Source organism: Nostoc sp. (assembly GCF_036916575.1).
In the GTDB taxonomy this organism is placed as follows: Bacteria; Cyanobacteriota; Cyanobacteriia; order Cyanobacteriales; family Nostocaceae; genus Nostoc.
Genome location: NZ_JBALGC010000037.1, coordinates 1 through 115,343 on the forward strand (window position 1 = coordinate 1; position 115,343 = coordinate 115,343).

The window sequence follows — 115,343 nt, forward strand, 5'->3', positions numbered from 1 at the left end:
TTGGCTGCTGGTGATCTTGCTCCTGTAGCTCTAAGTGCTCCTGCTATCAACGGTTAAATAGTAAAGTTTAGCCTTCATCAAAAAGCGCTCTCCCGCAAGGGGGGGCGCTTTTTATTTAAGTTAGGAACAGATGAGGTATTTACTGATATATAGCAATACAGTTCAGTTAAGGCTTAACTGTTTATCAAAGTCAATTTTTTTAACGAACCGCCAAGGGTGCATTCGCGTAGCGTCTCGTAGAGAAGAACGCAAAGGAAGAGAAGAAAGAGAAGGAAGAAATGCTTAACTGAATTGTATTGTGATATAGAGTTGGGTAAAGACTCGGAAACACTGTTGCATAAATCCTAAAAAATAGCGGAAAGTTCTACAAAGATCAGAACAAAACAAACTTTTGCAAGAACTCTAGGTAAAATACATAAGCCTCACCTTTTTCCTCAAAATCATGGGCAACACTTTTGGTCATCTATTTCGCATCAGTACTTTTGGCGAGTCTCACGGCGGCGGTGTGGGGGTTGTGATTGATGGTTGTCCTCCACAACTAGAAATTTCGGCAGAAGAAATTCAAGTAGAACTAGATAGAAGGCGTCCCGGACAAAGTAAAATTACGACCCCTCGCAAAGAAGCGGATACCTGCGAGATTTTATCAGGGGTATTTGAAGGCAAAACACTAGGAACGCCTATAACAATTTTGGTGCGGAACAAAGACACTCGTCCCCAAGACTACGACGAAATGTCCGAGAAATATCGGCCTTCTCATGCGGATGCAACTTATGATGCAAAATATGGCATTCGCAATTGGCAAGGTGGGGGTAGGTCGTCAGCGCGTGAGACAATCGGAAGAGTAGCAGCAGGTGCGATCGCTAAAAAAATTCTCTATCAAGTAGCCAATATTGAAATTATCGCTTACGTTAAGCGCATCAAAGACTTGGAAGGTGTAGTTGATCCAAATACTGTAACCTTAGAACAAGTGGAAAGCAATATCGTCCGCTGTCCCGATGTTGAATGCAGCGATCGCATGATTGAATTAATTGAGCAAACAGGTAGACAAGGTGATTCTATCGGCGGTGTAGTAGAATGTGTGGCGCGAAATCTGCCGAAAGGTCTGGGCGAACCAGTATTCGATAAATTGGAAGCTGATATCGCTAAGGGTGTCATGTCTCTCCCTGCTAGCAAAGGCTTTGAAATTGGTTCCGGTTTTGGGGGAACGCTGCTAACGGGAATTGAGCATAACGACGAATTTTATATTGATCAAAATGGTGAAATCCGCACACTCACAAACCGTTCTGGTGGTATTCAAGGGGGGATTTCCAACGGGGAAAATATCATTTTGCGAGTTGCATTTAAGCCGACAGCAACAATTAGAAAAGAGCAAAAAACTGTAACTCGTGAGGGCGAAGAAACGCTATTAGCAGCGAAAGGACGCCATGATCCTTGTGTATTACCGCGTGCAGTTCCAATGGTTGAGGCAATGGTGGCGTTGGTGCTGTGTGACCATTTGTTACGGCATCATGGGCAGTGTAAAGTCTTGTAGGCACTACACTTTGACTGACAAAAAATATTTATTTTCTTAAAGTGGGTATCTTACTCGCCCTCTCAAAGAATATTTAGACTCTGTCAACTACCCACACTGACTTGGAACTCATAGGCGAGTGCCTAAGTACAGCATTTCATTAATTCCTAGCGAATTAATCAAAGGCAATACCTTGCAATGCCAATGTATCCCGATGCAATGTTAATGCGTCTCCCTGCAATGCCAATGCATCCCGATACAATGTTAATGCGTCGGCCGCATTGTTAATGCATCCCCTTGCAATGCCAATGCATCCCCCTGCATTAAAAACGCTACGCTTTTACGCAAAACTGTACTAAGCTTAGACTTTCGTCCGAGCTTTTCTTCAAGGTTTCGATATTAGAGGGAATATCGCACATACCAGCGCACAGACAGTAGAATAATCTTGCATTGGAAGTGTCACCATTTGAATAGTTACTTGCAGTTCATCAACAGGGTATCTTTCGCTGCTGATGAACTGCCTTCTGCACTTTTACCAGACCAGCACTGGTTTTTGCAACACAACCGTATTTTCAAGTCCATCTGTAAAATATAGGTTGTTTAACCAGATACGTTCTTAAGACTTATCCTAGCAACTTATCGAGGTAGAACATGGCTCAGATATTACGCCCTTCCCAGAAATGTTTGAGGAAAAGCCTTTTTACATCCATTGATATTGCCTTGAGCTTATTGTTATTGATGCCTACAACAGCCTTAGCTGATGGGAACAATAATTCTAACGATCCCCCACCTCAGACTACAGGAACTTCAGGTGGCTCTAGAGGATGCGAAACTCAGTCCGAGACATCTTCAAGTAGCATTCCAGCCCTGATTTTGCTTGCACCTTCCCAAATTTATGGGCAAACTTTGGCAACACGTCCTACATTCGCTTGGTTTACCAGCAATTCTACCTCCTGGCAAATGGAGTTTCGGCTTTATGAGTATGACCCAGTTAGTAAACAATCTAAGTTGGTAAAAGAGATTAAAGACAAAAATTTTAAAAGTTCACCAGGAATTATGATGCTATCTCTGTCCAGTGCAGAATTGTTAGTTGGTCAAAGATATCTTTGGCAAGTCGAATTAGTCTGCGATGCTAATCGCCCGTCAGCCAATCCATTTGCTACAGCTGCGATGAAAGTAGTTTCAGTTCAACCAGATTTGGAAAAGCAACTCTCTCAGAGCAATGATATTTTAACTAAGGCAAATCTCTATAACCAAGCTGATTTGTGGTACAACACTTTAGAAATCGCTTTAACCTCAAAGGATGAGCCGAAGCTGAGAGAATTAAATATGTTTCTCCTAGAACAGGTAGCAAATGGCTCTGAAACTGATCTCAAAGAACAAATTAAAGTAGAACTTACAAAAAGCCCAATTCATCAATTGCAGCGCTAGTATAAACGTTTAAATTTCAATCAAAAACACTTAAAAATTTCGGTTCTACCGCTCCCCTTATGCTGTGGTATTAAAATTCAGATTTTATAAAGAAACTTCAAAACCTGAAAACTCATTCACTCTAAAAACCACAGTCTATAAGACCAGTTTATTTATTCTTAGAGTCCATAAAAGGAGCGATAGAGCCAAAATTTCAAATTGAAGACAGTTATTAGCTGTTCACTGTTCACTGATTTAAAGCCAGTTACCAATAAGGATGAATGGTGCCCAGTATCCAGGGTGACTTTCGGGTTGCTGCTGATGCGCTTGTAGCCAAGCTATTTGAGTCATCTGTAAGGCTCTGGCCTTACTTAGTCCACTGTGCCAGCTTTGATAAAATTTGGCTATCAGTTGCGCGGTTGCTGCATCATCAACTTTCCATAGAGAACCTATGGCGCTTTGAGATCCGGCTTGGATGGCAATACCAGCCAGACCTAAAGTTTCCCGATCGCTACCTACTGCTGTTTCACAAGCTGTCAAGGTCAGTAGCTCTATGGGATTATTGCGATCGCGACTATTACTAATTAGTTGATAAAGGTCGGTTATTGTCAATTTTTGATTATAAGTCTCGGTTTTGCCAGATTTTTGATGATTTACTTCAACTTTTTTACCAGTTACCAAGAACGTTTCCCTATCATCAATACCAAACTTGCCGTGTGTTGCTAGATGAATTACTGAGTAAGTATTTTTTTCTAACTCTTGTTGCAATCGCTCAGGTGTAAAGTCTTGATCAAGTAAGCCCTTGCTTTTAGGTAAACTCGTTGTAATGGTTTTAAGCTCTAATTTTACTTGATTAAGCGGCTCAAAAACTTTTGCACCCGCATCCGTTTCAACTGTAGCTGCCTGTGTCAAGCCGAAAGCCAATATTCGTAATTTTTGATGGTTATAGCGGATTGGCTTGGTTAGAGTCAGTGCTGGGGCAGTGGCGATCGCATACTTTTCAATCAAGAATTGCTTGCCGTCAAACAGCGCTGCCATCGGGATATTCCGAAGAATTCCATCTTGGATAAACACTAAAGTTTCGATTTTCTCTGTTTCTAAATCTTTGATAAAAGGACGAATTAACCAGTCATACACTTGTTGAGCTTTGGCTTTATAACTGTTTTCCAAATCGGAGCGCTTTTCTAGTTTGATTCGTAGGTCATTGATTGCATCTTTGACCTCTTGATTCTTAGCAGGCACCCAAAAAAGTCGTGATTTAAATTTTTTCTGATCGTCAGCCAAAGTAAGAATGATCGCCAGGCGCTCTTTCAAAATAATCGAACTCAAGACAGCAGTATTTTTCCCCACTAATGGGACTGGTTGCTGAATCAGTGCTAAAGCACAATCATTACCTAAATAATTTTGTAGTTCTGCTAGCCTTAACTCATCTATTGCTAGAAGGACAAATTCTAAATTCTGTTGAATATCAGATTCTTGAACAAGATGTTCAGTTTGCTCTAGGCGTAACTCAAGCAACTCGCGGTAAACTGGTTCAACATTGTCTCGAAAGTCAAATTGAAAATCTCGCTGTTCTAAGGTAAGGTCGCTGCGAATACTTTTGAGGCTGTCAATAGATTCTTCATAAAAATTAATCGCTTCTTTCACCCGACCTGTGGCTCTAAATAGGCGTGCCGCCTGCCAAGCCCACAAGTAAAGGCTCTCGTTTGCGACAGTGCCAATAAGCGCTTCTTGAGTCAAATTTATCGCTTGTTGATAATCTTGGAGGCATTCATAAACGTGTCCTAACCTGCCTTTAGCAAAAGATTCTGCCTCTGGTTCCTGTATTTTTTGAGTGATTGCTACAGCTTTGTTGAGTAGTTCAACAGACTTGGGTAACAATTCTGACTCTAAGCATTGAGTTGCTGCATCAGTACTGACCGACTTAACTTTCTGGCTGACGAGTTGTAGAAGATTAGCCAGTTGAATTGCCGCATAGGCTTTCTCGTGAGAATCGGGCATCTGTTCTAGGACGACGATCGCTTGCTGTAGTGTATTGTTAACTATGGCTTTATCCTGAGGATGTTGGCGGTAGTAAAGCCTAACTAGACCTAGTAGCGATCGCAGTTCGTTTACTCTATCGTTCTGGCTACGAGCTAGATTCAGACTTTGTTCAAAATATTGTGCAGCTTGGTTATCATCACTAACCGTGTATTGCTGGAATTTTTCGGCTGCTTTTTGATCGTCTACGTCGTTAGCGAATTCAGCCCGACGCTGATTGCGCTTTGCAAGACTAGCGTAGGTATTGGCTAAACCATTTAAGGTAGACGCTACATAACTTTGATTATTGATCCGCTTGGCTATTTCATAGCTATGTTCAAATTCTTGAATAGCTTGCTTGTACTCGCCTTGGAGACGATGAGCATTTCCCAGACTACCCCAAGCAGCTACTTCGCCAGGAAAATCTGACTGGCGGCGGGCAATTTCTAGGGCACTATTTTGAGTACATGGCAGATTGATTTGATTTTGACCGCACAAAATGGTAACTGCGCGTCGCTGCTGTCCCAGGTTACTGTAGAGTTGAGCCTGTTCTGTCAGCATCCGTCCTACTTTTATCGGCTTGTTTGTTTGACGATAGTAGGCGATAACTAGCTTTAATTCGGCGATCGCTTCCGATATTTGACCTACTTGTTGGTATGCTCTGGCAAGGTATGTCCGGACATTTATTACCTCAGCAGAATCACTATTACGCTGTTGATTGGAGGAGAGGTATGCTTGCCAAGACTTGATTGCTCCTTGAATATCGCCAGCTTGATATAGCTTAAGTCCTTGCTGTACTGGCTGTGTTAAAGCCGACGATTTCGCTGTTGCTATCTCTGCGATTCCCTTATGCCCAATTGTTAGAGAAGGATGTGCTAACCACAAACATAAGGTTAGCGTTGTCAGGAAGAGAACTGCCCAAATGCGACGAACACGGTATGGTAAGCGTTGCATGATGGCACAAAGTAATACTTTAAAAAGTGAATTTCTTACTTAATCAGCGATCGCTTTAGGCAATGCACAGCCTTGGTGTTGCGATCGCATAACTAAATACAGTATTTCATAAATCCGTTAGAAATTACGCACTGTACAAATAGGCAGTAGTATGCATTGGCGCTACTTGTAGGGTTAAGAAGTTTTGCCTCACTCCTATTTCTCCAATCAAAAATGTAGTTTCCAAAGTTGGAAATATAGTTTTCGTTCATAACGTATACCTTGCTATAGCAATCCTAAATTAAATAAGCTAATCGTCATTCATTTTTCCAGAATGATTCGCTTGTAGTAAGGGCTTCAGCCCTGCTTTTATGCAACTTAAATGCTGATTAGCTTACAAAATAATGGTACATTTATACCAAAATGAAGTTCCTTACCAATCAATAAGAATTTGATTTTCCTAAACTGTATCAGGATCAACACTGTTCGGATCTCAAATAAGATTGCTATAGCTGACTCAACTTATTCTTTTAGTTGTCAGGCAAAGAAATATCGCAGTCACAGAAGTATGTGAAGAAAATTGGTATTCAAGGGGTTGGATTCGCTTTTTGTAAAGTTTTAGCAGTTTAAGTAAAAAGCGATCGCTGAAAACAGTATTTTTCTAAAATAAAAATTATTGCAATTAACAAGAAAAATTTCATGACTGAATACGATTATATTGTGATTGGTGCAGGCTCGGCAGGCTGTGTTCTTGCCAATCGCCTCACCGAAGACGGTAAAACTACTGTGTTATTACTGGAAGCAGGCAATCCGGCTAACTTACCAGAGCATCAAGTTCCTCTAAACTGGATAAAACTATGGGGTACTGAAGTGGACTGGGCATATTTTACGGAAGAAGAACCGTACCTAAATAACCGCAAAATCTATTGTCCGCGCGGGAAAGTCTTAGGTGGCACCAGTTCGATCAACGCCATGATTTATATTCGAGGCAGTCGGCATGATTATGACCACTGGCAGGAGTTAGGAAATCCGGGTTGGAGTTACCAAGATGTGTTGCCATACTTCAATAAATCTGAAAACCAGCAGCGAATCACATCCGAATTTCACAGTGTCGATGGATTATTGAATGTCACAGATCCAATTGCTCCTAGTGTGACATCACAAAGATTTGTGGAAGCAGCCGTCGCACTAGGCTATGAACGCAATCCTGATTTCAATGGCGCACAACAGTCAGGGGCAGGACTTTATCAGTTGACAGTCAAAGATGGTAAGCGAGAAAGTACAGCAACTGCATTTCTATTGCCAATTCTTGAACGCCCTAACCTAACAGTCACTACTAGTGCATTAGTCACTCGGTTACTGTTTGAGGGAACACGTACTATTGGAGTGGAGTATCTGCACCAGGGAACAATACACCAAACCTTTGTGAATCAAGAAGTGATTCTAAGTGCTGGCGCATTCGATTCACCTAAACTGCTGATGCTCTCTGGGATTGGCAATGCAGAACATCTGCGATCGCTAGACATTCCCGTAGTTGTTGATTTGCCTGGTGTTGGGCAGAATCTCCAAGATCACCTTCACGTCGCCGTTGCACATCAAGCCACTCAGGATTTACAACCTGACCCAACTAGCAATATTGCCGAAGCTGGATTGTTCCTGCATACTGAAGGTCGTTTAGATGTTGCACCAGATTTACAGTTTTTCTTTGGCCCTGTTTTGTGGGCACATCCTGCCTATGCCCGCGAAGGCCCAGGATTTGGAGCTACAGCCTGTCTGACTAATCCTCAAAGCCGTGGTAGTCTCACGCTGCGTTCTGCTTCTCCCCAAGACCCACCGATCATTCGGATGAACTATCTTCAAAGCGAATCCGATTTGCAAAAGCTGCTTGCAGGGATCAAAATTATTCGACAGATATTCCACTCAAATGTATTTGATCAGTTCCGAGGTGAGGAAGCTGCTCCCGGTGCTGATAACAAGAGTGATGAAACATTCCTAGCTTACATTCGGGAAACCTGCGACAGTGTATACCACCCTGTCGGCACTTGCAAAATGGGAACAGACTCCGATTCAGTGGTAGATCCCGAACTGCGCGTACATGGTGTTGAAGGGTTGCGTGTCGTGGATGCTTCAATTATGCCAACTATCAGCACGGGAAACACCAATGCACCCACAATTATGATTGGCGAAAAGGCAGCTGATTTGATTAAAGCCGCAGGTGGTGTTTCACAACAAACGTTTTTAATAACTGCGTAGATGCAAAGGAAAATCTCTAAAATGACTGTAAACCTATTGGTGACAACTTAAGGTTATAAGCTATTTGTCAATAAGCAATAGTGCTTAAAAGATTGTCCGAAATCGAGGTTAGAAACACAATTTTTAAGCTAGCGCTCACCTCATATTTAAAAGCATCGTTTACCCTTGTTCTCAAACCAGAGTATCAAGCTAAATGTGATACTCAATATTCAGTTTATTTATAGCTTAATTACTGTTGACAAAAATAATTTTGCTTTAAGTTGTCACCAATACTGTAAACCTATGAGTGCGATCGTAGCGATCGCTCTCAGCATAGGGGAAAATAATTAATATTAGTAATAATTAATGCCTTCTTGCGGTTTAAGTAGAATGCATTGACCTGCAGTGTCAATGATCGACTTACAATGCTAATGCATCGACTTACAATGCCAATGATCGACTTACAATGCTAATGCATCGACTTACAATGCCAATGTATCGACCTGCAATGTTAATGTATTGAGGCGAAATTTGATGAAAAGGCTTTAATTACAAGAATGAGTTCTCAAGAAAAGTATTCAAAACTTCAGATGTGCTTTTTTCAGTTAACGTAAGTCTCCAACGGAGGCGTACGTTAACTTATATTGGGACTTAGACAAAAAATAGCTAGAAAAAACACTCAAATGTATATACAGAAAGACTTTGACATCGTTTTGCCTATTTTATTGATATATCTGGGTTTCAAGCATTTTTAAGCTTTTGGTGTATTTTCCTTGTCCTGTAAGGGTTTGAGGTTTGTTTCTGCTTCAAAAATGTTTAAGTCCCAATATCAGTGTGGGCAGAGAAAAATTTCCAATTGCCTGGAGACAAAAATCGTTGCCACCAAGTAGTTGCTACAGGCCAAGTCAACTCGCAGACAGTGCCTTGTGGAGAGTGAGGAAATCGTCGAAACTTACCTCTCAATTTCCGGGCTAAATATTGAGCTTGGTCTGTCCCACTACCACCACTTTGATAATTAGATTTGGATAGAATACCAACTCCATTATCAATTATTTGCAAGCAATACTCACTTGCTGAACGTGTACAAACAACATCAAGACGGGTAGCTCGTTGCGAATGTTTTCCGACATTACATAATGCTTCTTGCAAAAACAGGTACAAGCTTCGCTTTTGATCTGCATTTAAGTAGCACTCTTCTAGTGGCTCAAAATTGGGAGGAATAAAACTTTGAATTGTCTCAAATCCTTGAAATTTTCTTTGTAAGGTACTGTCGTAAATATGATAAAGTAACTCAGCAATTGGAATTTGGAGATCGAGAACCACATTTCCCTCTAAGTAGAGACTGTCATTGCGACTCAGCATTTCTTGACTAAGAGAATCAGGGATACTTCGTAACTCCTGATTCAGTTGTTCAAGTTGCGATCGCAATTTCTCAGTTTCTATGTCTTCGCCAAGACTCCTTAAAATGACAGCCAGAGTTTGCAGAGGGCCATTATGGATTGTCTGAAAAGAGCGCTTGAGAGTTAGACTGCGTTGTTCGAGTAATGTTCTTAAATCTCGGTCGAAAAAAGATGTTGTCAGTCCTGCACCTGCTAGAGATAACAAGGTTGGTACTAAAGGAATCCACCAACCCACAACTAGGAGAATATAACAAATTCCCACAAGTCCGATACTAGCTAACCCAAGGCTCAACAATGTTTTTGCAGGAGATTGCAGGATTAAACCCAGAATTATGCCAACTAAACCCCAAGCTAAAATCCATAAATATTCCCAAAATTTTGGCCATACTTTTAACAGTGGTCGTCCGTCTAAAACATTACTAATAATTTGGCTCGTGGCATGGGCATGAATCTCTACACCAGAAATCCATTGAAACTGATTAGCAGAATTTTCAATTCCTAAATCTCTAGTATAAAGTGTACGTTTGACTGCGGAAGTAGTAAATTTATCTTTAATACTGGAGGCAGTCATGCCAATAATCACGATGCGATCGCGAATCCAATTAGGATCAATTTTTTTAGTGAGGATATCTCTCAAAGATAAGGTGCGAAAAGGTTCGGGATGAGAGCGAAAGTTTAGTAATATCTGAAAGCCATTAGCATCAGTTCCCACATATCCACCAGAATTGGGGAGAAAGCGGACTAGCCGACTCGAACCAAATTGGATAGGGTCGTAAGAACGACTGCCATGATGAAATACGATTCCTTGTTCGCGCAAATAGAATCGGGCTAAACACAGAGGTAAGGAGTATTTAAGTTTTCCCGTGTGAGTCTTGGCTGCCAACACGTTACGTCGTAGCTTGCCATCAGGGTCAACTATTAGATCTGCAAAGCCAACTCGTTCGGGAGGTAACTCAGGTGGTGGCTTAACATTAAAAGTTCGTTTCTGATTTAATGCAACTTCAATTCCAATGATATTTGTATTTTCTCTTAGGGCAAGTGCCAAGTCTGCACGATCTGAATTACTATGTTTGTCCTTAAAAAGATCCAAACCGATGACTCTAGGTTTGTAAGTATGTAGAATGTTCAACATTTTAGCAATTTCTCTATTCGGTATAGGATAGCTTCCTACATAGTTAATATCTTCTTCATCAATACCTACAATTACCACCCGTTGATCGATAGCTTCATTAGGCCGCACCCGTAATAATTGATCGAATACAAGCCACTCTTGTGATTGCAATAATCCTATTGAACGAGCAAGCATAATAAATCCTACTACTGAGAGTCCTGGCATCACTACTTCTCGCCAGAGTGGCAGTTGGTGGTGAACTTTTTTCCAAAAATTGCTTTTTATAGTAAGTGCGAACTTCATCAATTAATTAATTAATCCGATTTTTCTAGCTGCGATCTCAATTTGAATTCTCAATTCTTTACCAGGTTCGTCATAAACACCCAGAGAATCTTGCAATCTAATCCAATAGTTTCTGACGGTGCGATCACTTACTTCCATTTGTTGAGCGATCGCTTTATCTGTTAAGCCTTCTTGATATTTAAGCGTCAGTACCTCTATCCATTTTCGGTCAAATTCTGGGCGCGATCGCAGTTCTGAAGATAAATAAATAGAGCCGCGCAATGCCAAGTCAACGAACTTTAACATTTCCCGGATCGGCAAGGACTTATCCATAGCAGCAAACCCACCTTCATAGGCATTAATCATCGGTTTGAGCCGTACTAACGGTTTGACATTGGTACTCAGCACCACTAAGTTAGGGGCAAGAGGGCTTTCCATCAAAGTTTTGATAAGTTGCATACCAACCTCCGTCTGGGCAATAGCTTGAGGCTTTTCTGGTAGACATAAATCCACAATTAATAAATCTGGGTGGTAGCGTTGAAATTGCTGATACGCCGTCTGGGCATCTTGAGCTGCGAGGATTTCTGCTTCTGGATATTTCTCCTTTAGCGCTGGGATTGTACCTTGAAGAATTGCTTCGTGGTCGTCAACGACTAAAAACTTTTGCAAAGTTTGCTTTGACTGTTGGCTCATAACTGGTGTAATTTTAATAGCTTTATTTAAAGTACCAAAACTACAGGACATCTAACTTTTTGTGACTATAAATTAACTTGCCATTTAAGTAAAACTAATGGTTCAAGACTAGGATACAAATAATCAACTGACCACGTGTTGCAGTTTGAGGAATTTAGTTTTCCAAAATTGGAAAATCAGCACTTTAGTTAAGGAATATGACAACTTGTTAAACTTGATGACGTAGTATGACTAGTGGTTGTGGGGAGTCAAGAAGTCTTGTGAAAGCTAAATTAGGGTCTTATCAAAGCTGGAAATCGCTGCTATTTGGTTCTGGGGCGATAACTATAACGGGATGCTGTGTTTTTGTAATGACTAGCCCCGTGTACGCCCAAATTATTCCTGATAATACACTTGAGGTCAATTCCAGCGTCGCACCAGGATGCACAGCTTGCACGATTGAGGGAGGAACAGTTCGGGGAAACAACCTGTTCCACAGTTTTAGCGAGTTTTCCGTACCTAAAGGCGGGGAAGCATTTTTCAATAATGCGATGCAGATTCAGAACATCCTGACTCGCGTTACAGGTAACTCAGGCTCAAATATTGATGGGATGATTCGGACAAATGGCACTGCAAATTTATTTTTAATCAATCCGAATGGAATTATCTTTAATTCCAATGCCTCCCTGAATATTGGCGGTTCGTTTATTGCAAGCACAGCTAATAGTCTTAATTTTAGTGATGGTATTAAGTTCAGTGCTGTAAATTCTCAAACTCCACCTTTGCTGACTATCAATGTACCCATTGGCTTACAATTTGGAACGAATCCGGCAAAGATTCAGGCACAGGGTTCTAGTTTAGAAGTTAATCCTGGTCAGACCTTAGCACTTGTAGGCGGTAATGTGCAGCTTCATGGTGGTAAACTCATAGCTCCGGGTGGAAATGTGGAGTTGGGAGGTATGGCAGACACTGGTACAGTTGGTTTGAGTATTAATGGCTCATACCTTGGTTTAAGTTTTCCTGATGGCGTTGAACGAGCTGATGTATCTCTGAGCAATGGCACTGATGTTAATGTACTCGCTGGTGGTGGGGGTAGGATTGCGATCAATGCCCGTTTCTTAGATATGATTGGAGAAAATACAAAGCTAGAGTCAGGGATAGCATCAGGGTTGGGTTCTGTTGACTCACGGGCGGGAGATATTGAAATTAAGGCAACACAGGCAATAAACCTGAATGGAAGTGGTATATCTAATACGGTGCAATCAACGGCTGTAGGTAAAAGTGGTGACATCAATATTAAGACCGGCTCGCTTTATGTAAGAAATGGCGGTGTACTGAATACCGAAACCTCTGGACGAGGGAATGCGGGCAATATAAAAATAGTTGCCCGTGATACCGTTTCCTTTGATGGGGGGACTAGCTCCAATAGTAGATCCAGTCAGGCATCCAGCGCTGTACAAAGTCAGGCATCCAGCGCTGTACAAGAAACAGGCGTGGGCAAAGGTGGCAACATCGACATCACAACTGGGTCACTCTCTGTTACAAATGGTGGTGAGCTGGTTGCTACCAACTATGGTGGAAAGGGGGATGCAGGCAGTGTGAATATTACTGCCGGGGATACCGTTACCTTTGATGGGATAGGTCGCAAATTTCCGAGTGGAGCATTCAGCAATGTGCTCAAAAAGGGGGTGGGCAACGGTACCAGCATCAATATTACCACTGGGTCACTTGATCTGAAAAATGGCGCTGTATTGAATGTCACAACCGATGGAAAAGGAAATGCAGGCAATGTGAATATATTTGCCCGCGATAGAGTCTCCTTGGATGGGGTCAGCTCGGTACTCAGCGCAGTAGAGAAAGGAGCCGAAGGTCAGGGAGGCAACATCTACATCACAACTGGGTCACTCTCTGTTACGAATGGTGGTGAGCTGATTGCTACCAACTATGGTGGAAAGGGGGATGCAGGCAGTGTGAATATTACTGCCGGGGATACCGTTACCTTTGATGGGATAGGTAGCAATGGATATCCGAGTGGAGCATTCAGCAATGTGTTCCCAAAGGGGGTGGGCAACGGTACCAGCATCAATATTACCACTGGGTCACTTGATCTGAAAAATGGCGCTGTATTGAATGTCAGAACCTATGGAAAAGGAAATGCAGGCAGTGTGAATATATTTGCCCGCGATAGAGTCTCCTTGGATGGGGTCAGCTCGGTACTCAGCGCAGTAGAGAAAGGAGCCGAAGGTCAGGGAGGCAACATCTACATCACAACTGGGTCACTCTCTGTTACGAATGGTGGTGAGCTGATTGCTACCAACTATGGTGGAAAGGGGGATGCAGGCAGTGTGAATATTACTGCCGGGGATACCGTTACCTTTGATGGGATAGGTAGCAATGGATATCCGAGTGGAGCATTCAGCAATGTGCTCAAAAAGGGGGTGGGCAATGGTACTGGCATCAATATTACCACTGGGTCACTTAATCTGAGGAATGGCGCTGTATTGAATGTCAGAACCGAAGGAAAAGGAGATGCAGGCAGTGTGAATATAGTTGCCCGCGATACAGTCTCCTTGGATGGGGTCAGCTCGGTACTCAGCGCAGTAGAGAAAGGAGCCGAAGGTCAGGGAGGCAACATCTACATCAGGACGGGGTCGTTTAGAGTGAGCAATGGCGCTCAACTCAGTGCTGCCACCTCTGGACTAGGGGATGCGGGCAATGTGAATATATTTGCTCAAGATACAGTCTCCTTGGAAGGAGCGGGCAACAATGGAAGACCCAGTGGAGCATACAGTACTGTGGAATCAACAGGTGTAGGCAAGGGGGGTGATATTAACATCACGACCAAGACACTGTCTTTGAAGGATGGTGCTTTTTTAAGTGTTAGAACCCGTGGACAAGGGGATGGGGGTAACATCACCTTGTGGGCTAATACATTAGAAGCCATTAGTGGTGGACAAGTTATTACCACCAGCAGTGGTAGTGACAAGGCAGGTAATATTAACCTTAATGTCACTGACAGCATCACCCTTTCTGGTAGCAATGCTAACTATTTTGCTCGACTTGACCAATTTATTGCCCGATTTGGTTCAAATCAAGTTCTAACTGTAGACCCTGCAAGTGGGCTGTTTGCCAATACATCTGAAACTTCCACAGGTAGAGGCGGAGAATTAACAATTAATACTAACCAGTTCAATATTCAAGATGGGGCCAAAGTTACGGTGAGCAGTCAAGGGTCAGGAATTGCAGGCTCATTAATAGTTGAAGCTAACTCTATCTATCTTGACAACAAAGCAACAATCAGTGCTGACACAAAGGGAGGACAGGGAAATATTAATTTGCGATCGCGCGACTTGTTGCTACTACGCCGAGGTAGCAGCATTACTACCAACGCTTTTGGTAATGCCACTGGTGGTAATATTACGATTGATACTAACAACCTAGTCGCTGTTCCAAAAGAAAATAGCGACATCAGCGCCAATGCTCAAGATAGCTTTGGTGGTCGAGTAATTGTCAATGCTTCGGGCATCTTTGGCACACAGTTTCGTCTACAACCCACGCCATTAAGTGACATTACAGCTAGTTCTGCTCGTGGTTCCCAATTCAATGGCGTAGTGCAACTCAACACGCCTGATGTTAACCCTAGTCAAGGCTTAACTGCTCTGCCCACAAACATCATTGATACTTCACAGTTGATTGCCAATAGTTGCATTACACGAAATAAACGCCCAGAAGGGAAATTCATCATCACGGGGAACGGAGGTTTGCCAGTGATGCCAGATGACCCCTCAATTGCACCCTATCAGACTTATCAGATTCCAACTGTCCAAAGCGCAAGTATCTCAAGGAGACAAGAAAACGCTCTCGACCCCGAAAACCCTACTACTAGCAACAAACCTTACGATTCTGTTAAATCTGCGCCACTGATTGAAGCTCAGGGATGGATGTACGGATATAATGGTGAGGTGATTCTCACTGCCTCTGCACCTACTGTTTCTCCTCACAATTCTTGGTCACAACTCCCTCCTTGTTCGGGTTCCTAAAAAAGTTTTAGTTATCTTTAGAAATTGACTTTCCCAAATTGGCAAATCAATTTTCTGCTTTGACAATGTGTATCTAATCAAATTTCTCTATCTTAACAATACCTTTGCTAAAAAAAGAGGATTTAAGAGACAAAGAGCCAAAACCCTTGATAAAACTTAGCTTTAACTTTTAACTTATGAAAATTTCCACTATTTTAGCTGTGCCACCTACTACAGTAATTTGATTTTTAGTTGAAAATGACTTAGTAGCAAAATCTCCAGAATTAGCGCTGCACCTGCTTAAGACTCTACCAAGCTGAATGGGTACACTAACTCTAACAAAGTAACTGGGACAGTATTAACCCACTTTTGAGGAGTACCCAAACTATGCTCACGCTTTCCGGCTATCAAATTATTGACCAAATCGATGAAAGCAGCAACTCTTTGATATATCGAGGCTACAGGGAAGCCGATGACCAACCTGTAATTCTCAAAACCCTGCGAGATGCCTATCCTTCACCAGAACGCATTGCTTGTTACCAGCGTGAATATGACATTATCCACAATCTCCATCTCACAGGAGTTGTCCAAGTTTACGCTTTGGAAATTCACCAACAACGACCAGTCTTAGTATTAGAAAATTTCGGCGGTAGTTCTTTAGCTCAATTGCAGTTAGCTGGAGAAATGGAGTTAGAACAGTTTCTCCAGTTGGGTATTTCTATCGTCGAAAGCCTCAGAGAAATCCATGCCGCTAACATCATCCATAAAGATATTAACCCCTCAAATATTGTCTTTAACCCCAACACCAAACAACTTAAAATTATCGATTTTGGTATTTCTACTGTTCTGTCACGAGAAACCCAATCATTCAAAAATCCTAATATTCTAGAAGGCACTATTACTTACATTTCTCCTGAGCAAACAGGTCGAATGAATCGGGCGATTGACTATCGCAGCGATTTCTATTCTTTAGGAGTGACTTTTTATAAGTTACTAACAGGAAAAGTGCCGTTTGAAGGGGATGATGCTCTAGCGTTGATTCATTCTCATATTGCTAAACAACCAGATCAATTCAAAATTCAAAATTCAAAATTCAAAAATGAACAACCTATTCCCCAAGTCCTCTGTAATATTGTGATGAAACTGATGGCTAAAAATGCCGAAGACCGCTATCAGTCTTCTTCTGGCATTCAGGCAGATTTAGAAGAATGCTTGCATCAACTGCAAATCAATGGCAAAATCGATGTCTTTCCGTTGGGTAGTCAGGATGTATCTGATCGGTTTATAATTCCGCAAAAACTCTATGGGCGGGAACCAAAATTAAAGACACTATTGGCGGCTTTTGATCGCATTACCAACGGCACTACTGAACTGATGTTAGTTGCAGGTTATTCTGGAGTGGGCAAATCAGCTTTAGTAAATGAGATTCATAAACCCATTACAGTCAAACGTGGCAATTTTATTACTGGTAAATATGACCAGTACCAAAAAAATATTCCCTACTACGCCATTTCTCAAGGGTTCAATTACCTGTGTAATCAATTCTTGACTGAAAGCAAATCAGTTTTCAAACAATGGCAAGAAAAAATATTAGCTGCTGTCGGCAATAACGGACAGGTTTTAATTGATGTCATTCCCAATTTAAAATTGGTGATTGGTGAACAACCTCCTGTAGCTCAAGTAGGTGGACAAGAAGCCCAAAACCGTTTTAATTTAGTCTTTCAAAATTTTATTAAGGCTATTTGTCAGGCTGAACATCCCCTAGTTTTCTTCATTGATGATTTGCAATGGGCTGATAGCGCCTCGCTCAAACTGCTCAAGATTATTTTAGGCGATCGCAACATTCAAAATTTACTCATCGTCGGAGCCTATCGAGATAATGAAGTAGATTTCATCCATCCATTGGTAATGACTTTGGACGAGATTGAGAAGGAGGGAGGATCTATATCCAAGATTCATCTAAAAAACCTGACTCTAAAGGATGTAAATGCTTTAATTGCAGAAGCATTGTCCTGTTCAACTATATTTAGTCAGGCATTAACTAATTTGGTTTTTGAGAAAACTCAGGGAAATGCCTTCTTTACCAGTGAATTTTTCAAATCTCTCTATACAGAAACGTTACTCAGCTTTGACTATACACAAAGAAAGTGGTATTGGGATTTAGAGCAGATTCAAGCCAAGGACATTACTCATAATGTTGTGGAGTTAATGACCAGACAAATTGTCAATTTAGCAGAGGATACTCAGAAGATTTTGCAGTTAGCTGCTTGTATGGGCAATAACTTTGATTTGTCCACCTTGGCAGTCATTTCTGAGCAATCAGCCAAGCAGGTCTTAGACCACTTATTACCAGCACTAAAAGAAAGTTTAATTGTCCCTGCAAATAATCAATATTATCTGAGAATTATCAAGGATGAAAAAAAAGTTAGTGAAGCTAGTTGTAAATTCCAGCACGATCACGTCCAACAAGCTGCCTATTCTTTGATTCCAGAAGCACAAAAGAAAGCAACCCACCTGAAAATTGGGCGACTGATGTTGAGCAACACATCAGCAGCACAGCAAGAAGAGAAAATTTTTGAAATTGTTAACCAATTAAATATTGGTGCAGAGTTAATTAACACTCAAAGCGAACAGGATGAATTAGCAAATTTTAATTTATTAGCAGGACGTAAAGCCAAGGCATCTGCTGCTTATGAAGCGGCTTTGGGATATTTTTTAATGGGCATTCAATTACTAGCAGCAGACTCTTGGCAAACAAACTATGACCTCACATTAAAGTTATTTGAGTCAGCAGCAGAAGCAGCACTTCTGTGTAATGACTTCACACAAATGAATAGATGGGTAGAAGAGGTACTGCAACACGCTAAAACTTTGTTAAACAAGGTGAAAGTTTATGAGATCAAAATCATAGCCCTTACACTTGAGGGCAAGTTGCAAGCAGCTACCACAACTGGTTTAGAAGTGCTACAAGCTTTGGGAATTAACTTTCCCTCTCCTCTGAGTCCCTTAGAACTGAGCAAAGCGCTACAGCAAACAGCAGTTCATTTGGCAGGAAGGGAAGTTAAACACCTGATCAACTTGCCTCAAATGCAGTCAGATCAACAACTAGCAGCGATGCAAATTATTTCTAGCATCATGTCACCTGCCTTTCGGGGAGGACATGAGGTAGTCCCATTCTTGATTTTAAAGATGGTGAATTTATCTCTGGAACATGGCAATACGGCACTATCAACAATTGGCTATGTGACGTACGGTTTAATTCTCTGTGGAGCCTTAGCAGAGATTCCATTGGGCTATCAATTTGGTCAACTTGCTTTGAGCCTGTTAGAACTTTACGATGCTCAATATCTCGAATGTCATATCAACTTTGTCTTTAATGTTTGTATCTGCCATTGGCAACAACCAGTCCAGAAAACCATCAAGCCCTTAAAAGAAGCCTATCAAATTGGTAGAAACCGAGGAGATATAGAATTTTCCGGTCTTTGTGCTGTTTATAATATCGCGCATTCCTGGGTGTGTGGAGAAAACTTGGTAGAAGTTGAACGGCAAATTGCTAGCTATCATCATACCTTCCGTCAAGTTCAAAACAAAATGGCTGTTGAATATCTAGCTATTTATTGGCAGTTAACCTTAAATCTGCTAGAGGCAACTGAAAATACTTGTCTTTTAAGTGGGGCAGCTTATCGGGAGGAGCAAATGCTACTCTGGCATCAGCAAGCTAGCGATCGCAACGGTCTGGCACATTTATATTTTTCAAAGCTTGTTCTGTGCTATCTTTTCCAAGATTTCCCGCAAGCCGCAGCTAATGCCCAAGAGTTGGAAAAGTATCTAAATGCAGTAATGGCATCCACAATCGTACCACATTTCAATTTATACGATTCTCTGACAGCCTTAGCTTTATATTCTCAGGCGCTGCCGTCAGCACAAAAAGGCTTATTAGAAAAAGTCACAGTCAATCAAGCCAAAATGCAGAAATGGGCGCAGCACGCGCCGATGAATTTCTTGCACAAATTTTATTTAGTGGAAGCTGAACGGCATCGCGTCTTAGGGCAAAAAGCAGAGGCTATTGAGATGTACGATCGCGCCATCGCCAAAGCCACAGAACATGAATATCTTAACGAACAAGCGATCGCTAATGAACTCGCTGCCAGATTTTATCTCCAATGGGGCAAAGACAGAATTGCCCAAGATTATCTACTCAATGCCTGTTATGCCTACACTCACTGGGGAGCTAAAGCAAAAGTAGTAGATTTAAAAAAACGCTATCCCCAATTTTTCACCCAAGCCCAAAGAAACTCTCAATTTTCAACCTTTCAAACCATCTCTACTAGTAGTACCACTCAATCAACTTCCTTAGACTTAAATAGCGTCCTCAAAGCTTCCCACATTCTGGGGCGAGAAATCAAGCTCGATACTTTACTGACTAGATTAATGACAATCGTCATCGAAAATGCTGGGGCAGAAAAGGGTTATTTACTTCTCAACCAACAGGAAGAATGGCAGATTGCAGCATCAGGAACAATTGACTCAGATGCAGTTAAAGTCAGAGAAGCTATCCCTATCGAAACCTTCAGTAAACCAATATTATCTAATGCTATTATCGATTACGTTGTTCGTACCAAAGATAGTGTTGTATTAAGCGACGCTGCTAATGAAGGTAACTTCACTCGTGATTCTTACATTCATCAACAGCAACCTAAATCTATCTTGAGTTTTCCCCTGCTCAATCAAGGCAAATTGATCGGGATTGTCTATTTGGAAAATAATCTCACAACTGGAGCCTTCACTCCAGAACGGATGGAAGTTGTGAATTTGCTATCTTCCCAAGCCGCTATCTCTATTGAAAATGCTACCCTCTACAACACCTTAGAACAAAAAGTAACCGAACGAACTCAAGAACTGTCTCAAGCTCTAAAAGACCTGAAAGTTACCCAAAAGCAACTGGTGGAATCTGAGAAAATGGCGGCTTTGGGTGGTCTTGTGGCTGGAGTTGCTCATGAAATCAATACACCTGTCGGCACCAGTATCACTGTCGCCTCTACCCCTTTTTCATCACTCTGGTCAAATAAAAATTTTAACTAACTTCTAAACAAGGCACAGAAACTGGGTTTGGAGCTTTATTTTCTAACATTATGGACAAAATCATCTCTTTGGACTGAAAGTCTTGTGTAGTAAGGATTATTGTTTTATTCTATCATGAGAGTGATGAAAGAGCGCTACCCTGGCTGACGAAACCCGTTTGTTTGTTACGGCTGTCGAACAAGGTCAATTAAAGCGTTCAGTCTTAAACAACTATCTAGAGATTGCCAGAGAAAGTACTGACCTGATTCTCAGTAACCTCAATCGTGCCGGAGAACTGGTGCAAAGCTTCAAGCAAGTAGCTGTGGATCAGACTAGTTTGGAACACCGAACATTTTTAGTCAAACAGTATTTGGAAGAAATTGTCACCAGCTTAACTCCCAAACTAAAACAAGCTTCCCATACCCTGACTGTGACCGGAGATGAAACTGTCACCATCAACAGCTATCCTGGGGCTTTAGCACAAATTTTCACCAATTTAGTGATGAATTCTTTAACTCATGCCTATCAACTTCACGAATCAGGGCAGTTACGTATTCAGGTGAGGCAAGAAGGCGAGTGTATTGTGATTCAATATAGCGATGATGGTTGCGGCATTCCACTAGAAAACTTAAACAAAATTTTTGAGCCTTTCTTCACCACTGCTAGGCAACAAGGAGGCAGTGGTTTAGGTCTGCATATTGTCTACAACTTAGTCACTCAAAAGCTACAAGGGACAATTCATGTTCACAGTGAGGTAGAAAAGGGAACCCTATTTAGAGTGACACTACCTCTGTCCATAAACTATTAAATTTTCTTGTTCTTTTTAACAAAGTTGCTTGACAATGCTTAACGATACCCATATGTCTCTTTTACCGACAGATGATGAAGTCTTCGTGTCTGAAGATGAACAAGAGCAGATAAGTGATAAAACTCACTTAACTCTGTTAGAGGTAGAGAGTCAGGGACAAGAGACTTCTGAAGCTTGGAAAATGATGATTGTGGATGATGATGTTGAAGTCCACCAAGCAACCAAGCTGGCTTTGAGAAGTTTTACCTTTGAGGGCAAACCTTTAACTTTTCTCTCGGCTTTTTCGGGAACAGAAGCGAAAAAGCTGATTGTAGTTCACCCAGATACCGCGTTTATTTTATTAGATGTGGTAATGGAAACTAATGATGCTGGGTTAAGGGTGGTTAAGTATATTCGGGAAGAGTTGAAAAATCAGATTGTGCGGGTGATTTTACGCACAGGACAACCAGGAGATGCGCCTGAAGAATCAGTGATTTTGAATTATGACATCAATGATTATAAGCTGAAGCTGGAACTGACTCGCCAAAAGTTAATTACAAGTGCGATCGCTGCTTTAAGGTCATATCGCGATTTAATCACTATAAAACAACAAGCAGCACAGTTAACTCAAGTATTACATAACCTGCAACAGACACAATACAGTCTCCTGGAAAAGGAAAAAATGTCAACACTGGGTAATCTCGTTACAGTTATTGCCCACGAGATTAATAACCCGATTAACTTTATTGCAGGCAATATGAAACCTGCTCAGGAATATATTCACGACTTGTTGGCACTAATCGACCTTTATCGGCAAACCTTTCCTGAGCCGGGAGCAGAAATTGAGGAAGCGATCGCCACAATCGATTTAGAATACCTGCAAGAAGACTTGCCTAAACTCATCTCTTCCCTGAAAGAAGGTAGCGATCGCATCCGAGCAATTAGCGCCAGTCTCCGCACCTTCTCCAGGGGAGATAGCGATCGCAAAGTTCCTTTTAATATTCATGAAGGCATTGAAAGTACATTACTCATCCTGAAGCACCGATTAAAAGCCAATGAGCATCATCTTGAGATTGAAGTAGTCAAAGATTACGGAGACATTCCTCAATTAGAATGCTTTCCTGGGCAACTCAACCAAGTATTTATGAATCTGATTGCCAACGCTATTGATGCTTTGGAAGAATCTAATCAGGAGCGTAGTTTTCAACAAATCAAGGACAATCCCAATCGCATCACAATTGCCACCACCTTGTCTGAAGATCGGCATCACGTCTTGATCCGAATTCAAGACAATGGCGAGGGAATGTCGGAAAATGTCAAGCAAAAACTGTTTGGTTACTTATTTACTACCAAGGCAGTAGGGAAAGGTACAGGTTTGGGATTGTCGATTTCCCGGCGGATTATCGAAGAAAAACATGGTGGGCAACTCACAGTGACATCTGAGTTAGGCAAAGGCACAGAATTAGCCATCATCATTCCAGTAGGGAGTGGGGAGTAAGGAGGAAGCCGGGGAGCAGGGGGACTATAGGGGGAAGAGGGAACAAGGGGGAGAAAAATTACCTCTTTCCCCTCTGCTCCCAGCTAAAAGCCCCCCTGCCTCTTATGCCCCATTCCCTAATTCCAATCCTGTTCCTCTTTCTTGCCGCGACTTTTATAAATTCCCCCTAAATCGTGAATTTTGCGAGTTTTCTCAAAAAGCTCGGCTTCGGTCAAACCCCACTGCTGCAAGACTTTATCTAGGTCTTTTTGGATGTCTCTTGCCCCTGGAAACCCTTGATAACGCATTCGCAGTCTAGCCAATTCTGCTAAGTTATAGTCTGTCGCCTCTTGAGAGAGTAAAATATCAATAAGGGGGCGATCGCGGTTATAAAGAGGATGTTGTTGGTCTTTACCGGCCGTTGCTTCAGTCATCGTCAGTCTTGAGTGTTAAGTGCTAAATCCTGAGTTTTTAGTTTAGCCCAGAGCAGAGGAGCAAAAAAGGCAAAGGTAAATCACCAAACACTGAAAGCTTAATTGTTAAATTAACCACTACTCACTTCCTAGCTACTATACTCATCACTCAGCACTCCTATCAGACGGCAACTACACCTGAGGTCTTACGGCTCTCACCACTGCCACTCAACTTTAAATAAAGTTACATTGTTCTTAAGAAAATACAAAAAACTTTAGATGAGGGTGAATTTTATCTCACCCAAAGTCCAAGCAGCTAGGGAGCAAGAACCCGCTATGTTTGAACACTTCACTTCCGAAGCCATTAGAGTAATTATGCTAGCTCAGGAGGAAGCACGTCGCCTGGGACATAACTTTGTAGGAACTGAACAAATTCTCCTGGGTTTGATGGGAGAAGGAACAGGGGTTGCTGCTAAAGTGCTGGCTGAATTAGGCGTTACCCTCAAAGATGCACGTCGCGAGGTAGAAAAAATTATTGGTAGGGGTTCTGGCTTTGTACCACCAGAAATTCCTTTTACACCCAAGGTAAAAAGCTTGTTTGAGCAATCGTTTAAAGAAGCTCATAGTCTGGGACAGAATTACATTAACACTGAACACTTACTTTTAGGATTGACCGAGGCTGGTGAAGGTGTCGCCGCCAAAGTACTGCAAAATCTAGGGGTTGACTTCAAGAGTGTCCGCAGTGCCATAGTTCGCCGTTTGGGTGAAAATGCACCAGCTTTCGCTGGTAGTGGTAGTCAAAAGCGTACCCAACCGCTAACTATGGAAGAGTTTGGCAGGAATTTGACCAAATTAGCCCAAGAAGGCAAACTCGACCCGGTAGTCGGTCGTCAGAAGGAAATTGAGCGTGCGATCCAAATTCTTGGTCGCCGCACTAAGAACAACCCAGTGTTGATTGGAGAACCAGGAGTTGGTAAAACTGCGATCGCCGAAGGTCTAGCTCAACGGATTGTCAACCAGGATGTTCCTGAAAGTTTGCAAGACAAGCAAGTTGTCAGCCTCGATATGGGGTCATTGGTAGCTGGAACTCGCTTCCGTGGTGATTTTGAAGAACGCATCAAAAAAGTCGTGGAAGAAGTCCGCACTGTGGGCAATATAATTTTGGTGATTGACGAAATTCACACCTTGGTTGGCGCTGGTGGTACAGAAGGTGGCTTGGATGCAGCCAACATCCTCAAACCTGCCTTAGCACGAGGTGAACTCCAGTGCATCGGCGCAACTACCCTCGATGAGTATCGTAAGCATATCGAGCGCGATGCCGCCCTAGAGCGTCGTTTCCAACCGATTATGGTCGGGGAACCCTCAGTAGAGGAAACCGTACAAATTCTCTACGGCTTGCGCGGCGCTTATGAACAGCACCACAAAGTCACAATTTCTGATGCGGCACTTGTAGCAGCAGCACAACTATCAGACCGCTATATTAGCGATCGCTTCTTGCCAGACAAGGCAATAGACTTGATTGATGAAGCTGGTTCTCGCGTTCGTCTGCGGAACTCTCAAAATTCTCCGAACAAAGAACTCAAGCGTGAACTCGCTGGCGTTACCAAAGCTAAAGAAGCAGCAGTCAGAGTCCAAGATTTTGACAAAGCTGGAAGCCTGCGTGACCAAGAGTTAGAACTCGCAGAACAACTGCAAGCAACGTTTACACAAAACGATCAACCTGTTAACTCCACTGTCGTTGACGAAGAAGACATTGCCCAAATCGTTGCCTCTTGGACTGGTGTACCAGTCAACAAGCTAACTGAATCTGAGTCAGAGTTGCTCCTGCACCTAGAAGAGACTCTGCATCAGCGGCTTATCGGTCAAGAGCAAGCAGTCTCGGCTGTATCTCGCGGTATCCGTCGCGCCCGCGTCGGATTAAAAAATCCCAATCGTCCCATTGCTAGCTTTATCTTCTCTGGGCCCACTGGAGTCGGTAAAACAGAATTGGCGAAGGCATTAGCTGCCTACTTCTTCGGTTCGGAAGACTCGATGATTCGCCTAGATATGTCTGAATACATGGAAAGCCACACCGTCGCCAAGCTAATTGGTTCGCCTCCAGGTTATGTGGGATACGATGAAGGCGGACAACTGACTGAAGCCGTGCGGCGGAAACCTTACTCAGTGTTGCTATTCGACGAAATCGAAAAAGCTCACCCCGATGTATTCAATATGCTGCTGCAACTCTTGGATGACGGTCAACTTACCGATTCCAAAGGTCGGAAAGTGGACTTCAAGAACACGCTGATCATTTTGACTTCCAACATCGGTTCCAAGGTGATTGAAAAAGGTGGTAGTGGTTTAGGCTTTGACTTCGACACTCAAGCCGACGCTAGTTATAACCGCATCCGTACCCTGGTAAATGAGGAATTGAAAGCTTACTTCCGTCCTGAGTTCCTCAACCGTCTCGATGAGATTATCGTTTTCACCCAGCTTTCCAAGGATGAAGTTAAGCAAATCGCAGAAATTATGCTTCGCGATGTTGCTAGCCGCTTGACGGAAAAGGGAATTATCCTAGAAGTTAGCGATCGCTTCAAAGAGCGTGTGGTCCAAGAAGGCTACAACCCCAGCTATGGTGCTAGACCATTACGTCGGGCAATTATGCGCCTTCTAGAAGATTCTCTGGCTGAAGCAATGCTATCTGGTGAAATTACAGATGGAGACACAGCGATTATCGATGTTGATGATGACTCTCAGGTAAGAGTACAAAAATCAGAAAAACGAGAATTACTCTTGGCAAATGTTGGCTAATAATTATACCTGCTCACTTTTTGCTGTAATATTTGAGAAACACTCCAGCCTTTAGTCTAAGTAGAGGCGCAAGCAGGGGCATCTGCGACAAACATAAAGTGAAATGGTATTATTCTTTCACCTCCGGTAGAAATACTGGGGGTTTTTTTATGCAATTTTCTTTTGGATGCAATAGCACACCCTACGAACGCTTTGTATTCCACGTAAGGGACTTGCAAATAAAAAAATAATCAATTGCTTTGGCGAGCGAGCAGGGGGAGAAAAAATCTGATAGTCGTATTGGATGCACGAATTGAGTAATTTAATTTTTGGAGTTTCCTAAATCAACAAATCATTGCGATATTGATTCCTTTGACAACAATTCTGATGCTACTTCACTCTTAACTACATTCTCAGAATCACCAGATTTAGAAAAACCATCTGCTACATCTTTGATAAAACCAGCCACAGGTACTGCGACTAGTAAACCTAAGACTCCACCAACATTAGTTCCTACAAGCAAAGCAATTAACACCCATATTGGTCCAATACCAGTAAATTTACCTAAAAGACGCGGTGCGATCGCCTGATCAATTAATTGATCAATCACAACAGCTACCGCAGCAACCTTTGCTGCTAACCAAAAATCATGTGTGGCTATTATTAAAGTTATTACAACAAGACTGACGACATCACCAAAAGGAATTAAGCTCAAAAGCCCAACTGTCAAACCAAAGAGTAAAGCAAACTGGACTTGAAAAGCTAAAAACAATAATGTTACTGAAACTCCCATCAGCAAAGCTAAAGTTCCCTGACCAATCAAGTAATTTTGGAAGTTTTGCTGAATAGATTGACTGACCTTCTGAGCAAAACTTCCAGGTAACTTTTTAAATATTACCTGCCAAATTCTTGGACCATCTAACAATAGATAAAATGTCAGTACTACCGTAATTAATGCCTCAGAAATACTATCAATTGTATCTATGATAATACTTAAAAGTTTATCTGAAATAAATTCTAGTTCAGTTGGTAGTTGATCCGTTATTCGTGTTACTAACTGGCTGAAATTCACATTCAATTTATGTCTAAAAAACCAATCATTTACAATCTGAAGTTTTTCTTCACTAGAATCAATCCATCGGGGAAGGACTTTAACCATTTCATTAAATTGCTCTAAAATAATGGGCGCTAAGGTGATACCCAGAGCAATGAAAATTACTGATGCTAATATAAAAACTAATGCTACTGCATAGCTGCGTTTAACTCCCCGCTCTTGGAGAATCGAAACAGGATAGTTTAAAACGAATGCAAGCAAAGTCGCCAAGACAAGAATTGTTACAACAGGTTGAAAATTTTTAACAAGCAAAAATGCTAGCCAACCATTCAGAAAGACTAGAGGAAATAGCAGCGTAAAAATTAACCATCTAAGTAGTTGATTCAGTGAAAAATTCATAATCAATTTAAAAATCAAAATTATGCTAGCTACTAGATTGAACCTGGAAATTAAATATGCTTAATGGGAAGTAGATAAGAAAAATCTTTCCCCATTCCCTACTCCTTACTTACGATTATTTCAATTACTAAGTTTCAGCAAAAGCTAAAAATTGCTCCTCACTTATTCGGCCTGCTTGATATAGAGTATTAGTGATTTCAGAAATAGTTAAAACTGCATGACCTCGATAACCATTTTGCTGTAACCTGTCTTTCACTCCTTGTTCATGGTCGATAAATACCACAATATCATTAACATTTAATCCTGCTGATTCCAACTTTTCTGCCCCTTCTATAACACTTTTGCCGCTGATGAGAATATCGTCAACTACCACAACTGTTTCACCAGGATGAAAATTCCCTTCAATTACTCTGCGAGTTCCGTGTGCCTTCACCTCTTTACGGGGAAAAATCATCGGACAATTAAGACGCAAAGATAAACCAGTAGCAGTAGGTAATGAACCATAGGGAATACCTGCTAACCTATCAAAATTCAGGTTCTTCAAAATATCTTCATAGGCAGTGATAACTTGATTAAAAACTTGGGGATTGGAAATAATTTTGCGTAAGTCGATGTAATAAGGAAATATCGCTCCTGATGCTTGAACAAAGCTGCCAAACATAATACAGTCAATGTCATAAAGTTGTAAAATCAAATCCTGTTGGGGGTGCTGATTTAGCAAACAAACATCAGGAAACCACACAGAACATGTGGAATTTTCGTGAATAATTTCAGCTTTGATTTGATTAATTTCTGCGCGTAGAGACTGGATTTCCTTAGATAGTTGTGTATTTCCCAACATATCTTGAGGAACAGGAATCAGCAAACCATCACCGTTAGCATTTAAACCTGCTTCTAAAATTTGCTTCAGGTTTGGGCCTTCTGCCCAGATGCTACGCGCCATAATAATTCGTTCAGGAGCAATTGAGCGAATAAGTGCTAAAACTTCAGGATCTGTAGTTCCTACTTCCAAACCTAATTGTTCTGGAGTCCCCCAGGTTTTTGATTCTTTTACCACCTGTAAATAAAGAGGTGATTCGTTTGTAGGGTATTGCTGTAAAGCTTCTGCACTTGGATTAGAAGTACAGCATAAAATAAACACCGCTTGATCAGGATATACCAAAAAAGGTGCTACATGATCTTGTCCTGTATAGGGACTGAGAGTGATTGCATCCACCTGCCATTCTGTAAACACAGTCCGGGCAAAGATGGTACTAGTATTTAGGTCACTGTGTTTGACATCTAAAATAACTGGGATGTGGGCTGGAATAGCTGCTAAAGTTTTGTTGAGCAGTTTTAAACCTGGAATACCTAGCGCTTCATAAAAGCCAAATGTCGGTTTATAGGCACAGACGAAATCAGAAGTTTCAGCAATAATGAATTGTAACCACTTCTCCAAACCAGCGATGAGTTCTTCAGATTCATAACGTACAGGCATCATCTCTGGATTTGGATCAAGTCCTACAAACAGTAAGCTTTGATTTTGCAAGATATTACGATTCAATTTATCAAAAAAGTTCATAATTTTCGTTTTAAAAAAAGAGTCATTAGTTATTGGTCATTGGTCATTGCGTCTTTGCATCCCCCCTCTCTCCATCTCTGTGACCATAGTTCGTTTACCAAAACATCGATTCTATTAGTTGAGTACCTCCAGCTTTACGTCCTAATCGAGAGTGAATCACTACAAATAAGATAACCATCGGTACTGAGGCAAAGTGAACAATTCGCAATGCTTGCCAACTGCCAAATAGATCGACAATCCAGGGAAATTGAGCAGGTTTATACATTCCTATTCCTGTAAATAACGCCAGCAGCAAAATAGGAATAATTGCTGTATAGACAATACGATGCCAAGCATAAATTAGGCGCTGGGAATTTTGAGTTTTTTGTAATGCTTTGAAGTCATTGGCACCTACAAATCGATGTCGCCAGCGCCGGGTAATTAAAACATAAATTCCATACCACAAAAGATTCAGCGAGAATAGCCACATTGCCGCAAAATGCCAGTGTCTACCTCCTGCCAGCCAACCTCCTAAGGTAAATATCGGAGGAATGTGCAGACCTGAACGTCCACCAAAAACAGGGTTGGCGTTATAAATTTGTAGTCCACTAGTGAGCATGATAAACAGACTAATGATGTTACAGGAGTGGAAAATTTTGGCTCCTTTTGCTTGGGTGGGTGGCTTTCGAGTTTGGGAGGGAACGGTTGAAGTCATAATTTTGACTGATAAAATTGCTGTTTATCTGTCTTGGGTGAATGGCCCAGCAAGTTTGGGGGTGGGCATTACTCACCTTTATTTTCCCATCCTATGATTCAGTATTCTGACATTGATGGTCTACCATCTGCTGTTTTAAGTGTCAGTTGAGATATGGCTAGGGTTGTTCTAAGCGAAATTTTAAAAATTGGGCGATGTCCACAACGGGCTGCGAGGCTTGAACGCGAATAGCGTGTCGCAGACAAGACTCGCTCTAAGCGTTGGTGCAGCTTAAGAAGAGAAGCTATGCCGTTCGCGCAGCGTCTTTGTTAGAAGAAGGCTTTATGCTTCTCTACCAGACGCTACGCGTAGCTTGCTTTTGAGTAGGGGTACGCTATCGGTGAGGCTGCTAAGATGCGTACCCTGTTTTAGTGCCCATAATCAAAGATATTCTATCCAGTGTATTAGAATGGGTACATTTGGAGGTTTGGGAAGTTCTAAATTATTAAGGCAATACTCCTTTACCGATTGCTGATGCTCGAATCCTAATTTCTGCCATACCCGTATCGCACGCTTGTTGAATGCCGTGATTGTCACCCGAAAAGCTTTTGGCTTAAATAAACTGTCTGCATCCAATACGCATTGGTATACTCAGCACCCTTTCCTCGTCCGATCAAGTCAGGGTGAATCCTTATGTCATAACAATTCAAAATTCAAAATTATCAATTCAAAATTGCAAGACGCTACGCACAGTCGCTAACGCTGCGCTATCAGTGGGGGCTTGAACCCACCACTTTCTTGTTGACCACTGAACTTCGTTCAGTGGGGGCTTGCACCCAGAATTAATCAATTATTGCATTAGTTTTCTTCTTAATACGTGCATTTTGAATTTTGAATTTTGAATTCAAAAAATGGTCAATATCCAACGCCTGATCACGGTAATCACCACCAGTAAGCTGTCCATCTTGTCCAAAAGAACAGAGTGTACGCATCCTTGACAGGTTAAGGTCATAAACAATTTATCAATAAGTAATAGTGCTTAAAATTTTGTCGAAAACGGGGGTGAAAAACACAATTTTTGGGCTAGTGATGCCTACGGCAGGCTACGCCTGCGCGTCATCAAAAAAGTGAGACTCATTTTTACCTTTAATACTACACTTACGCACCGCATTAATTAACAGCGTTATTACTATTGACAAAAATGATTTTATCTTAACCTGTCACAAATGGAGTGTACGGAATTTTTTCAAAAATAAAACCGGAGTCTTATATCTCATATTTAAGTGTTCACAACACTCGTAATTTGGGAACAATAGCAAATAGAGAAACTCTCACATTGTCACTACTGAAAAAATAAAAATAAAAAGGATTTATGAAAATGGAACCTTTCGGTATTTATACCCTGGCTAATGATGTCGTTTACGATCAGCTAGTTGCTTTACTCAATAGCATTGAGGTGAATGTTGGCGCGGATATTCCTATTTGTATTATTCCCTATGATGAAAAGTTACAACTTGTGAAGCAGGAAGTTAATTCTAGGCAAAATGTTTGCTTATTTGAAAACAAAACATCAATGCAGCGTTGGGAAGAATTTTATAATCAAGTTTGGAATGCACACCCTAAGGCACATCAGAAAATTCAAGGGCATTCTAAATGGTATAAAAAAAGCAATTTATTTAGAAAGATGTCTGCTTTTGATGGCAATTTTGATAGATTTGTGTTTTATGATGCCGACAGTTTAGCCATGAGTTCCTTGGATAGAGTTTTAGAGAAGTTAGACGATTATGACTTTGTGTTTGACGATTGGGAGCATCGCAAACCAACTCCTGTAGCAGCATTAAATTTTTCTTTAATTGAACAGAAAATTTCTTTGTCAGAATCTGAGATTCGCTCTCAGTTACATTGCTCTAGTTTCTTCGGTTCAAAAAGTGGTATTTTTAGGGATAATCAATTAGAAACGCTCAGAGAGCTTTTGGTAGATAAGCAAGAGTATACCTGGATCAACAATCATTCATGGTGGTGTGATGCAGACTTATTTAGCTATATGACTTTGCGATGTAATCACCCATTATTTAACTTTACCCTTAGCCCCAATGGACAGGACAGGACTGGCAACTGTGCTGATGTTGATCCATTCGTTAATATTAATAATGTTCTTTACAATCAAGATGGATTAAAAAATATCCATCGCCTTCACTACATGAATTATCCTTCAATTGATTTTACTCGAGTTTCTCAAGGTGAGGATGTTAACATTCGGTATAAAAATGAATTTTTATATTATCGGTTCTTGAAAAATCCAGAGCAAAAACCAAAAAATATCAAAGCGCCAAGTATGATGGCTAAAACTAATAGATTTATTAAAAAGGCTGTAAACAAAATCAAAACAAATATGGGAGCATCTCACTTTTTGAGGTAACTCAACATGTCCTTGAAAGGCTTGCTTTTGTTCTGGGGTCATCGGTAGGTAAGTAGGTCGGCGTAAATAATTATTATTGGGATAAGGCAGGGGGCAGGGGGAGAAAAAGAGTTTTAACCATATTTACTTTTCTTTACACAGTTTGGTTTTATTGCACCAACTTACTTAAACCAATTCTGTATGAAGATGCATCATATATGAAAATAGATTTGAGACTTTTTCTTTTTCTGGGTGTTTTTTGTCTAAACCCTCTTAATGCATCGACTTACTCGCTTCTGGTAGTGCGTTCCATGCGATCGCCAATAGATTTACACTCTAAAGTAGAGCGATGTCTCCGACGGGCTACGCTTACGCCTTTACAACTCGATCATTCAACCTCAGAACATGAAACTTAAAGTTCTGAACAGGAAAAAAACTGAATTTGGGGCTGCAATTTCTTCAAGCCAAATATCTAAATGCCCAAATATAAGTTTGGAGTATGGATGAACACCGTCTAGGTCTGTATCCCATATGCCTTTTATTTTACTCCATACTGAAGAAATGATTTTCCTTGTACCTAGTTATGGATTTGATATTAATATTTTTAAGTATAATATCTAAAGTTTGTCAGCACAGCGTTAAGGAGAAATCACCTATTCCTAAAAATCTACTCAACTTCACGATTCTTAATCATGCCAGCTTCCTTCTATAGGTGACAGAAGTCCCACAATCCAATAGGCTGATCTTAAAGCAGTGATTTTTCACAAAGCTCATCTGCTTAAAAAGATTGGCTTTATTGGCTAGCATTTTTTGATGACCATGTGCAATATGTTGCCTATCCTCTATCATCACTTATTCGTTAATAACTACCTACACAGAAAATGCCCCTTAAAATCATCCACAACTTTGATGGCAGTTTCACTCTTGAAGTACAAGCTCAAGAAACTCTATTCAATTTATTGACAAGCCTTGCTTTCTTAAACCAAATTTGTCAACAGTTGCGGTGTGAGGAAGTTAAATTTACAGAATTACTTTTTCAACCAGTTCCTTATAGCTTAACTACCACTAAAGGAATGCCAGCAGAATTTGAAAAGTATCATGAATCTGATGAATATGCCATCATCAACGTCCCACCAAATTTCATGTTTAGTGCTAAGATTTTTAAACCCAGTCGCCTTTGTGCAATTTATCAAAAATTTGGTAAGGAGTAATTCTAAGATAAATTTTCCCTAATTAGCAATTCTCAATTATGAAGGCAAATAGTAAGTTTGATATTTGATATATGGCTCTGGAAACGAATCTTTCTTCTTTGGCAACCCTGGAATATATTCCTTACATTGACGATCGCGGTCAATTACCTGAACAATTTCAGGGTAAAATCGGGGTATATGCTATTTTTGACCAAGAAAAAGTACTCCAATTTGTAGGATACTCCCGTGATGTTTATCTCAGCCTCAAGCAGCATTTAGTCCGTCAGCCACAGCAATGCTATTGGGTCAAAGTTCAAACTATTGAACGCCCTAGTCGCACAATTTTAGAAAATATTGAGAATGCTTGGATTGCTGAAAATGGCAGTGTGCCTTGGGGAAATGGGGATAACAAAGAAAAATGGACTAATCCCATTGATGTCAAAGTGGTAATGACACCTGAAGAACAGGCAAAATATCAAAATCCAGCTAATGATGAATTAGCACAAATAAAAATCATTAAAAATGTGGCACGGAGAGTAGAAGCAGAAATTTCAACGCAATTGCTAGAAGGGCGTGGTTTACAAATGCAAATTCGCTTCAATCCTAAATTGAAAGAAGAAGGTTTACTAGATTTGAAATGAAGGTAGTTATAGCAATATTTTAAGTACTATTGCTTATTGACAAATAGGATTTGATCTTAACCTTTCACGAATGGCTCATCAGTGGGTGAGTTCATCTGGTCAAGAGCTTGCCCAATGTTCTAGTAAATAATATCCTTATCGGCAGTTTGATTGCAGGCGGGTTAATTGGTGCATCTGTGATTATTAGCCAAGTGTTAACAAAATCTTCTCAACATACAACAGACAAAACGGTGTTACCTTCACAAACACCGTCAACCGTCACAAGCCCGGTGATACAAACTCCTAAATTGACACCAAATAGCTCATCTGTTCCTACTAAATTTACACCTTTCTCAACTACATCAATATCGCCAGTTGATACCACGCCTTTCAACAATTATTTCTGGCTTTCGCAAAGACTTGTAACTGATGCAGATTTGGATGATAAAGACGGTTTTGAACTAGATATTATGCGAAATTCGATTTTTGCCAGTCATGGTCGCCGTTTTGATACTCCTGAATTACAAGATCACTTTAATAACCAACCTTGGTATCGTACTATATATTCAGCAAAAGCATTTTCACCTAAATTGCTGTCAAAATTAGAGCAACAAAATGTAGAGTAGATCAGCAAATATCAAGATCGTTACGTCTTGAGATATTTTAAGAAATAAATTTTTCATAATTATACCATTTCACAAAATACGTGATATGTATCAGTAGGGGCATATTGCTGTACGCCCTTAGATCCGATGCATTTTTTGCAAATATTCTTCTAAATGCTGTAAGTCCTAAGTATATTAGCTTGAACTTATTAAACGGTTTCTTGCTACTTATTAAATAATATCTAGGTTAGATAGTGTAACATATAAGACAGATGACTAGATATTTAATAGCCTAAAATCGCTAGGTATTTAGAGGCTAATCTTAGTGAAAACTATATGGAATTAGAGATAAACTGTATTTTTCTACCCCAAAGTCTATCTCTAGATACTAGGCAGTTTCAGAACCAGGCATTTCTATTTAATATATAAAATTGCTATATCCAAGATTAGCAATCCATAAGTTAAAAAAATGCCATATTTATATTTTCTTTGTTATTTTGTATTTAACGGGACAGTTCTTCCTGATTTGGTGGGTTTAAATAACAATTAGTTAAACGATTTCCCCCCAAAGATGCATGTAAATTCTTTGTATTGTGCTTATTATCCTTCCTACTTTACAAGCACAATGCAAATTGACCATACAGATTGCATGGTAATATTCCCAATCGGCAAATAATTCATCTACTCCAGGAAAATCTTGTCTACAACTATGCTTAAAACAAAAAATCGACGTATTTTTCTGCCTGCTTTTATTAACCCTTTAGAAGAAAAGGATCAAACAGTCCGTAAAAAACAATTTGCTCTACCTAAATTAGATTTACTGCAACCATTACGTCAATGGCTTGATAAAATTGAGATTCAGAATCGGAAGTTAGCTAAATTCATTGCTAAACTGATTCCCGCTCAGTGTCCATTCGAGCGAGATATCATGCTTTTTGGTCGCACAATAGGTCACATTCCGCCAATGTGCAAACTCAATCCGCTTTATAACGAACTTGTCTACTTGCGTTTTCGCGCTTTGTGTTATCTAGTAGATCAGTGTGGAGAGGATATTCAATCCTACTGCTGAAGATAACTAGGGTAAACACAACATGGAAATTAAAATTGAGCATCAACCAAGACTTGAACGTCTCAATGAATTGGGTGTCTCTAAATGGGAAATTTGGAAAAAGGAAATATCAAAATTCCCTTGGACTTATGATTCTCAAGAAACTTGCTACTTTTTGGAAGGTTATGTAGTTGTTACTCCTGATGGTGGACAGCCAGTGCAAATGGGTAAAGGCGATTTAGTAATTTTTCCCGCTGGAATGTCTTGCATATGGGAAATTACAAGTAACGTAAAAAAGCATTATTACTTTGATTAATCAAGATTAGAGATTGATCCCCTTTATTTTCTTGATGATCCAGAAAACTAACATTTCATAACTCAATGGTAAATCATTTCTGATAAACAAGATCCCCGACTTCTCAAAGAAGTCGGGGATTTGTGGCTTGCAATTCTTAGAGGATATTTTAAAAGTCCTCTTGTCGGTAGCAAAACGTTTTAGATCCTCCTGAATCCATACCACGCGCTAAAGAGCGGGAACAGGAGGTTTCCCCCTTTCCTTGACTGGCGTCGGCTAGGGGAGATTAATAAATGCCTAAAATCACAGTAAACTACTTTTAAAATAACCTCTCACAAATCAAAATCGTAGCGATCGCCGCCACAGGAAAGTGAGGGAGTTCATAATCGTGTTAGTGAGAGTTTAGTTACAGAAGATGCTGTTTAGCAGAAAAAAGTTTCGTCCCACCGCAATTTTATTGAGGAAAATCATTAAAAATGTTACTACATTTAAGTACTTGGCAAGAAGTCGAAGCTTATTTACAGCAATCAAAGGGGATTATTTTCCCTATTGGTTCCACAGAACAACACGGGCCAACGGGGTTGATTGGTACTGATGCCATTTGTGCAGAAGCGATCGCAGCTGGTGTAGGCGATGCAACTGGCGCGATCGTTGGCCCTACAATCAATGTGGGGATGGCACTGCACCATACTTCCTTTCCTGGCACAATCAGTCTGCGCCCCAGCACTTTAATTCAAGTAGTACGAGATTATGTAACTTGTTTAGCCAAAGCTGGTTTTAGCAAGTTCTACTTTATCAACGGACATGGTGGTAACATCGCCACCCTGAAAGCGGCTTTTTCCGAAACTTACGCCCATTTAGAAGATTTGCAGATTAACAATGCTCAACAGGTGCAATGTCAAGTGGGAAACTGGTTTATGTGCGGTTCTGTATATAAGCTAGCTAAAGAATTATATGGGGATCAAGAAGGTTCTCATGCAACGCCAAGTGAAGTAGCCCTTACCCAATACGTTTATCCAGAGGCGATTAAGCAAGCGCCCCTTTCACCAGAAGTTGCAAGCGGACACAGGATTTATAGCGCAGCTGACTTTCGAGTGCGTTATCCAGATGGACGCATGGGATCAAATCCGGCTTTAGCAACGCCTGAACACGGTAAACAATTTTATGATTTGGCGGTGAAAGAACTTAGCAATGGGTATTTGGAATTTGTGAACGCTGAATAAAACTCATGGAAAGACATTGTAGAGATGCGAGTCAAATTGCGTCTCTGCATAAAATAGCAATCCGGAATCAAATGTGCACAAACATGATCCCCGACTTTTCAAAAAAGTCGGGGATCAGCAATTTGCAATTATGACAAGCGTAACGCACCAAACACTTTGGGAGGTGCGTTACACTTTGCTAACGCAACGCCAGTTGCTACAACGGAGGGAACCTCCGCAACGCACTGGCTCCCCTACGTGTATTTCAAAAATCAAATATGAGTCCTATAGGATAATATATTAACCTCTTACACGTACACGCACAGTATGAGCCGGAACCCAGTGCCGACGACCGTGTATTGTTTCCCAATGCCCCCTAACATAAACTGTTTTCCAATAGGATCTAGCAACAACAATGGGTCTATGAGCCGCAGGTCTGACAATAATCTCTGCTGCCGATGCCTGTGATGATAATGAGGCAATTGCAAGTGGTAGAGCAAGTAGTGTGCCAACGAAGATACGTTTCATGATCAATTCTCTTACTTGTTTATGTTTGGTTTATTAGTAACAACTTTCCTAAATAATTTGTGATCGTTTACCCCTATATCCTCTGTGCTTCACAACCTTACCGTTCATAGTAAGGTCTTATGCATCAGTGGTTTTCCTTCGTGATTAAGGAAAGTTTTCATAAGAATATAAGAGGCATTGATTGTTTTACAACTAGATAGAATTGCTGTATAGTCTCAAGTTTAAAACGTTAAATAAAACATCATTAGGGGAAAAAGTCATCATCTCAATATGACTAAAGTCATAGTTTTGTGCCTTGATTCCTTCTCTCATTTAAAGATTCACGTATGCCTTTAGTGCCTTGATCTGCGATCGCTTACCATGATCAAAACTAACTGGTGCCATCTCCAGCCTCATGTGCCCCTTATAGTAGTAACTCTTTGCTTTCTCGTTGAGCAAGTTAGCGATCGCTTGCTCATACTCCTGCTAAGAAGCACAAATGCATGTATCTGTCGGTAACTGGGTCTGAGTTTCACTCATTGTCTAACCCTTCTGCCCTAAGCTATATTTCTTGTAACTCAAATTCTAAACTTCTAGCTCAACTCTTTAACCTTTGAAGCCAAATGTTCAAGTTCTGAAGGGGATGTTTGACCTTCTGAAGTCCAAATTTCGTGTTCAAAGGCTCAAACTTGCTGTGATGAGGGTGAAGCTTGGAGTTCAGAAGGGGAAGTTTCAGGCTTTTTGCTCGGATGTTGAAGTTCTGAGGTTGAAACTTCGGTTTCTGAGGTGCAACTTTCGAGTTCTGAGCTTGAAACTTGATGGTTTGAGGTTGGATGATGGAGATTGGAAGGCGATGATACTTTAAACTTTCATGAAACTCCTACATCATTCAAGCATCCTTTTGCTGAAACTGGCTCAGTAACCAAGTTCCAACTTCAGATTGACTCATTTGACGACTTCGGCGTAAAGCTTCTTCTAAAATAGTGATCGCCAACCCAGGCAATACTTGTGATTCTTGAATACGTTTACTACCCTGGTCTGCGATCACATAGGCGATGATTTGGACATTTTGGACATCCACTACCCAGTATTCAGCAATACCCAACTCTTCATAGAGCGATCGCTTTGTACCCAAGTCATCCAGCAAAGATGTTTTCGCAATCTCAATCACCAAATCCGGTGCTGGATACCGTTCAAGGTTGACAATCCCTGTACCTGCTGGAATAGTTTGGGCACGTTCTCTGAGGTAATATGCTACATCGGGCTGACAGTCTTGAACACCAGTTTTACGAAAGGTGGTTGTGTCTAAACCTGTGGCTAGTATTCCTTTAAGTGCCGCAAATAGAGTTACCGCAAAAATAATTACCACATGGTCTTTACCATGATCAAAACTAACTGGTGCCATCTCCAGCCTCATGTGCCCCTTATAGTAGTAACTCTTTGCCTTCTCGTTGAGCAAGTTAGCGATCGCTTGCTCATACTCTTGCCAAGAAGCACAAATCCATATATCTGTCGGTAACTGGGTCTGAGTTTCACTCATTGCCTAACCCTTCTGCCAGTAATCTATATCTCTTGTAACTCAAATTCTAAACTTATAGCTCAACTGCTTAACTTCTGAAGTGCAACCTTCGAGTTCTGAGGTTGGATGATGGGGGTTGGAAGGCGATCACTTCGCTGCTAAACCATCTCAGACTTGGCAATTTCGCATCAAGGCTGTATAGCCTGCTTGCACAAAATGTCTGTCATAGGCAAGCGCCTCGGCAATAATTTGCTCATCCATAATTTTGAATGATACGCAATCAGTTTGACTCCACTCCTTATCTGCCCTTTGCTCATAGAGCGTCAACGCCGCCTGAAACTGAATACTAGTTTGTGGAATGATGGTAGTGTTTGGATGGCGATAGAGACTCTTAATAAGATTGGCGGCTGCTTGTCGAAAGTACTCACCTCTGGATGAAAAATCATTTAGTACTTCAGTTAAAACCATTTCACTGGTGACAATATGAGCAGGCTGTAAAGCTTTTGAGAGATTTATCGCTTTGTTATGTAAATCATCACGAGGATTAAGCAACGCTACCCAGTACCCTGTATCTGCAAACACAACCCGCATCAATCTTTTCCTTGTTTCTGTTTCTGGTAGTAATCAAATCTCCTAGCTAAGTCTGTGGGTAGTTTTTGCCATTCTTCATCAGGGACTTGGGCAGAGATTTCAGCTACCAATTCCCAAATAGGCACAGCAGCAGCGTCAAAAGAAAGTTGGCTTAATTCAGATGGTGGTTGAACAGCGTCAATTTCAACTTGAGGAGTTTGTTTTTTGACAATTAGGTTTTCAAGTTTGCTGATGGCTTCTTGTTCATTACGCCAAGCCTCATCCCGTAATTGATTGGCTTTGAGAACTAAGTTGCCAATTTCATTGATAATACTTGGTTCAGGTAGAGCAATTGGGACAGAAGAGAACATTTCTTTGTCAACTTCGAGAATCACTGAACCGTAAGAATATCGAGTAATCAAGCGATAACCATAGTCTGATGCCAACCAAGCATAAAGATAGCCTGGGTTCATATCCTCTGCTGCTAGAAACCTTGTTGCGTGTTCGCTGGCTGTCCAGCTTGCCATATAAGTAGGAATAATTTGTACACGCCCAATTGTTCCAGAGCGAGTAACCGCAATCATATTTTCTTCTAGTTGAATTTCAGGCAAATCTTTAGTATGTGCGCCTTTAGCTAATCCCTTAATATCTATTGGAGAAATTTGGAAAAGTTGCTTGCTACTAAGGAGAGGAATTCCGCCCTTTTCAACGTAAACTCTTTTACGGAATTTAGTAATAGGTCTAATTTCTCTGGTAACTCGTGAATCGCCTACAGTGGTAACTTCAACAGACAATTTTCTCAACTGCTTTTCAGCAGCAATGGCAACCGGATCATGAAAGCTACCTTCTAAGCGTCCTAGCAGTTGAGAAGCTTTTACTTTGGCAATGGATGTATTTCTATCTGTGGGGGCAATAGAATTTAGCTCAGGCAAGTTTAACCGTTCATGTAATAATCGATCTGCTTCATCTAAAAGCCGATTTGCTTCATCTCGAAGTTCACCAGCTTTACACATTAACCGACCAATTGCTATTCGGCGTATTGGTTGCAAATCAGGAATTAAAACTCGTTCTAGATGTTCAGGTTCAATTTGAGCTACAACAGGACCGTAAGTTCCTTGAATAACCTGAGCGCGACCATAATGACTGCGAAGAAAAGCCGCAACATAACCAGCAGTATCAGGATCGCTTGCTTGAAGACGAATGGCGTGTTCTGAAATAGCTTTACCTAGAAAACTTTCTGTTGCTAAACCAATATTACCAATAGTGCCAGAGCGTGAAATCAACACATCCCACTTCTTAGGCAAAAACAAATTTAAATTTGGAGTGTACTTTTTACTAATGAAACGATCAGTTGTGGGGCGTAAGCTAATAATCTCAGAGCTAGATAAAAATGGGATGCCTTTTTCAGGGCTTACGTAAATCCGTTTGAAGCGATGAGGATAATAACCCCCTGTGCAAAGACCAGCTTCGCCATAAAGCTGCATGAGTTGTAAACCACTGTTTTCCAAAGCTGTAACCGCGTTATGAGCTTCGATACTAAAAGCAGATGCTTCTAAGCGAACGCCTGCATCAAATATCTCACTGAGCCTGATGGTAGTTGACAGTTTCTCAGACTCATCAGGCGAAGATATCGGCGTATATTCCGGTTGAAAGTTGTATTTTACCATCCCAGCACCACCTGCTTTTTCCAAACAAGAAACTCATCTGCCACAAATGGCGTATCATCGTCTTCTACTTTCTGACGAGGTAAAGGTCTAGCTGTGCCTTCGCCGCTTGCTGTTCGCTCTATAAGTGGAATTGATTCTGGCTCGGCTGGCATCAGTATCTCTTCACCCTCTTGATTCCTTCTGTAAACAGTGTTACCTCGTTTATCATGCCCGATCGCCTTTACCTGTGCCATAAAGATTTCGTAGTCTGGCATGGTTCCTCGATTAATTTCTTCTTCTGTCTTTTTTTGAAGAATGAGAACTGAGGTTTGAGTACCATTACGAGGCTGAAAGGTGTCGGAATGCAGATCAATAGAGGCGACAATGCGGCAATGCTTGATCATCCAGTATCGCACGTAGAGTAATCCAGGCGCACCCAAAATTGCATCTGGCAGCACAATTCCCATGCGTCCACCGGGTTTTAAAAATTGCCAGCATCGCTCAATGAACAGAATTTCTGGGGGTGCAGAGCCTTGAAGTTGATCGGTTACTTCCCAACCTGTTTCAGTTTCCCGCCAAACATGACCAAGCTGATATTGAATTAAAGTTTCACGATCTTTAATAGGTAACTTCGAGCCAAAGGGGGGATTTGTAGCAATGACATCAAAATAAGCTAGATCCTTTGGGCTGCGTAAACTTTTAGGATCAATATCAAGGGCTTTTGCAAACTGTTTGCGAAAATTCTCTTCCCACTGATGCGGATGTAATAATGAATCATGCCGGAAAATATTGCCAGCCCCATCATTATTCATCACCATATTCATCTTGGTAGCTTTTACCAAGTCTGGATTAATATCAACTCCGAAGAAGTTTGCTTGAGCAGTTTCTCTGATTTTAGAATTTAAGGCATCTCGCATCCAGATATCAGATTGCTCAGTGACTCCCGCTTGCTGCTTTAGCTTTTGGATGACTTCATTCATTGCAATGACCAGAAAGCCACCTGTGCCACAAGCAGGATCGATAATTCTGTCAGTTACTTTTATATCAAGCATCCTAACAGTCATTCTTTGAACATTTCGAGGTGTGAAAAATTCACCGCGATCGCCCCTCAAGTTAGCTCCAACAAGTTCCTCATAGGCTTTCCCCTTCACATCAATATTCGTACTGAGAAAACTATATCGCTGGAGTTCACCAACCACATAAGCTAAGGAACGCGGCTGAAGTTTTAGCTGGTTGTTAGCATCAAAAATAGCAGGATACTGTTTTTTGACAGCATCAAAAATTTTACTAATTCTATTAACAACAGTTAGCCTACCATCATTACTTGCTTTTTCACGGGCAGTTGCATAAAACTCTAAAGGGTTTGGAAAATTCCGCTCATCATGAATCTTGCAAAAAATCACTTTCAAAAGCTCAAAGAAAGCAGGTTGTTTTTGTAGTCCATCAGTGACATAAATATGGTCATGACAAATCTTGAAAGAAAACAGCAGGTTATCTCCAACTGCATTCTTTAAAGATTCACGAGTTGGGCGATCGACTTCTTCAAGACTGCCATCTTTTGAAGGAATATCATTTGGTTCTTCGTAAACAACGCCTTCTTCTGTCTTAACTCGACGAAAGACTGTCTTTTTCTTTCCGTTTGTCCACATTCCCCATTCCGAATTATCGCAAGCTGCCATGTAAGACTTGAGTTGATCAACTCCGTCTTTACTAGCTGAGGGCTGTATCGAGTCTTTCTTGCACTCAATAATAATTCGGACGTTCTCCTGATTGTGTGGTTCTCCTTCACCGAAGATGACAATATCCGCCCGGACTGTCTTACTACCCTGTTTAATTGGATACTCAACCTCAATTTGTTCTGGCAAGTAACTCAATTCTAAAACTAAGCGACGCTCAATGTTTTGACGAACATACTCTTCGGGTGTATCATTACGGATTTTTTGATCAATGAAATCACAAATTTTCCCATCTGAGAGTGTCGTTAGTAGCTTAGTTTTAGTCATTACTTACTAATAAATTATTATTAAAACTTTATCTTTTTAGATTTTACCAATATTTGCTCTATTCAATACTCTTTTGTTGCTTATATTTACGTTATTAGCAAGCTTTTACACAATAAATTTTCTACTTTAAACCTCTGTGATCGCTCTAAAAATCTCAACTTCCAACCTTTGAACTCAAAAGTTCCACCTTTTTACTCAAACGCTGAACCTTTGAACTTGGAAGTTGCACCTTTTTGCTGGAACGTTGAGCCTTTGAACTTGGAAGTTGCACCTTTTTGCTGGAACGTTGAGCTTCTGAACTCGGAACTTCGACCTTTTTGCTCGAATGTTGAGGTTCTGAGATTGAAACTTGAGGGTTTGAGGTTGGATGATGAGGGTTAGAAGGCGATCGCTTCTTCTTCTGCTCAAACCTGTGAACAAATTACAACTCTCCCTGAATAACACGGGCAATGCTATAGGTGTGGGAGAGAATACGACTCATCGCATTAACCATCTCCAAATGAATGGAACTGGCATTAAGACTCACAGAATCTCCTGAACTGAGATGCTGATGATGCCTTAGATAAATTTCCCGCTTAATTTGGTTGAGCGATTGCCGCTGCGATAAAACTTCACCTGCGATCGTTGGATCTTGTGCAGCCAGCCCTGTCAGTGTTTGTTGCAGCAGGGCCAGCACATCACCGTGGTAAGCAACAATGTCGTTCCACTCTTGCTGAGAAAAAGCAATTTGTTTGCGTCGTTTGCGTCGAGCTAATCTCATGAGTTGTCGGTCGATGATGTCGCCAATTGCCTCTAACTCCGTACTGATATAAAGCAATGTCAACTCCCGTTGCGACTGTTCCTCCGTCAGTAATTCATCATTGAGTTGAATTAGGTAATGCTTGATAGCAGTTTCCAGGTCGTCAAGCTGGTTATCGAGTGCCCCAATCTGTTTAGGCAAATCTTTCACCCCGTCTTCAAACGCCTGAATACTAAGCTGTAGCATCTCTGTTGCCAAATCCGCCATCCGCAGAATTTCGCGCATTGCTTGACCAAGTGCGATCGCAGGTAATGTCAACGCATTGGGATCAAGATAGCGTACACTCAGTTTCTTTTCTGTTTCAGGTTCTGGTAGCAGTCTGGTAGCGAAGTCTGCAAGTGAATTTGCTAGTGGTACAAAAATAATCGCCAAAATCAAGTTGAATCCCAGGTGTGCCAATGCTACTTGTGTTGATGGATTGGGCAACAGACGAGTCAATAACACCGCCAAGGGATTCAGCAATGCCAACACCAATGCTCCCCCTGCCAGCCTCGTGCCAACATAAATGAATCCTAGTCGGCGGGCGACGACGCTACCTCGGTTTAATGCAGTGAATAATGGCATAAGTGTTGTGCCGATATTTGCACCCAGTGTTACTGCTAAAGCAGCTTCTAGGGGGAGGGCATGTGCCCCAGCTAGTACCATTACGATTCCAATCGCCGCGATACTGGAGACAAACACAGCTGCCAGCAGTACCCCCAGTAATATCAACACCAAGGGAGACGGGGAGAGTACCTGCATAATCTCATTCGTAATCGAACTATCGGCAATGGGGGCACTACTGGCGTCAATCATCGCCAAACCCTGCAACACTAATCCAAAACTGAATACGCCGCGCCCAAGATCCCGCACAGTCTTGCGTCGGGTCAACAAAGCAAATGCTGCCGTTAAACCTAGAAACTCTTGTGCATAGTCAGTGATGTGGAAAGCCAGCAGTTGTACTATCAATGTAGAGCCAACGGCAGCTCCCTGTAACATGAGCACTGCGGTTGCTAATGGCACTAACTGGGCACTGACTAGTCCTACCATCACTGAAGCAGTTGCTGTGGAGCTTTGGGTTAGCATGGTTACAATCATACCTGACACAAAAGCTGCCATTGGACGCTTCGCCAGCGTCATCATGGCAAGCCGCAGACGTGAACCCAATGCCCGCTCCATTGCATCGGTAACTTGTTTCACACCATAGAGAAGCAGTGTGGAACCCCCAATTAATAGTATCAGGATTTGTGTAGGGTCGTGAGTCTTGAGCATCAGCACACTTACCTTGCTAACGTTTAAAAAAGACTTCAAATCAATAGATTTACCGTACTTTAATAGTAATTTAATATTCAGTTAAAATCAGGTTAAATAAACATGGTACGGTGTATTCAAGAAATACTCAAAATATAGAATTTTAATGAAATAAGATAAGCACTTTCAAGATGAGTAAAAATGTTGGTCAATCAATTTCTTTTTACCGTCTTACCTCTGTGTTCTCTTCGTCTGGAGTGGTTAGATAAATTACTTTTAAACCGCAGAGGTACACAAAGAAGTCAGAGCAGCGGCTTCCACCGTTCTGAACATGGGTGAGCGCAAAGAAAAAACAATCTTATTTTACGAGTCACCTTAAAAAGGCTAGTTTTAGAACCCTTGATAATGACCCTTCAGAGATGATTTTTCGGGATAAATACTTCTGCGTAGGCGTAGCCCGTCGTAGACATTGCCTTCAAAATCTCAACTTTCAACCTCTGAACTCGGAAGTTGCACCTTTTTACTCGAACGTTGAGCCTCTGAACTCGGAAGTTGCACCTTTTTGCTTGAACGTTGAGCCTCTGAACTCGGAACTTTGACCTTTTTACTCGAACGTTGAGCCTCTGAACTCGGAAGTTGCACCTTTTTGCTTGAACGTTGAGCTTCTGAACTCGGAAGTTGCACCTTTTTGCTCGAATGCTGAGCTTCTGAAGTTTAAGTTTCGGGTTCTGAGGTTAAAACTTGAAGGTATAAGGTTGAATGATGGTGATTGAAGAGACGGTTTTCTAATTACCAAAAAGCTGATTGAGCTATTTTTTCTTCTTTAGTTTTGGTTTCAGATGATCTGGCAGATTCTCAGACTGAATTGCATTACAACCCAATTTATAAGCATTTTCAATAGACTTTCCTGCTCCAAGAGCATCATAAAATCCCGTAGCAAAATGAATTGCGGCAGCATCTCCAATTGCATCATTCATCCCAATCACATAGTCAATATGTTCTACAATTGCCTCTGCTTGCACTTCAGAATAGCAAGCATTAAGGAGAACACATTCGACGTGTTCAGCACACAGTTCAAATGTATTTGCTAAAGCCTCTGTAGTGACTAGTTTTGATTGTCCGTTTTCATCTTCTAGCACCAATCCTTCATTTCCAAATCCATGTCCGCAGAAATGGACGATTTGTGGTTCATGATCTAATAAAGCTCGACGTACATCAGCAGCCCGAACAGCCCATTTCTGTTCTAATCTGAATTGATCACGCTTCTGAGATCGACGTAATCATTAATTTCACGCACCTCTTTATCCAAGCGTAATCTTGCCTCATCAACTGGGCTGGATGCCAAGATCAGAATTGTTTTCATAGTCTGTGATTCCTTTTTGCTAACAATCTGAAGAATCTGCTCTGGTTGAGGTGGTTGCCAATTTTTTCGCCGTTTAACGCTCTGAGCTTTCAGCAACGTTTTTTTAAGCCACGTTAATTCAGGAAACTCCTCAGCAATACGCTCAATCTCGATACACGCCTGAGATGTCCCAGTTTCCCTAAGTTGTGTTAAAACACTGTCTCTTAAGTTAGCAACACTTTCTCTAGCGCCCATATTGTGAGCAAGAACATCATTACTGTAATCAGGATCTCCACTATGAGGATACTGACAAACTAGCCAGATGTATAAATCCGCTAACTGTTTTTCAGTCAGCTTCAAATGCAAACCATGCGAGTAGCGGTAAGCGACTGCTTCAAATACTTCTCGCCCAAAGTCTGTATTTTGGTAGATAGCCGACCAAATAACCGCCCAGCTACTAGGTTCTGCACATTCGACTAATACCCTACCTGCAACTATAGCTTTCTAGTGTGCTTCTTCTTCTAAAGGTAGAGGAATAGAAACAAGGGATTTAGCAAACTCTCTAGCTCCAATCGATTCACGCTTTAAAAGTTCTTCAAGTAACTGCCCCATACACTGAGGTTTAATTACTGTATCCTTAGCCTTTTGTAAAAGAACAGCTTTGAAACGTCCAGTAGCCAAATTCTTTTGTTAGTAGAAGAATCGGCAGTCGCTTTGAAACTTTTCCCGGTGTTGATTGCTCTTAGCTGATTGTGTTTGACTTGTGCTTGTACAGATTGTGCCATCAACAACGGCAGAAAAATCATTACTAACCATAGCCAAGTAGTAAATGGCGATCGCTCAATTCTCATTATTCCTCACACTCCACCAAGCCAACTCTAATTAAATGACAAGAGTTCTTAATAAAACTGGTGGGTATTATATATAGATTCTAGCTTTCGTGTCTACCCAAAAAGGGCATCATCTTCGCTAAAAGGACTTTTTCTCCAACAAACTTCGCCCTGTGTGATGCCAAATTGGCGTTTAAAGGCAGTCGCAAAGTGTGCCGGATTTGAGTAACCATTAGAAACTCTGGGCGTAGACGCGTTCGCGTAGCGTCTCCGAAGGAGAAGAGAAGCGGCTTCTCGGAGAGTAGCATTGTTAGATTTCACGAGTGTAGCTGATTTACTTTCTTGGCTAGAAGCTACTTGGAAGTTAGTTATGAGTGCCAGCAAGGCATAGATTCCCAACTTTTTAAAAAAGTCGGGAATTTAAACACCGAGGTAAAAAGCAATAAGGAAAGTAACTTAAAACTCCCATGAAATTGTCCCCTGCACCGTAAACGGATCGGCATAAAAAAGATTTGTGCTGTTAATAGCAGATTCAATATAGTCAACGTCAAACAAATTCTTAAAATTAATTCCTGCCCGGAATCTATCTTGCTTATAGAAGATAGCGGCCTCAGTGAGGAAATAACTAGGCAAAGTGAAGGTATTGTTTAAGTCTCCTTGGCGTTCTCCGACGTAGAATAACCCCAAGCCAAAACCCAAGCCTTTGAAATTACCAGATTGAATGTTGTAGCTTGTCCAGATGTTAAAGCTGTGTTTGGGAATATTATTCACCAAGTTGCCAACCGTATAGGTATTGTCTTTGGTAATTTCTGCATCAGTGTAAGCATAACCTTCAATGATGTTCCATCCTGGTAAAATTTCGCCACCAATGCTAAATTCAACCCCTTTGCTACGTTGCTCACCTGTTTGGATGGATAAGTCAGAATTGATTGGATTGGTGGTCAAGACATTGGAGCGTGTCAAATCGTAAAAGGCAAGTGTCGCAGAAAGTGTACTGCTAATATCTCCTTTGATACCAACTTCATAGGAAGTACCGCGTTCCGGTTGAAATGTACTGTTATCAAAGGCTCTTCCAGTGTTTGGGCTAAAGGAACGACTGTAGTTAGCATACAGTGAAATTGCTTTTATTGGCTGATAAACAATTCCCACACGCGGACTAAATGCATCATCAGATTGCGTTTGTTCTGTCTTAGCAAGATAATCTTCTGAGGTCTGGTTGAAGGTATCAAACCGCCCGCCCAATAGCAGTTTCAGATTATCAGCCAGTGTCACTTGATCTTGAACATAAACACCGAGTGTGTCTGTTGTGTCGAGACCATCAAAAAAACTAGGATCGCCGAATGGCTGACTACCGTATACAGGATTGAACAGGTCAAGGGAAGCAATTTCGCGATCATAGCCGATGTAATATTGGGTTTGCCTGTTGAGATTAAATCCTGTGACCAGTTGATGCCTAATACTACCTGTAGTAAACTTACCAACTACATATGTATCAAGATTATAGAATCTGTAGTCATCAACACCATTTTCGTAACCTCTACTTATAATTCGCTTTTCATCATCTAACTGGCCGTTAGTAATCCAATTCGTAAACCGTTGAGATGAGGAATATCCAAAGGCGCTACGTAGCTGCCAGTTGTCACTAAAGCGATGTTCGAGATCGTAGCCAACGCGAAGGGCACTTTGATCCATTGTACTAAACGGCTCTGCTGTGTTGCGATCGCGCGGTATTTGACCATTCGGATTGGGTAGGATAGTCCCCTTGGCGGGAAGCCCCAGCTGACCATTCTTTTTGGGTCGAACCTGATATTCGCCAGAAAAAGTAATCTTAGTGCGATCGCTGATTTGCCAGGAAAGCACAGGAGCAACAAAGTATTTTTGTTCATCATAGAAGTCTAGGAAGCTTTCGGTCGTCTGAGTTGCAAGGTTAAGACGATACAATACCGTTTTGCTGTCATTGAGTGGACCAGAAAAGTCAAAAGCTCCGCGATAGAAGTTGAAGCTGCCAGCAGAGGCTTCTATTGCGTAGTAAGGCTCGCTCAGAGGTTATTTAGTGACATAATTGATGACTCCGCCTAATGAACCCTGACCGTAGAGAACTGAAGCTGGTCCTTTTAGCACCTCAATTCGTTCAAAACCAGCCGCATCAAAACTTGCAAGTTGATAAGTAAGGTCTCTCAACCCGTTTCTCTGGATATCGCTTTGTGAACGAAAGCCTCGGATTGAAACAGCTTCAAAATTTCCACGAGTTGATGATTGACCTCCCTGGACTACACCGGGCACATTTCTAACCGCTTCAGCCAGGTTTCTCACCTGCTGGTCTTCCGTACTTGTCGGGGTACTACCTGAATCGATTGAGGAATGTCGTGCAAAGGTGTGTCAGTTTTGGTGGCAGTTGAAGCATCTGTTGCACGATAGTTATCTTGCTCACCCGTCACAACTAACTCAATTGGCTCATTGTCTTGTGTCGATGGTGTCTGTTGCGGTGTTTGGTTTGGTAGTTGTTCTTCAGTTTGTAGTGTTTGAGGTGGCTGCATTGCAGTTGCCTGCGATGCTACTGCAAAAACCAATCCTGCATTATCATCCAATAACTCAACTGTGGGCATAGCTGCAACACCCACTACCGTCACTCGCACAGTATTGGCATCAATATTCTGTGCTGTTATTTGTGTAATTCCCGCAAGTGGTTTTTCCGAACGAAATGTAAAAGCATTACCATCTGCTAACTGTAACTGCCCACCAGATACATCAACAATAAAATTATTGCCCGTACTGCGATTCGTAACTTGCAGTTGAGTGACAAGCGGTGTCTCTAAAATCACCTCCACACCTTGGGAAGTGGGATTGGCTTTCACCCCGGTAATTGGTACGATTCCTGATGCTGGCGTTGCTTGTGGGGTTGACGATTGCGAAAGTAATCCACTAGTATTGGTGGCTGGGTGTTCCATCTCACTGATTTGCCTAATTTTTCTGTTAGTAGAAGAATCGGCAGTTACTTTGAAACTTTCCCCAGTGTTGATTGCTGTTGGTTGATTTTGCTTAACCTGTGCTTGTATAGATTGTGCCATCAACAACGGCAGAAAAATCATTACTAACCACAGCCAAATAGTAGATAGCGATCACTGAATCTTCATGAATTTTTTCCTCACACTCCAGTAACCAAAACCTCTTTGTTCAGAAGATTTCTGAATAAACTCAAAATGAAGATTAGAGGAATTGCATGAGTCGCGTCTACCCCAATACAGAACTAATCATCGCCAAACAGACTTTTCTGGCAATAAACACTGACTAGAATAATTCGTAATTCGTAATTAAGAAGTCCCTAATTATCGTTAAACAGACTTTTTTCCCAACAAACACTGACTCGGAGAGATACCAAACTTACGTTTAAAAGCAACACTAAAGTGTGTGGGATTGGAGTAACCAGTCATAATTGCCACCTCTAGCACTGTGCGATTTCCTTCTCTGAGCCAGCATTTTGCTCGCTCCATGCGTTTATCTGTCAAGTAACCAAATACGGTAGTACCAAAGAGTCGCTGAAAACCACGTTGAAGAGTGCGATCGCTTATTCCCACAAGTTGTGCTAATTCTAATAATGATGGTGGATTTTCTAGCCGGGAGAGTAAAATTTCTCTTGCCTGGTATATCCGCTCAAGAGTTCCGGCTCTAAATCGTGGTTGTGGTTGCAGTCCACCTTGATCAGTAATTATCGGAGTTAACTGCAACCTGATCAGTTCCAGCACTCTCACCTGCAAATACATCCGCTTGGTGATTCCTTGATAAGGACAGTTAATGATTTGCTCTGCCACAGAGTGGATAGCAGCAGTCTTTTTGGGGTGTAGCATTGTCTGCCAATCATCACCTTTGGCCAGTAAGCTGAACTGGGAAGGAATTTCGCCGCCCTCTGTCGGGAAAAAGGTTGCCAATAGCGAAGGTGGCATATGAATATCAAAGCCCACAAACCGTTGATATTTTGGAGTCTTGAAAATCCATGAGCGTTGAACGCCAGCACCAGAGATCAGTGTATCGTCTGTGTTAACTCCTAAAAGACCGACACCAAATTGCAGAGGATGATTATATTCAGGAACTTCCTCCAATACATCATCGTGATATTCAGAGTCACTAATTGAAAGCCAGAGATGGGGATACACCTCAATATCTCGCATATATCCTTTGCCCAGTTGCTTGGGTACTTGATAAATAAATTCATTAGGCTCTGGGTTTTGTAGGCTGTTCAGTTTAGCTTCTGCCCACAGTTCTCGCTCCTCTTTGGGCGTCAGGATAATTGTCATAGTTAGTGATAATGATAAAAGTTATTATTAATCATAGGTTAGTATGACGTACAGCGCTCCGCGCATGAAAACAGCAAAGCTTACTGGAGATATCACCTATAGCAGTTTTCAGTGACCACCGTAGGCATCGCCCAAATTTTTTTATAACTCATTCTTAATAACTTGCGATCGCAAAACCCCATCACTAGCTGTTATTAACATTGCAGACAAATAAAGCAGGTAAAAGCTTACTTAATAAACATTCTTTAGATGTAATGCCACACTTCAAGTTACGATAAATCTCACTTCTTGAGAGCATCTACACCCTGATGGCAAAACCTGCCGATGTCGGCACCAAAAAATTAATCAGTCTCGCACCTGACAACTGGGTAAGATGGGTAACCCAGATTCCTGATCTCGTTGCTGGGGAAATTCTCACCAGTGAATTTCAGTGGATTAGCCGAGAAAGTGATGTATTAATCCGTGTCACAAGTCCTCAGCACGGAGAATTTCTGCTTCTCAACGAATTGCAATTACGCTATCAATCCAAAATGCCACGTCGGATGCGTGCATACGGTGCACTTGCAGAAGAAAAATATAACTTACCAACATACCCCGTTCTCATCAACATTCTTAAAACTGGCAACAACGAAATACCCACAAGCTTTACATCAAATATTGCTGGATTACGGGCAATACAAGATTATCGGGTAATTAATATGTGGGAAGTCGATGTCAACATTGCTTTTGAACAACCTTTACCATCATTACTGCCGTTTGTACCTATTCTTAAAGGTGGTGAAAATGAATCTACTATTAGAGAAGCATTGCAAATTCTCCGTGCTGATGAACAACTAAACCAACTGGAAACAGTCTTAGCTTTTTTTGCTACGTTTGTTTTAGAGAGTGCCCTAATTCGAGAAATCATGAGGTGGGATATGACTGTATTACGTGAGTCACCTTGGTATCAGGAAATTTTACGTGAAGGAGAAGCACGCGGAGAAGCACGCGGGGAAGCACGCGGGGAACTGCGAGGAATACTTTCTAGTATTGAAATTAATTTAGAGTTGAAATTCGGTGATAACGGGTTACAGTTAATGTCACAAATCAACCAAATTAATGATTTAGAGCGTTTGAAGATAATTTTACGGAATGTTGTAACTGCAAATAATATTGAGGAATTGCAACAGGTTTTGTAATTTGAGACAGATAATCATTCATTGCCTAAATAAGCCTCAATCACCGCTGGATTATTTCTGACTACAGATGGTTCACCCAAAGCAATTAATTGACCGAAATCTAATACCGCAATGCGATCGCACAAACCCATCACTAAGGGTACATGATGTTCTATCAGGATGATCGTCAAATTAAAGCGATCGCGCAGGCTGCGAATAAATGCACTGAGTTGCTGCTTTTCGTTGGGGTTCATCCCCGCCGCTGGTTCGTCAAGAAGTAAGATTTGCGGTTTTAATGCTAAAGCGCGGGCAATTTCTAGCCGACGCTGATCGCCGTAGGCAAAGTTTTTAGCTTTTTCTTCAGCGCGATCGCTCAATCCCACTAAATCCAATAAATCTAAAGCTTTTTGCTTAGTTTTAAGTTCTTCATTAGGCGCTGGTGGTAATCCCAAAACTCCTGTGATCATATTACTTTTAGTGTGTAAATGTCGGGCAATTATCACATTTTCTAATGCCGATAATTCCCCAAACAAGCGAATATTTTGGAAGGTACGAGCTATTCCTAAAGCAGCAATTTGATGAGGACGCAGTTGAAAAATTTCTGTACCTTGATAAATTAATTGACCGCTAGAAGGTGGAATGAAAGCAGTAATCAAATTAAACAGTGTTGTTTTGCCAGCACCATTTGGGCCAATCAGTCCAAAAATCTCATGTTTATTTACACTAAAAGATACATTATTTACCGCCACTAGACCACCAAAGCGGCGAGTCAATGCTCTTGCTTCTAAGACAATACTGTTATTAGGTGCTGGAATACTATGTGACATTTTTACATATTATTATGAATAGTTCACTTTTGGATTTTGCGTCTTTGAAAAATATCTGGAGTAATTAGCCCTTGGGGGAAAAAGATTGTACCTACTACTATTAGTAAACCAAAAATAATTAATCTCCCATCTCGCAAAAATTGTGCTAACCAATTAGGTAAACCACCAGTATCAGCTAGGCTTCGCAGAATCTCTGGTAAAGCTGTAAATACAATACCTCCAACTACCGATCCTAAGAAAGTTCTTGAACCACCAATCAAAACAAAAGTTAAATATATAATACTGGCATCAAAAGTCCCTTGACGAGCATTCCAGGTATTAAGGAAGTGGGCGCTAATTGCACCTACAACCCCTGCAAGTATAGCCCCTAGTGTAAACGCCAAAACTTTGTAATAAGTCGGATCAATTCCCATTGCACCCGCAGCTAATTCATCTTCACGGATAGCGATAAAAGCCCTGCCGACACGGATGCGTTCTAAACGATAAAGTAGCACCATACTAATTAATAGTAAAGGGAGGGCAATCCATAAATATTCAAGTTGTGTTTGGAAAGGTTGAGGAATGCCAAAAATCCCAACAGCACCGCCTGTAATATCCAGATTGAGAGAGATGACGCGCAGAACTTCTACAAAAGCAATAGTAGCGATCGCTAAATAAATTCCTCGTAATCTCAATGCTGGAATTCCCACTACTACACCTAATAAACCAGAAATTACACCAGCAATTAATATCTCCAATAATAATAATGGAATGGGATATAAACTACTACTAGATGTCAAAACTTTTGTGGAGAGAATTGCTGCAATATACCCACCCAAAGCATAAAATCCCGGACTAGCTAAAGACAATTGCCCTGTCATTAGCGGTAAATAAAGCGATAATCCTAGTAGGGTCCCCAATACCATAGAGACAATTAAAGAACCGTAAGTAGCAAAAAAATCAGCCATTTTTTAAGTTATGAGTTATGAGTTATGAGTTATGAGTTATGAGTTGGGATTTAAGAAGATTTAAACTTATAATTCCTAACTATTAACTCCTAACTTCCTCTTACTACACTTTCTGAATAAACCGCCGTCCCAGTAAACCTTGGGGTCTAACTAATAGCATGATAAACAAAATTCCAAAGGCTACTGCGTCTTTATATCCAGAGTATTCAGCGGGTACAAACGCCTCTACTAGTCCAATTAACAAACCTCCTAATACTGCACCGGGAATACTACCCAAACCACCTAAGACAATTACCGCTAAACCGCGCAACCCAAAAGCAATGCCGAAATATGGCCCTGCAATACTAACACTAGAGGCGACTAAAGTTCCTGCTAATCCTGCTAAAAAACTGCTGATGAAGAATGTTAGGATGATAAAGCGATCGCTATTAATTCCTAACAAACTAGCTGTGGTTGGATCTTCTGCGATCGCCTGCATTGCCTTACCATATTTAGTTCGATTGATAAAATAGGTAAGAATTGCCACAATCACAACTGATACACCAAAAATTACCACCTGAACACTGCGAATAGGAATTGGGTTTTCTGGACTACCAAAGTTAATAGCTGGTGGCAAATTTCCGTAAGTATTTGCGGGGTATGTATAACTTTCTGCGCCTACTAAATACTGGATTAAATTCACAATTACCACTGCTACCCCCAAGCTAGAAACAACAGTTAGTAGAGGGTCAGATCCTTGACGCCGTAAGGGTTGAAAAGCAACGCGTTCCATCACTATCCCTACTAATCCCGCCAAGGTACTTCCTAATATTAAGGATATAGCAAATGGTAATTTTATCGGCAGGGCTGCATTAGCCAACAAGCCGTTAAACCCAAAGTTACCACCCATGAGTGCATAAGTGAAATATGCACCCAAGGTAAAAATCGCGCCATGAGCTAAATTAATGATGCCCAAAATCGAATAAACTAAGGTATATCCTAAGGCAAAAATTGCATAAACGCTACCGATGGATAACCCATTTAATAATTGCTGCAAAAACAGATTGATATTCATGTAGCAACTATTTTATAAATGTAAATTTACCCTGGCTCCCGTCTTTTGCCATCTTGATTTGGGCTACATAGAAATCTTTTTGCACAACTTCACCTATGGGAGTAAAACTAATTTCACCCAATGGTGTATTGTATGTTCCGACAAGTATCTGTTTGTTTAATTCTGTCCGCAATTCTGGTAGCTGTAATTTGTTGACTTTGCTCTTTTTATCTAAAGCTTGGAGTGCTTCGACATAAACCTGCACTGCTGTAAAAGCTTGGGCGCTAAATTGGGGTGGCTCTTTTTTGTATTCGTCAGTATAGGCTTTATGAAATGCCGTGTTAATTTCACCTGGATGTTCTGGACTGTAGGCTTGAGCAATCAACACACCATCACAAAGTGCCTTACAAACTGGCAATATATTCGATGTATTTAAACCATTTCCACCAACAATTAAGCCTTTATAACCCAGTTCCCGCAATTGTCGGACTAAATTACCACCATCAGCAGCTAAACCAGAAATAATGATCAAATCTGGTTTGAGATTAATCGCATTGGTAGCTTGGCTTTGAAAATCTGTATCACTGGTTTGGAACTTTTGTACTGTTACCAATTCCAGCCCTTGATCCTTAACTGTTTGCTGAAAAATTTCCGTTTCCGACTTGCTATATGAATCATTTTGAGCATAAAAAACTGCGACTTTTTTAAGTTGGGGGTTCTGCTTAAGTGCAGCTTTCACCGAATTAGGCGCGACGATGGAAACTGGTGCAGAAACACGAGCAACGTAATCACCAATTTCGGGAATGTTTTTAGCAGTATTCGATGGCCCAATAATTGGTACTTTTGCACGTTCGGCAATCGGGTCAGCACTAAAAGCTTGCTGTGACAAAGTTGGGCCCACAATCCCAATAACTTTATCTTTGTTAATTAGAGTTTGAAAAGCGTTAATTGTCCCTGCTTCATCACCGCTAGTATCTTGAAACACCAATTTAATTGGAGTCCCGTTGACACCACCTTTACTATTAAAATACTTCTCGGCAAGTTTGGCTCCAGCAACTTGTTCTTGACCTAGTAATGCTACATTGCTAGTTTGGGCAACGCCAATACCGATGGGAATAGCACCCGACAATGTACCCGTTGTCGCTGCCGTATCGGTTGCAGTATTATTTGGGGTACTATTTGGACTATTATTTGGAGAATTTCTCACAGTGCTAGTGCCACTACCACAGCCTGTTAGTAGCAAAGCCCAAGTTGATAATAATGCTGTTGTCCGAGCGATCGCGTTGTTCATCGTTAAATAATCATGTAGTTATTAGATATTCGGCAAAAGCTAATAGTAAAGTTTATAATCTGGAAACAAAGTAACGCAGATTTACGCTTTTACACGAATTCTATTAAATCATTCTTATTTCACCATGCAAAGACAAATATTCAAAGTGTTTGTAAATACGAATTATTATAATTAGTAATGATTTTATCATTCCTTGGTTAATTTGGGAATGTGCTATAAAGTCGCTTTGTCAGTTTAGTTGAGTACTAAGTAAGGACTCTTAAACGCTTTTTTCACTACCAGCTAATCCCTTAGGTTCATAGTGACGGCAACCGTTACATGGGCCCTCAGGATTGACAGCACAGCGGATATAGCCAGATCGGGCATTAAATTTGCAGCTGATGTCGCCAATCAGGTAACCCACCCCTTCTAAATAATAGCGATCGCCTTCAACAGGTCTAATGTTGTGCCGTCCCTGCACCATTGGAAAATTCATCGCTGCTTGCCTCATCCGTAAGCGCGATCGCACAAAGTTTTTGCGGATCATCCACAGGGAAAACAGGGACGGTAAAAAACCAACGGCAATCACTAAAAGTGTCTTTAACACCTTTTTTACCTCTTCTGTGCGCTGATTGATTATCCCTGATGTTGCACCTGGTTTTACGGAAGTGCAAATATTAGGGCAGCTTTGCCTATTTGCAACCACAGTTGGTGGCAATTAGCAATGGCAGTGTGGTATCTAGCAATTTTGAGGAAGAAGTTCCTTCTGCCACTTCAATTAGCATAACTGTTACAATCTCATGGGTCAGCTGCCATTGAATGTTGATAATTATTAAGATTTGTTGACTAATACCTTTTTAAGGAAGCGTTTTGTGTCAGCCTCAGCCCCACTTTTATTTTTTCTGTGTCGCTGCGATGCTAATCTTTTTTTGGTTTGCTGACGAAGTTGCCGTGCTAATAGCGTTGCTTCTCTTTCTGCTCGGAATAAATCAACTCTTCGCGTCGTCAGAATAAATGACTCGTCTGGCTTTGGTTTCACCCAAGGGACGCTAATTGACTGCCAAATAAAAATATTTTTGTATTTTAGAACTGGGTAACGTTTTTGAGTATTAAGTGTGTTGGCGATCGCTTTCAACTCTAATATCGCTGCTTCTAACTCTCCTGCCATCTGATTGATGCGTTCGACTTGTGCTATAAAACGCTCCCGTTCACTGATGATTTTTTCATCTTGGGGTTGCAGTGGCACTATCGCAGTAGTTACAGCTGTAGGCTGCAACAGCGAAACTTTGAGCAAAGTGGGCTTTTTGTCCGTGTCTGGGATTTTTTTCATACTACCTCAAGCAAGGCTAGCTGACTTTTAAGGCATTTTAGCAGTAAAACAGTATATTTGTACTATAAAAATTGTGTATATGAGATTTAATCTGATCAATTCTGCTGTATAAGTGGAAAGGACTGCACTCGAAAGCTGAAGTAGTCCCGCTAGCGCTGATAATAAGTAGGTGGGCGTAAATATTTGTCGTTGGGATAAGGCACGAGGGAAGAGGGTTTTAGCCTCGTTCAGTTTTGTTAACATAGTTTGGTTTTATTCTGCCGACCTACTTACCGCTCTTTAATCACTTTTACCAGAGAATAAAACAATAATCCTTACTACGTAAGGCTTTTAGACAAAATAGATGATTCTAGCCATAATGTTAGAAAATAAAGGTTCAAACCCAGTTTCTGTCTCTTGTTTAGAAGTGAGCTAAGATTTTTCTTTGACCAGAGTGATGGAAGAGCGTTACCCCTCTTTCATCACTTTCACCAAAGTAAAAACATATAATCCTTGTTAGGCAAGAGTTTCAGGCACAATACATGATTTTCACCATAATGTTAGAAAATAAAGCTCTAAACCCAAGTGCTGTATGAGGTTTAAAAGTTGCCTGAGATTTTTATTTCACCAAAGTGATGGAAGAGGGTTACTTCTAGTAGAGTTATTAGTCATTAATTACCTTCCTAATGATATTAAGAATATACGAAATAGCTGATACCGAAGAAATTATGAAATTGTTCTATGACACTGTTCATGAGGTGAATATTCATGATTATACAGAAGAACAAGTAGATGCTTGGGCACCAGCAAATATGGATATTGATGTTTGGATTAAAGATTTAGGAAGTAAGTTTACTTATGTAGCAGAGGAACAGGGCAAAATTATTGGTTTTGGGGAATTAGAAGCTAATGGCCATATTGACCGTTTTTACTGTCATCAAGATTTTCAAAGAAAAGGGATTGGTAAGAAAATCTTAGAACAGCTTGAATTAAAAGCAAAGGTTTTAAAAATTGAAAAGTTATTTACAGAAGCCAGTATTACAGCTAAACCTTTTTTTGAAAACCAGAATTTTATTGTTGTGAAACAGCAAGAGGTAGAACGTAGAGATCAAAAGCTGATAAACTTCGTTATGGAAAAATCAATTTAATAATTACTAAATTGATTTGATTGAAAACAGTAATTTCGATGAGTGTAATCCGCTAAAGAGCATTTAGCTGCATATAATAAGAGCTATCGCTGACTAAAAGTGAATTTTTATAGAAAAATGAATTATGTTATTCAGCCATTACTTGTCAATAAAATTTAACTATTTTAAACAGAAACGACTTTTTTCTCTCGTTGTAATCTCGATTTTTTTGTTGTTCAAGAAAGAAAATTCTGAATCGAGTGGAATTAGTCTTGTATACCTTAAGAAATAAAGCTGAGTTATTCCATTAGAAAGAAGCCACTGTAGCTCTTACTATCTAAAGTAAACTTAGGGATATTGAAAGAAATCTTTGAACAAGTGTTTAGTTGGATTTGTGTCTGCTTCGGGTTAAAAAAGACACTATTCATAACAAAGTCAAATTAAAAAAGAATAATTTTTCTTTTTACCTAGAGCGTATTAGCATTTTTTCGGTAAGCCAAGTTTAGCCAAAACACGAGTGATGAAACAAAGGATTCGCTACAATACCCTTGATTTTCATTTAGGAATATTACTATGACCACACAGGAGCAACTAGACCAATGGCATGAACTAGCACAACAGTTGCGTATTGATAGTATTCGCGCTACAACCGTTGCTGGTTCGGGTCATCCTACCTCGTCCATGTCAGCCGCTGATCTGATGGCGGTTTTACTCTCCAAATATCTCCGCTACGACTTTGATAATCCACACAACCCTAATAACGATCATTTCCTTCTCTCTAAAGGACACGCTGCACCTCTGCTCTATGCCATGTATAAAGCAGGAGGGGCAATTACTGATGAGGAGTTATTGTCGCTACGGCAATTTGGCAGCCGTCTACAAGGACATCCCACACCAGTTTTACCTTGGGTTGATGTGGCGACTGGCTCATTGGGACAAGGATTACCAATTGGTGTGGGGGTGGCTTTAGCAGGTAAATATCTAGATCAACTTCCATACCATGTCTGGGTATTGCTGGGTGATAGCGAAACAGCTGAGGGATCTGTATGGGAGGCTTTTGATCATGCTTCACACTCCAAACTAGACAATCTGATCGCCATTATCGATGTCAATCGACTAGGGCAACGCGGTGAGACTGAACTGGGTTGGAACACACAAGCCTATGCTGCACGTGCTAGAGGCTTTGGCTGGCACGCAATTGAAATTGATGGTCACAACTTGACAGAGATTGACCAAGCCTTTAGCACTGCTTTGAGCATCAACGATCGCCCCACGGTAATTATCGCCCGTACGAAGAAAGGCAAAGGTGTGGCTTCTGTGGAAGATATAGGTGGTTGGCATGGTAAAGCATTCAAACCCGACCAAGAGAAAGAGGCGATCACTGAGTTAGGTGGTGAACGCCAGATGATAATTCAAGTCAACAAACCCGAAGAACAAAGCCAACCTGCTGCAACAGGCAATCCTCAATCCCTGCAACTTCCCACTTATGAGAAAGGTGCAAAGGTCGCAACACGTAAAGCATATGGTGACGCTTTAGTGGCATTGGGAGCCGCTCAACCCGATGTAGTTGTCCTTGATGGTGAGGTGAGTAATTCCACTTACGCCGAAGATTTTGCCAAAGCCTATCCTGAGCGCTACTTTGAGATGTACATTGCTGAACAACAACTGATTGCAGCAGCGGTGGGTTTGCAGGTACGAAAATATAAACCCTTTGCTTCCAGCTTCGCAGCCTTCTTGAGTAGAGGTTACGACTTTGTACGGATGGCAGCTATCTCTCGCGCCAACATTAAATTAGTGGGTTCTCATGCTGGGGTATCCATTGGTCAGGATGGCCCTTCACAGATGGCACTGGAGGACTTAGCAGCCTTCCGGGCGGTGTGGAGTAGTACTGTATTATATCCCAGTGATGGCAATCAGACGGCTAAACTAGTGGCGCAAATGAGCGATCGCAATGGCATTGTTTACCTCCGCACCACCAGGGAAAGCACACCTGTAATCTATGGCTCTGATGAAGAATTTCCCATTGGTGGTAGCAAAGTAATCCGTAGTTCCGAGCAAGATCAAGCCACTGTGATTGCCGCTGGTATTACTTTATATGAAGCACTTAAGGCTAGCGATCGTCTCAAAAACGAAGGCATTACGGTGCGGATCATAGATGTCTACTCGGTCAAACCCATTGATGTAGAGACACTTCATCAAGCTGCACGCGATACCAAGGGAAATTTAGTCGTTGTTGAAGACCACTGGATAGAAGGCGGACTAGGTGCAGCTGTACTTGATGCCTTTGCTGGTACTAGTAGTATTCCTACTTACAATGGGCCTCAACTGCGGTTAATTAAGTTGGCAGTGCTTGATATGCCAGGTTCCGGCACTCCAGAAGAACTGCTCCATGCTGCCAAAATTGATGCAGATGCCATTGTTGAAGCCGTGAAATCGCAAGTCAGACAGCCAGTAGGGGTATAAGACAATACGGTTTGGTTAACAAAGTTATCTGTTGAGGTGAGCTCTTGAAGCAGGGGAGGAGGAGCAGTTCTAAAGAAAGAATTATTGTTTAACATGACCTCGACGAACTTCTCCCTGCCTTGAACTGAAGTTCAAGTCTGTCCCTCTCGCCCGTCGGAGAGGGACAGTTTTGCGTAGTAAAACCTCTTAAATGTGGACTCTTGATTTTTGTCGAGTAATTTATTCCTTGGAAGTCCTTTACTGAATCGGTGTCCTATAACCTTTGATTTTATATTCAAATTTCTAATCTTTTTTGATGGCAAAAAATGATAAATGCAAATTTACTAAAATCGGCGTTTTCAAAAAATCCCCCAAAAATCATTGAAAAAAAAGTATTGACTTTACATACGTTTACTGAAATGCAGACTTTTTGCTCAATATAATATAATTTCAAATTATAGGTGTTTTTTTATACAAATAAATCTTTTTAACTTATTTGCTATCCGCTTATTAAGATGTTACTAAGCAGATAGCAAATTTGGACTTCGGACAAAAAAGATGTGTTCGCAGATATTCTCTGGACATCATAAAATACCTCAGTTTTTTTAAATCTGCGATCACTAACACATATTGAGTGATTGAGAAAAGTATATTCTTTTACCCAGATAAACATACAGCAATAATGCATTTTACAACTTGATGTATGTGCATTTTATTTCTGTGAACTTTGAATCAGCAAATTAACCGTACTAAGCTACATTGAGAGGATTTTGATTATGGCTAGACTAACCATTCCACCCAATTTCACTGGCACCGCCAATGCGGACAAAATAGTAGGGGAAGAGTTAAATGCATCTGTAGCAATTGGAATTGATATTTTAACTCCAGGTTTGATTAATACAGGCTCAGGAAAGGACACCATTGAGGGCACGGGTGTTGGCAATATTGGCAGCAGTGGTACTGGCGGCAACGACGGTAACGGCAGTAACGGCGGTACTGGCACTGGCATTGCTAACAGTGGCAAACTGAATGCAGGGAACCAAGAAGACACTATTTCTGGTATCGGTACTGGCGGCGACGGCGGCAACGCCTACAGCGACGACAGGTACAACAGCAACTACATTGGAGGCAAGGGTGGCAAGGGTAGCAAGGGCACTGGAATTGCTAACAGTGGCAATCTGAATACAGGGTACCAAGAAGCCATTATTTCTGGCATCGGTACTGGCGGTAAGGGTGGCAACGGCGGCGACGACAGCGGCGACGGCGGCGAGGGTGAGGACGGTGGTACTGCCACTGGCATTGCTAACAGTGGCAGTCTGAATACAGGGAACCAAGAAGACATTATCTATGGCATTGGTACTGGCGGCGACGGTGGCAACGGCGGTGAGGGCGAGAAGTACCTGGGCATGGGCGGCGACGGCGGTACTGGCACTGGCATCACTAACAGTGGCAAACTGAATGCAGGGGATGGAAAAAACATGATCATCGGCACTGGTACTGGTGGTAAGAGCGGTTACGGCATCGGCTACATCTACGACATCGGCTACAGCTACGGCGGTACTGGCACTGGCATTGCTAACAGTGGCAATTTGAATACCGGAGACCAAGAAGACACTATCAACGGCACCGGTACTGGCGGCAACGGCAGCGACGGTCGCGGCTTCGTCGGCTACGGCGGCTACGGCGGTACTGGCACTGGCATCGCTAACAGTGGCAATTTGAATACTGGGGACGGAAAAGACACTATTAACGGCACCGGTACTGGCGGCAACGGCGGCCAGAAAAGCTACGAAGGCGACGGCGGCTACGGCGGTACTGGCATAGGCATCGCTAACAGTGGCAATTTGAATACTGGAGATGGAGAAGACACTATCAACGGCATCGGTACTGGCGGCAAGGGCGGCAAGGGCGACGTCGGCTACGGCGAAGCTGGTGCTGGGACTGGCATCCAGAACATTAAAGACGCCACTATCACTACAGGGTCAGGCAAAGACACGATTACCGGTTATGGGAATAGCTCAGGAGAAAACGCCACAGCCTATGGCATCTTTAATGATGGAGTGATTGATACTGGCAATGATTATGACAGACTTACCGGACAGGCAACAACCACAATTGGTGGCACTGCCTATGGCATTTATGGAAAAGGAACCATCAACACTGGCAATGGCAATGACGAAATTATTGCCACCAGTATCGTAGCTGGAGTTCAACAGAAAGTCTCTATCGGTGGCGGGTTGACCATTGATTTGGGCACAGGGAATGACTACTTGAAAGGATTCGGGGAAGCAACTGTTGATGGCGGTAAAGGTTTTGACACCCTGGATTTGGGCGCTTTCAAGCGCTCTGAACTGATCGTATCTGGTGTTATTTCTGGCAATACCCTTAATTCTGCCAACATTAGTTTCAACAACAATGGAAACTCCATTACCTTGTCCACAACTGGCTTTGAGAAATTTATCTTTGCAGATAGCTCTTTCAGCTACAGCACTCTGGCAAACGGGGCATGAGTTTGTTAACAACGGGAGCTTGTCCTAAGCATATAGAATAATAGACAACCCTGGACAAAATAGTACAACTTTGTACAGGGTTTTGTTGACAATCCTACCTATAATAAATATAAGACTTTTACATAATCATAAATAATAGTATTAAAAAGAAGAAACTCTAGTGCTTTATCAAGCAAAACACAGCTAAAATTAAATTATCTCATAAAGTTTTCTGATATTAAAGCACGCTGAAATAGCAATATTTATATACAAAAGATTGACTTGAATTCACATGTAATATTAAATTCTTCTCAAAAACTGATTAATTTTAATTTGCAGTTTTTCCCGTAATTGTTGTGCCTGCCGATAAGCTACTGTACGCTCTTTGTTTGAATAGTTGTATAATTCTGCTGGTTCCAAAGGCTGAATAAAGTAACGCAGCCGAGTTCTCATTGCCCAAATTCCCATTGAAGGAAACAGAATTAAGACAAGCATTAAAGGCGAAAAAGGCAAGAATGGTAATTTGACTAGTCGTTGCAATTTCTGGAAATTAATAGCCCAAGGATGTAAAAATTCACTACCGATGCAAACTACTGGGAGAATGGGAATTTGATAGCGATCGCTCAACTTAATAAAACTCACATCAAACTTTTCCAGTTGATAGCGTCTTTTCCAACCTTTCAGAGGGCCGCGGATACCTTCGGGTGCATATAAGAGAATTTTACCTTGGGCGATAGCTGTTTCAAAATCATCTAATTCGGCTCGCACACCACCTAAAACCTGCGACCATTTAGATGGTAGCCACCAAATCACCCAAGGATGCTCAAATAGTGCTGGACTTGCTACAGGTTGTATCACCCATCCTCTAGCTTCACTTAATAAATAACCCAAAGTCAAAAAATCCCAAGGAAAACACATCCCTGCGTGATTCATTGCTACAATCAATGGCCCTGTTAGCGGCAAGTTTTCGACTTGTTGCAATTCTCCACGAAAATAGTATTTAACGATGGGGCCGAGAACTTCTTGACGAAAAGCTTGTTGATATTTAGGATCAAATTCACCAACTTCTTTTCCAGGTGAACGAAAACCAAGACGCAACCAACGACTCAGCAGCGCCAGATAAAATCCGCCAGGAATTAAAAATAATCCATATTCTGGCCAATTCCAACCTTCTGGATCGATGTGATAGTGCTGCCAATGGCGGTTGAATAAAATTAGCCAGCCTGGAGGATACCAAAGACAAAACCAATCAAACCAGCTAAATATATAGTCTTTACCTGGTACATTTTCCAGTTGAGTGTTTAAAAGGTTTTCGGAGTGTTGATTAATCAAAACAGTGATATGGATCAGACAAAAATTTTATTTAAATCTTATCATAGCTTTACAGCTTTGCCATTGGCCTCTTAGCTGAGAAGTAAAATTAACTACATATTTTGAGAATCATTTCAGATAGTTTTACCAAATATTAGCGATAAAAAGTTATAAATACAAAGTATTGAATAAAACTTATGTATTTAGGATATCTTAATAAAATATTAAGCAGGTAAGTTGCGAAGCATGGGAATGTAATGCACCATCCATAAATTTTTGGCGGTGTATGATCCTTTAACATTAACAAAGCGCTTAATATAATACTATTTCTGCATCACATACCAACAAAATTTAATGTTTATTTTATAGATCCCTGCTCCAGTTCTTTTCTATTAGCAAGTTTTTGTGGCATCACCTGAAAATAGTGAACAATTATCTGAAGTATGGTGAGGGACTGAAATCAGTGAAGAGTAAACAATGACGGCTGATAACTGATATCGGTATGCGCCAAAAGATGAAATTGATCACAACTGATGACTGTTCAAATTCTTTCTCAAGCTGGAGACAAATGGCGAGACATCTGTCCTACTCTTCCTATTATGGAACTAGAAAAACCACTAAAAATTTCAGATTTAATCCGTGAACTTCGGCAGCAACTCGATCTCTCTCAGGAAAAGTTTGCAGCCAACTTAGGAGTTTCCCTACGAACAGTCAACCGCTGGGAGAACGGATCTACAGTGCCTTCACAGATGGCACTAAAGCTAATTGAAGAAATGTTACAGAAGATGGGCGAACCAGGCAAAAGACTACTGAACGAGTATCTTCCAAAAGCAAAGCAACGGCAGGACTCCTAAGATGATCGTGAAAGTACCCGGAAAAATTTTGATGATACGCTCTTGGTTACTAAACTATGGTGTGATGATTCTGGCGGTCATAGCGGCGCTGCTGCTGACGCGACTGTTGTTGCCAGTCTTCGATCCGAGCGTATTTACATTATTTTATGCTGCTGTGGCAATTAGTGCCTGGTATGGTGGCATGGGACTTGGAGTACTAGCGATCGCCCTGTCTATTACAACTGCGCTTTATTTTTTGATCGAGCCAGTCTACTCATTCGGTTTCCTCAACCCGAATGTCTTGGTAAGATTAACCACGTTCTCATTAGTATCCTTGTTAATTACTGCACTCTCCTCAGAGTTGCGAACTGCTAGACGCAAAGCAGAGACAAGTCTAAAGTTGTTGCAAAATAGCGAAATGCGGTTTAGCCGACTGGCAGAATCCAACATCATTGGGGTGATTGTAACTGATATCAACAACGGCTCAATCATGGAAGCCAATGATGCTTTTTTGAAGATGGTTGGCTATACGCCAGAAGATTTGTCCGCTAACCAAATGAAATGGCGTGAGATCACCCCACCTGAGTATCTTCTTTTGAGTGAGAGTTCAGTGGAAGAACTTAGAACGACCGGAGTATGTAAGCCCTTTGAGAAGGAATACATTTGTAAAAATGGCGATCGCATTCCCGTTCTGCTTGGTTCTGTGCTTGTGGGAGACACTCAAGAAACAGTCATTGGCTTCGTTGTTGATTTGAGTGAACGCAAACAAGCAAAAGCAGCATTACAGCAAGCCAATGATCGGAACACACGCACTCTGGAAAACATGAGTGATGCATTTATTACTTTAGACCAGGATTGGCGAATCATCTACCAAAATGCCGAAGCAGGGCGAATAAACGGCAAACCCAGGACAGAGGTTATCGGGAAGTCGTACTGGGAGGAATGGCCCCTATCAGTAGGCACTAATGTAGAACATCAGTACCGACGGGCGATGGCAGAACAGATTCCCGTCCACTTCGAGCATCATTACTACTTCCCGTCCAAGTATGACCTGTGGCTGGAGATTCACGCCTACCCTTGTGAGGATGGTCTTGACATTTTCTTCCGTGACATCAGCGAACGCAAGCAAGTAGAACAAATTTTGCGGGAGAAAGAGGAACGCCTGAGGTTAGCTAACGAGCGTTTTGAGTTAGCATCTGCTGCGGTCAACTGTTTGATTTATGACTGGAATTTAGAGCAAGATACCGTTGAAAGAACCGAGGGGTTAACCCGAATTTTGGGCTATTCCCTCGACATTGCCCAACCAACTGGTAATTGGTGGCGTCAACTTGTGCATCCAGAGGATTTGCAGCGTGTACAAGAGGCGGCGATCGCTTTGGTAAATGGCGATCGCTATTCTGCTGAGTATCGCATTCGCAACAAACATAATCAGTATGTCCACGTACTGGATCAGGGGATAGTGGTGCAGCGAGATGCTGATGGAAAACCAGTACGCTTAGTTGGCAGTACTACAGATATCAGCGATCGCAAGCAGGCTCAGAAAGCAGTTCAAGCAAGTGAGGAACGCCTCAGGAGTTTTGTGAAAGCGAATGTAGTTGGCATTCTCTTTGGTGATGTGAATGGTGGTATCACTGAAGCCAATGACGAGTTCTTGCGAATTGTCGGCTATACCCTGGAAGATATCCAGGCAGGCAGACTATGCTGGACTGAGATCACGCCCCCTGAGTACCAATATTTAGATGAACTGGCTATTGCCGAGGCAAGAGCGAAGGGAACCTGTACTCCCTATGAGAAGGAATGTATTCGCAAGGATGGTTCCATTGTCCCAATTGTAGTTGGCTACTCTCTGTTAGGAGAATCTCGGCACAAATCAGTCGCATTCATTCTGGATATTAGTGATCTCAAACAAGCTAAAAAAGCGCTGAGTCAGAGTCAAGAGCAATTTCAAGCTTTTATGGACAATATTCCAGCCGCAGCATGGATTACGAATGCAGACGGACGTGTACTTTACCTCAGTCCAACTTATCTGAGCACATTCGATTTAGCAACAAATAAGGCGATTAATAAAAACATTTTTGACCTATACCCAGATCAAATCGCTCAACCCCTCCTCGATAACATTAGAATGGTTGCCGAGACGAATCAGGTTGTTGAAACGATCGAGTCTGTCCCACGCACAGATGGTACCTTAGGGGAATTTTTGGTATATAAGTTTCCCATTGCCGATGTCTCTGGGCAACGCCTGGTAGGAGGGGTTGCAGTTGACATCACCGAACGCGAACGCGCCCTTCGTGAACGCCAGCTTGCAGAACTTGCCTTGCAAGAGCGTACTGAACGACTCAAGCTGCTCTCTGAAACAACCAGCGATTTGCTTTCAACTGAGCGCCCCTTGGATTTAATGAACAGCTTGTTCAGCAAACTCTCGGCGCAGATGGATTTGCATTTTTACTTTCACTATCTAATTGATACACACGAAAATAAGCAGAAACTTCGATTAGTAGGTTGGACCGGCATTACCGATGAAGTCTTTCAAGCAATTGAATACCTGGAATTTAATCAAGGGATATGCGGACTAGTAGCGCAAAAACGCCATCAAATTGTCGTCAATGATCTGCTACACTCTACTCATCCAAATGCCGACATCCTCCAGGCTTTGGGAATTACAGCCTATGCCGGTCAACCGTTAATTGCTCAGGGAAAGCTGCTTGGTGTCCTCTCCTTTGCCAGTCGCACCCGTACCCACTTCACTTCTGGAGAAATTGCCCTATTACAAGCAACCTCCGATCAAGTGGCGGTTGCTCTGGAACGCGCTCAGTTGATGGCTTCGTTACAGCAGCAAAAAGAGCAATTAGTCCAAGCTAACCGGATCAAAGATGAATTTTTGGCGGTTCTTTCCCACGAACTTCGCACACCGCTAAACCCAATCTTGGGATGGTCGAAGTTACTGCAAACTAAAAAGTATGATCAAGCAACTACCACTCGTGCCCTGGAAACAATTGAGCGCAATGCCAAGCTTCAGACGCAACTAATTGAAGATTTGCTGGATGTCTCTCGCATTTTGCAAGGTAAACTCAGCCTGAATATTGCTCCTGTGAATTTGGAAACTGTGATCGCAGCAGCAATAGAAACTATACGTCTAGCCGCTGAAGCCAAATTTATCAATTTGCGATTTACGATTTTAGATTTTGGATTAGAAAATCCTCATAGAAATTTAGAATCTATCGATTTCAACGAGCAACCTGACAATCTAAAATCCCAAATCCTAGTTGCGCTGGAAACGCACCAAAGCGGCGATCCAAAATTTCTAGTAATCGGTGATTCAGGTCGCTTACAGCAAGTTATCTGGAATTTACTTTCCAATGCTATTAAGTTTACCCCCCAAGGTGGACAGGTAGAAATCAGTTTACAATCACTTGGTTCTCAGGTTCAACTTCGAGTTAGTGATACAGGTAAGGGAATTAGCCCAGATTTTCTACCCTATGTCTTTGATTACTTTCGACAAGCTGACGGTGCAACTACCAGGAAATTCGGGGGACTGGGATTAGGATTAGCTATTGTTCGTCACATTGTAGAACTACATGGCGGCACAGTTCAGGCAGAAAGTTTGGGTGAAGAACAGGGAGCAACCTTTACAGTCATGCTACCACTGATGAAGATTCATCTAAATAGCCACCAAATTGCTCGACAACCTGATGATTCGCCTGATCTAAATGGGGTGAGGATTCTGATTGTGGATGATGAGCGGGATACGCGAGAGTTAATTGCTTTCATTTTGGAGCAGTCTGGCGCGGTAGTAATCCAGGCTGCATCTGCTTTGGAAGCACTACAAGTTATGCCTCAGTTCCAGCCAAATCTGCTGTTAAGCGACATCGGAATGCCGGAAGTAGACGGCTATATGCTGATGCGTCAAATCAGAGCCATGTTACCAGAGGATGGAGGACAAATTCCAGCCATCGCCCTGACAGCTTACGCAGCAGAGGTTGATTATCAACAGGCAATTGCTGCCGGATTTGGGCAGCATATCACCAAACCTGTGGAACCAGCTAAATTAGTTCGAGCGATCGCAAACCTGATTTGTAGTTGTAGCAACCTGTAAACTAACTTCCGATCCTTTTAGATTTAGTGCAGCATAGTTTTAGACTTCATCAGATTCCTAATTTTCACCTAATGTTTGTTGCGCGGCGTGCCGAATGTGCAAAATGCGAACTGTGGACACTTCACAATTCTCAACAATAGTGAAAATAATCCGGTATGAATTACGACTTTGACCATATAGAAGTTGGCGAATCTCTTTGCTGAAATACTCATTTTCCCTTGTAAGAGGACAACCTTTAAGCATTTCTGACAAAGACTCGATTGCTAAAAGCAATTCTTCATATCATTATTTTGCTCTTTCTGGAGATATCAATTGCGACAGTCGAAGGAAGCCACTATCGGCTTCTACCTCCGCCACACTGGAGATTTCAACGCGATAAGTCATGAATCGACAGACAGATCGTACTTGCGGCGTTGGTCTTTAGCAAACTCCTCAAGTGAACGAGAATTCTCCTTATGTAGCAATTTATAACAACTTTGCTCTCAGTGGATATGAAAGGGCATGAAAGCCCGTAGCAATTAAATGAGGAATAGTGGTAGCGGAGGTTTGTATGAATTAGATTTTGATAATCAAGGGAGAATTCTTTTTACATCAGAATAGGCAAGTATTTTTTCATCTACACTTACCAAAGGAACATCATACATTCTTGCTGTTGAAACGATAATTCTATCGGCTGGATCTTTATGAAAATTACCTGGAAGTGAGTAGGAATCAATGGCAATTTGGGGAGTGATTGATAAAAGAAGTACTCCCTCTTGTGCCAAAGCAATATTAAACCATTCTTGAATCGAACAGGGAAGAATTAACTTATTTTGAGTAACAAGTCTGCTAATTTCTAACAAACTGATGGAGCAAACACCTAAACCATGAGGTCTTTCCCTATTTATTGCCTCACGCTGGCCAAGGGTCAACTTTGAATCATTATGATTCCACCAAACCCAAATATGAGTATCAAGAATGATCACAAATCATTCCCTTCAAAATTCTGATTCATTTCCCAATCATCAGGAGAAATAACGGGTTCATTCGGATCTGCCAAATAAACGTAGGGTTGCATTTTTACAAGAGGATTAATGGCAAATTTCCCCTGATTATCAGAAGAATAGCTAATTTGCCCAAACTTTTCTTGAATACTTTCCCTCAAAATGGAAGAAGCTAGTTCTTCAACAGATATTTCTTTTAAAGCAGCAGCTTTAATTAGAGATTCTTGAGTTTCTTGACTGATGTAAATATTAGTACCAATCATTTTTCACTCTATCTACTTTTTTACATGATATCAAACATCATCTAATCAACTAACGAGATCGACGATCGCTTCTGAAGCAGAGACTACAGCTTCAGGTTGATAGCGGATGCCAGCTTGCTTAAAGCGATGTAAAGCTTCACCTAAGCGATCGCAATCTGCAATCAAACTAATCCTGACATAACCCTCACCTGCAACCCCAAAGGCATTACCTGGGGTAAGAACAACACCAGTTTGCTGCAACAGGTTCAGGGCAAAATCTGTGGAACCAACGCCAACGGGACACTTAACCCAAAGATACATCGTCGCCTTAGTTTTGGGGATATCCCAACCCAACTCTCCTAACCCTTGAATCAGGAAATCGCGGCGGGTACGGTAGCGTTGTTGTACCTCGTGCAAATACACATCTGGCAGTTGTAAAGCTGTTTCGGCTGCTGTTTGTAATGCGGCAAAAATTCCATAATCTAAGTTAGTTTTCAGTGTCCGTAAACCTTGAATTACATGGCGATTACCCACCACAAACCCAACGCGCCAACCAGCCATATTGTAGGTTTTAGATAAGGTGTGAAATTCTACACCAATATCTTTCGCACCGGGAATTTCTAGCAAGCTAGTGGGTTGATAACCATCAAAAGCTAACTCGGCATAACACAAGTCATGCACCAGCAAAATTTCATATTTGCGGGCGAAGGCGACGATTTCTTCAAAAAATTCGCGGGGTGCGGTGGCAGCAGTCGGATTACTGGGATAGTTGAAATAGAGAATTTTGGCAAGTCTCGCAACCTCGTCAGGAATCGCAGCTAAATCGATTAACCAGTCATTCTCTGGTTTGAGAATCAAACTGTGGATTTTCCCTCCGGCGATCGCCGGGCCCCGAAAATGGGCGGGATAAGCTGGGGAAGGAACCAGAACAACATCACCTGGGTTAATATAGGCGATCGCTAGATGCGTTAATCCTTCTTTAGAACCCAGCAGTGGTAAGGCTTCGCTATCGGGATCGAGAACTACACCATAGCGACGATGATACCAGTTGGTGATCGCCCGGCGGAAACTTGCAGTCCCCTCAAAAGGAGGATAACCGTGATTGGCGGGATCTTTTAAAGCAGCGATCGCAGCTTCTACTACTGGTGCTGGTGTCGCACCATCGGGGTTTCCCATACCCAAATCAATTAAATCTAACCCTTGTTCGCGTGCTTTAGCTTTCAGTTCATCTAAACGGGCAAATACATAAGGTGGCAGTTTTTGTATACGTTCTGCTGGCACTATCCAATTTAAACTCATTCTTCAACCTCGTCACTCATTCCCTTGGGCAAAACTCTATTCGTAAGGCTGCGCCGTGCAGAGGTTTCCGACGCTCGATAGCGGAGCGTTAGCGACGTAAAAGCGTCTGACTCGTTACCGCTTCGCTATCCGTTGAGGCGACTGCCGTAATATCCCTACTATCTATGGGTGCAGTGGTGGAAACCATTGCCGCCATCAACTGTTCTGGCGCGACTTTAAATGGTAGTCGATGGATGTCAGAATTAGGAACTAAAGCAATTTCAGCGGCTGTTTGCAACTCGCCTAATGTAATATTGCCCAATCCCAAATCACTTAATTTTTGGGGTAGTCCAATTTCTGCATAGAACTTTAACAACTGTTGTCGTGCCGATGCTGCTAATTGATTTCCTTGTAGCATTTCTTCTAAACGCAGTTGCACCAAAATCCCAAAAGCAACCTTTTCGCCATGAATACTGCCATGTCCAGAAATATGAGTTAAACCATTATGCACGGCATGGGCAGCAACTGTGCGACACTGCGCCCCTCCAAGTCCCCCAACTACTCCGGCAAGTAAAACACTAGCGTCTACCACTTCTCGCCAAACCTCACTACCTGGTTCTTTGGTGGCAGCGGCTGACTTTTGGAATAGAATATCTCGTAAAACTCGTGCTTGTTGCACCGCAGCAATAATTAAAGTGTCTTGCAAATGCCCACTGCTAACTGAGGCTTCATACCACTTAGCGATCGCATCACCAATTCCAGCTACTAAAGTCTGTTGTGGTGCAGTTTTAATCAAGTCATAATCAAGTATCAATAAATCGGGACAACGAGACAGCCCTACATCGTAGAGAAACGCTCCGTCTTTTGAATAAACATTCGATAACGCACTCCAAGCTGCACAGGTAGCCGCTGAAGTAGGAATTGTCACCACTGGTAACTGTAACTGCTGGGCGACTAATTTAGCTGTATCAAGGGCTTTGCCGCCACCGACACCGATAATTACATCAGCTTTATGTTCTATTCCCGTCTTCTGTAAAGATTTCAGGCTAGCTTCGCAGCAATCTGCACCATAGGAAGCTTGAGCAATATGTAACTGTTGCATTTCTAAAACTGGTTGCAAATTCTTTCGGCTGATGGCGAGAGTAGACTCACCTGCCACAATTAAGGGACGACTTCCCAAACAGGCGATCTGTGCTACGGCTGCTTGCAACACCCCAGAACCACGGATTACTTTTGCTGGGGCAACTGTGAGCGTAAACAATGAACTAGAGGTTTGAGTAGACAAAGAAGGTTGAGTAGAAAATTTATTGGTCATATAATCTAGTTTGCCAAAACCTTGATATTTCTTAATCTAATAGACTTGCAGTCAGGGATACTTGTTGCCACGCTGCTTTCAGGATAGCTACAAACAAAGTATCTGACTTAACCAAGTTTTTACCGATGTACTCAAAAAGACAAACCACATCGCCAACTGGTTAAGCAATTTGACGACGTTGCTTGAATCTGTGATGTCCATTAGCCTGAAATTCCGAACTATCAAAGTTTTGAATAACCGTATAATTAATTAACATTACCACTCTCAGATTCTCAGGAAAAGTTATTGAGAACTGAATAATCTGTCGATGGTCATTCCAGCTATGGATAAGTGGGTAGACGCATACATCTATCTGTACGCCCCCACAGCCGATTCATTTGCCGCAAAGACTTGTGAAAATGGCAACAGTGGTAATAAGGGTAACAACTAACAACTGTCAGTACCCATTACCTGCACGCTGATTGACCTTTTCTGACAGTGGAAGCACTAAAGTGTGAATATCTTAATCTAAAAATAACTATTAATGTATCAGTAAATACAAAATAAATTATGTCATTCTGATAACAGGTAAATTATTTTTGTTCTCTAGGATTAGGCAGAGGGGATAAGGAGCAACGTTATGCAGCCATCCAGTCTTTTTGTACAGTGCGTAAGTCCTAATAACTCCCCCTGCCCGACAGCAGTTGCTCTTGGGAGAAACCGCCAAGACCGCACTGCCTCCCCTGCTTAAGAAGCAGTAGGTTTTGGCAATTGGGCGAATTTGTCTGTGTAAATTTCGACTGTGATTGGGGAATTTTGACGAGAAACGAGCGATCGCTTGACCTCACCCAAGTAAACTGGTACAGAAATCCCTGGTTCCGGGTGGAGAATGGTACGAGCACGAACTGTCAACTTGTCGTCTTCGCGTGTACCTGAGCGACCATAAGAAAAGAGATTACTAGCTGCTTGACGTAAAGTTGCTTCTAATTGTGTGGGTGTAATTTGGGGTGATGTGGCAATCACCGCTTGTGTTGACCCATTGTCATAAACTAAAGTGTACCGAACTGCTCCTGGAATCACAGTCCGACTCAAGGGGACTATCGAGAGTGCAAATAAACCACCCGTCAGCACCAGCATAAAGCCAGTCGTACCCACCAGCCGAAAGCGGATGCCCCATTTGAGAATAAATGCCAAAACTGCTAAGGCAACAAATACCAAGGTAGCTATACCTGACCATTGGGTGTACTGAAGAAAGTTAGCTGTTGTGAGCATAAGGTTGGTTATGGAGGTGTCTTTTTTTCGTTATCGACACACCTATTTTACCGATAATTTACACCATAAGGGTTATCGTAGTCATCGCTTGATGCGAGTGTATTGGAAAGAGTGAGAAATATTTTTAATCGTCAACAAGACAGTGGAAGGTTTAGAGCAAGCACTGATTATAACTACGAATTCCGTAGCTTGCTTCTCGCCTTCTCTACGAGACGCTACGCGAATGGCGAGGATTACGAATTATTTTGATAGTGTTAGTATTGTCTACAAATAATGGATTTATTTCCATCATCTGAAGTTGAAACATATATCCTATATTCTGCCGGACATGTTTCAACTGAATTACCTGTTTTAATTTGGATGTCATCGGCAAGTTCGCAAGTGTGAAACTGTCCTTTCTCATCGAAAGATATATAACTTTTTCCTCGGCAGGGAAAATTGGCTGTCCCCAAAAGAGAACTGGAAACTTGCACAGTAAGATTTTGCTCAAGTATACAAGTTAACAGTGAACCATTAGGATAATAAATCATATTGCCTGCTTCACACTCAATTGCTGCTTTAGCAGGCAGAGTAAAAGCAAAATTTGTTGTAAAGAACCCTAATGAAAAAGTTAGAAATACAAAGCTTTGCAAGGATAATCTCATGAATAAATTCCGATTTTTTATTAATCTGAATATTTTTTTAATTAACTGAGGAAAATAATAAATATACAAAAGGGCATCTACAAGAGATGCCCGTCATGCAGGAAAACCCCAAAGGGTTATCCCTACACCTTCCCAACAATCAGCAACAGTAACTAAATTATGTATTAGTCACACTCACAGACGTGAATATAGTAATATTATTAACTTAAAACTAGAAATGTCTCCAGTGTATACACTGAAAACAAATTAATGGCTATTTTAAGTTGCTGTGCCTGCGATCGCCTAAGGAATCGTGCAGAAATAACTTCAGGACTTACGCAAAAAGGCAGTGAAAGCCTTGATTTACTGTAGGAGCAATTCATGTAGACGCATACTCCTACAAAGAAGCAAGCTACGCAAAGCGTCTCTAAGAGTTGCGGCTTAAGGCAGGGTATTGCCCCTACATTTCGTACTTGATGCGTAAGTCTTAAACTTAACTATTTGTTGAAGAAGAAAGATTAAATTGGTCATAACGATATACGACTCCACAAATGGCAGCCAAAATTAACCATGAAAGCGCATTCAAACGAAAATCAAAGAGGGTTACATCTACTGTATTGAATAGAACCCAGGCAACAAAAGCCAGAAGATAACTGAAAAATATCAGTCTGTCTTGTCTATTTATATATTTTGACTTTCGCAGTAATTGCACGCCTGTAATCAAAATCCAAGCGAGTAAGCCACAAAATAAAAAAGTACTGGGAAAACCAGTTTCAGCAGATAACATCAAAAACAAGTTATGGGGATGACCCAAGGGAATGTGCATCTGCGCTTTGTAAAGTGTACTAAAACTGCGTAAGCCCCAGCCAGTCCAAGGATGTTCCTGAGCTAAAGACCAGGCAAACTCCCACTGAGTTTCTCGCATTAAAGCGACTGGTCTGTCTGGATACATATCGTCATTTAACCTTGCCCAAAAGAAGGCAGGAACGTACTGACGAAAAAATTGAGCGACTGGCGAGGGAGCAAAAGCTGCCAAAAGCACACTAGAGACGATCGCAGCGACGCCACCCACAAGAATGCGCCAACCTTGGTAGAGTGCATAAGCTAAACAGGCAAAAATAGCGATCGCCCACCCATTGCGCGAACTAGTGAAAATCAAGGCGATAAAATTTGTAATCATCGCCACGGTTAGGAAGAGAAAGGGGACTGAATTTTTCCCAATACTCAATCCTCGATACCCAATCCCTGATCGCCATTGTTCAAGCCACAACCCTAAACCCAGGATGAAAACTATCGCTAGATAAGCAGCAAAGGTGTTAGCGTGCAAGAAGAGTGAGGCTATGCGACCTGGTGGATTTCCTCCTGGTTTGATTGTCCAAGCTAAGACAAGCCACAAAATCTCTAGTTTTAAACTCCAGCCCAAAAATAACTGTCCCAAGCCGATAATCACTACAGGCATCGAACCGATCACCAAAATCCAAGCCATTTGCCGCAATTGAGCAAATGTTTGAATCAGAGTGCTATGGGCAGCGAAAACTAAAAAGAATGGTAATAAATTAAATAAGCCGAGGAAAGCTGCTGTCTTGTCTTGGGCAAACCCAGCAGTCATGATCAGCAATACACTCAAAAGGGCAAATCCCCAGTTGAGGGGGCGGTGACTAATTTTGCGGTATTGTTTCACTAAAGTTATTAATGATACAACAACTACAGTCACCGCCCCCAATAAAGGACTCAATGGGAAGATTAACAGTGCCCATAGAGAGTAGTTCCAAGAAGATTGCCAACGAGACTTGAAATAATAAAAAGCTTTGTTCAAGCTGGCTCCCAACATTCCTCACGAGTGAGGCGAATTTGAGCTAAGGCAAAGATGGTAGGGATGATCCGACCATAGTTAGTGGCGATCGCTCTCCACCCTAAATCCGCAAAAAACCAACCCCACATTATCGGCCCAATCACGGCAAACATAGTGCGGGCTACCCCATAACGAGCTGCACTCACAGTCATACCCCGTCGAGCCATTTGCATACCTACATAGCTTTGGAATTGCGTTGTAGCTGCTTCTGAGCTTGTAATCACCGCTTGTTTAGCTACTTCATAGCTAGCAAAGTGGATAGCAAATTGACGGGCAATTTGCTTAAGTACAAGTGGTTGGAGCATGGAAGTAACAGCGATCGCACTACCGCCTTTGAAAAGTAACCCCAAGGGGTCACGTTGCAATAAAAGTGGTAGCGGTTGTTTTAGTTCTGATTTGAACAGCTGATGCTGCACCCGTACAGTCAATTTTTGCTTTTCCTGTTCAGGTAATTTTTTCCACACCTGTCCTAGCAGATGCAAAAATACTTCTGCTTCTAAATCAATAGTTGCCAGCTGATTAGAATAGGGAATTTTTAGATACTTACATACTTGAACTAAGGCTTGTCGGTAAGTTACCTGGCCTGTGCGTCCCCGTAATACTGTCATTCCATCTGCCGCTAAAAAACGAAAGCGACCCTCTAATGCGTCTAGCCAAGCTTTGCGGTCTTGGCTTTGTACTTCGATGGGTTCAGGTGTGTGTACATAGTCTAGGGGATTGAACTTACGACTAAATAGAATTGCCGTTAAGTCTTGCAATTCTTCTTCGGTCGCTAACTCTAGCGCCGCCCTCATCTCATCCAATTTCCCTTCCTCCCTTCCGTGCAGCTTTCTGTACCTTATTCTACTATTAGCTTTCAGCAGTCATTAGTAGTAATTTTGTCCTTTGATAATAACTAACGACTAGGAACTATTGACTCATGACTGAATATTGCAGTGATTGGTGCCGGAATAGCTGATTTAGTCTGCGCCCAGCAGTTAAGTCAAGCTGAATATTCGGTGCTAGTGCTAGAAAAGCTCGCGTGGTTTGGGAGAAAGACTGGCTACATGCCGCTTGCATGGAACTTGGGTGGATCTATGGGGCTTGTGACCTGAAGCCAAAGGGTGAATTATTGGGACGTTTTGTGGAGATATTGTTGGATATCTTCCTACATTCCAACTACTCCGTCAGTGGTTGAGTCATCTACCTTTAGATAATATGAACTTTTTAAACATTTTTACCAGTTCATTTCATCTGTAGCTAGACTGATTTTGCACTAAAGTGAGTCGCTATTTTTATAACTTACTAACTTAATGTGCTACAAATAAGTTTTTTAGATGAAACAGCAGATTTGGCAGCAAATGGAAAATGTGATGTAAATTACCAAAAAAGCTTAACTTCATTAAAAACTTGTTCCTAATTCAAGTTGTTTTATTGCCGTTAATCTTGATCCCCTAGCCTTGATACTGCGTTTTATGTAGATTTCTGCCTTTTTGGCAGAAATTTGAAATAATTAGGATTATAAATATAAAATGTCGGTAATTTACCAGCTTATTGGACGCTGTTTTCAGAATTCATTTTGTGAAACAGTATCAGCTTTAACTAAAATAAGCAAGCCAAATGTCTAGTATTCTACCAGGATAAAAGGCTAGTTTCGGCGTCTCTTGCATCTATCAGTTGAATTACTTTTAACTGATTGCCATGACGACGTTGGCATCTAAAAAAGTTGTTTTCTCCACCAACCATTAACTGGATTAAAAAAGGGGTTTAAAAATCATGAAATCGGTAGAAAATTTAACACAGCAATCAGTAGTAGGAGAGATTGAAAGCGTTTTAGATACATATCCATCTGATCCATATCAACAAGCCTTTGCGATTCCTGACTTACGCCAAGAGCTAATTGCTTTCGTCCTCAACCGCATTCCCTCCTTTTACAGCGTGATGTCTGACGGACAAATTCCGCTAGCAGAGGCTGAACAAGGAAGCTTGGCTTATTACAAGTTGCCTGGTAAACCGTTACAGCAGCAACTACATTTACAAAATTTGATTCACCAAGGTATTTGTTTAATCGTTCAAGAAAAGTCAGATTGGATTAGCCATCATCTTGGTGAAACAGTTGAACCAGCTTGTGAACCTTCCCACTGGTTTGGTTAATACCTCTAACAAGATTTGGCTCTCTGCTGAGATATGATGATGTTCGCGGTGAATTTTTGATTTTTAAGCTAATCCCACGACTAAAGTCAGTGTAAAAGACGTGGGATTAGCTCAATATTTGTTGTCAAAGTGGAACCCTTCTCTTGTGGTTGACGCTACGCCTCCACGCACGGGATTGGGTATTGGGTTAGAGGAGAGGTTACAGGTAATAGGGAATAATCTGTCCCCTGTAACTCTACGCTATTGCCTTCTTCAATACTCAGTACTTTTTTTAGTCAATTATTTGGATCAAGGATTCAGTATATTGCTATTGAGGTGTAAACTTTGACAATTACTAAGTTCAAAGGACATTCCCAGCACATGAGAAAAATAATGGGACTTAGACAAAAAACACCCATAAAAGAGCCTCAAATCTATATACACAAAGACTTTGACATCATTAGGCTTAGTTTGTTGATATATCTGGGTTTGGGGCATTTTTGAGTATTTGGTGTATTCCCCTTACTCTGTATGGGTTTGAGGCTTGTTTGTCTCGAAAAAATGTTTAAGTCCCGATAACAGTTTTAATGCTGGTAAGTATTACCGTGACTATCGGGGTAGGAGCATTAACACCTAAAGTTACTAATGCCCAATTATTTTATCCACCAGCAAGCGATCGCCATTCATTAATGGTAATCGGTCAAGGGGTGGTGAGAGTGCCAGCAGATACAGCTGATATTGAATTGGTATTCAGTAGAGGAGGTAGCAATGATAAGTTAGAAACGCAACCGTCATCTCTACCGCAAACCCGCCGCATATCCTCACCAACTCTACTTTTAAATTATAAAACAGCAGCAGAATCTTTACCAAGCAAAAAATCCCTAACTAAAGCAACTCTCCAGCCTGTAGTTAATAGCCTAGTTGCTAAAGGGATTAGTGCTGATAAAATTCAAGTATAAATTAACGTCAATTCCAGTGAAAATAACGCCAAGATATTGGTGAGATTAGAAAAACCAACACGTGTTAGCGAAGCTCCTTCTTTAGAGGCTCGCGTCCAGGAAATTGTTGCTACAGCGAACAAGTCCACGAACCAACTTGAAAATCTTTCTGTCAAGAGTGTGGGCGTTGAGTACGCAGTCAATGACTGTCAGGCTTTGCAGAGTTCAGTTTATCAATCAGCTATGAAAGACGCTCAAAGTCGCGCTCAGGCTTTAGCAAGTGCTATGGGTGTTAAACTTGGTACTCCTTCTGTAGCCGAACCATTTTACACATTATTTTATCCCTCATGTAGTTCTAAAACTGGAGTTCCTTTACCGTCATTTGCTAGTTTTTTATTATCATCGGCTTATAATCCAGACGCCCCAGCAGAAGTATAGATGAAAAAGGATATTTTTGTGACATATACAACAAAATAAACATTTATATTCAGTGTATAGAAGCACAGCGACTTGTCGTCAGACATCGCACTTTTATTTAGTCAAGATTAGAAGTGTGATCGCTTAACTATTTTGCCTTTTCGTGAGTTGTATAAATTAAATTTAACTTTCCTTTCATCATGTGATATTATCAGTGAATACAGCCAAATATTATCAGCATAATATTCTTTCCAGTCTGTGATTGGTGCAATCAACTTAATGGGTAACTTCCCAACACCATCAGAACTTACTACTATAGCAGGACGGACTTTTTTGATTTCTGCTCCCACTGTCGGATCGAAATTAGCAAGCCAAATCTCACCTCGTTTAAGAGCAGGATATCTAATAATCAATCAAGTCTCCTGTCTGTAATTCCTGCCATTCTCTATCTTGCTCGTAATGTAATAACATTAACTCAGCCTGTGCTGCCAATATACATCGCCGTTCTTCTAATGACAATTTCATGAACTCACGACGGCTGATGCTCTTAGCTTGTACAAGTGTTTCAGAAGCTTGTAGCTGTGGGTTTTATTTCTGAGGAGTAGAATTTGAGATTTCCATACTTTCTCGGTAATTTTTATAACAATTCCTAATTTATATTAATTTTACCGCACAGCTATAGTGTGCGTGTTCATAATAAAAGTAAAATATTCACTGGAGTTGAGACTAGATGGGTAATTTTAAATTCTAGTAATGAAAAAACTCCAGAAATGTTTGTGGCAAATCTGGAGTCAGGAAAGATACGCATTTACCTATATCCAAATTTTCACCGTGAGAGAATCCTACGTCATCAGGGTATACACTCAAATGTAGATAAAGGTGTCTGAGGATAAGCCACTGTGTTTCTCGTTTACACACCTTCTCTGTAGAAACTAACGCAAAATAGCCCCAGATGAACTGAGGCTGTTTTGCGAGAGTTGTTTGGTAGGAGGGGTACATCAATAAGTGATGCCCCGTGTTAGATATAGATAATTCAGTATGCATCCTTATTCAGCCATGTTTTGGCATATCAGAAGATTTGGAAAATTTTGTAGGCGCAGCTTGTCGTAGACATCGCTTTTTCCAAAAAGAAACTCCAGATGCACTTAAGGCATTCTGGAGCAATAACAGGTTTCTAACATCAATCAATTTTTACCTATGCGATCGCCAGATGTCGTTGGGGTATATACTCAAATGTATTTTATGTCTGATCATCCGCCAATTGAACAGCAGGTTACCTTCTTTTATACTCATGATCTGGATGTGTCCACAGAATTCTACCAACAAAAGCTGGGCTTGGAATTGTGGCTTGATCAAGGAACCTGCCGTATTTATACTGTTAGTGGCTCTGGATACTTGGGATTGTGCCAAGTAAGCGAAATATCAACTCCTCCAGCCGACAAGCAATCAAGTGTTATTTTTACCTTGGTAACACAGCAGGTGGATGAATGGTTTGAATATCTCAAAGAACGTGGCGTTGAATTTGAAAAGCCACCTACACTAAATGAAAAGTACAACATTTACCACTGCTTTTTACGTGATCCCAGTGGTTATTTGATTGAAATTCAACGTTTTGAAACTAACCACGAAAAAAAGACATAACTTATTTAGTTATGTCTAAAGGTTTAATTTACAGGGCAGGATTTGTACAGGTTAGAACTTTTTGATTTACTGGGGTAGATGATATCGACTAATGCTGTATGGACAGCATCGATATGCATGTACCTTTTCTTCTATAGATTTATCGGAGTAAGGCGCGGGATTTATGCAGCCGCCGAGAAAACTTTGCATTTCTTTACAATTAGCCGCGTAGGCGTAGCCAACCGTAAGCATCGCTTTTAACTTTTATATAACCCAAGGCAATACACTTGGGATAAGCCTTCTCTCCCAGCCTTCCTTTACCTACCAGCGGATTATAACAGAAGATAGGATACAGTCATTACCGCCAGCATATTTTGTTATCTTCCCAACACTACTTCTTATAGTATCCTCTTTGGCAATTGTGCTATTTCTATAGTTATTATTTTTAAAGTAAGTAGGTAAACACAAATTCACCTAACTATGTAACAAAATGTAAACCCGTCAAAGTTCTTGTGATTGCAACTCTACCAGACCAAGGCGTAGCTTGCTTTGACCTAAAAGTATGTTACATTCCATTTTACTCGTAATCACATACTTATAAATTTTCCCACCTACCTATTTATCGATGTTTAATCTATCGGTTCACTAAATATTCTTTTAGGATGACTTGCATGAAAGCCAAAAAACTCACATGGCTACGCACAAAATTACAACTTAAAGGTTCGGTGATGAAAGCAATTTACAAACATATTTTATGGTGCGGAGCTTTCGGATTTTTGATTTCTACACTCTATCATTTTGAGATGCCTGTATCACAACCTATTTTAGGAAGTGTTATTCCTAGTATTGTTTTAGGTTTGTTACTTGTATTTCGCACAAATACTGCTTATGAGTGATTTTGGGAAGGGAGAAAATGCTGGGGTTCTCTAGTAAATAAAATCCGAAATCTGGCCCGTCAAATCTGGGTATCAATTGATGAAAAATCACCAGAAGATAAAGACAATAAAATTACGGCATTAAATTTATTGGTAGCTTTTGCTGTGACAACTAAATTACATTTGCGGGGAGAAGCAGTCAATAGCGAGTTAGAAGATTTAATGCCATCTACTAAGTATATAAAACTGAAGATTATGAATAATCCCCCCATAGAGGTTGCCTTTTGGATAGGAGATTATTTACAGCAGCAGTATCATCGTAATTGCCTTAATAGCTACCAGTTAACATCTATGCAAGAATTATTAAATAATCTTGTGGATAATTTAGGTGCTTGTGAACGTATTTTAAAAACACCTATGCCATTAGCTTATGCCATTCATCTTAAGCAATTATTATTACTATATTGTTTTCTGCTACCCTTTCAAATAGTGGAGAGTCTGGGTTGGTGGACAGGTTTAATAGCTGCTTTGGTTGGTTTTACAGTATTTGGTATTGAAGCCATCGGCTTGGAGATAGAAAATCCCTTTGGTTATGACCCTAACGACTTACCTTTAGATGCGATTTGTGACACAATGAAACGCAATATTGACGATTTAATTACTCTAACTCCAAATGCGCGATCGCATCCAGGTAATTTGACCTATGATAAAATTTGAGATTAGTTATAGCTGTCAAGTCCCATCTCCCATCCCTCCCCATCTTCTTTGGCAGTACTATATAAACGCGAAACTATCTCTTCAGTGGTGGATGTGCAATGATGCCTGTACGTCAAACTTTATCAAAGCCTGATATCCAACTTTCTTACTTAGAGTGGAACCAAGGTCAAGAACCTTTACTGCTGTTACACGGTTTAGGCGACCATGCTTTAGTGTGGTCTAGTTTAGGAGATTACTTAGCGGCAGACTACCACATAGTTGCACCAGATATGCGCGGACATGGCCAAAGTAGTAAGCCTGAGAGAGATTATACTTTTGAAAGTGCGATCGCAGACCTCGAAGCACTCATGGAGAGTCTCGGATGGACTTTTGCCCATATTGTCAGTCACTCGTGGACAGGCAAATTAACCGCCATCTGGGCAAGGCAAAACCCAAAGCGTTTGCGGAGTATAATTCTGGTCGATCCGATTTTCATCTGGAAAATGCCTAGCCTTTTCAGGGTAACTTTTCCAATGTTATATCGCATCTTGCCTTTTCTCAAAAGCATGGGTCCCTTTGCCAGTCATGAACAAGCCGAACAACAAGCACGGCAGTTAAAGCAATATCAAGGATGGAGTTTTTTACAGCAGCAAGTCTTCCAAGCAGGAATAGAACAAAAACTCGATGGTAGTTGGGGCAGCAAATTTACTATAGCCGCCCGCGACGGGATTTTTGAGGAAGTTATGCAAGTGCCTGGTTTTACAATCCCCCTTGATACCCATGCTCTCTTTGTCCAACCAGAACAAGGTCTAAATCGCCAAGATTGGCAAATCCAACCCTATAAAACCTATCTCAAAAACCTACGCATTTGCCAAGTTCCTGGCAATCATTGGCCGTTTTTGACACAACCAGAGGCATTTAACCAAACTGTAGCAGCTTTCTTGGCAGAACACAGATAGAAAATCTCATTATTATTGGACGGGATTATCATCCGGCAACAGAAGAATTAATAGGAGCGATGTCTAGGAGGATTGGGCATGGGGCATGGGGCATTGGGGAGCCAGCGCTGTGGGTGGGTTTCCCGACTTGAGGCGACTGGCGTCATTGGTTATTCCCCCATCTTCCTCATCTCCCTCATTTCCTCCACTCCCCACCCCCCACTCCCCAGTTAGCCAGTCATGAGCCTTTGTATCAATCCCGTTTGCCCTAAACCAAATCACCCGAATAATCATCAAAACCGCTATTGTCAAAGTTGTGGTTCCCATTTGGAATTACTAGGGCGTTATCGGGTGACGTGCCTGTTGAGTGACAAAACAGGATTTAGTAAAGTTTATGAGGCATACGAACAAGATACCCCCAAAATCCTCAAGATACTCAAAGAGGATTTATCAGGCGATGCCAAAGCTGTAGAACTATTTCAGCAAGAAGTAACCGTATTGGGACAACTCAAGCATCCCGGCATTCCCAACGAAGATAGTTACTTTCAGTATCAAACCCGAAATGGTTTAGTGTTGCATTGCATAGCAATGGAAAAAATCGATGGTTACAACTTAGAACAGTGGTTAAAGCAGCAGGAGCAAAATTACCCTATTTCGCAGGAACAAGCTGTAGCCTGGTTAAAACAATTGGTAGAAATTTTGGATTTAGTGCATGGTAAACAGTACCTGCATCGAGATATTAAGCCATCTAATATCATGATTCGCTCTTCCCTTGGGAAGGGTTGGGGGGATTTGGTACTGATTGATTTTGGCACCGCCACTGAAATTGACAGAACCTACCCAGATAAACTCAGCGATGGTGACGGCATGACAGCACTTATGTCATCTGGCTATAGCGCTCCCGAACAAATGAATGCTCAAGCAGTACCACAATCAGATTTCTTTGCCTTAGGACGTACATTTGTATTTTTACTCACGGGATACCATCCCTTAGATATGTATGATATACAGCACAATTTGTTGCACTGGCAAAATCATGCCATCCATATCTCACCCTTACTCTTAAATTTAATTGATTGGCTAACAGCACCGGATATAGAAAAGCGTCCCGCTAATGCCCAGGATATTTTGCAACGCCTAGAAGAAATTGAAACCCAACTAATAGAAACTCCTCTTAAAAATATTAATTTAGTTGGTGATTACCAAATTGAGCAATTGCCATCACCAATTATTAAAACTTCATTTTCTCCACAAAAACAGCCTGAAGAAGTATCACTACTGAAATTTTTTGCAGCGCTGCTAGTGATATTAGGATTACTTAGTATAGTGGCTTTAGCAACGCGCACATCAAAATTTTCATTCAGATCAAATTACGGAGAATCTCCCGAAAAAAAAGGTAAAATTGATTATTTTCCTTATAAAGAAGGTAGGGATAGTCAGGGGAAAGTAGCCGAATTTAACATAGCTGTTTTATCACTAGAATATAAATGGCTTTTAGGTAGCAATTTTCAAATTAAATATAATGATGAAATTATTAGTCTAGACCTTTTAAAGTTTAACTTAGAACAAGAAGGTATCCAGAATATAATGAAAGACCCTACCGAGATTATCTCTGTAGGTACAGTTTCTTGTAAGGCTAATATAGCAGTTCAAGAACGTATGGCTTTAGAACGTTCTAAACAAATACAATTTTTAGTGAAAAATTTATTTATTAATACACCAAGCGTCAAAGGTTATCGAATATTAAACTTGGGACAATTTCAACGGAGTGATTGTCAGGGAAATCAGGATTTAACTAAATATCAGAGAAGTATTATAATCATTGGGGTTAAAAAAAAATCAGTAGGTTTAATTCTGGATGAAGCATTACGGGATAGGTTACAAAAGAAGCCTTTTGCTGATTTTAAGTTAGAAGATTATTCTTTGGGGTCAGCAGAAAAGTTTAAGACAATACCAAGTAATTTATAAAATCTCTAGCAAAGTACATCAGTGCATAGGCGTAGCCCAAAGTAGACTATCGCCACTTTAGCCATAAACTACAACTATGGTCATCTACATCCCCTATGGCTAAAGCAGCAGATATTAGCACCAAGAGATTAATCAGCCTCGCACCCGGAAATTGGGTAAAATGGGTAACGAAAATTCCTGATATTGTATGCGGAGAAATTCTCAATTCCGAATTCCAGTGGATTAGCCGTGAAAGTGATGTATTAGTCCGCGCCACCAGTCCCCAATATGGCGAATTTATTGTACTCAACGAGTTGCAATTACGCTACAAACCTGAAATGCCCAAACGGATGCGAGCATACGCAGCACTAGCAGAAGAAAAGTACAATTTGCCCACCTATCCGGTACTAGTTAACATCCTCAAAGAAAGTGATATTGAAATTCCCTCCAGCTATGAATCGCAATTTGCAGGTTTACAGGCGCGTCAAGACTACCGTGTCATCAACCTTTGGGAAGTCGATGTGGAAATCGCTTTTACTCAACCTGTTCCCTCGTTGCTTCCCTTTGTCCCAATTCTTAAGGGAGGTGCAGAAGAATCCACTGTGCAACTGGCATTGCAAATTCTTCGCGCTGATGAGCAATTGAGCCAGTTAGAAACCGTCATGGCTTTTTTTGCTACCTTCGTATTAGATAGCGCTTTAGTTCAGCAAATCATGAGGTGGGATATGGCAGTGTTACGCGAATCTCCCTGGTATCAGCAAATTTTGAGAGAGGGCGAACAACGTGGAGAAGAACGAGGACGGCAACAAGGAAGGCGAGAAGGACGGCGAGAAGAGATACTGTCAGGTATTGAACTCGCTTTGGAGATAAAATTTGGCACTGAGGGATTGCAGCTGATGCCAGAAATCTCTCAAATTTCAGATTTAGATAAATTAAAAGCAATTCAACAGGGAATTAAGAGCGTGAATACTCTAGATGAATTAGGGCAATTCATTTAAAGTAATAGAACTTCCTTGAGTTTGACAAATCATGAGTGAGAAATCTTTACTTTTATCAAGAAAGTTTCAAACAAGGTTACGAAAAAAGTTGGCGATAAAGTTTTCTGCTTAAACTTGAATGTGCTTTAGAGAGGAAATTTGGCTACGAAGGATTAAAACTTATGCCAGAAATCTCTCAAATTTCTGATTTAGAACAATTAAAAGCAATTTACCGAGACATATTAAAGATGAATACTTTACATGAAGTGGATGATTTTATCCACACCACTCAAATTACCTCAACTTAGCCAAACTCTATGGTTGTAAACTTCCTAATTATGAATTATGAATTGTTCATGCTCCCATTCCAGAATACCGTTTCAAACCCACACGCCAAAGCAAACGATTCACACCCAAAAACACTAATATCCATCCCACCATTGACCAAAATCCCCGTCCTATATCCACGGGTAACCCTACCAAAAGACTAGCAGGAAAATCAATTAAATAGGGAAAAGGCGTAAACATGACTATTTTCCGTACAGGTTCCGGAAAGACCTCTAAAGGTGCTATCAAACCAGATAAAAATAGATAAAATAACAACCAAAAATTTTCTAAAGCGCTAGCCCGTTCTGTCCAAAAGGCGAACATAGCAAAGGTGTACTGAATCGTAAACCGCAAAGCAAAAGTTAGCACCGCCGCCAATGTGAATAGCAAAAATCTACTCAAACCTGGTAACCAAAAAGCTTGGGGATAAAGAATAAAAAATAATGCCACTAATACAAAAGTAAACATTAGCCGAGTAAATCTTTCAGAAATATGCCGCGCAACATGATGCCATACTGGATCGAGTGGTTGTAGCAACTTAGGCGAAAGCTTGCCTTGCACTATCTCTGTTTCAAAGTCCCAAATTACCCAAACAGCGGTGAGTTGCCTAATAATGAAAACCGTGATGAAGTAACGGCCAAAATCTACAGGTGATAGCCCAAACTGTCCGCCTTGTGCCGCCTGTATCCAGATACCCATAAGGATAATCGGCAAAGAACCAGATAAAACCCAAAAGATTAGTTCTGCTCGATACTCAACTGAATAGGTGTAGTATACTGACAGCAAAGTTAGAACTTTTTTAATAATCTTTTTCATTTGTGGTGCATTCTCCTCTTGGCAACTCTATTCCTCGCAGCACTCACTACACGACACCTGCCTGAAAAACTCGTCCAATCACTTCTTCCACGGGTGGTTCGGTAACTGTTAAATCAATTACCTCCAAATTCGCTAAAATTTGAGATACAGTGCGGGTAAGCGCCTCTCTCGACACCATAAAACGCACTGCTCGCCCTTCTAAGAGTTGCACATCCCCATAGGTCATAAGTTTTTCTATTGGTAGAGGTTGGGCTAACTCTATATGGACTTCCCGGTACGGGGCAAAACGTTCCAGCAGTCCATTTAAGCTACCGTCATACATCAGTTTCCCCTGGTGAATCAATAGCACCCGTTGACACAAAGCTGTGATGTCAGCCATGTAATGACTCGTCAACAGCACTGTAGCCTGATAACGCTGATTATACTCGCGCAAGAACTCACGCACTGCTGCTTGAGCATTTACATCCAATCCCAGTGTTGGTTCGTCTAGGAACAATACGTGAGGACGGTGCAAAAGTGCTGCCAGCAATTCTGCCTTCATTCGCTCACCCAAAGATAGTTTCCGCACTGGTTGGGTAAGTTTGCCTTCTAGGGAAAGCATTTCTGTTAATTCTCCTACCCGCCGCTGGAACTCTTTATCAGAGATGTTGTATACAGCGGCGTTAATTTTTAAAGAATCTAGCGCTGGCAAATCCCAAATTAGCTGCTGCTTTTGCCCCATTACTAAGGTAATTTTTTGCAAAAATGCTTCTTGACGACGAAAGGGAATTTGTCCAGCTACTGTGACTATACCGCTAGAGGGATGAATCAGCCCCGTGAGCATTTTGAGTGTGGTGGTTTTACCAGCTCCATTTGGGCCCAAAAACCCCACTACTTCACCAGGGGCAATTTCAAAGGAAACATCCTGAACTGCTTTAATTGAGCGGTAGGTACGGCGAAAAAAGTGGGTGATTGTACCTTTAATACCCGGACTTTTAACTGCCACTGGATAAGATTTACTCAGATTCTCAGCAATGATGATTGACATATTTTTTATACAGCAGAGTGCAACTTAATGAGGTACAGATTATTGTAAGGGCACAACATTGTTGTGCCCCTACTTGTGTACCTCATTTACCTGAAAAACGTTGTATTAGAACCACAGATGTACACAGGTAAACACAGATAAATCATTGCTGTTTAGCGCTATTTATCTGTGGTTCCAAATACTAAAGCCGGAATTTTTACCAGTGATATATGATGATTTACTGTGGTGAGCATTACTCAAACACAACACATAGACTTTACCGTAAACGTCCTGATCGCAATGTACTAATAATTAACCATAAACCCAATAAACTAGCGACTGCAAACAGGGTGGTGCTTAAAAAAGATAGCTGAGTTGTCTGCGCTCTGGTAGAAATAATTGCCGCACCCATAATCAGCGAACCCACTAAAATACTAAAAGATAGTCGGTTAGCTGCATCGTCCATAGTGCGTCGCACGCCATCTAACCCGCGCAGCGATAGATTCCACTGTAAGGTTTCTGAGGTAACTCGGTCTAATAATAGTTCGATTTGGCGAGGAGATTGGAGAGACAGACTTTTAATATCTAAAGCTGTCCGTAATAGCGATCGCACTGGATTATCGCCCAGTAATTGCCGACGAAACAAGTCTGTAATTAATGGTTTGACTTCATCAAAAAAATTAAGCTCCGGGTTGAATGTCCGCGCCAGACCCTCTAAATTGGCTAGGGTTTTGGCATACAATCCCATATTGCTAGGTAATCTAATTTTATTGTTGCGGGCAACTTGTAAAACTTCATAAATTATCTGACTGAAGTTTATTTCTGTGAGGCTGACATTGTGATACTTTCGCAACATGCGATCATAATCATTTTCTAACCGCGACAAAATTACTGGTTGAGCAGAATCTGAGAGTTGTAAAGTTAACTGAGCGCACCTTTGAGCATCTAAATCAACAATCGCTAACAACATTTCTGTTAATATCTGCTGTGTGCGGGGATCAAGTCTTCCCACCATGCCACAGTCTAAGAGGGCAACACGACCATCTTTGAGATAAAACAAGTTTCCTGGATGAGGATCAGCGTGAAAAAAGCCATCAATATATAGTTGCTGAAAAAATACCCGAAACAACAAAGTAGTTATTTCTTTACGCTCTACATCTGGGTCTTTACCATTATTGTTGCTGTTCAAATCCGCCTCTAGGAATGGCACCCCATCCAGCCATTCCATCACCAATAATTTTGGTGTGGTCAATTCCCAGTTAATTTCCGCAACCACTATTTGTGTAGGATCGTACCAGCGACTTTTAGATAAGTTGCGCCGCAGTTGGTCTGTAAAACCCGCTTCCCGTGTAAAATCTAACTCGGCTTCTAGAGCTTTGGTAAATTCTTCAGCGGTAGATTTGATTTCATAGGTTTGCCCAAACTCAGTCCGCGCCACTAAATCGGCAATACCTTGAATTAAAGCAATATCTCGGGCAACAGTAATATCAATTCCCGGACGTTGCACCTTGAGAGCGACTTCTCGACCGTCTATTAATGTAGCTCGATGTGTCTGGGCAATTGATCCCGCCGCTACTGGGATCGGATTAACTATGCTGAAGGTTTCTGCTAGTGAAAGTTTTAATTCTTTACGGAGGATTATTTCTATCTCTGACCAAGGAACTGGCGGTACTTCGTCTTGTAGGGTTGAGAGTTCCTCAATGTAGGCGGCGCTCAGTAAATCTGGACGGGTAGACATTAGTTGACCAAGTTTGACATAAACTGGCCCCAAGTCTACTAGGATATTTTTTAAAACCGCAGGTGTAGGTAGCTGGGGTTCATCAGCTTTGCCACCAGTAAGTAACCTTCGCATATAGTCCCAGCCATTGCGAAGGAATACTTCAAGAATTTCTCGTTGACGGGGAACAGTTTGGGTAAGGAACATTTTTGTAAAGAATTGCAAAGAAGCAGAAAAGTTAAAGAGGTAAGCAACAGGGGATGACAATACAACGGAAGTTGGCTGTAGCTTTGGTACTTGTTAAAGTTTTGCTAGCTGCGGCACAGTCTTGGAATCTTTTTATGGATGATTGTACGGCTTGGTGAAGCTTCTGTTCGTTCAGCATCCGTTTGACGTAATTAGAGCAGGAATCCCCGCCGTGTAATAAGCGATGGGAGCAACAAAATCCTTTGGACGGAGAAATATATTTTTGATAGGCAGTAATAGACTCGATTGCCATTGTCTTGGCGAGAGGTTCAAAGCTAATAATGTCCATAACTGTCAGATAGAATAATAGACTGTCAAGTTATAATGGAAAAATCAACTTTTTCGCCTCTGCCAAGGGTTTTAACTTTTATAGCAGGTCGGTAAATCGGGAATCGCTTTGGAGAATTTTGAGGATCTGCTTGATTTCCTGGGTACGTTCTTTTTTGACAACGAGGGTGACATTGCGATCGCGCACAATCACCACGTCCTCTAAACCAATAGTAACAACAACATCTTCTGAATTTGAGGCATAAATAATCGCTCCCTGCGTATCCAGCCCTATGTGGGTAGCAAGTTCTACATTGGGTGTCTCTTGTTTTTTCAGTAAGCGTTCGATCGCATTCCAATCTCCTAAATCATCCCAACCAAAATCAACTGGCAAAACGTATGCTAGAGTTGTCTTTTCCATGAGCGCATAGTCTATACTCTTCTTAGGCAACTGGGGATAGATATCAGGGCCATGTTGTTCTAAAGGTTCGATAATTTCTGGAGCATGGGTATGTAGTTCCTTGAGAACAACCCCTGCCCGAAAAACGAACATTCCACTATTCCAGCTAAAACGTCCCGTAGATAAAAAAGTTTCTGCTGTTTCACGGTTGGGCTTTTCAGTAAAACGGTTGACGTGATAAGCTGGCAACTCATTAAAGCTACCTATTTTTTCACCTTGTTCAATGTAGCCGTAACCGGTTGATGGAAAAGTAGGCTTGATCCCCAGTGTAACGATCGCTGCTGTGCTTGCTGCCAGTTGCGTAGCCGCGCTTAATGTGTGTGCAAACGCCTTTTGGTCAGCAATCCAGTGGTCAGCAGGGAAAAAGCCAATAACAGCGTCTTCTCCATAGCGCTGTTTGATTTCTAAACTTGTCCAAGCAACGGCAGCGGCCGTGTCTCTTCCTTCCGACTCGATCAGTAAGTTTTGAGATGGTAGATCAGGTAATTGTTGTCGTACCCCTTCAGCTATCTGATTAGAAGTTATTACCCACAAGGAATCCCACCCGCCCGTGAGTGCTAACAAGCGATCGGCGGTTGATTGTAATAGACTTCTAGAGCTACCATCAAGACTTAAAAATTGCTTGGGTCGGTCTTTGCGACTCAGGGGCCAAAAACGTTCACCTTTACCACCAGCAAGGATTACGGGGAACAATAAAGTATTCATGTTGTCATACACGCCTACCGAAGAACATTACAAGTTTACAGTGAGCTTTTCCACTGGCAATATTTGTAGCTTGGATTAACATACTTTTAGGGAGTGGTTGAGTGGGGAGATAATTGTGATAAAACGAGTCGAATGGTCGGAAAATCCGCTTAGGTCTCAGCAAGTAGCATTTGAAACTGAGGTGCGATCGCAGCAAATTCAACACACGGAAAATCAGGTAACGCCTGCACCAGTAGCAGACTCCCAGGAGGAGGTAGAACTAAACCCGCCACCGAATCCCAACCGTAGCGTTGTGGAATCAGTGGGTGCAATTCCCAATCAGCTTTACGAGAGGCTGGGCTTGACCATGCCTCGATGGCTGTTGTGGATCATGACGGTTGTGATCGGCATCATCTTATCTGGGTTACTGGTATCAACGTTAGCGCTTTGGACTCCTTTGTGGAGCAATCTAGATCGAACAGATGAAGATTTAGGAACTGCTACTAAAGACGAGGTAAAAATACCACTACCAGGGGAGTTATGGAGCAAACTCTCGCAGTATCAGCTTTCACGACCAATGAATATTTTAATTATGGGGATTGAACCAGTTAACGGTACCGTTGATGGTTCACCAGAAAGCTTTGTTGGCAAAAGCGACACCATGCTGCTGGTACGGCTTAACCCTAGTGAAAAATCTGTACGAGTGCTTTCGATTCCCAGAGATACGATGATTGCTATCCCAGAAAAGGGAGAAAAGGGATTAACTAAGGTATCTGATGCCAATGCCAAAGGTGGCCCAGTCTTGGCAGCACGGGTAGTTAGCCGTACCTTGAACAATGCCCCAATTGATCGCTACATCCGCATTTCTACCAGCGGCTTACGGCAGTTAGTCGATCAGTTAGGCGGAGTAGAAGTCTTTGTTCCCCAATCAATGGAATATAAAGACTCTAGCAGTCGGCTGTCGATTAATTTAGTCAGTGGCTGGCAAACCCTCAACGGCGAACAAGCAGAACAGTTTGCCCGATTCCGCGAACCAGGTTTGGGAGATTTGCCGAGAGTGCAGCGTCAGCAAGCACTAATAGCAGCACTGCTGCAACGCCTCAATAGTCCTACCGTCTTACCCAGATTGCCTCAATTAACTCGCTTGATGCGAAAATACTTTGATACCAACCTGAAGATGGAAGAAATGATGGCGTTGGTAAACTTCGGCCTTAACCTAGATCGGGATAATTTCCAAATGACCGTGTTGCCTGGTACGTTTAGCCGTTTTAGCAAAGACCCTGATAGCTATTGGCTAAATATGACTGGACAACAGAGCCTGTTGAATGATTATGTTGGGGTAAATGTACCTGGTTTGAAGCCAGATATGCGTCAGGTTCCTAACCTCAAAATTGCTATTCAAAATGCTTCCAATCAACCTCAGCTAACTGAAAAAGTTATTGCTTATCTCAAACACAAAGGCTTTACTAATATTTACAAAGTGCCTAATTGGCCAGATACTCAACGTCAAACTCAGATTGTTGTCCAAAAAGGCAACCGACAAGTTGGAGTTGATTTGCAAAAAGTCTTAGGCTTGGGTCAAATCGAGGTGTCGGCGATTGGTGATTTAGAATCTGACCTCACAATTCGGATTGGTAAAGATTGGAAATAGTCATTAGTCATTAGTCATTAGTCATTGTTAACTAACAAAGGACAAAGCGCAAAGTCGAGCCAGTCGCTTGGGCGGGTTTCCCGACTTGGGCGTTAGCGTAGCGGTAGCAACGCAGGAGCGTCACTGGCGTTGAGCGGAGATCTCCTCCGCTCAGAACTTTGTAACAGAGGACTAATGACAAAGCGCAAAGTCTGAGTGGAGGTTTCCGACGCTCTCTACGAGACGCTGCACGAACGCGGACTCGCTAATGCTGCGCTATCCGTTGGTGTAGCCCGCCGTAGGCATCAGAACTTTGTAAGAGAAGACTACTGAGAAATAATAAAGTTATGAAAAAGATTTTACTGCGCTTTTTGGGTTTGATTGTGATTTTGATACTAGCATTTTGCTGGATAATACTTAATCCCAAACCGGCTTTTGCTCAACTCAATACAATCAACTACAACAATATAAATTTAGAAAATCGTGACTTCTCTAATGCTGATTTGGCAGGTGTGACTTTTGTAGCAGCAGAAATGCGAGGAGCGAATTTCCAAGGAGCGAATTTAAGCAATGCAATTCTTACTAAAGGAGTTTTATTAAAAGCAAATTTGGAAGGTGCGAACTTGAGCGGCGCTTTAGTTGATCGCGTGACTATGGATAGTGCTAACCTAAAAAATGCCATTTTTACAGAAGCAACTTTGACGAACAGCCGCTTTTACGATGCTGATATCACTGGCGCTGATTTTACAGACGCTTTGATTGATCGTTATCAAGTATCGTTATTGTGTGAAAGAGCCGAGGGCGTAAATTCAATTACGGGTGTGTTGACGCGAGACAGTTTGGGTTGTAGGTAAAGAATCTTAGCGTTGAGTATAAAAAAATAAAGCAATTATGATGCCTTCGGGAACAGAAGAAACCTCTGCTTATCCTCGCTCCCTTACTTAAGATTGACTGAGAATTGTCAAAAACCAGTCACCTCTAATTACTGCAAGGAATTTCAATCAAAAACTCTGTTCCTTCTCCTGGTTTAGAAGAACATCTAATCTGACCATGATGTTTTTCAACTATTATTTGATAGCTGATAGACAAGCCTAAGCCTGTACCTTTACCTGGTGCTTTGGTGGTGAAGAAGGGGTCAAAAATGTGCGATCGCACCTCTTCTGGAATCCCAAGACCATTATCAGTTATTTTAATTACAATCTGGTTATTAACGGCTTGGGTACTAATCCAGATAGTTAATGGTATTATCGGACACGTTTGGGACAACTTCAAATACCTTTGCTGTATAGTTTTAAACTTTTCCTCTAATGCATCAATACTGTTACTCAAAAGATTCATAAACACTTGATTTAATTGTGCGGGATAGCATTCGAGTAAAGCTAAAGTAGCATATTCTTTAACAATCTCAATAGCTGGGCGTTGAACATTATTTTTGAGGCGATGCCCTAAGATTAGCAAAGTACTATCTAATCCTTGATGAATATCTACTGACTTCAATTCAGCTTCATCTGTACGAGAAAAGTTTCGCAATGATAGCACAATCTCACAAATACGCTCTGTTCCTACTTTCATTGACTCAAGGGTTTTAGGTAAATCTTCGATGAGAAAGTTCAAATCAGTCCTGTCAATTTGCTTTTGGATAGATGGCAATAGCGAAGAGTTTTGACGGTAAAGTTTCACAACATTTAGCAGTTCTTGAGTATATTCATTTAAATGGATAAGATTACCAAAAATAAAACTGATAGGATTGTTAATTTCGTGGGCGACTCCAGCAAGTAGTTGTCCTAAACCCGCCATTTTTTCACCCTGAATTAACTGGGTCTGAGTTTGTTTTAATTCTTGCAAGGCTTGAGTCAGTTCTGAGGTTTGACGTTTAGTTTGTTCGAGTAATTCCGCCTGCTGAATTGCAATTCCCAATTGCACCCCTACTTGAGCTAGTAAATTGATTTCTTCCTCTTTCCAATAACGCGGTTGCGAATTTTGATAAGCAACTAATAATCCCCATAATTTTTCACCTTCCCGAATCGGAACAAAAGTTTCGTTACGCGGAAGTTCGTTATCGTCGTCTGTGCCCTCAAAAGTTTCTATAATCATTGGTTGGGCTTGGGCAACAGGTTTCCAACCATCTTTAAAGGAATCTGCCACAAATTTACCGCTCCAATCTGCGTTGAAGCGGTAGATTGCAACTCGCTCGACTTCGAGCAACTCTCGCACAGCTTGAGTAGTAGTTTTAAAAATAGTTTTAATATCGAGTGACTGGCGGATTTTATCAATGGTTGCAGCCAGCAATTCTTGCCGTTCCATTGCTTTCTCGCGTTCGGTGGCTTTTGCTAACTGGACAACCTGCATTTGCACTTGCTTTAAATAAGAATCCTGTTTTAATGCGACTCCTAATTGCTCGGCTATTTGACTGGTAAATTCAATTTCTGAGGGTTGCCAGTCACGAGGAGCGTTGCATTGATGAATACACAGCAATCCCCAAAGCTCACCTTTTTTCAATAGAGGTGCGATCATATTTGCCCGCACTTGAAATTTTTCTAGAATTTGGATGTAGCAACCTGGAAACTTTCCTTGATAAATGTCAGCGATCGCATTGACTCGACCTTGGGCGTAAAGGGGTGCAAAGTTTTCACCGAAACAATAATCATAAACTTTTTCTGCTATTACCGAGTTACACTCAGGTACAAAATCCTCAGAAATGAATTCTCCTTCCCAATCTTTTTGAGGGTCGAAACGAAAGACTGCCACTCGGTCTGCTTGCAGCATTTGCCGGGCCTCGGTGACGGTAGTCTGGAAGATTGTATCTAAATCTAAGGATTCGCGAATTCGAGTAATTACGCTAGTTAATGTCTTTTGTTGCTCTGCTTGGTACTGAGCGTGTGCCAGCAACTTATGGTGTCGCAGTGCCACACCAATTTGTGTGCTGATTTTGGTCAGTGATTCGATTTCATAAGATTGCCACTGTCTAGATGAGGCATTTTGGTAGGCAGCGATGACTCCCCAAAGTTGATCTCCCTGGAGAATAGGGGCAGTTGCAAAGGCTTTTGCCTGAAATTGCTCTAACAGGGTTACATGGCAGTTTGTTAATCCGGCTTGATAAATGTCATTGACTGTAAATGTCTGGTTGTCAACATAACGTCCTCCTTGCGTCTGTTGTAGATAAGTATCAGCGATCGCAGGCTGAACGCCAACTAAAGGAGTCCAGCCTTCGGCAAATGATTCAGCAACAAAGTTACCACTCCAATCTGAATTGAAGCTAAAAATGGCAACTCGATCAGCTTGCAGCAGCTTGCGTATTTCTTGAGTTGTGGTTTTAAAGATGGTTTCAATATCAACAGGTGAGCGAATTTCATCAACAATCTGAGCTATTACTTGATCGCGTTGAGATGCTTGAGCCAATTTTGCAGCTTGCAACTGGACTTGATGGAGATGCTTTGCTTGCTGAATAGCAACGGCAAGATGGTTAGCAATTTGACGAATAAACTCAACTTCCGATTCTTTCCAATTACGAGCCTCACTGCACTGATGAATACAAAGCAATCCCCACAGTTCCTTCTGGCGCGATAGAGGGACAACGAGGTTGGCCAGTACCTGAAATTTACTCAAAATTGCCACATGAGAATCACTCAGTCCCGCCTTGTAAATATCTGCTACTACTTGCGCTTGACCTTGTTGATTAAAAGCAAATTGTTCTCCAAAGCAGTGGTCATAAACTTTTACTGGCATTGCTGAGTCCCAACCAAGTGCAACATCCTCACAAACAAATTCTCCTTCCCAATCTTGTTCCAGGTCGAACTGGAAGACTGCTACACGGTCAGCATTTAGCAACTGACGCACTTGTGTAACTGTAGTTTGAAAAATTGTTTCTAAGTCAAGAGACTCCCGAATTCGGACAATTACACTTGCCAGAGCCTTTTGTTGCTCTAGTTGCTCTTGAAGTTGAGCGCTTGAAAAGAAAAGTTGATTTTCCATGAAATTTGAATTGGGTTCCATTGCTCTGGATTCTGTCGTTTTTATACAAAGGTTCCTGATACCAAACTTCATGGAGTCAAAAATCTGACAAACTACAAATTTTTGCAGTATTCAACATTTCCTCGAAGATGGTTATTGTTATAATTCCCTTTTGTTGATCTATCCTCGTAATGGGTTAAAAAATAATTTTGGCTTGTATATAACAGAGGAGATGACTAAGTTAGTGTTACCCGGACAAATCAGAAAAGCGATCTGACAACTTTTGAATCGTTATTTAATTAACTTGTAATTCGCTGTATCATAGCAATCTCAAGAATTTAATTTTGAGCGACGCCGAATAGCCCGCACTTGTTTACCAGACGCTCTTGCTAGCTTGCTTCCGTGTAGGGGTACAGCAAAGCTACTTTGACTTCGCCCTTCTCTACGAGAGGCTTGTCTGCGACACGCTTTGCCTAGCTTGCTTCTCCGTAGGAGTACGCCAACGACGCCGCTCAGGCTAAACTCGGCACAAGTCCTTCAAGGCAAGCCGCTCAGTAGAAGTCAGTGACCACCGTAGGCATTGCTTTGCCTTCAGCCTTGGCGTAGGCATTTAAAATCACTAATTTGTCAAAATTTACCTGACAAACTGCGGGATTTCAGGTTAAATGTTTTAAGATATGCACTCTGCAAGAGTTGTCGGGTATTATTCGTGACACAACAAGACCAAAAACCCTCTCGTTCTTTCGCTGGAATTGCTGGCATTGTTGCCGCAGCCACATTAATTAGTAAAGTCTTCGGTTTAGTGCGGCAGCAAGCGATCGCTGCCGCTTTTGGTGTTGGTGCTGCTGCCACTGCCTATAGTTATGCCTATATTATCCCTGGCTTTCTATTGATCTTACTCGGTGGTGTAAATGGGCCATTACACAGTGCAATTGTCAGCGTTTTAGCCAAGCGTCGGCGAGAAGAAGCGGCTCCCCTAGTGGAAACTGTGACAACGCTGGTGGCTGGATTGCTGTTGTTGGTGACAATTGCTCAGATTTTCTTTGCGGATGCGATCGTTGATTTAGTCGGTCATGGCTTGGAAGAGACAACCAGAGCGATCGCAATTCAACAACTTCGCATTATGGCGCCGATGGCTTTATTTTCAGGATTAATTGGCATCGGCTTCGGTACTCTCAATACAGCCAATCAATATTGGTTATTATCCATTAGTCCCCTATTATCTAGTATTACCGTTGTTGTCGGTCTTGGTATCTTGGCTATGGAACTGGGCAAGGACATTATCAAGCCGGAGTACGCTTTAATTGGTGGAATGGTGATAGCTTGGGGAACCTTGGCAGGAGCAGTTCTCCAATGGTTAGTGCAGCTAATTGTCCAATGGCGGTTAGGATTAGGCACATTACGCCTGCGGTTTGAGTTTAAATCCCCAGGCGTTCAAGAAGTAATTAAAATCATGACTCCGGCAACAATTTCCTCTGGAATGATGCCAATTAATGTCGCCACTGACCTTTATTTTGCCAGTCCTATCCCTGGTGCGCCGGCAGGATTTAACTATGCGAATCTATTAGTACAAACTCCCTTAGGGATTATTTCTAATATTATTTTGCTGCCCCTATTACCTATATTTTCCAAACTAGCCGGCCCAGAAAATTGGCAGGAGCTAAAATTACGCATTCGCCAAGGACTTCTACTTACTGCTTTCACCATGCTACCGCTAGGGGCGCTGATGGTGGCCCTATCTGTACCCATTGTGCAGGTGGTATATGAGCGCGGTGCTTTCAAACCAGAAGCTACACAGATAGTTTCATCCTTGCTAATCGCTTATGGGATTGGAATGTTTGTCTATTTGGGACGTGATGTTTTAGTGCGGGTGTTCTATGCTTTAGGCGATGGACAGACACCTTTTCGCATTAGTACTTTTAACATCTTGCTCAACATTTTATTAGATTGGTTTTTTGTTAAACCTTTTGGCGCTCCCGGTTTGGTATTGGCAACAGTGGGTGTAAATTGCAGCTCAGTGTTAATGCTGTTATGGTTGCTCGATCGCAAACTCAATGGTTTACCTTGGCGTGAGTGGAGTTTGCCGATTCTGGGTTTGATTGCTGGTAGTGTGGTATCTGGGATAGCAAGCTATGGGACATTGGTTGCTTCTCAGCAATTCTTAGGTAAAGAAGGTTTACTGATTCTGGTGTTGCAGTTGTGTGTATCTGGCTTTGTGGGGATTGCGGTGTTTGCTGTGATCGCTTCATGGATGAAAATACCAGAGGTGAATATTTTTATATCTCGTCTACGTCAACGCTTTTTGAATAAATAACGTCAATAAATGTGTTCAAAGGTTTGTTTGCCCATCTTCGTCTTAACCCCCCAGTCAGCTGATGCTAAAGAATAAAAATGTAGGCACAAAAACCGTCTCTTTGGATAACGCATATTTAATTTCTGGAGATGTCTATTGCAGTGGAACTCTAACAGGAACGCACCCACTACTCGATTTTAGGACTTACGCAATAATCCTCTGAAAGTCTTATTCCTACCCTGCGGGTTCGCTCTTAGCGTTCTCGCAGAGTAGCCGCTACTGCGTCTATGTGTCCTTTGCGTTGTTTGCGGTAGCCTATCTTGAAAAGTGACGCTCCTGCGTCGCTAACGCTACGCTAACAGATGCCTACGGCGGGCTGCGCTAACGGCGGGAAACGACGCGATACACTTTTCGCTGCGGCAAGCCCTCCGGCTTGGTGCAGTCGCTCATGGGGGAAACCCCCTACAGCCCTACGGGCATCCTACAGCAGGCGCTAGCCTCTCCCTTTGGGGGAAGACCGCGCTGCTTCACCGCTTTGCGTCTACGTTTTTTTATAATTTATGCGTAAGTCCTGGATTTAAAGAATTTTGAATTTTTCAGTTGGTACACCCAAGTGGGTGAACAATAATTCAGCCACTTGGGTGAACCAAATGTGTGAGGTTACATTTTGTAAAAAAAGAGATTCTAGTACTAGAGAATATTGATTTTACTTAACTCTAGTGAGAAGAATTCTATGAAACTTACAAAATTAGCTACCTCTTTCCTTGCTGTTGCTTCCATTGTCCTCTCAGCCGGCATTGCATCTGCTCAAACAGCGGGTACGAACGGTAACTACATCGGTGCTGGTGTTGCAGTTGGTGCAACCAGTGGCGGACAAGGAAACGATGAAGCACAACTTGGTGGCAATATCCAAGGCCGATACGCTGTTTCCAAAACACCTCTTTCACTGCGGGGTTCTGTGCTGTATGGTGGTGATGCTGCCGCAATTATGCCCCTAGTAACTTACGATGCGCCCATCGCCAAAAATACTAACGTTTACTTCGGTGGTGGTTATTCTTTTGTAACTGACGAAGGTCAAAAAACCCCATTGGGCAATCAGAATGCACCTGTAGTCACCCTTGGTGTAGAATCAGAAGTTAGGAACAATGTCATTGCCTATGGCGATACTAAATGGGGCATTGACGCCTACAGAAATAGTGATGCTGATGCTATCAGCTTTCAAGCTGGATTAGGCTATCGCTTCTAGTGATTACAAGCTAAAAAACGGCTGATTCAGAAACTCAAACAATGATGTTTGCCAGCCGTAATAGTAATTTATCGGTCAAACCTGAGTATAAATACTCAGGTTTGACCAATCTTTTTAATCATTTTTATTTATGATTTTGAGAAAAAATTATATTGGTTATTATTGATAGTTTCTTTTAAAGTGAAATGAGCAATCGGAAATATACGTATAAGATATTACTCATGGAAAAGATTAATCCCATTCCAGAAATACTTGGTGAAACAACTGACGTGGAATCTTGGCTGATTCGAGCGGGGCTAAGATTTTCAGACTTAGGTAACGATGCTGCAAGTATTGCAATCCGCAAGCAATGGCGAGAGTACCAAGCCGCAGTTCAGAGATGCTGTGCAACCCTACACCAACCACCGTCACGTGTTCAACTAAGCGGCGACTATGCCAAGCTGAGAATACCTGGTGGTGGATTAACCAATTGTGCGATCGCCTCTCAAGTCGTTCCAAGTCCTTAGACTGGGCAAAAGAGAGAAAATCTGTAAATAGAAAGTATCCATTAGGGTTAGAAAATCAAGTATTAGGTAGGACAGCTGATAACTATTTGACTAATAATCCTGTTGCACGCCACCCACTACTGGCTGAATTTCCGAAAATGGATCAGTGCCGCCACCCCAGTTAAAATCACTAATTCGGATGGTGAAGCCACCTAACTCCAGCACTGGATTGTAACGTAAGGTGATGCCATAGGTGCGACGGCTATATTCCAAAATGTAGTCGGTGCTAGCTTCTCTACCAGTATCTAAGTTAACAGATGTTTGAAAGCCTAAGCGAAAAGGGCCGTAGATTTGCTGTGATATCCCAGCGCTCAAGACTTTGTTATCAACAAAGCGATCAAACAAAAAGGGTGATAATCCATTGTTTAAGCCTTGAGAGTAACTAATATTAAAGGCGGTATAGTCTAAAAAAGGTCGAGAAAAATGACCAATTTGTCCTTGTAAACCAATTGTACCAATTAAGGTGCTTTGGTTATCACCATTGGTGTAATGACTGGTAGTGCCTGTGACACTAGCGATCGCTTGCAAGTAAGGAACTACAGGGTTAGCCGTGTATCGTAATCCCTCAGTGGCAGTAGGTGGTAATGGTTTTCCCTGCCACAGTAACAGCCCACGACTGAGAGTAGCGCTGGCTTGTAAACGACCTAGTGAGATGCGATCGTTTTCCCGCTGCGGTTCTAATAAGTCTTGGCGATCAGTGTTGGCATTGATATATCGAGCGCTTGCCTGATAGGTGAGGTTGATGCCACTCTTGCCTAAAGGAATTACAGGAGAGGTAACAATACCGCCAATACTGCTCTGGACGGTTTGAAAGCCAAGGGTACCGTTGTAAAAACGCTCGCGGTAGCTATACTCCAGATTTAATGTGTGGGGAAGGGAATCGCCTAATGTCTGGCGCAATGCCAACCTTGCCCGCAAATTGTCTTCCACCTTGTTCAAGTTAAAACTAGTTAACTCCCCAGTCCCCTGAACTACTGTTCGTGGACTCAAAACAGAATTTATCTTTGTCTTTACAGCAAACAGTGCCCCTAAGTCACCCGTGCCTTCTTGCACAGCTCTCTGTATTAATAACTGGGGCGTGATCGTCCAACGAGTCTGATCTGTAGTGATTACTGGAAAGCCATGCTCAATATACAAACCACCTCGATCTTTTCCATCATAGCCAGGGGAGACTATCGCAGGTGTAACGTCTCGCTCCCGGCGGTCAATAGTTCGCTCATTCACCGGAATTGGTAAGGAGAGCCTTTGATCAAATACCAAACGCTGTCGCTGTGTCCTGATCCGGTCTACCAAGGGTGATTCTCGCGTCAGAGTTACTTTATCTGCGCGTAATTCTAGTTCTGGGGGCGAAAAAGGATCATTGGTGATCCGAACATCGCTTGCTTGCCAGCCTTGCGGATAAAAGTCAATGTGTTCAGCTTCAAACCTGAGCCGCTTGACTACACCCCCTGTTTTCGGCGGCGGGATGTTGGTAGCGCCTGTCTGACCACCAATTGTCACGTCAATTCCTCCAGGGCTGCTCACACCGGAAACAGGCTGATTGGCTAGAATGCGATCGCTCGGCGGACGTTTTAGGACTCCACCAGCACTTACATCCGTGGGTAAGAAAGCAAAATCTGTTTGGGCTGAGGGTACGTAAATTTCTCCTCTACCATTTTCCAGTTCCCCACTATCTTGAACAAAGTTATAGGTAAAGCGTTGTCCGCGCAATACCTGATCGCCCCGTGTTAAAGTTACGTTGCCTTCCCCCGCAGCAATCAAGTTGTCCAAATTGACTTGCAGGCGATCGGCATCCACCACTGCCCCATCAAATCGCACAACTACATTGCCAACAGCTGTAATAATTCGCCGTTGCTCGTCATATTCTTGCCGATCTGAAGTGACTTCTACAATTTTCGGTCTGGCTGGCGGCGTGCTAGCTGGCGCAGTTGTACCAGATGGTTGACCTTGTGGCTGATTAGTAGTATTTTCCTCTGGTGTAGATGTTGGTGCTTGAGTTTGTTGTTGGACTTGGGAATCGAATTCTACAGTGAGGGGTGTTGAGAGTTGGTTTGTCGGGCTACGAGACTTGAATTTTATAAAATTTTTTACTGATTGAGAACTCAGTGCCAAATCAGCAGCAGATACAGAGATATTGTCTCTTCCTGAAGACTGTTGTGCAGTAATATCACTTTGCTGTTTTTGTTGGGTTAACTTCTCAGCTAAAATTTCCGCCCTGGACTCGACTAACTTGTGGCTGTTTGTGAGACTTGGGGCAATTTGAAGAGGATGCGAAGATTGGGCGACAAGGGGACTTGGGGAAACTCTATACTTAAAGCTACCAGAGTCCAAAAAGGTTTGTTTTTCTTCACCATTAGAGTTTGGATCTGGCGTAGACGCAAAGCGGCTTGTCGTCAGACATCGCTCACCGAGTTTTTGAGAAGGTTCACACTTTGCGTCTAGGTCGGAAGCCTCTGTTACAAAGTTCAGATTGGATAGCGTAGCCTCTTCTCTAGCTTGGGCTGCGCCAACGAGTCCGTAAGCGTCCGAAGCCTGCGCTCTGACGCCAGACAAGAGCGATGGGAAAGCCTTTATTCGTGCTGGCTCGACTTTGTGCTCCGCTCCAAGTTTTGTTGGCAACGCAGTGCTTTCTCTTTGCGTTTCCCGTTTGTGCAGCGCCGACCTCAGGACAAGTTCCGAGCGCCGGATGCCTATGCTCGGACTTGTCTTTGTGTCTTCTTTCTCTTGACGATTAGAGGTTTTAACCTCCTGCGTGGGATAACCAATGACCAGCGGTTGTCCCAAAAGTGCAGCACTTCCAGAGTCAGTGATCGGGGAAATTTCTGGTGGAAAGGTTTCTGGTAAATGAGGTACAGAGGAAGTTTGGGCAACTACCAAGTCATCCTGAGTTGATCTGATCAAAGTTGGCAATAATGGATCACTCTTGGTATCAACCGCAATTGCTAACTGAGCCAAATCCTTGGGCTGCTTGGATTTGTCTGTCTTTTCCTGTATTCGAGTCTCTATACCTGAAAGAAACTTTGTATAACTAGCAGATGAGGCGGGATTTACAGGTTGTAAAGATTCGACGATAGGAAGCGGATCAGGCGGCAGAACTGGATGAAGCATATTTGAGCAAAATCAGGCTAACAAACAGCCAAATGACGGAGGGAAGGATAAATACACATTTTGCCTTCCGACTGTTGCCTTCTGCTACCTGCAGCAAGCCACTTGGAGGAAGAAACTTACTAATCTTTCGCTTAGTAAGTTTCCGTGGCGTTTAGTATCTTCCGCCTTCCGGAGTCGCGAATGATTTATCGCCCTTTTACTCTAAGTCCCGACGACCGGGGTTACGGGCTGGATCGTTCGACAAAAATCCGAAGATGAAGATAGTTACGAAGAAGGCAACAACAATATAAACAGCGATTTTTAAAGTCAGCATAGAAATATCTCCAACGGGTAAGACAAAGACAGCTTTTCTTTCAGAATCTGCCATGCAGAAAAGATAGCTTCTTTATATTACCCAAATCTCGTCCCTTTTTGAGAAGACTCTGGGGACAGGGAAACTCGGGACCCCCGCTCCCGGAGGGAGTGGAGATTAGGGGTAATGGGGAATTGGAGATTAAGGACTAGAAGTGCATTAGTGTCAACTTAAGGTAAAAGCCAGTTTAGAACAAGCTTTTAGAGATTGTCTCGTTAAGAGTCTCTGACTGGGAACGCCTAATTGGAGGCTCCGCCTCGAGACTTGCGGCAGCAGCCCAATGAGGAGCATTTCCAGCCTGAGGCTGGAAAGGAGGTTTTAAAAGGGTTTAGGCTTAAGTTGACACCAATGCTAGCAGTGCCTACCCTACAGTTATTGAGAATGGTGCAAAATGTCAGTTGTCTGACTTTTAGATGCCCTTAAAAAATAACTCACAGACTGTTTACTCTTATGACGTTGACTAACGGCAAAGGTTTCCCAAAAAAGGTAACAGGTTATGCTTACAAGGAATAGTTAATATTCCCAATGCCCAATGCCCAAGACCCTATTTTTCAGTTTGAAGTAATGCTTAAGTCTTTGCCAATTCGATTTTTGATTACTCGTGCAGGTATGCCTACAGCAACAGAGAAAGGAGGAATATCTTTATTAACAACTGCTCCTGCACCAATAACACTGCCTTTGCCGATAGTAACGCCATCTAATACTGTTACTCCATGCCCTAGCCAACAGTCATCCTCAATCACAATTCCTTTGCGAGTAACACCTTGGTATTTAATCGGCTCCATCAGATCGGCAAAATTATGATTATTAGCATATATCCCTGAGTGGGCGGCAATCAAGCAGTGTTTACCAATTTTTATGTCTCCTGGGCCTTCAATAGACACGTTGGAACCAATGAAGGTGTCTTCATCAATATATATACACGTATTTTCTAAAGACCCTATATCAACGTTACGCTCAATAGCGACTCTATTCTTTAGATGAATTCTATTATTTTTGTGTCCTCTAGCATTCATCCGCACACCCTTGAAAATATAAACTCCACTGCCTATCTCAATACAAGAAGTACCATTAAATTCAACACCATTTTGAATATATACTGGGCTGCCTATCTGGGCAAAAATACTACGATATCCCAAATTACGCAACTTCGGGCCTAGAATCAGTGTCGGAATATCTCCTAACACCGTAGTTACTAAAAGTTCTTGCACGCGCTGCAATTTTGAAAAATCTTGCTCGTTATGCATGGCTACATATCTCTTCAATCAATTTTTGTTGACAGTGTTGAAAGTTGTTTTGGCTGTATCCTAATCTTCTACTTATCCCCAGATTCATGTATTATAAAATACATAAGTTTTTGATAGGATAACCGAAATATCCCCAGACTTTTAGATGGGTTTCCAATATTTGAAAAACCAAAGTTTGGCTTTAACTATATGAGCAATTCTTTAACTTAAGTTTGATAGAATCACTCAATTGATATGCACAATTGTGTTAAATCGCTAGAAGCTTTCGTACCAGTCAAGGTACGTAACAATTTTGCTTCTTTTTCACCAGCTAAATTAACAAAACAATTTTAGTGCATTGCAGGGTCTAACCTCAGACTATTAAATTGTCTGATGGAAAAATTTGCTGGTTTAGATAAGCTACTGTTTTGGTTATCCGGCAAATTTGCAAAGCTTGTTACGCAACTAGGGATATTGTTTGCTTTGAGGCTACTTCCTATTAAGCGGTTTCAGTCTTTTGAAACAACTCAGTTACACAAGCTATCTTGCAACAAAAAATACATTTGACTAGACTATTTTAAAGATTTAGATAAAATTTCTGCCTAGCATTACAATGTAATTATTGTTGGATTTTTCTGGGTATTTTTGCCCAAATAAAACCCAATTAAGGTGGATTATCTCCCACATCAGCCATCACATTGAAATTAACCATCGGTGCAAACAAGTAAGCGCTTCCCCGACTGCTATGACGGCTTTCTTGCAACGAATTTCTAGAGTATGCTGCTCCAATCATGTTGCACACGGATGATTTACAGACTAACCAATTCACGTTTGGAATTACATGAATGGCTTTTAATAACAATTGTTTTTAACGATAACACATTTTATTTTTAGTGGAACACTCTTATTAAATAAGTTTATTTTCAGGTTGCTTGTTGATGAGAATGGTGGAAAGAAGTTAATTTTTTTACGGGTACTATCGCTACTATATATTAATTTTATACACTTAGATAAAATCTATTTAGGACGAGCCAAGAAAAAATGCTGTAAACAGTTAATTGGCATTTATGCTCATATTTCTACTGTCGCTTGTCCAAGTAATTTTATGATTTTGCGTTAAAGTCAGAATAATATCTACTATACTTATGACACCTCTTCCTAAAAAAAGCTAAAAATATTCCTCTTCCCCATTACTTATATCTAAAAATTTGTAAATCACCCATTCGGGTGAGCCAAGCGGGTGATGCGTGCTTGGCACTACTCATTATAAATTTTATTGAAAGAAAGCTAAAACGTAGCTCAGTTTCCAGGAGAAGTCCACAAAACAACATCAACTGCCCAAATTGAGGTATTGGTTTTAACTCACATACTTGGTTCAAATTATGGCTTTAATTAAAGAAATTGTCGAAGAAGCTCTAACTACCGGCTATTTGAGTGTTGTAGCCGAAAATAAACTGCGATCGCAACTTCAAAGTAATTATGACTCAGAAGACCTAGATGCCTGGATAATCTTACAACGAGCCATTATGGCAGGTGATGTCAAACAACAGTCGCGCCGAAAAAAAGCTTCCCTCTCTCCTAAAGCCAAAGACGCTTCATCAAGTATTAAACTTGCTTATCAAATGGCAGCGGAGATTGCTTATGCAGCAGCTGTAGCTTTGACGATGACAAAAAATACTAAAGATCAGCCTTCATTAAATGCATAAAATCACACATTCGTAAGTTATTCACCTGATTTAGTATCAATATTTAATACCAAGTAGTTAACGTAGGCGTAGCCCGCATTTCTCTACAAGACGCTCTTGCTAGCTTGCTTTGCCGTACCACTTTCCTACGGAACGCTCCGCGAACGTGGAAGCAAGCTACGCGGGGCGTCCTGTAGAAAAGTGGTACGGCAAAGCTCAGTGACCACCACAGGCATCGCTTTTCCTAGTTAACTGCTTAGTACGGTTTTCATGCGATTATTTATGGGGTTTACCTTCTGCCTTCTGCCCCCTGCCTTCTTAACATTGCTTCTTTGCCAGCGCCATTTTATTAAAAAAAAATTAAAAATTTAACTTCCCTGCAAACAGCTATGAGGAATTTTCACTCTCAGCCAAGATGCTAGAATTGATCCCCGGAATCAATACTAAAATAAATATAAATTATTTATTCAAAACTAGATTTTTTTAACTGATAGATGCCAGTAAATGATTAAATCTTAATATACCAAGTACATGGCTGAGAGTAAAGCATAGAATTAGAAACACCTTGGTGTAAACTTTAGCAATGAGGTTAAAAATAATTCTCAATGCTTAACAAAGTCATCGCTCTTTCACAAACTAGAGTATAAAGAATTGGCAACATTGGTAAAGAGAGTAAACAATAACCATAGCTAAACTTGGAGTTTTGCCAACCTATGCAGCCAATTCGCACATTTAACGTATCCCCTTCACTACCGCCGCGACTCGAACCACTGCGGCGGCTGGCGCAGAACTTGCACTGGGATTGGAACGTTGAAACTAAAGATTTATTTCGTCGCTTAGACTCCGACTTATGGGAGTCTAGCCATCATAATCCAGTGTTAATGTTGGGTACTATCCCTCAATCGCGGCTTCTGGAAGTTGTCGAAGATGAAGGCTTTCTAGCGCAAATGGATCGAGCTGACCGTCAGTTAGAAGATTATTTGCAAGAGCGCACCTGGTATCAGAAACAACGGGAGCAAAAACCAAAAGAATGCTACGCCTATTTTTCGGCGGAATTTGGACTTGTAGATTGTTTGCCCGTCTATTCTGGGGGCTTGGGCGTTCTGGCAGGGGATCACCTCAAATCTGCCAGTGACCTGGGGCTACCGCTTGTAGGTGTAGGTTTACTGTATCAGCAAGGCTACTTTGCCCAGTATCTCAATGCCGATGGCTGGCAGCAGGAACGCTATGTGAACAATGATTTCTACAATATGCCCTTGCATCTAGAGCGCAATGCCGATGGTTCAGAACTGCGGATTGCGGTAGATTATCCAGGACGCAAGGTGTATGCAAGAGTTTGGCGCGTACAGGTAGGAACGGTGCCCCTATATTTGATGGACACCAACATTGAACCCAACAATGTTTACGACCACGACATCACAGATCAGCTGTACGGTGGCGACATCGATATGCGTATCCACCAGGAAATCATGCTGGGGATCGGTGGTGTGCAAATGCTCAAAGCTTTGGGGCTGAAAGTCACCGCCTACCACATGAATGAAGGTCACGCCGCCTTCTCCGCCCTAGAACGCATCCGCTTGCTGATTCAGGAAGAGGGACTGAATTATGCTCAAGCTAAACAGGTGGTGGCTTCCAGTAATATCTTTACGACTCACACGCCAGTACCAGCCGGAATTGACTTGTTCGCTCCCGAGAAAATGTTGTACTACCTGGGGTACTATGCAGAGATATTTGAGTTGCCCAAAGAGCAATTTTTAGGACTGGGGCGCGAGAATACAGGCGATTTATCCGGGCCTTTCAGTATGGCGGTGCTGGCGCTGAAGATGGCAACATTTTCTAACGGTGTAGCACAACTACATGGTGTAGTATCGCGGCAAATGTTTCAGGGCTTGTGGAAGAATGTGCCCGTAGAGGAAGTGCCGATCGCCGCAATTACTAACGGTGTCCATGCTCGGAGTTGTGTTGCGAAATCAACTCAAGAGTTGTACGATCGCTACCTGGGGCCAAATTGGTCATCAGCACCACCAGATAGCCCATTGTGGGAGCGGATGGACGCCATACCCGATGAGGAGTTGTGGCGCAATCACGAACGCTGCCGCTTAGATATGATTTTGTTTGTGCGGGAGCATTTGGTCAAGCATTTGCGCGATCGCGGTGCTTCCGCCTCCGAAATTACCCAAGCCCAAGAAGTTTTAGATCCTTACGCTTTCACTATTGGCTTTGCCCGTCGCTTTGCCACATACAAACGCGCCACCCTCTGGATGCGTGATTTGGAACGCATTAAGCGGCTTTTGCTAGGCAACAAAGACCGGAAAGTGCAATTCGTGATTGCTGGTAAGGCACATCCTAAGGATATTCCAGGTAAAGAACTGATCCGCGAGATCAATCACTTTATCCGCGAACAACATTTAGAAAAACAAGTAGTGTTTGTTCCCAATTACGACATTCACATATCCCGGTTGATGGTTGCGGGTTGCGATATCTGGTTAAATACACCACGTCGTCCACGGGAAGCCTCTGGTACCAGTGGCATGAAAGCGGCAATGAATGGATTGCCGAATTTAAGTGTACTAGATGGCTGGTGGGATGAAGCTGATTACGTCCGCACGGGCTGGGCAATTGGACATGGAGAGAATTACGACGATCCTAGCTACCAGGATGAAGTAGAGGCGAATGCTCTTTACGAGTTGTTAGAAAAGGAAGTTGTACCGCTATTTTATGAGCAGCGGGATACTGATGGCTTGCCTCGTCTGTGGGTTGCCAAAATGAAGGATGCAATTCGGTTGAATTGTCCGTTCTTTAATACAGCGCGGATGGTAGGAGAATATGCACAAAGAGCTTATTTCCCAGCCAGCGATCGCTATCATACCCTGACTGTTGATAACTATGCCCCAGCTAAAGAACTAGCTGCTTGGAAAGAAAAACTGAGGGAACACTGGTTCAACATTAAAATCAAAGATATTGACGTATCAGCAGCTACGGACATTGAGGTTAATCAAACCGTTGCTGTCAAAGTCAAGGTTGACTTGACAACTTTGACGAATGATGATGTGCAGGTGGAGCTATATCAAGGTGCAATTGATGCCAATGGTGAGATTGTCAACGCTGTGCCAGTAGTGATGGATTACCAAGGCGAGGATGCACAGCAATTAAGTCTTTACACGGGTAATATCACCTATACCGCTTCTGGTTTGCAAGGCTTGTCGTTGCGTGTATTGCCGAAAAATCAATACCTGGCTAATCCCTATGAACCAAGGTTAATTGCTTGGGCAGAATAAGAGTGCTGAGTAGTTATTGAATACTCAAGAGCAGGCGTTGCTGATTTAAGTTTAGCAACGCCTTTTATGTTACAAGTTTTTAGGTAAATAATTAATATTTAGTAGCTGTTCTAAGGTATAGCAAGGGACTGGGGACTGGGTGAAAAGCCTTTTTGTATCTAAGTTTTATCATATGTTAATGTCCTAACCACCAAGGCTTTTGCTATACAAGTAGAATATTCTGACTTTTCATATCATGTAGAAAAGCTAACGCTAAACCTAATCCCTGAGCAAGGTTTCTTACTAAGGAATGGAAGCCAGGTTTTCCAGATACGAGTGAAAAGTCAGGTTTTGGAATGAGTGGATAAAGAGATTGTGTCTGTCCTACCGCCAAGTAGAATCAATGCTCAGTTCACCTGGAATCAAGCTTAATAAATGAAGGCGAAGGATTAACCACGACCCCAATCGCGCTCGCGCTCATAGCGGCGGTTATTGTCACGCTCATAGCGGCGGTTATTGTCACGCTCATAGCGATAGTTATTGTCACGAATGTTGCGAAGGTTATTATCGCGGTCATAGCGGCGGTTATTATCGCGCTCATAACGGCGGTTATTATCGCGCTCATAGCGACGGTTATTATCGCGTTCATAGCGATAGTTATGGTCACGAATGTTGCGATAGTTATTGTCACGAATGTTGCGAAGGTTATTCTCGCGGTCATAATCATCATCTCTGTAATGACGACTCTGAAGTTCGTAGTTACTATCATCGTTGCGATGAGCGCTGTAGCTATCTAACTCAGCAACATAAGACACTAGTGTCTTAGCATTAGCTTTTGAAGAAATACCTAAAGCTGAAGCAGATGCTATCAAGCCGACAAGAAAAATAGAGGTAAAGCGGTTCATGATCTGAGTCGAAAGTTGTTGATAGTAATTTATGCAAGTCCAGTCTGTTTAGGAAGAGCAGATTCCACAAATCTTTGAATCAATCTTATCAATGTTGAGTAACTTAAAAAGTTTGATTAGGTGCGGTGATTGAGAAAAGTTTTGTCGTCTGTGATACTTTCTGACTTTCCACATCCCGTGAAAAGTCAGGTACAATATTGACGTAAGTTATCTAGTTTACCCTCGGTTTTATCAATTACATATCCTAAAGAATCATCATAAATTGATCCTAATTCATTTTATAAATATTGATATAAATTCGTTGTAAAATTACCTTTTAATTGATTCCTACATCAGCGCAAATTAAGCTATCTAGTTTATCTTCGGTTGCTTTTTGGGCTGCGCCTGTGGTGGTGATTTCAACAAGAAACGAACCGCAGAGGCGCAGAGAACGCAGAGGAGGAAAGGAGGGGAGGATATTGAGAAGATAATTTTGGAGTTTGATTAGTTTTAGGCGGCGCTCATTGAGGTGTTCTTTTTTGTATTTGAGAATGCGTTCTAAGTTGAATAGATGAAGATTGCTGGGTGGAAAAAGACTTCTATTTGATATCTGCTGAGTTTTTGTGGTTAAATGATGGGTGCGTATGCAAAACCGCGTGATTCTAATTTAAGCCAAAGTTGATGGTGCGATCGGTGAAAGGTAGGTTTTTATTAGCTGGGTAGCATCCCGGATTTAAAACATCCTCTTACACATACATGGTTATAAATTTCCGGACAAGCCTATTGTATGCTCTGAGCGATCAAGGTGAGGATGTCTGCAATGGCTTCTTTGCCATCTAAATCAAGTAGTTGCAGTTGTC

At 41.7% G+C, this 115,343-nt stretch carries 87 protein-coding genes and 5 pseudogenes (1 of these 92 running past the window's edge); 41 read left to right on the forward strand and 51 right to left on the reverse strand.

Annotated elements, in window-relative coordinates; all coding sequences use genetic code 11:
* The first annotated feature begins 442 nt into the window (after window positions 1–442).
* The gene (gene aroC, locus V7L29_RS09370) at window positions 443–1,531 is read left to right on the forward strand and encodes a chorismate synthase (RefSeq protein ID WP_334689212.1); all 1,089 of its coding nucleotides are present in this window, start codon (window positions 443–445) and stop codon (window positions 1,529–1,531) included.
* 630 nt (window positions 1,532–2,161) lie between these two features.
* Window positions 2,162–2,941, forward strand: a complete 780-nt coding sequence (locus V7L29_RS09375; protein WP_334735268.1) for a DUF928 domain-containing protein — start codon at window positions 2,162–2,164, stop codon at window positions 2,939–2,941.
* A gap of 234 nt (window positions 2,942–3,175) precedes the next feature.
* On the opposite strand, the gene V7L29_RS09380 is transcribed toward V7L29_RS09375, so the two are convergent.
* Window positions 3,176–5,893 carry a CHAT domain-containing protein gene (locus tag V7L29_RS09380; protein ID WP_334735269.1) on the reverse strand — a complete coding sequence of 906 codons (2,718 nt, stop codon included), beginning with the start codon at window positions 5,891–5,893 and terminating at the stop codon, window positions 3,176–3,178.
* Window positions 5,894–6,571: 678 nt separating this feature from the next.
* Here V7L29_RS09380 and V7L29_RS09385 point away from each other — a divergent pair.
* Complete coding sequence (locus V7L29_RS09385) at window positions 6,572–8,125, forward strand: GMC family oxidoreductase (RefSeq protein WP_334735270.1); 1,554 nt, start codon at window positions 6,572–6,574, stop codon at window positions 8,123–8,125.
* Between the two features lie 195 nt (window positions 8,126–8,320).
* Window positions 8,321–8,455 carry a hypothetical protein gene (locus V7L29_RS09390; RefSeq protein ID WP_334735271.1) on the forward strand — a complete coding sequence of 45 codons (135 nt, stop codon included), beginning with the start codon at window positions 8,321–8,323 and terminating at the stop codon, window positions 8,453–8,455.
* 465 nt (window positions 8,456–8,920) lie between these two features.
* On the opposite strand, the gene V7L29_RS09395 is transcribed toward V7L29_RS09390, so the two are convergent.
* Complete coding sequence (locus V7L29_RS09395; RefSeq protein WP_334689025.1) at window positions 8,921–10,918, reverse strand: CHASE2 domain-containing protein; 1,998 nt, start codon at window positions 10,916–10,918, stop codon at window positions 8,921–8,923.
* 3 nt (window positions 10,919–10,921) lie between these two features.
* Complete coding sequence (locus V7L29_RS09400; RefSeq protein ID WP_334735272.1) at window positions 10,922–11,590, reverse strand: response regulator transcription factor; 669 nt, start codon at window positions 11,588–11,590, stop codon at window positions 10,922–10,924.
* 350 nt (window positions 11,591–11,940) lie between these two features.
* Between V7L29_RS09400 and V7L29_RS09405 the strand changes: the two genes are divergently transcribed.
* From V7L29_RS09405 to V7L29_RS09420, 4 genes are all read left to right on the forward strand, one after another.
* Window positions 11,941–15,609 carry a two-partner secretion domain-containing protein gene (locus tag V7L29_RS09405; RefSeq protein ID WP_334735273.1) on the forward strand — a complete coding sequence of 1,223 codons (3,669 nt, stop codon included), beginning with the start codon at window positions 11,941–11,943 and terminating at the stop codon, window positions 15,607–15,609.
* A gap of 366 nt (window positions 15,610–15,975) precedes the next feature.
* The gene (locus V7L29_RS09410) at window positions 15,976–20,670 is read left to right on the forward strand and encodes an ATP-binding protein (protein WP_334735274.1); all 4,695 of its coding nucleotides are present in this window, start codon (window positions 15,976–15,978) and stop codon (window positions 20,668–20,670) included.
* Between the two features lie 157 nt (window positions 20,671–20,827).
* Window positions 20,828–21,457, forward strand: a complete 630-nt coding sequence (locus V7L29_RS09415; protein WP_334735275.1) for a sensor histidine kinase — start codon at window positions 20,828–20,830, stop codon at window positions 21,455–21,457.
* 34 nt (window positions 21,458–21,491) lie between these two features.
* Window positions 21,492–22,934 carry an ATP-binding protein gene (locus V7L29_RS09420; RefSeq protein ID WP_334735276.1) on the forward strand — a complete coding sequence of 481 codons (1,443 nt, stop codon included), beginning with the start codon at window positions 21,492–21,494 and terminating at the stop codon, window positions 22,932–22,934.
* A 116-nt stretch (window positions 22,935–23,050) separates the two neighbouring features.
* Here V7L29_RS09420 and V7L29_RS09425 read toward each other — a convergent pair whose 3' ends face one another.
* On the reverse strand, window positions 23,051–23,347 hold the full coding sequence (locus tag V7L29_RS09425) for a DUF3288 family protein (RefSeq protein WP_334735277.1): 297 nt from the start codon (window positions 23,345–23,347) through the stop codon (window positions 23,051–23,053).
* Window positions 23,348–23,662: 315 nt separating this feature from the next.
* Here V7L29_RS09425 and V7L29_RS09430 point away from each other — a divergent pair, with 315 nt between their 5' ends.
* A complete protein-coding gene (locus V7L29_RS09430) occupies window positions 23,663–26,116 on the forward strand; it encodes an ATP-dependent Clp protease ATP-binding subunit (RefSeq protein ID WP_334689026.1) in 2,454 nt (817 codons plus the stop codon).
* Between the two features lie 331 nt (window positions 26,117–26,447).
* On the opposite strand, the gene V7L29_RS09435 is transcribed toward V7L29_RS09430, so the two are convergent.
* The 3 genes from V7L29_RS09435 to V7L29_RS09445 form a co-directional block, all read right to left on the reverse strand.
* Complete coding sequence (locus V7L29_RS09435; protein WP_334735342.1) at window positions 26,448–27,548, reverse strand: AI-2E family transporter; 1,101 nt, start codon at window positions 27,546–27,548, stop codon at window positions 26,448–26,450.
* Between the two features lie 127 nt (window positions 27,549–27,675).
* Window positions 27,676–29,109 (reverse strand): bifunctional orotidine-5'-phosphate decarboxylase/orotate phosphoribosyltransferase, encoded by a 1,434-nt coding sequence (locus V7L29_RS09440; RefSeq protein WP_334735278.1) that lies wholly within the window; start codon window positions 29,107–29,109, stop codon window positions 27,676–27,678.
* Window positions 29,110–29,203: 94 nt separating this feature from the next.
* Window positions 29,204–29,803, reverse strand: coding sequence for a cytochrome b/b6 domain-containing protein (locus V7L29_RS09445; RefSeq protein ID WP_334735279.1), 600 nt, complete (start codon window positions 29,801–29,803; stop codon window positions 29,204–29,206).
* 1,351 nt (window positions 29,804–31,154) lie between these two features.
* Between V7L29_RS09445 and V7L29_RS09450 the strand changes: the two genes are divergently transcribed.
* From V7L29_RS09450 to V7L29_RS09480, 7 genes and pseudogenes are all read left to right on the forward strand, one after another.
* The gene (locus V7L29_RS09450) at window positions 31,155–32,201 is read left to right on the forward strand and encodes an Npun_R2821/Npun_R2822 family protein (protein WP_442944163.1); all 1,047 of its coding nucleotides are present in this window, start codon (window positions 31,155–31,157) and stop codon (window positions 32,199–32,201) included.
* Between the two features lie 860 nt (window positions 32,202–33,061).
* A complete protein-coding gene (locus V7L29_RS09455; RefSeq protein WP_334689015.1) occupies window positions 33,062–33,391 on the forward strand; it encodes a hypothetical protein in 330 nt (109 codons plus the stop codon).
* Between the two features lie 71 nt (window positions 33,392–33,462).
* Window positions 33,463–34,011, forward strand: coding sequence for a GIY-YIG nuclease family protein (locus V7L29_RS09460; RefSeq protein WP_334689014.1), 549 nt, complete (start codon window positions 33,463–33,465; stop codon window positions 34,009–34,011).
* Window positions 34,012–34,136: 125 nt separating this feature from the next.
* Window positions 34,137–34,616: pseudogene (locus V7L29_RS09465) on the forward strand (YARHG domain-containing protein); the annotation flags it as partial.
* A 688-nt stretch (window positions 34,617–35,304) separates the two neighbouring features.
* A complete protein-coding gene (locus tag V7L29_RS09470; RefSeq protein ID WP_334689011.1) occupies window positions 35,305–35,664 on the forward strand; it encodes a Mo-dependent nitrogenase C-terminal domain-containing protein in 360 nt (119 codons plus the stop codon).
* A gap of 22 nt (window positions 35,665–35,686) precedes the next feature.
* Complete coding sequence (locus V7L29_RS09475) at window positions 35,687–35,959, forward strand: cupin domain-containing protein (protein ID WP_334689010.1); 273 nt, start codon at window positions 35,687–35,689, stop codon at window positions 35,957–35,959.
* A 455-nt stretch (window positions 35,960–36,414) separates the two neighbouring features.
* Window positions 36,415–37,161, forward strand: a complete 747-nt coding sequence (locus V7L29_RS09480) for a creatininase family protein (RefSeq protein ID WP_334689009.1) — start codon at window positions 36,415–36,417, stop codon at window positions 37,159–37,161.
* A gap of 279 nt (window positions 37,162–37,440) precedes the next feature.
* On the opposite strand, the gene V7L29_RS09485 is transcribed toward V7L29_RS09480, so the two are convergent.
* The 9 genes and pseudogenes from V7L29_RS09485 to V7L29_RS09525 form a co-directional block, all read right to left on the reverse strand.
* The gene (locus V7L29_RS09485; protein ID WP_334689008.1) at window positions 37,441–37,668 is read right to left on the reverse strand and encodes a hypothetical protein; all 228 of its coding nucleotides are present in this window, start codon (window positions 37,666–37,668) and stop codon (window positions 37,441–37,443) included.
* An 868-nt stretch (window positions 37,669–38,536) separates the two neighbouring features.
* Window positions 38,537–39,187 (reverse strand): Uma2 family endonuclease, encoded by a 651-nt coding sequence (locus V7L29_RS09490; RefSeq protein WP_334735281.1) that lies wholly within the window; start codon window positions 39,185–39,187, stop codon window positions 38,537–38,539.
* Between the two features lie 147 nt (window positions 39,188–39,334).
* On the reverse strand, window positions 39,335–39,757 hold the full coding sequence (locus V7L29_RS09495; protein ID WP_334735282.1) for a type II toxin-antitoxin system VapC family toxin: 423 nt from the start codon (window positions 39,755–39,757) through the stop codon (window positions 39,335–39,337).
* On the reverse strand, window positions 39,757–41,427 hold the full coding sequence (locus V7L29_RS09500; RefSeq protein ID WP_334735283.1) for a restriction endonuclease subunit S: 1,671 nt from the start codon (window positions 41,425–41,427) through the stop codon (window positions 39,757–39,759). The genes V7L29_RS09495 and V7L29_RS09500 overlap by 1 nt, the downstream gene beginning before the upstream one ends.
* Window positions 41,397–43,385: an N-6 DNA methylase gene (locus tag V7L29_RS09505; RefSeq protein ID WP_334735284.1), complete on the reverse strand. Its 1,989-nt coding sequence runs from the start codon at window positions 43,383–43,385 to the stop codon at window positions 41,397–41,399. Before V7L29_RS09505 ends, V7L29_RS09500 begins: the two co-directional genes overlap by 31 nt.
* A 421-nt stretch (window positions 43,386–43,806) precedes the next feature.
* Window positions 43,807–45,435 (reverse strand): Na/Pi cotransporter family protein, encoded by a 1,629-nt coding sequence (locus tag V7L29_RS09510; RefSeq protein WP_334735285.1) that lies wholly within the window; start codon window positions 45,433–45,435, stop codon window positions 43,807–43,809.
* Between the two features lie 788 nt (window positions 45,436–46,223).
* Window positions 46,224–46,598 (reverse strand): annotated as a pseudogene (locus V7L29_RS09515) (CHAT domain-containing protein); the annotation flags it as partial.
* Between the two features lie 59 nt (window positions 46,599–46,657).
* Window positions 46,658–47,116 (reverse strand): hypothetical protein, encoded by a 459-nt coding sequence (locus tag V7L29_RS09520; RefSeq protein WP_334735286.1) that lies wholly within the window; start codon window positions 47,114–47,116, stop codon window positions 46,658–46,660.
* A gap of 144 nt (window positions 47,117–47,260) precedes the next feature.
* Complete coding sequence (locus tag V7L29_RS09525; protein ID WP_334735287.1) at window positions 47,261–47,437, reverse strand: hypothetical protein; 177 nt, start codon at window positions 47,435–47,437, stop codon at window positions 47,261–47,263.
* 75 nt (window positions 47,438–47,512) lie between these two features.
* On the opposite strand from V7L29_RS09525, the gene V7L29_RS09530 reads away from it, so the two are divergent.
* Window positions 47,513–47,638, forward strand: coding sequence for a hypothetical protein (locus V7L29_RS09530; protein ID WP_334689002.1), 126 nt, complete (start codon window positions 47,513–47,515; stop codon window positions 47,636–47,638).
* A gap of 62 nt (window positions 47,639–47,700) precedes the next feature.
* On the opposite strand, the gene V7L29_RS09535 is transcribed toward V7L29_RS09530, so the two are convergent.
* The 5 genes from V7L29_RS09535 to V7L29_RS09555 form a co-directional block, all read right to left on the reverse strand.
* Window positions 47,701–47,970 carry a hypothetical protein gene (locus V7L29_RS09535; protein ID WP_334735288.1) on the reverse strand — a complete coding sequence of 90 codons (270 nt, stop codon included), beginning with the start codon at window positions 47,968–47,970 and terminating at the stop codon, window positions 47,701–47,703.
* 72 nt (window positions 47,971–48,042) lie between these two features.
* Window positions 48,043–49,629 carry a TonB-dependent siderophore receptor gene (locus V7L29_RS09540; RefSeq protein WP_334735344.1) on the reverse strand — a complete coding sequence of 529 codons (1,587 nt, stop codon included), beginning with the start codon at window positions 49,627–49,629 and terminating at the stop codon, window positions 48,043–48,045.
* Between the two features lie 3 nt (window positions 49,630–49,632).
* The gene (locus V7L29_RS09545; RefSeq protein ID WP_334735289.1) at window positions 49,633–49,899 is read right to left on the reverse strand and encodes a TonB-dependent receptor plug domain-containing protein; all 267 of its coding nucleotides are present in this window, start codon (window positions 49,897–49,899) and stop codon (window positions 49,633–49,635) included.
* The gene (locus tag V7L29_RS09550) at window positions 49,896–50,675 is read right to left on the reverse strand and encodes an AMIN domain-containing protein (protein WP_334735290.1); all 780 of its coding nucleotides are present in this window, start codon (window positions 50,673–50,675) and stop codon (window positions 49,896–49,898) included. The genes V7L29_RS09545 and V7L29_RS09550 overlap by 4 nt, the downstream gene beginning before the upstream one ends.
* Before the next feature lie 243 nt (window positions 50,676–50,918).
* The gene (locus tag V7L29_RS09555; RefSeq protein ID WP_334689000.1) at window positions 50,919–51,878 is read right to left on the reverse strand and encodes an AraC family transcriptional regulator; all 960 of its coding nucleotides are present in this window, start codon (window positions 51,876–51,878) and stop codon (window positions 50,919–50,921) included.
* Between the two features lie 308 nt (window positions 51,879–52,186).
* Here V7L29_RS09555 and V7L29_RS09560 point away from each other — a divergent pair, with 308 nt between their 5' ends.
* Window positions 52,187–53,056: an Rpn family recombination-promoting nuclease/putative transposase gene (locus V7L29_RS09560; protein WP_334688999.1), complete on the forward strand. Its 870-nt coding sequence runs from the start codon at window positions 52,187–52,189 to the stop codon at window positions 53,054–53,056.
* Window positions 53,057–53,070: 14 nt separating this feature from the next.
* Here V7L29_RS09560 and V7L29_RS09565 read toward each other — a convergent pair whose 3' ends face one another.
* From V7L29_RS09565 to V7L29_RS09590, 6 genes are all read right to left on the reverse strand, one after another.
* On the reverse strand, window positions 53,071–53,862 hold the full coding sequence (locus V7L29_RS09565; protein WP_334688998.1) for an ABC transporter ATP-binding protein: 792 nt from the start codon (window positions 53,860–53,862) through the stop codon (window positions 53,071–53,073).
* Between the two features lie 23 nt (window positions 53,863–53,885).
* The gene (locus tag V7L29_RS09570; RefSeq protein ID WP_334735291.1) at window positions 53,886–54,809 is read right to left on the reverse strand and encodes a branched-chain amino acid ABC transporter permease; all 924 of its coding nucleotides are present in this window, start codon (window positions 54,807–54,809) and stop codon (window positions 53,886–53,888) included.
* Between the two features lie 103 nt (window positions 54,810–54,912).
* Window positions 54,913–55,863 carry a branched-chain amino acid ABC transporter permease gene (locus V7L29_RS09575; protein WP_334688996.1) on the reverse strand — a complete coding sequence of 317 codons (951 nt, stop codon included), beginning with the start codon at window positions 55,861–55,863 and terminating at the stop codon, window positions 54,913–54,915.
* A 7-nt stretch (window positions 55,864–55,870) separates the two neighbouring features.
* The gene (locus V7L29_RS09580; protein ID WP_334688995.1) at window positions 55,871–57,133 is read right to left on the reverse strand and encodes an ABC transporter substrate-binding protein; all 1,263 of its coding nucleotides are present in this window, start codon (window positions 57,131–57,133) and stop codon (window positions 55,871–55,873) included.
* Window positions 57,134–57,392: 259 nt separating this feature from the next.
* Window positions 57,393–57,719 (reverse strand): DUF6464 family protein, encoded by a 327-nt coding sequence (locus tag V7L29_RS09585; protein ID WP_334688994.1) that lies wholly within the window; start codon window positions 57,717–57,719, stop codon window positions 57,393–57,395.
* 225 nt (window positions 57,720–57,944) lie between these two features.
* The gene (locus tag V7L29_RS09590; RefSeq protein ID WP_334735292.1) at window positions 57,945–58,442 is read right to left on the reverse strand and encodes a hypothetical protein; all 498 of its coding nucleotides are present in this window, start codon (window positions 58,440–58,442) and stop codon (window positions 57,945–57,947) included.
* A 665-nt stretch (window positions 58,443–59,107) separates the two neighbouring features.
* On the opposite strand from V7L29_RS09590, the gene V7L29_RS09595 reads away from it, so the two are divergent.
* From V7L29_RS09595 to V7L29_RS09605, 3 genes are all read left to right on the forward strand, one after another.
* On the forward strand, window positions 59,108–59,569 hold the full coding sequence (locus V7L29_RS09595; RefSeq protein ID WP_334735293.1) for a GNAT family N-acetyltransferase: 462 nt from the start codon (window positions 59,108–59,110) through the stop codon (window positions 59,567–59,569).
* 552 nt (window positions 59,570–60,121) lie between these two features.
* Complete coding sequence (locus tag V7L29_RS09600; RefSeq protein WP_334735294.1) at window positions 60,122–62,011, forward strand: transketolase; 1,890 nt, start codon at window positions 60,122–60,124, stop codon at window positions 62,009–62,011.
* A 755-nt stretch (window positions 62,012–62,766) separates the two neighbouring features.
* Window positions 62,767–64,500, forward strand: coding sequence for a hypothetical protein (locus V7L29_RS09605; protein WP_334735295.1), 1,734 nt, complete (start codon window positions 62,767–62,769; stop codon window positions 64,498–64,500).
* A gap of 279 nt (window positions 64,501–64,779) precedes the next feature.
* Here the strand turns inward: V7L29_RS09605 and V7L29_RS09610 are convergent, their stop codons facing one another.
* A complete protein-coding gene (locus V7L29_RS09610) occupies window positions 64,780–65,811 on the reverse strand; it encodes a 1-acyl-sn-glycerol-3-phosphate acyltransferase (protein WP_334735296.1) in 1,032 nt (343 codons plus the stop codon).
* Window positions 65,812–66,323: 512 nt separating this feature from the next.
* On the opposite strand from V7L29_RS09610, the gene V7L29_RS09615 reads away from it, so the two are divergent.
* Together V7L29_RS09615 and V7L29_RS09620 are read left to right on the forward strand one after the other, a co-directional pair.
* Complete coding sequence (locus V7L29_RS09615; protein ID WP_334693723.1) at window positions 66,324–66,644, forward strand: helix-turn-helix domain-containing protein; 321 nt, start codon at window positions 66,324–66,326, stop codon at window positions 66,642–66,644.
* 1 nt (window position 66,645) lies between these two features.
* A complete protein-coding gene (locus V7L29_RS09620) occupies window positions 66,646–70,719 on the forward strand; it encodes a PAS domain S-box protein (RefSeq protein WP_334735297.1) in 4,074 nt (1,357 codons plus the stop codon).
* Between the two features lie 569 nt (window positions 70,720–71,288).
* On the opposite strand, the gene V7L29_RS09625 is transcribed toward V7L29_RS09620, so the two are convergent.
* The 4 genes from V7L29_RS09625 to V7L29_RS09640 form a co-directional block, all read right to left on the reverse strand.
* Window positions 71,289–71,684: a type II toxin-antitoxin system VapC family toxin gene (locus V7L29_RS09625; protein ID WP_334735298.1), complete on the reverse strand. Its 396-nt coding sequence runs from the start codon at window positions 71,682–71,684 to the stop codon at window positions 71,289–71,291.
* Complete coding sequence (locus tag V7L29_RS09630) at window positions 71,681–71,965, reverse strand: hypothetical protein (protein ID WP_334693720.1); 285 nt, start codon at window positions 71,963–71,965, stop codon at window positions 71,681–71,683. Before V7L29_RS09630 ends, V7L29_RS09625 begins: the two co-directional genes overlap by 4 nt.
* Before the next feature lie 45 nt (window positions 71,966–72,010).
* Complete coding sequence (locus V7L29_RS09635) at window positions 72,011–73,243, reverse strand: aspartate aminotransferase (protein ID WP_334693719.1); 1,233 nt, start codon at window positions 73,241–73,243, stop codon at window positions 72,011–72,013.
* A gap of 88 nt (window positions 73,244–73,331) precedes the next feature.
* The gene (locus tag V7L29_RS09640; RefSeq protein ID WP_334735299.1) at window positions 73,332–74,537 is read right to left on the reverse strand and encodes an iron-containing alcohol dehydrogenase family protein; all 1,206 of its coding nucleotides are present in this window, start codon (window positions 74,535–74,537) and stop codon (window positions 73,332–73,334) included.
* 307 nt (window positions 74,538–74,844) lie between these two features.
* Here V7L29_RS09640 and V7L29_RS09645 point away from each other — a divergent pair, with 307 nt between their 5' ends.
* Entirely contained in the window at window positions 74,845–74,967 is a 123-nt protein-coding gene (locus tag V7L29_RS09645) for a hypothetical protein (protein WP_334735300.1), read from the forward strand.
* 296 nt (window positions 74,968–75,263) lie between these two features.
* Here the strand turns inward: V7L29_RS09645 and V7L29_RS09650 are convergent, their stop codons facing one another.
* From V7L29_RS09650 to V7L29_RS09665, 4 genes are all read right to left on the reverse strand, one after another.
* Entirely contained in the window at window positions 75,264–75,788 is a 525-nt protein-coding gene (locus V7L29_RS09650; protein ID WP_334735301.1) for a Ycf51 family protein, read from the reverse strand.
* 254 nt (window positions 75,789–76,042) lie between these two features.
* Window positions 76,043–76,432, reverse strand: coding sequence for a hypothetical protein (locus V7L29_RS09655; protein ID WP_334693716.1), 390 nt, complete (start codon window positions 76,430–76,432; stop codon window positions 76,043–76,045).
* A gap of 472 nt (window positions 76,433–76,904) precedes the next feature.
* Window positions 76,905–78,242 carry an O-antigen ligase family protein gene (locus V7L29_RS09660; RefSeq protein WP_334693715.1) on the reverse strand — a complete coding sequence of 446 codons (1,338 nt, stop codon included), beginning with the start codon at window positions 78,240–78,242 and terminating at the stop codon, window positions 76,905–76,907.
* A complete protein-coding gene (locus V7L29_RS09665; protein ID WP_334693714.1) occupies window positions 78,224–79,066 on the reverse strand; it encodes a YaaW family protein in 843 nt (280 codons plus the stop codon). Before V7L29_RS09665 ends, V7L29_RS09660 begins: the two co-directional genes overlap by 19 nt.
* Before the next feature lie 120 nt (window positions 79,067–79,186).
* Here V7L29_RS09665 and V7L29_RS09670 point away from each other — a divergent pair.
* From V7L29_RS09670 to V7L29_RS09685, 4 genes and pseudogenes are all read left to right on the forward strand, one after another.
* Window positions 79,187–79,404 (forward strand): annotated as a pseudogene (locus tag V7L29_RS09670) (NAD(P)-binding protein); the annotation flags it as partial.
* 614 nt (window positions 79,405–80,018) lie between these two features.
* Complete coding sequence (locus V7L29_RS09675) at window positions 80,019–80,396, forward strand: hypothetical protein (RefSeq protein WP_334693712.1); 378 nt, start codon at window positions 80,019–80,021, stop codon at window positions 80,394–80,396.
* Window positions 80,397–80,962: 566 nt separating this feature from the next.
* Window positions 80,963–81,334, forward strand: coding sequence for a hypothetical protein (locus tag V7L29_RS09680; protein ID WP_334735302.1), 372 nt, complete (start codon window positions 80,963–80,965; stop codon window positions 81,332–81,334).
* Window positions 81,335–81,373: 39 nt separating this feature from the next.
* Window positions 81,374–81,751, forward strand: coding sequence for an SIMPL domain-containing protein (locus tag V7L29_RS09685; RefSeq protein ID WP_334735303.1), 378 nt, complete (start codon window positions 81,374–81,376; stop codon window positions 81,749–81,751).
* Window positions 81,752–81,858: 107 nt separating this feature from the next.
* On the opposite strand, the gene V7L29_RS09690 is transcribed toward V7L29_RS09685, so the two are convergent.
* Both V7L29_RS09690 and V7L29_RS09695 read right to left on the reverse strand, forming a co-directional pair.
* Window positions 81,859–82,143 (reverse strand): type II toxin-antitoxin system PemK/MazF family toxin, encoded by a 285-nt coding sequence (locus V7L29_RS09690; RefSeq protein ID WP_334735304.1) that lies wholly within the window; start codon window positions 82,141–82,143, stop codon window positions 81,859–81,861.
* Window positions 82,133–82,255, reverse strand: coding sequence for a hypothetical protein (locus tag V7L29_RS09695; RefSeq protein WP_334735305.1), 123 nt, complete (start codon window positions 82,253–82,255; stop codon window positions 82,133–82,135). The genes V7L29_RS09690 and V7L29_RS09695 overlap by 11 nt, the downstream gene beginning before the upstream one ends.
* Before the next feature lie 672 nt (window positions 82,256–82,927).
* Between V7L29_RS09695 and V7L29_RS09700 the strand changes: the two genes are divergently transcribed.
* The 3 genes and pseudogenes from V7L29_RS09700 (at window position 82,928) to V7L29_RS09710 (ending at window position 85,880) form a co-directional block, all read left to right on the forward strand.
* Window positions 82,928–83,371 carry a VOC family protein gene (locus V7L29_RS09700; RefSeq protein ID WP_334693707.1) on the forward strand — a complete coding sequence of 148 codons (444 nt, stop codon included), beginning with the start codon at window positions 82,928–82,930 and terminating at the stop codon, window positions 83,369–83,371.
* 650 nt (window positions 83,372–84,021) lie between these two features.
* A pseudogene (locus V7L29_RS09705) lies at window positions 84,022–84,942 on the forward strand (bestrophin family protein).
* A gap of 101 nt (window positions 84,943–85,043) precedes the next feature.
* Complete coding sequence (locus V7L29_RS09710) at window positions 85,044–85,880, forward strand: alpha/beta fold hydrolase (RefSeq protein WP_334693726.1); 837 nt, start codon at window positions 85,044–85,046, stop codon at window positions 85,878–85,880.
* Between the two features lie 63 nt (window positions 85,881–85,943).
* On the opposite strand, the gene V7L29_RS09715 is transcribed toward V7L29_RS09710, so the two are convergent.
* On the reverse strand, window positions 85,944–86,186 hold the full coding sequence (locus tag V7L29_RS09715; protein ID WP_334693727.1) for a hypothetical protein: 243 nt from the start codon (window positions 86,184–86,186) through the stop codon (window positions 85,944–85,946).
* On the opposite strand from V7L29_RS09715, the gene V7L29_RS09720 reads away from it, so the two are divergent.
* The 3 genes from V7L29_RS09720 to V7L29_RS09730 all read left to right on the forward strand — a co-directional run bounded on the left by V7L29_RS09720 (window position 86,100) and on the right by V7L29_RS09730 (window position 89,091).
* Entirely contained in the window at window positions 86,100–87,827 is a 1,728-nt protein-coding gene (locus V7L29_RS09720) for a serine/threonine-protein kinase (protein ID WP_334735306.1), read from the forward strand. The two genes, V7L29_RS09715 and V7L29_RS09720, sit on opposite strands and share 87 nt — an antisense overlap.
* A gap of 95 nt (window positions 87,828–87,922) precedes the next feature.
* Window positions 87,923–88,804: an Rpn family recombination-promoting nuclease/putative transposase gene (locus V7L29_RS09725; protein ID WP_334735307.1), complete on the forward strand. Its 882-nt coding sequence runs from the start codon at window positions 87,923–87,925 to the stop codon at window positions 88,802–88,804.
* Window positions 88,805–88,965: 161 nt separating this feature from the next.
* The gene (locus V7L29_RS09730) at window positions 88,966–89,091 is read left to right on the forward strand and encodes a hypothetical protein (RefSeq protein WP_334735308.1); all 126 of its coding nucleotides are present in this window, start codon (window positions 88,966–88,968) and stop codon (window positions 89,089–89,091) included.
* A 46-nt stretch (window positions 89,092–89,137) separates the two neighbouring features.
* On the opposite strand, the gene V7L29_RS09735 is transcribed toward V7L29_RS09730, so the two are convergent.
* From V7L29_RS09735 to V7L29_RS09755, 5 genes are all read right to left on the reverse strand, one after another.
* Complete coding sequence (locus tag V7L29_RS09735) at window positions 89,138–89,926, reverse strand: ABC transporter permease (protein ID WP_334735309.1); 789 nt, start codon at window positions 89,924–89,926, stop codon at window positions 89,138–89,140.
* A 46-nt stretch (window positions 89,927–89,972) separates the two neighbouring features.
* Window positions 89,973–90,953, reverse strand: a complete 981-nt coding sequence (locus V7L29_RS09740) for an ABC transporter ATP-binding protein (protein ID WP_334693702.1) — start codon at window positions 90,951–90,953, stop codon at window positions 89,973–89,975.
* 256 nt (window positions 90,954–91,209) lie between these two features.
* Window positions 91,210–92,856, reverse strand: a complete 1,647-nt coding sequence (locus tag V7L29_RS09745) for an ABC1 kinase family protein (protein ID WP_334693701.1) — start codon at window positions 92,854–92,856, stop codon at window positions 91,210–91,212.
* Window positions 92,857–92,887: 31 nt separating this feature from the next.
* Window positions 92,888–93,184: a membrane protein insertion efficiency factor YidD gene (gene yidD / locus V7L29_RS09750; RefSeq protein ID WP_334735310.1), complete on the reverse strand. Its 297-nt coding sequence runs from the start codon at window positions 93,182–93,184 to the stop codon at window positions 92,888–92,890.
* Window positions 93,185–93,262: 78 nt separating this feature from the next.
* Window positions 93,263–94,327: a mannose-1-phosphate guanylyltransferase gene (locus V7L29_RS09755; protein ID WP_334735311.1), complete on the reverse strand. Its 1,065-nt coding sequence runs from the start codon at window positions 94,325–94,327 to the stop codon at window positions 93,263–93,265.
* Window positions 94,328–94,442: 115 nt separating this feature from the next.
* Here V7L29_RS09755 and V7L29_RS09760 point away from each other — a divergent pair, with 115 nt between their 5' ends.
* Window positions 94,443–95,957, forward strand: a complete 1,515-nt coding sequence (locus V7L29_RS09760) for an LCP family protein (protein WP_334735312.1) — start codon at window positions 94,443–94,445, stop codon at window positions 95,955–95,957.
* A 326-nt stretch (window positions 95,958–96,283) separates the two neighbouring features.
* The gene (locus tag V7L29_RS09765; RefSeq protein ID WP_334735313.1) at window positions 96,284–96,790 is read left to right on the forward strand and encodes a pentapeptide repeat-containing protein; all 507 of its coding nucleotides are present in this window, start codon (window positions 96,284–96,286) and stop codon (window positions 96,788–96,790) included.
* Window positions 96,791–96,914: 124 nt separating this feature from the next.
* Here V7L29_RS09765 and V7L29_RS09770 read toward each other — a convergent pair whose 3' ends face one another.
* On the reverse strand, window positions 96,915–99,908 hold the full coding sequence (locus V7L29_RS09770; RefSeq protein ID WP_334735314.1) for a GAF domain-containing sensor histidine kinase: 2,994 nt from the start codon (window positions 99,906–99,908) through the stop codon (window positions 96,915–96,917).
* A 688-nt stretch (window positions 99,909–100,596) separates the two neighbouring features.
* Between V7L29_RS09770 and murJ the strand changes: the two genes are divergently transcribed.
* The 3 genes from murJ (at window position 100,597) to V7L29_RS09785 (ending at window position 103,932) form a co-directional block, all read left to right on the forward strand.
* Window positions 100,597–102,201 (forward strand): murein biosynthesis integral membrane protein MurJ, encoded by a 1,605-nt coding sequence (murJ, locus tag V7L29_RS09775; protein WP_334735315.1) that lies wholly within the window; start codon window positions 100,597–100,599, stop codon window positions 102,199–102,201.
* 712 nt (window positions 102,202–102,913) lie between these two features.
* A complete protein-coding gene (locus tag V7L29_RS09780) occupies window positions 102,914–103,426 on the forward strand; it encodes an outer membrane beta-barrel protein (RefSeq protein WP_334735316.1) in 513 nt (170 codons plus the stop codon).
* Window positions 103,427–103,647: 221 nt separating this feature from the next.
* Entirely contained in the window at window positions 103,648–103,932 is a 285-nt protein-coding gene (locus V7L29_RS09785) for a hypothetical protein (RefSeq protein ID WP_334735317.1), read from the forward strand.
* Window positions 103,933–104,022: 90 nt separating this feature from the next.
* Here the strand turns inward: V7L29_RS09785 and V7L29_RS09790 are convergent, their stop codons facing one another.
* The 4 genes from V7L29_RS09790 to V7L29_RS09805 all read right to left on the reverse strand — a co-directional run bounded on the left by V7L29_RS09790 (window position 104,023) and on the right by V7L29_RS09805 (window position 109,450).
* Window positions 104,023–107,079 carry a DUF3769 domain-containing protein gene (locus V7L29_RS09790; RefSeq protein WP_334735318.1) on the reverse strand — a complete coding sequence of 1,019 codons (3,057 nt, stop codon included), beginning with the start codon at window positions 107,077–107,079 and terminating at the stop codon, window positions 104,023–104,025.
* Window positions 107,080–107,275: 196 nt separating this feature from the next.
* Complete coding sequence (locus V7L29_RS09795; RefSeq protein ID WP_041566417.1) at window positions 107,276–107,392, reverse strand: photosystem II reaction center protein I; 117 nt, start codon at window positions 107,390–107,392, stop codon at window positions 107,276–107,278.
* A gap of 590 nt (window positions 107,393–107,982) precedes the next feature.
* A complete protein-coding gene (locus V7L29_RS09800; protein WP_334693098.1) occupies window positions 107,983–108,678 on the reverse strand; it encodes an acyltransferase in 696 nt (231 codons plus the stop codon).
* Between the two features lie 643 nt (window positions 108,679–109,321).
* Window positions 109,322–109,450 (reverse strand): hypothetical protein, encoded by a 129-nt coding sequence (locus V7L29_RS09805; protein WP_256091202.1) that lies wholly within the window; start codon window positions 109,448–109,450, stop codon window positions 109,322–109,324.
* 589 nt (window positions 109,451–110,039) lie between these two features.
* Here V7L29_RS09805 and V7L29_RS09810 point away from each other — a divergent pair.
* Both V7L29_RS09810 and glgP read left to right on the forward strand, forming a co-directional pair.
* Window positions 110,040–110,363 (forward strand): hypothetical protein, encoded by a 324-nt coding sequence (locus V7L29_RS09810; RefSeq protein ID WP_334735319.1) that lies wholly within the window; start codon window positions 110,040–110,042, stop codon window positions 110,361–110,363.
* A gap of 692 nt (window positions 110,364–111,055) precedes the next feature.
* Window positions 111,056–113,620 (forward strand): alpha-glucan family phosphorylase, encoded by a 2,565-nt coding sequence (gene glgP, locus V7L29_RS09815; protein ID WP_334693100.1) that lies wholly within the window; start codon window positions 111,056–111,058, stop codon window positions 113,618–113,620.
* Between the two features lie 428 nt (window positions 113,621–114,048).
* Here the strand turns inward: glgP and V7L29_RS09820 are convergent, their stop codons facing one another.
* Window positions 114,049–114,504, reverse strand: coding sequence for a hypothetical protein (locus tag V7L29_RS09820; protein ID WP_334693101.1), 456 nt, complete (start codon window positions 114,502–114,504; stop codon window positions 114,049–114,051).
* A 328-nt stretch (window positions 114,505–114,832) separates the two neighbouring features.
* Window positions 114,833–115,343, reverse strand: a pseudogene (locus V7L29_RS09825) (DUF429 domain-containing protein); its annotated part runs 73 nt beyond the window's last position; the annotation flags it as partial.

Coding starts and splice junctions, on each gene's coding strand:
- V7L29_RS09380 (WP_334735269.1), bottom strand. CDS start 5,893: ATGCAACGCTTACCATACCGTGTTCGTCGCATTTGGGCAGTTCTCTTC.
- V7L29_RS09620 (WP_334735297.1), top strand. CDS start 66,646: ATGATCGTGAAAGTACCCGGAAAAATTTTGATGATACGCTCTTGGTTA.
- V7L29_RS09375 (WP_334735268.1), top strand. CDS start 2,162: ATGGCTCAGATATTACGCCCTTCCCAGAAATGTTTGAGGAAAAGCCTT.
- V7L29_RS09395 (WP_334689025.1), bottom strand. CDS start 10,918: ATGAAGTTCGCACTTACTATAAAAAGCAATTTTTGGAAAAAAGTTCAC.
- V7L29_RS09445 (WP_334735279.1), bottom strand. CDS start 29,803: ATGACTTCAACCGTTCCCTCCCAAACTCGAAAGCCACCCACCCAAGCA.
- V7L29_RS09780 (WP_334735316.1), top strand. CDS start 102,914: ATGAAACTTACAAAATTAGCTACCTCTTTCCTTGCTGTTGCTTCCATT.
- V7L29_RS09550 (WP_334735290.1), bottom strand. CDS start 50,675: ATGATTTTTCTGCCGTTGTTGATGGCACAATCTATACAAGCACAGGTT.
- V7L29_RS09405 (WP_334735273.1), top strand. CDS start 11,941: ATGACTAGCCCCGTGTACGCCCAAATTATTCCTGATAATACACTTGAG.
- V7L29_RS09430 (WP_334689026.1), top strand. CDS start 23,663: ATGTTTGAACACTTCACTTCCGAAGCCATTAGAGTAATTATGCTAGCT.
- V7L29_RS09385 (WP_334735270.1), top strand. CDS start 6,572: ATGACTGAATACGATTATATTGTGATTGGTGCAGGCTCGGCAGGCTGT.
- V7L29_RS09740 (WP_334693702.1), bottom strand. CDS start 90,953: ATGTCAATCATCATTGCTGAGAATCTGAGTAAATCTTATCCAGTGGCA.
- V7L29_RS09810 (WP_334735319.1), top strand. CDS start 110,040: ATGGCTTTAATTAAAGAAATTGTCGAAGAAGCTCTAACTACCGGCTAT.
- V7L29_RS09745 (WP_334693701.1), bottom strand. CDS start 92,856: ATGTTCCTTACCCAAACTGTTCCCCGTCAACGAGAAATTCTTGAAGTA.
- V7L29_RS09645 (WP_334735300.1), top strand. CDS start 74,845: ATGGTCATTCCAGCTATGGATAAGTGGGTAGACGCATACATCTATCTG.
- V7L29_RS09575 (WP_334688996.1), bottom strand. CDS start 55,863: ATGAATATCAATCTGTTTTTGCAGCAATTATTAAATGGGTTATCCATC.
- V7L29_RS09485 (WP_334689008.1), bottom strand. CDS start 37,668: ATGAAACGTATCTTCGTTGGCACACTACTTGCTCTACCACTTGCAATT.
- V7L29_RS09590 (WP_334735292.1), bottom strand. CDS start 58,442: ATGAAAAAAATCCCAGACACGGACAAAAAGCCCACTTTGCTCAAAGTT.
- V7L29_RS09680 (WP_334735302.1), top strand. CDS start 80,963: ATGCTGGTAAGTATTACCGTGACTATCGGGGTAGGAGCATTAACACCT.
- V7L29_RS09435 (WP_334735342.1), bottom strand. CDS start 27,548: ATGAATTTTTCACTGAATCAACTACTTAGATGGTTAATTTTTACGCTG.
- V7L29_RS09490 (WP_334735281.1), bottom strand. CDS start 39,187: ATGAGTGAAACTCAGACCCAGTTACCGACAGATATATGGATTTGTGCT.
- V7L29_RS09715 (WP_334693727.1), bottom strand. CDS start 86,186: ATGGGAACCACAACTTTGACAATAGCGGTTTTGATGATTATTCGGGTG.
- V7L29_RS09600 (WP_334735294.1), top strand. CDS start 60,122: ATGACCACACAGGAGCAACTAGACCAATGGCATGAACTAGCACAACAG.
- V7L29_RS09805 (WP_256091202.1), bottom strand. CDS start 109,450: ATGATTGGAGCAGCATACTCTAGAAATTCGTTGCAAGAAAGCCGTCAT.
- V7L29_RS09565 (WP_334688998.1), bottom strand. CDS start 53,862: ATGTCACATAGTATTCCAGCACCTAATAACAGTATTGTCTTAGAAGCA.
- V7L29_RS09555 (WP_334689000.1), bottom strand. CDS start 51,878: ATGACAATTATCCTGACGCCCAAAGAGGAGCGAGAACTGTGGGCAGAA.
- V7L29_RS09725 (WP_334735307.1), top strand. CDS start 87,923: ATGGCTAAAGCAGCAGATATTAGCACCAAGAGATTAATCAGCCTCGCA.
- V7L29_RS09475 (WP_334689010.1), top strand. CDS start 35,687: ATGGAAATTAAAATTGAGCATCAACCAAGACTTGAACGTCTCAATGAA.
- V7L29_RS09660 (WP_334693715.1), bottom strand. CDS start 78,242: ATGTTGGGAGCCAGCTTGAACAAAGCTTTTTATTATTTCAAGTCTCGT.
- V7L29_RS09795 (WP_041566417.1), bottom strand. CDS start 107,392: ATGCTGACTTTAAAAATCGCTGTTTATATTGTTGTTGCCTTCTTCGTA.
- V7L29_RS09455 (WP_334689015.1), top strand. CDS start 33,062: ATGCCCCTTAAAATCATCCACAACTTTGATGGCAGTTTCACTCTTGAA.
- V7L29_RS09650 (WP_334735301.1), bottom strand. CDS start 75,788: ATGCTCACAACAGCTAACTTTCTTCAGTACACCCAATGGTCAGGTATA.
- V7L29_RS09580 (WP_334688995.1), bottom strand. CDS start 57,133: ATGAACAACGCGATCGCTCGGACAACAGCATTATTATCAACTTGGGCT.
- V7L29_RS09720 (WP_334735306.1), top strand. CDS start 86,100: ATGAGCCTTTGTATCAATCCCGTTTGCCCTAAACCAAATCACCCGAAT.
- V7L29_RS09675 (WP_334693712.1), top strand. CDS start 80,019: ATGAAATCGGTAGAAAATTTAACACAGCAATCAGTAGTAGGAGAGATT.
- V7L29_RS09655 (WP_334693716.1), bottom strand. CDS start 76,432: ATGAGATTATCCTTGCAAAGCTTTGTATTTCTAACTTTTTCATTAGGG.
- V7L29_RS09785 (WP_334735317.1), top strand. CDS start 103,648: ATGGAAAAGATTAATCCCATTCCAGAAATACTTGGTGAAACAACTGAC.
- V7L29_RS09695 (WP_334735305.1), bottom strand. CDS start 82,255: ATGAAATTGTCATTAGAAGAACGGCGATGTATATTGGCAGCACAGGCT.
- V7L29_RS09710 (WP_334693726.1), top strand. CDS start 85,044: ATGCCTGTACGTCAAACTTTATCAAAGCCTGATATCCAACTTTCTTAC.
- V7L29_RS09730 (WP_334735308.1), top strand. CDS start 88,966: ATGCCAGAAATCTCTCAAATTTCTGATTTAGAACAATTAAAAGCAATT.
- V7L29_RS09630 (WP_334693720.1), bottom strand. CDS start 71,965: ATGATTGGTACTAATATTTACATCAGTCAAGAAACTCAAGAATCTCTA.
- aroC (WP_334689212.1), top strand. CDS start 443: ATGGGCAACACTTTTGGTCATCTATTTCGCATCAGTACTTTTGGCGAG.
- V7L29_RS09820 (WP_334693101.1), bottom strand. CDS start 114,504: ATGAACCGCTTTACCTCTATTTTTCTTGTCGGCTTGATAGCATCTGCT.
- V7L29_RS09640 (WP_334735299.1), bottom strand. CDS start 74,537: ATGACCAATAAATTTTCTACTCAACCTTCTTTGTCTACTCAAACCTCT.
- yidD (WP_334735310.1), bottom strand. CDS start 93,184: ATGGACATTATTAGCTTTGAACCTCTCGCCAAGACAATGGCAATCGAG.
- V7L29_RS09450 (WP_442944163.1), top strand. CDS start 31,155: ATGAAAATGGAACCTTTCGGTATTTATACCCTGGCTAATGATGTCGTT.
- V7L29_RS09615 (WP_334693723.1), top strand. CDS start 66,324: ATGACTGTTCAAATTCTTTCTCAAGCTGGAGACAAATGGCGAGACATC.
- V7L29_RS09765 (WP_334735313.1), top strand. CDS start 96,284: ATGAAAAAGATTTTACTGCGCTTTTTGGGTTTGATTGTGATTTTGATA.
- V7L29_RS09700 (WP_334693707.1), top strand. CDS start 82,928: ATGCGATCGCCAGATGTCGTTGGGGTATATACTCAAATGTATTTTATG.
- V7L29_RS09570 (WP_334735291.1), bottom strand. CDS start 54,809: ATGGCTGATTTTTTTGCTACTTACGGTTCTTTAATTGTCTCTATGGTA.
- V7L29_RS09605 (WP_334735295.1), top strand. CDS start 62,767: ATGGCTAGACTAACCATTCCACCCAATTTCACTGGCACCGCCAATGCG.
- V7L29_RS09510 (WP_334735285.1), bottom strand. CDS start 45,435: ATGCTCAAGACTCACGACCCTACACAAATCCTGATACTATTAATTGGG.
- V7L29_RS09495 (WP_334735282.1), bottom strand. CDS start 39,757: ATGCGGGTTGTGTTTGCAGATACAGGGTACTGGGTAGCGTTGCTTAAT.
- V7L29_RS09440 (WP_334735278.1), bottom strand. CDS start 29,109: ATGAACTTTTTTGATAAATTGAATCGTAATATCTTGCAAAATCAAAGC.
- V7L29_RS09470 (WP_334689011.1), top strand. CDS start 35,305: ATGCTTAAAACAAAAAATCGACGTATTTTTCTGCCTGCTTTTATTAAC.
- V7L29_RS09460 (WP_334689014.1), top strand. CDS start 33,463: ATGGCTCTGGAAACGAATCTTTCTTCTTTGGCAACCCTGGAATATATT.
- V7L29_RS09800 (WP_334693098.1), bottom strand. CDS start 108,678: ATGCATAACGAGCAAGATTTTTCAAAATTGCAGCGCGTGCAAGAACTT.
- V7L29_RS09420 (WP_334735276.1), top strand. CDS start 21,492: ATGCTTAACGATACCCATATGTCTCTTTTACCGACAGATGATGAAGTC.
- V7L29_RS09790 (WP_334735318.1), bottom strand. CDS start 107,079: ATGCTTCATCCAGTTCTGCCGCCTGATCCGCTTCCTATCGTCGAATCT.
- V7L29_RS09755 (WP_334735311.1), bottom strand. CDS start 94,327: ATGAATACTTTATTGTTCCCCGTAATCCTTGCTGGTGGTAAAGGTGAA.
- V7L29_RS09770 (WP_334735314.1), bottom strand. CDS start 99,908: ATGGAAAATCAACTTTTCTTTTCAAGCGCTCAACTTCAAGAGCAACTA.
- V7L29_RS09560 (WP_334688999.1), top strand. CDS start 52,187: ATGGCAAAACCTGCCGATGTCGGCACCAAAAAATTAATCAGTCTCGCA.
- V7L29_RS09505 (WP_334735284.1), bottom strand. CDS start 43,385: ATGACTAAAACTAAGCTACTAACGACACTCTCAGATGGGAAAATTTGT.
- V7L29_RS09735 (WP_334735309.1), bottom strand. CDS start 89,926: ATGAAAAAGATTATTAAAAAAGTTCTAACTTTGCTGTCAGTATACTAC.
- V7L29_RS09480 (WP_334689009.1), top strand. CDS start 36,415: ATGTTACTACATTTAAGTACTTGGCAAGAAGTCGAAGCTTATTTACAG.
- V7L29_RS09635 (WP_334693719.1), bottom strand. CDS start 73,243: ATGAGTTTAAATTGGATAGTGCCAGCAGAACGTATACAAAAACTGCCA.
- V7L29_RS09410 (WP_334735274.1), top strand. CDS start 15,976: ATGCTCACGCTTTCCGGCTATCAAATTATTGACCAAATCGATGAAAGC.
- V7L29_RS09400 (WP_334735272.1), bottom strand. CDS start 11,590: ATGAGCCAACAGTCAAAGCAAACTTTGCAAAAGTTTTTAGTCGTTGAC.
- V7L29_RS09425 (WP_334735277.1), bottom strand. CDS start 23,347: ATGACTGAAGCAACGGCCGGTAAAGACCAACAACATCCTCTTTATAAC.
- V7L29_RS09595 (WP_334735293.1), top strand. CDS start 59,108: ATGATATTAAGAATATACGAAATAGCTGATACCGAAGAAATTATGAAA.
- glgP (WP_334693100.1), top strand. CDS start 111,056: ATGCAGCCAATTCGCACATTTAACGTATCCCCTTCACTACCGCCGCGA.